This is a genomic window from Ensifer sp. 38_S197 (assembly GCF_056924495.1).
This window is the reverse complement of sequence record NZ_JBXOVZ010000002.1, coordinates 681,316-796,658: the sequence shown is the minus strand read 5'-3', so window position 1 is coordinate 796,658 and position 115,343 is coordinate 681,316. Positions and strand designations below refer to the sequence as shown.

The 115,343-nt window shown below is 63.5% G+C and carries 90 protein-coding genes and 1 riboswitch (1 of these 91 running past the window's edge); of the genes, 54 read left to right on the top strand and 36 right to left on the bottom strand.

Going from position 1 to position 115,343, the window contains the following annotated elements; all coding sequences use genetic code 11:
* Positions 1–239, top strand: partial view of an ectoine synthase gene (locus AC1Z3V_RS17000; protein ID WP_429818851.1) — the 3' portion only. Its footprint begins 148 nt before the window's first position; 239 of the gene's 387 nt are visible here — the last part of the coding sequence; its start codon lies beyond the left edge, outside the window; it ends in the stop codon at positions 237–239.
* Positions 240–314: 75 nt separating this feature from the next.
* Here AC1Z3V_RS17000 and AC1Z3V_RS16995 read toward each other — a convergent pair whose 3' ends face one another.
* The gene (locus AC1Z3V_RS16995) at positions 315–1,016 is read right to left on the bottom strand and encodes a DUF1013 domain-containing protein (RefSeq protein WP_483500556.1); all 702 of its coding nucleotides are present in this window, start codon (positions 1,014–1,016) and stop codon (positions 315–317) included.
* Between the two features lie 227 nt (positions 1,017–1,243).
* Here AC1Z3V_RS16995 and acs point away from each other — a divergent pair, with 227 nt between their 5' ends.
* Positions 1,244–3,193, top strand: a complete 1,950-nt coding sequence (gene acs, locus AC1Z3V_RS16990) for an acetate--CoA ligase (protein ID WP_483500554.1) — start codon at positions 1,244–1,246, stop codon at positions 3,191–3,193.
* Between the two features lie 168 nt (positions 3,194–3,361).
* Here the strand turns inward: acs and AC1Z3V_RS16985 are convergent, their stop codons facing one another.
* The gene (locus AC1Z3V_RS16985; protein ID WP_429818858.1) at positions 3,362–3,562 is read right to left on the bottom strand and encodes a DUF1674 domain-containing protein; all 201 of its coding nucleotides are present in this window, start codon (positions 3,560–3,562) and stop codon (positions 3,362–3,364) included.
* 124 nt (positions 3,563–3,686) lie between these two features.
* On the opposite strand from AC1Z3V_RS16985, the gene htpX reads away from it, so the two are divergent.
* From htpX to purH, 4 genes are all read left to right on the top strand, one after another.
* The gene (htpX, locus tag AC1Z3V_RS16980; protein ID WP_429818861.1) at positions 3,687–4,646 is read left to right on the top strand and encodes a zinc metalloprotease HtpX; all 960 of its coding nucleotides are present in this window, start codon (positions 3,687–3,689) and stop codon (positions 4,644–4,646) included.
* Entirely contained in the window at positions 4,646–6,055 is a 1,410-nt protein-coding gene (locus AC1Z3V_RS16975; protein ID WP_483500552.1) for an RsmB/NOP family class I SAM-dependent RNA methyltransferase, read from the top strand. The genes htpX and AC1Z3V_RS16975 overlap by 1 nt, the downstream gene beginning before the upstream one ends.
* Before the next feature lie 214 nt (positions 6,056–6,269).
* Positions 6,270–7,952 carry a heparinase II/III family protein gene (locus AC1Z3V_RS16970; RefSeq protein ID WP_483504104.1) on the top strand — a complete coding sequence of 561 codons (1,683 nt, stop codon included), beginning with the start codon at positions 6,270–6,272 and terminating at the stop codon, positions 7,950–7,952.
* A gap of 125 nt (positions 7,953–8,077) precedes the next feature.
* Entirely contained in the window at positions 8,078–9,688 is a 1,611-nt protein-coding gene (purH, locus tag AC1Z3V_RS16965; RefSeq protein WP_429818868.1) for a bifunctional phosphoribosylaminoimidazolecarboxamide formyltransferase/IMP cyclohydrolase, read from the top strand.
* Positions 9,689–9,745: 57 nt separating this feature from the next.
* On the opposite strand, the gene AC1Z3V_RS16960 is transcribed toward purH, so the two are convergent.
* Both AC1Z3V_RS16960 and AC1Z3V_RS16955 read right to left on the bottom strand, forming a co-directional pair.
* Positions 9,746–11,173: an MFS transporter gene (locus AC1Z3V_RS16960; RefSeq protein WP_483500550.1), complete on the bottom strand. Its 1,428-nt coding sequence runs from the start codon at positions 11,171–11,173 to the stop codon at positions 9,746–9,748.
* A gap of 185 nt (positions 11,174–11,358) precedes the next feature.
* On the bottom strand, positions 11,359–16,152 hold the full coding sequence (locus AC1Z3V_RS16955; protein ID WP_483500548.1) for an NAD-glutamate dehydrogenase: 4,794 nt from the start codon (positions 16,150–16,152) through the stop codon (positions 11,359–11,361).
* 285 nt (positions 16,153–16,437) lie between these two features.
* Here AC1Z3V_RS16955 and pdxY point away from each other — a divergent pair, with 285 nt between their 5' ends.
* Positions 16,438–17,319: a pyridoxal kinase PdxY gene (pdxY, locus tag AC1Z3V_RS16950; protein ID WP_483500547.1), complete on the top strand. Its 882-nt coding sequence runs from the start codon at positions 16,438–16,440 to the stop codon at positions 17,317–17,319.
* A 136-nt stretch (positions 17,320–17,455) separates the two neighbouring features.
* Positions 17,456–18,109 carry a carbonic anhydrase gene (locus AC1Z3V_RS16945; RefSeq protein ID WP_483504103.1) on the top strand — a complete coding sequence of 218 codons (654 nt, stop codon included), beginning with the start codon at positions 17,456–17,458 and terminating at the stop codon, positions 18,107–18,109.
* Positions 18,110–18,178: 69 nt separating this feature from the next.
* Here the strand turns inward: AC1Z3V_RS16945 and AC1Z3V_RS16940 are convergent, their stop codons facing one another.
* The 3 genes from AC1Z3V_RS16940 to AC1Z3V_RS16930 all read right to left on the bottom strand — a co-directional run bounded on the left by AC1Z3V_RS16940 (position 18,179) and on the right by AC1Z3V_RS16930 (position 20,687).
* Complete coding sequence (locus tag AC1Z3V_RS16940; protein WP_429818875.1) at positions 18,179–19,000, bottom strand: lytic murein transglycosylase; 822 nt, start codon at positions 18,998–19,000, stop codon at positions 18,179–18,181.
* A 198-nt stretch (positions 19,001–19,198) separates the two neighbouring features.
* Positions 19,199–20,233, bottom strand: a complete 1,035-nt coding sequence (locus tag AC1Z3V_RS16935) for an aspartate-semialdehyde dehydrogenase (protein WP_173517921.1) — start codon at positions 20,231–20,233, stop codon at positions 19,199–19,201.
* Positions 20,234–20,345: 112 nt separating this feature from the next.
* On the bottom strand, positions 20,346–20,687 hold the full coding sequence (locus AC1Z3V_RS16930) for a hypothetical protein (RefSeq protein ID WP_483500545.1): 342 nt from the start codon (positions 20,685–20,687) through the stop codon (positions 20,346–20,348).
* An 84-nt stretch (positions 20,688–20,771) separates the two neighbouring features.
* Between AC1Z3V_RS16930 and AC1Z3V_RS16925 the strand changes: the two genes are divergently transcribed.
* Positions 20,772–22,619 (top strand): MFS transporter, encoded by a 1,848-nt coding sequence (locus AC1Z3V_RS16925; protein WP_483504102.1) that lies wholly within the window; start codon positions 20,772–20,774, stop codon positions 22,617–22,619.
* Between the two features lie 111 nt (positions 22,620–22,730).
* Here the strand turns inward: AC1Z3V_RS16925 and AC1Z3V_RS16920 are convergent, their stop codons facing one another.
* Both AC1Z3V_RS16920 and leuB read right to left on the bottom strand, forming a co-directional pair.
* Positions 22,731–23,420 (bottom strand): phosphatase PAP2 family protein, encoded by a 690-nt coding sequence (locus tag AC1Z3V_RS16920; RefSeq protein WP_483500544.1) that lies wholly within the window; start codon positions 23,418–23,420, stop codon positions 22,731–22,733.
* 203 nt (positions 23,421–23,623) lie between these two features.
* On the bottom strand, positions 23,624–24,736 hold the full coding sequence (gene leuB, locus AC1Z3V_RS16915; RefSeq protein WP_483500542.1) for a 3-isopropylmalate dehydrogenase: 1,113 nt from the start codon (positions 24,734–24,736) through the stop codon (positions 23,624–23,626).
* A gap of 529 nt (positions 24,737–25,265) precedes the next feature.
* On the opposite strand from leuB, the gene AC1Z3V_RS16910 reads away from it, so the two are divergent.
* Positions 25,266–25,907: a LysE family translocator gene (locus AC1Z3V_RS16910; RefSeq protein WP_483500540.1), complete on the top strand. Its 642-nt coding sequence runs from the start codon at positions 25,266–25,268 to the stop codon at positions 25,905–25,907.
* Between the two features lie 105 nt (positions 25,908–26,012).
* Entirely contained in the window at positions 26,013–28,076 is a 2,064-nt protein-coding gene (locus AC1Z3V_RS16905; protein WP_483500538.1) for a M3 family metallopeptidase, read from the top strand.
* 147 nt (positions 28,077–28,223) lie between these two features.
* On the opposite strand, the gene AC1Z3V_RS16900 is transcribed toward AC1Z3V_RS16905, so the two are convergent.
* Complete coding sequence (locus AC1Z3V_RS16900) at positions 28,224–29,396, bottom strand: dihydrodipicolinate synthase family protein (RefSeq protein WP_483500536.1); 1,173 nt, start codon at positions 29,394–29,396, stop codon at positions 28,224–28,226.
* Positions 29,397–29,694: 298 nt separating this feature from the next.
* Here AC1Z3V_RS16900 and AC1Z3V_RS16895 point away from each other — a divergent pair, with 298 nt between their 5' ends.
* Genes AC1Z3V_RS16895 through AC1Z3V_RS16875 form a run of 5 tightly spaced genes read left to right on the top strand, consistent with a single transcriptional unit; the run spans position 29,695 to position 35,637 of the window.
* The gene (locus AC1Z3V_RS16895) at positions 29,695–30,735 is read left to right on the top strand and encodes a LacI family DNA-binding transcriptional regulator (protein WP_483500534.1); all 1,041 of its coding nucleotides are present in this window, start codon (positions 29,695–29,697) and stop codon (positions 30,733–30,735) included.
* Positions 30,732–31,733: a Gfo/Idh/MocA family protein gene (locus tag AC1Z3V_RS16890; RefSeq protein WP_483500532.1), complete on the top strand. Its 1,002-nt coding sequence runs from the start codon at positions 30,732–30,734 to the stop codon at positions 31,731–31,733. The genes AC1Z3V_RS16895 and AC1Z3V_RS16890 overlap by 4 nt, the downstream gene beginning before the upstream one ends.
* A 4-nt stretch (positions 31,734–31,737) precedes the next feature.
* Positions 31,738–33,357 (top strand): acyl CoA:acetate/3-ketoacid CoA transferase, encoded by a 1,620-nt coding sequence (locus tag AC1Z3V_RS16885; protein ID WP_483500530.1) that lies wholly within the window; start codon positions 31,738–31,740, stop codon positions 33,355–33,357.
* Positions 33,350–34,129, top strand: coding sequence for an enoyl-CoA hydratase/isomerase family protein (locus AC1Z3V_RS16880; RefSeq protein WP_483500528.1), 780 nt, complete (start codon positions 33,350–33,352; stop codon positions 34,127–34,129). Before AC1Z3V_RS16885 ends, AC1Z3V_RS16880 begins: the two co-directional genes overlap by 8 nt.
* On the top strand, positions 34,129–35,637 hold the full coding sequence (locus AC1Z3V_RS16875) for an aldehyde dehydrogenase family protein (RefSeq protein WP_483500526.1): 1,509 nt from the start codon (positions 34,129–34,131) through the stop codon (positions 35,635–35,637). The genes AC1Z3V_RS16880 and AC1Z3V_RS16875 overlap by 1 nt, the downstream gene beginning before the upstream one ends.
* 99 nt (positions 35,638–35,736) lie before the next feature.
* On the opposite strand, the gene AC1Z3V_RS16870 is transcribed toward AC1Z3V_RS16875, so the two are convergent.
* Complete coding sequence (locus AC1Z3V_RS16870; protein ID WP_483500525.1) at positions 35,737–36,801, bottom strand: LacI family transcriptional regulator; 1,065 nt, start codon at positions 36,799–36,801, stop codon at positions 35,737–35,739.
* Positions 36,802–37,116: 315 nt separating this feature from the next.
* Between AC1Z3V_RS16870 and AC1Z3V_RS16865 the strand changes: the two genes are divergently transcribed.
* The 9 genes from AC1Z3V_RS16865 (at position 37,117) to AC1Z3V_RS16825 (ending at position 47,143) form a co-directional block, all read left to right on the top strand.
* Positions 37,117–38,349, top strand: a complete 1,233-nt coding sequence (locus tag AC1Z3V_RS16865) for an ABC transporter substrate-binding protein (RefSeq protein ID WP_429815206.1) — start codon at positions 37,117–37,119, stop codon at positions 38,347–38,349.
* Between the two features lie 276 nt (positions 38,350–38,625).
* Positions 38,626–39,504, top strand: coding sequence for a carbohydrate ABC transporter permease (locus AC1Z3V_RS16860; protein WP_429814510.1), 879 nt, complete (start codon positions 38,626–38,628; stop codon positions 39,502–39,504).
* Complete coding sequence (locus tag AC1Z3V_RS16855) at positions 39,504–40,385, top strand: carbohydrate ABC transporter permease (protein ID WP_483500523.1); 882 nt, start codon at positions 39,504–39,506, stop codon at positions 40,383–40,385. The genes AC1Z3V_RS16860 and AC1Z3V_RS16855 overlap by 1 nt, the downstream gene beginning before the upstream one ends.
* 4 nt (positions 40,386–40,389) lie before the next feature.
* A complete protein-coding gene (locus tag AC1Z3V_RS16850; RefSeq protein WP_429814515.1) occupies positions 40,390–41,505 on the top strand; it encodes an ABC transporter ATP-binding protein in 1,116 nt (371 codons plus the stop codon).
* Positions 41,506–41,511: 6 nt separating this feature from the next.
* Positions 41,512–43,011 carry an FAD-dependent oxidoreductase gene (locus AC1Z3V_RS16845; RefSeq protein WP_483500521.1) on the top strand — a complete coding sequence of 500 codons (1,500 nt, stop codon included), beginning with the start codon at positions 41,512–41,514 and terminating at the stop codon, positions 43,009–43,011.
* Positions 43,008–43,787 carry a 3-ketoacyl-ACP reductase gene (locus AC1Z3V_RS16840; protein WP_483500519.1) on the top strand — a complete coding sequence of 260 codons (780 nt, stop codon included), beginning with the start codon at positions 43,008–43,010 and terminating at the stop codon, positions 43,785–43,787. The genes AC1Z3V_RS16845 and AC1Z3V_RS16840 overlap by 4 nt, the downstream gene beginning before the upstream one ends.
* Before the next feature lie 101 nt (positions 43,788–43,888).
* Positions 43,889–45,544 carry a GMC family oxidoreductase gene (locus AC1Z3V_RS16835; RefSeq protein WP_429814524.1) on the top strand — a complete coding sequence of 552 codons (1,656 nt, stop codon included), beginning with the start codon at positions 43,889–43,891 and terminating at the stop codon, positions 45,542–45,544.
* A gap of 7 nt (positions 45,545–45,551) precedes the next feature.
* On the top strand, positions 45,552–45,869 hold the full coding sequence (locus AC1Z3V_RS16830) for a Dabb family protein (RefSeq protein ID WP_429814527.1): 318 nt from the start codon (positions 45,552–45,554) through the stop codon (positions 45,867–45,869).
* Between the two features lie 8 nt (positions 45,870–45,877).
* Positions 45,878–47,143, top strand: coding sequence for a glycerate kinase type-2 family protein (locus AC1Z3V_RS16825; protein ID WP_483500517.1), 1,266 nt, complete (start codon positions 45,878–45,880; stop codon positions 47,141–47,143).
* Between the two features lie 111 nt (positions 47,144–47,254).
* Here the strand turns inward: AC1Z3V_RS16825 and aptA are convergent, their stop codons facing one another.
* Entirely contained in the window at positions 47,255–48,592 is a 1,338-nt protein-coding gene (aptA, locus tag AC1Z3V_RS16820) for an omega-aminotransferase AptA (protein WP_483500515.1), read from the bottom strand.
* A 146-nt stretch (positions 48,593–48,738) separates the two neighbouring features.
* Between aptA and AC1Z3V_RS16815 the strand changes: the two genes are divergently transcribed.
* Positions 48,739–49,287: a cupin domain-containing protein gene (locus AC1Z3V_RS16815; protein WP_483500513.1), complete on the top strand. Its 549-nt coding sequence runs from the start codon at positions 48,739–48,741 to the stop codon at positions 49,285–49,287.
* 263 nt (positions 49,288–49,550) lie between these two features.
* On the opposite strand, the gene AC1Z3V_RS16810 is transcribed toward AC1Z3V_RS16815, so the two are convergent.
* The 4 genes from AC1Z3V_RS16810 to hglS form a co-directional block, all read right to left on the bottom strand.
* On the bottom strand, positions 49,551–50,783 hold the full coding sequence (locus AC1Z3V_RS16810; protein WP_483500511.1) for a pyridoxal phosphate-dependent aminotransferase: 1,233 nt from the start codon (positions 50,781–50,783) through the stop codon (positions 49,551–49,553).
* A 24-nt stretch (positions 50,784–50,807) separates the two neighbouring features.
* Positions 50,808–52,340 carry an L-piperidine-6-carboxylate dehydrogenase gene (gene amaB, locus AC1Z3V_RS16805; protein WP_483500509.1) on the bottom strand — a complete coding sequence of 511 codons (1,533 nt, stop codon included), beginning with the start codon at positions 52,338–52,340 and terminating at the stop codon, positions 50,808–50,810.
* Between the two features lie 86 nt (positions 52,341–52,426).
* Complete coding sequence (locus AC1Z3V_RS16800) at positions 52,427–53,848, bottom strand: FAD-binding oxidoreductase (protein ID WP_483500507.1); 1,422 nt, start codon at positions 53,846–53,848, stop codon at positions 52,427–52,429.
* A gap of 10 nt (positions 53,849–53,858) precedes the next feature.
* Positions 53,859–55,259, bottom strand: coding sequence for a 2-oxoadipate dioxygenase/decarboxylase HglS (gene hglS, locus AC1Z3V_RS16795; RefSeq protein ID WP_483500505.1), 1,401 nt, complete (start codon positions 55,257–55,259; stop codon positions 53,859–53,861).
* 113 nt (positions 55,260–55,372) lie between these two features.
* Here hglS and AC1Z3V_RS16790 point away from each other — a divergent pair, with 113 nt between their 5' ends.
* The 3 genes from AC1Z3V_RS16790 to AC1Z3V_RS16780 all read left to right on the top strand — a co-directional run bounded on the left by AC1Z3V_RS16790 (position 55,373) and on the right by AC1Z3V_RS16780 (position 66,865).
* On the top strand, positions 55,373–56,266 hold the full coding sequence (locus tag AC1Z3V_RS16790; RefSeq protein WP_483500503.1) for a LysR family transcriptional regulator: 894 nt from the start codon (positions 55,373–55,375) through the stop codon (positions 56,264–56,266).
* A gap of 352 nt (positions 56,267–56,618) precedes the next feature.
* Positions 56,619–65,246 carry a cyclic beta-(1,2)-glucan synthase gene (gene ndvB, locus AC1Z3V_RS16785; RefSeq protein WP_483500501.1) on the top strand — a complete coding sequence of 2,876 codons (8,628 nt, stop codon included), beginning with the start codon at positions 56,619–56,621 and terminating at the stop codon, positions 65,244–65,246.
* Positions 65,247–65,710: 464 nt separating this feature from the next.
* Positions 65,711–66,865, top strand: a complete 1,155-nt coding sequence (locus AC1Z3V_RS16780) for an OpgC family protein (protein ID WP_483500499.1) — start codon at positions 65,711–65,713, stop codon at positions 66,863–66,865.
* A gap of 24 nt (positions 66,866–66,889) precedes the next feature.
* Here the strand turns inward: AC1Z3V_RS16780 and AC1Z3V_RS16775 are convergent, their stop codons facing one another.
* Positions 66,890–67,522 carry a LysE family translocator gene (locus AC1Z3V_RS16775; protein WP_483500497.1) on the bottom strand — a complete coding sequence of 211 codons (633 nt, stop codon included), beginning with the start codon at positions 67,520–67,522 and terminating at the stop codon, positions 66,890–66,892.
* 158 nt (positions 67,523–67,680) lie between these two features.
* Positions 67,681–69,438, bottom strand: a complete 1,758-nt coding sequence (locus AC1Z3V_RS16770; protein WP_483500495.1) for a glucan ABC transporter ATP-binding protein/ permease — start codon at positions 69,436–69,438, stop codon at positions 67,681–67,683.
* A 380-nt stretch (positions 69,439–69,818) separates the two neighbouring features.
* Between AC1Z3V_RS16770 and AC1Z3V_RS16765 the strand changes: the two genes are divergently transcribed.
* Together AC1Z3V_RS16765 and pyc are read left to right on the top strand one after the other, a co-directional pair.
* Positions 69,819–70,559 (top strand): helix-turn-helix transcriptional regulator, encoded by a 741-nt coding sequence (locus tag AC1Z3V_RS16765; RefSeq protein ID WP_429814561.1) that lies wholly within the window; start codon positions 69,819–69,821, stop codon positions 70,557–70,559.
* 118 nt (positions 70,560–70,677) lie between these two features.
* Entirely contained in the window at positions 70,678–74,136 is a 3,459-nt protein-coding gene (pyc, locus tag AC1Z3V_RS16760) for a pyruvate carboxylase (protein WP_483500494.1), read from the top strand.
* A 229-nt stretch (positions 74,137–74,365) separates the two neighbouring features.
* On the opposite strand, the gene AC1Z3V_RS16755 is transcribed toward pyc, so the two are convergent.
* From AC1Z3V_RS16755 to AC1Z3V_RS16740, 4 genes are all read right to left on the bottom strand, one after another.
* On the bottom strand, positions 74,366–75,127 hold the full coding sequence (locus tag AC1Z3V_RS16755) for an amino acid ABC transporter ATP-binding protein (RefSeq protein ID WP_483500493.1): 762 nt from the start codon (positions 75,125–75,127) through the stop codon (positions 74,366–74,368).
* Entirely contained in the window at positions 75,124–75,804 is a 681-nt protein-coding gene (locus AC1Z3V_RS16750) for an amino acid ABC transporter permease (RefSeq protein WP_483500491.1), read from the bottom strand. Before AC1Z3V_RS16750 ends, AC1Z3V_RS16755 begins: the two co-directional genes overlap by 4 nt.
* A gap of 206 nt (positions 75,805–76,010) precedes the next feature.
* A complete protein-coding gene (locus AC1Z3V_RS16745) occupies positions 76,011–76,784 on the bottom strand; it encodes an amino acid ABC transporter substrate-binding protein (protein ID WP_483500490.1) in 774 nt (257 codons plus the stop codon).
* On the bottom strand, positions 76,781–77,032 hold the full coding sequence (locus tag AC1Z3V_RS16740; RefSeq protein ID WP_483500489.1) for a hypothetical protein: 252 nt from the start codon (positions 77,030–77,032) through the stop codon (positions 76,781–76,783). The genes AC1Z3V_RS16745 and AC1Z3V_RS16740 overlap by 4 nt, the downstream gene beginning before the upstream one ends.
* 24 nt (positions 77,033–77,056) lie before the next feature.
* Here AC1Z3V_RS16740 and AC1Z3V_RS16735 point away from each other — a divergent pair, with 24 nt between their 5' ends.
* The 4 genes from AC1Z3V_RS16735 (at position 77,057) to ispG (ending at position 80,907) form a co-directional block, all read left to right on the top strand.
* A complete protein-coding gene (locus AC1Z3V_RS16735) occupies positions 77,057–77,839 on the top strand; it encodes a DeoR/GlpR family DNA-binding transcription regulator (RefSeq protein ID WP_483500487.1) in 783 nt (260 codons plus the stop codon).
* On the top strand, positions 77,836–78,222 hold the full coding sequence (locus AC1Z3V_RS16730; RefSeq protein WP_483500485.1) for a VOC family protein: 387 nt from the start codon (positions 77,836–77,838) through the stop codon (positions 78,220–78,222). The genes AC1Z3V_RS16735 and AC1Z3V_RS16730 overlap by 4 nt, the downstream gene beginning before the upstream one ends.
* Before the next feature lie 28 nt (positions 78,223–78,250).
* Complete coding sequence (locus tag AC1Z3V_RS16725) at positions 78,251–79,438, top strand: MFS transporter (protein WP_483500483.1); 1,188 nt, start codon at positions 78,251–78,253, stop codon at positions 79,436–79,438.
* 215 nt (positions 79,439–79,653) lie between these two features.
* Complete coding sequence (gene ispG / locus AC1Z3V_RS16720) at positions 79,654–80,907, top strand: flavodoxin-dependent (E)-4-hydroxy-3-methylbut-2-enyl-diphosphate synthase (RefSeq protein ID WP_483500481.1); 1,254 nt, start codon at positions 79,654–79,656, stop codon at positions 80,905–80,907.
* A gap of 42 nt (positions 80,908–80,949) precedes the next feature.
* Here ispG and AC1Z3V_RS16715 read toward each other — a convergent pair whose 3' ends face one another.
* The 3 genes from AC1Z3V_RS16715 to AC1Z3V_RS16705 form a co-directional block, all read right to left on the bottom strand.
* Complete coding sequence (locus tag AC1Z3V_RS16715; RefSeq protein WP_483500480.1) at positions 80,950–81,591, bottom strand: LysE family translocator; 642 nt, start codon at positions 81,589–81,591, stop codon at positions 80,950–80,952.
* A gap of 83 nt (positions 81,592–81,674) precedes the next feature.
* Positions 81,675–82,730 (bottom strand): histidinol-phosphate transaminase, encoded by a 1,056-nt coding sequence (gene hisC / locus AC1Z3V_RS16710; RefSeq protein ID WP_483500478.1) that lies wholly within the window; start codon positions 82,728–82,730, stop codon positions 81,675–81,677.
* A 4-nt stretch (positions 82,731–82,734) separates the two neighbouring features.
* Entirely contained in the window at positions 82,735–83,649 is a 915-nt protein-coding gene (locus AC1Z3V_RS16705) for a polyprenyl synthetase family protein (protein WP_483500476.1), read from the bottom strand.
* A gap of 178 nt (positions 83,650–83,827) precedes the next feature.
* On the opposite strand from AC1Z3V_RS16705, the gene mtgA reads away from it, so the two are divergent.
* The 5 genes from mtgA to AC1Z3V_RS16680 all read left to right on the top strand — a co-directional run bounded on the left by mtgA (position 83,828) and on the right by AC1Z3V_RS16680 (position 86,940).
* Entirely contained in the window at positions 83,828–84,568 is a 741-nt protein-coding gene (gene mtgA / locus AC1Z3V_RS16700) for a monofunctional biosynthetic peptidoglycan transglycosylase (RefSeq protein ID WP_376741664.1), read from the top strand.
* A 102-nt stretch (positions 84,569–84,670) separates the two neighbouring features.
* On the top strand, positions 84,671–85,417 hold the full coding sequence (locus AC1Z3V_RS16695; RefSeq protein ID WP_483500474.1) for a DUF1868 domain-containing protein: 747 nt from the start codon (positions 84,671–84,673) through the stop codon (positions 85,415–85,417).
* Positions 85,414–86,061 carry a glutathione S-transferase family protein gene (locus AC1Z3V_RS16690; protein ID WP_483500472.1) on the top strand — a complete coding sequence of 216 codons (648 nt, stop codon included), beginning with the start codon at positions 85,414–85,416 and terminating at the stop codon, positions 86,059–86,061. Before AC1Z3V_RS16695 ends, AC1Z3V_RS16690 begins: the two co-directional genes overlap by 4 nt.
* 145 nt (positions 86,062–86,206) lie before the next feature.
* A complete protein-coding gene (gene rpmF, locus AC1Z3V_RS16685) occupies positions 86,207–86,392 on the top strand; it encodes a 50S ribosomal protein L32 (protein WP_026186748.1) in 186 nt (61 codons plus the stop codon).
* A gap of 146 nt (positions 86,393–86,538) precedes the next feature.
* Positions 86,539–86,940, top strand: a complete 402-nt coding sequence (locus tag AC1Z3V_RS16680; protein WP_483500470.1) for a hypothetical protein — start codon at positions 86,539–86,541, stop codon at positions 86,938–86,940.
* Between the two features lie 111 nt (positions 86,941–87,051).
* On the opposite strand, the gene phaR is transcribed toward AC1Z3V_RS16680, so the two are convergent.
* A complete protein-coding gene (phaR, locus tag AC1Z3V_RS16675) occupies positions 87,052–87,630 on the bottom strand; it encodes a polyhydroxyalkanoate synthesis repressor PhaR (protein ID WP_173517872.1) in 579 nt (192 codons plus the stop codon).
* Positions 87,631–87,854: 224 nt separating this feature from the next.
* On the opposite strand from phaR, the gene AC1Z3V_RS16670 reads away from it, so the two are divergent.
* The 8 genes from AC1Z3V_RS16670 (at position 87,855) to AC1Z3V_RS16635 (ending at position 97,263) form a co-directional block, all read left to right on the top strand.
* Entirely contained in the window at positions 87,855–89,036 is a 1,182-nt protein-coding gene (locus tag AC1Z3V_RS16670; protein ID WP_429814606.1) for an acetyl-CoA C-acetyltransferase, read from the top strand.
* Positions 89,037–89,082: 46 nt separating this feature from the next.
* Positions 89,083–89,409: a hypothetical protein gene (locus AC1Z3V_RS16665; protein WP_483500468.1), complete on the top strand. Its 327-nt coding sequence runs from the start codon at positions 89,083–89,085 to the stop codon at positions 89,407–89,409.
* Between the two features lie 17 nt (positions 89,410–89,426).
* Positions 89,427–90,152 carry a beta-ketoacyl-ACP reductase gene (phbB, locus tag AC1Z3V_RS16660; RefSeq protein ID WP_429814611.1) on the top strand — a complete coding sequence of 242 codons (726 nt, stop codon included), beginning with the start codon at positions 89,427–89,429 and terminating at the stop codon, positions 90,150–90,152.
* 663 nt (positions 90,153–90,815) lie between these two features.
* The gene (locus tag AC1Z3V_RS16655; RefSeq protein ID WP_483500466.1) at positions 90,816–93,860 is read left to right on the top strand and encodes a helicase-related protein; all 3,045 of its coding nucleotides are present in this window, start codon (positions 90,816–90,818) and stop codon (positions 93,858–93,860) included.
* Positions 93,861–93,868: 8 nt separating this feature from the next.
* Entirely contained in the window at positions 93,869–94,282 is a 414-nt protein-coding gene (locus AC1Z3V_RS16650; protein WP_483500464.1) for an RNA-binding S4 domain-containing protein, read from the top strand.
* Between the two features lie 280 nt (positions 94,283–94,562).
* Positions 94,563–94,901, top strand: a complete 339-nt coding sequence (gene fdxA / locus AC1Z3V_RS16645; RefSeq protein WP_429814619.1) for a ferredoxin FdxA — start codon at positions 94,563–94,565, stop codon at positions 94,899–94,901.
* A gap of 410 nt (positions 94,902–95,311) precedes the next feature.
* Positions 95,312–95,881 (top strand): CarD family transcriptional regulator, encoded by a 570-nt coding sequence (locus AC1Z3V_RS16640; RefSeq protein ID WP_173517865.1) that lies wholly within the window; start codon positions 95,312–95,314, stop codon positions 95,879–95,881.
* A gap of 515 nt (positions 95,882–96,396) precedes the next feature.
* Positions 96,397–97,263, top strand: a complete 867-nt coding sequence (locus AC1Z3V_RS16635) for an RNA polymerase factor sigma-32 (protein WP_057254889.1) — start codon at positions 96,397–96,399, stop codon at positions 97,261–97,263.
* Positions 97,264–97,493: 230 nt separating this feature from the next.
* Here the strand turns inward: AC1Z3V_RS16635 and AC1Z3V_RS16630 are convergent, their stop codons facing one another.
* The 4 genes from AC1Z3V_RS16630 to thiB all read right to left on the bottom strand — a co-directional run bounded on the left by AC1Z3V_RS16630 (position 97,494) and on the right by thiB (position 102,668).
* Positions 97,494–99,005: a M48 family metalloprotease gene (locus tag AC1Z3V_RS16630; protein ID WP_429814625.1), complete on the bottom strand. Its 1,512-nt coding sequence runs from the start codon at positions 99,003–99,005 to the stop codon at positions 97,494–97,496.
* A 282-nt stretch (positions 99,006–99,287) separates the two neighbouring features.
* Positions 99,288–100,007: a thiamine ABC transporter ATP-binding protein gene (gene thiQ, locus AC1Z3V_RS16625; RefSeq protein ID WP_429814628.1), complete on the bottom strand. Its 720-nt coding sequence runs from the start codon at positions 100,005–100,007 to the stop codon at positions 99,288–99,290.
* On the bottom strand, positions 100,004–101,632 hold the full coding sequence (thiP, locus tag AC1Z3V_RS16620) for a thiamine/thiamine pyrophosphate ABC transporter permease ThiP (protein WP_483500461.1): 1,629 nt from the start codon (positions 101,630–101,632) through the stop codon (positions 100,004–100,006). Before thiP ends, thiQ begins: the two co-directional genes overlap by 4 nt.
* Before the next feature lie 7 nt (positions 101,633–101,639).
* Positions 101,640–102,668 carry a thiamine ABC transporter substrate binding subunit gene (gene thiB, locus AC1Z3V_RS16615; protein ID WP_483500459.1) on the bottom strand — a complete coding sequence of 343 codons (1,029 nt, stop codon included), beginning with the start codon at positions 102,666–102,668 and terminating at the stop codon, positions 101,640–101,642.
* Between the two features lie 51 nt (positions 102,669–102,719).
* A riboswitch (TPP riboswitch) is annotated at positions 102,720–102,837 on the bottom strand.
* 146 nt (positions 102,838–102,983) lie between these two features.
* Between thiB and AC1Z3V_RS16610 the strand changes: the two genes are divergently transcribed.
* From AC1Z3V_RS16610 to AC1Z3V_RS16590, 5 genes are all read left to right on the top strand, one after another.
* Positions 102,984–103,469, top strand: a complete 486-nt coding sequence (locus tag AC1Z3V_RS16610; protein ID WP_483500457.1) for a GNAT family N-acetyltransferase — start codon at positions 102,984–102,986, stop codon at positions 103,467–103,469.
* 84 nt (positions 103,470–103,553) lie between these two features.
* Positions 103,554–104,204: a thiamine diphosphokinase gene (locus AC1Z3V_RS16605; RefSeq protein ID WP_483500456.1), complete on the top strand. Its 651-nt coding sequence runs from the start codon at positions 103,554–103,556 to the stop codon at positions 104,202–104,204.
* Positions 104,205–104,207: 3 nt separating this feature from the next.
* On the top strand, positions 104,208–106,037 hold the full coding sequence (locus AC1Z3V_RS16600) for an ABC-F family ATP-binding cassette domain-containing protein (RefSeq protein ID WP_483500454.1): 1,830 nt from the start codon (positions 104,208–104,210) through the stop codon (positions 106,035–106,037).
* A 181-nt stretch (positions 106,038–106,218) separates the two neighbouring features.
* A complete protein-coding gene (locus AC1Z3V_RS16595) occupies positions 106,219–106,722 on the top strand; it encodes a MarR family winged helix-turn-helix transcriptional regulator (protein ID WP_429814643.1) in 504 nt (167 codons plus the stop codon).
* A complete protein-coding gene (locus AC1Z3V_RS16590) occupies positions 106,719–107,957 on the top strand; it encodes a multidrug effflux MFS transporter (protein WP_483500452.1) in 1,239 nt (412 codons plus the stop codon). The genes AC1Z3V_RS16595 and AC1Z3V_RS16590 overlap by 4 nt, the downstream gene beginning before the upstream one ends.
* Before the next feature lie 56 nt (positions 107,958–108,013).
* On the opposite strand, the gene AC1Z3V_RS16585 is transcribed toward AC1Z3V_RS16590, so the two are convergent.
* Positions 108,014–109,231, bottom strand: coding sequence for an argininosuccinate synthase (locus tag AC1Z3V_RS16585; protein WP_483500451.1), 1,218 nt, complete (start codon positions 109,229–109,231; stop codon positions 108,014–108,016).
* 170 nt (positions 109,232–109,401) lie between these two features.
* Between AC1Z3V_RS16585 and AC1Z3V_RS16580 the strand changes: the two genes are divergently transcribed.
* Complete coding sequence (locus AC1Z3V_RS16580) at positions 109,402–110,043, top strand: LysE family translocator (RefSeq protein WP_483500449.1); 642 nt, start codon at positions 109,402–109,404, stop codon at positions 110,041–110,043.
* A gap of 270 nt (positions 110,044–110,313) precedes the next feature.
* Here the strand turns inward: AC1Z3V_RS16580 and AC1Z3V_RS16575 are convergent, their stop codons facing one another.
* The 5 genes from AC1Z3V_RS16575 to AC1Z3V_RS16555 form a co-directional block, all read right to left on the bottom strand.
* The gene (locus tag AC1Z3V_RS16575; RefSeq protein ID WP_429814653.1) at positions 110,314–111,108 is read right to left on the bottom strand and encodes an ABC transporter ATP-binding protein; all 795 of its coding nucleotides are present in this window, start codon (positions 111,106–111,108) and stop codon (positions 110,314–110,316) included.
* Positions 111,105–111,983, bottom strand: coding sequence for an ABC transporter permease (locus AC1Z3V_RS16570; RefSeq protein WP_483500447.1), 879 nt, complete (start codon positions 111,981–111,983; stop codon positions 111,105–111,107). Before AC1Z3V_RS16570 ends, AC1Z3V_RS16575 begins: the two co-directional genes overlap by 4 nt.
* Before the next feature lie 208 nt (positions 111,984–112,191).
* Entirely contained in the window at positions 112,192–113,145 is a 954-nt protein-coding gene (locus AC1Z3V_RS16565) for an ABC transporter substrate-binding protein (RefSeq protein WP_483500445.1), read from the bottom strand.
* Positions 113,146–113,287: 142 nt separating this feature from the next.
* Positions 113,288–114,523: a dual-specificity RNA methyltransferase RlmN gene (gene rlmN / locus AC1Z3V_RS16560; protein WP_483500443.1), complete on the bottom strand. Its 1,236-nt coding sequence runs from the start codon at positions 114,521–114,523 to the stop codon at positions 113,288–113,290.
* A gap of 286 nt (positions 114,524–114,809) precedes the next feature.
* Positions 114,810–115,313: an invasion associated locus B family protein gene (locus AC1Z3V_RS16555; RefSeq protein ID WP_429814665.1), complete on the bottom strand. Its 504-nt coding sequence runs from the start codon at positions 115,311–115,313 to the stop codon at positions 114,810–114,812.
* Between the last annotated feature and the right edge of the window lie 30 nt (positions 115,314–115,343).

The window sequence follows — 115,343 nt, the reverse complement described above, 5'->3', positions numbered from 1 at the left end:
TCGAGTACCGCAACCATCTGGAGGCGTGTTACTGCATCGCCGGCCACGGTGAGGTCGAGGACATGCAGGGCAAGATCTTTCCGATCAACAAGGGCGACATCTACGTGCTGGACCAGCACGACAAGCACTATCTGCGCGGCGGCAAGGACGAGGATCTGATCCTCGTCAGCATCTTCAATCCGCCGCTTAAGGGGACCGAGCGCCACAACCTCAACGATCCATCCGGTTCGGCTTACTGAACACTTTCTTGAGCACAGGCCAACAAAAAAGCCCGGATCGACGATCCGGGCTTTTTTGATCGAACTGGACGGCGATCAGTACTGATCGTCGTCGTCCTCGTCCTTGCGGTCCGACTTCAGCGACTTGAGCTTGGCGAAGACGGCATCGGCATCGATTTCCTTCTCCTCTTCGCGCTCGTAGCTGAAGCCGAGCTTTTCGGTTTCCTGAGCCGATTCCAGCGTCTGGCCGAGTTCGGCAGCCGTCGGCAGCGGACGACCCTTGGAGGCGCGTTCGACTTCCATGTCGAGGTCGATCTGCGAGCACAGGCCGAGAGTCACCGGATCCATCGGCGTCAGGTTGGCGGAGTTCCAGTGGGTGCGTTCGCGGATCTGCTCGATCGTCGACTTGGTCGTGCCGACGAGGCGCGAAATCTGCGCGTCCTTCAACTCGGGATGGTTGCGTACGAGCCAGAGAATGGCGTTGGGGCGATCCTGGCGCTTGGAGACCGGCGTGTAGCGCGGACCCTTGCGCTTGGAATCGGGAACGCGGACCTTCGGCTCCGAAAGCTTCAGCTTGTGGTTGGGGTTTCCTTCTGCGCGCGCGATCTCGTCACGCGAAAGCTGACCGGTGGCAATCGGGTCGAGGCCCTTGATGCCCTGCGCGGATTCACCGTCGGCGATCGCCTTTACTTCAAGCGGGTGCAGCTTGCAAAACTGCGCGATCTGGTCGAAGGACAGCGCGGTATTGTCAACGAGCCAGACGGCTGTTGCCTTGGGCATAAGCAGTTGCTGAGCCATGGATATAGTCCTTTTGTCCGTCCGCGCCGGTGTCGCGGGCCGTGGAGTCTACCACTGATTTCCGGGAAATGTGGGCCTCTATACCGTCCTTGTCTCAAAATTGCAATTCTTCAGTTCCAAATGTCCTTTTGTCTAATTGCGGCGGGGATTTGACCTGCTATGAATGTGCGCGAGGCGGGCGCCCCGGGGAGGGGTCGCCCGGCATCGAAATGCGCAGGGAGGAAAAAATGTCCGCCAAGATCTATCCGGTGTTGAAGTCTGCCAAGAGCCGGACGCTGCTCGACAACGCCACTTACCTGAAGTGGTATGAGGAGAGCGTTTCGGACCCGGCGAAGTTCTGGGGCAAACACGGCAAACGGATCGATTGGTTCAAGCCCTATACCAAGGTCAAGAACACCTCGTTCAAGGGCAAGGTTTCGATCAAGTGGTACGAAGACGGCCTGACCAACGTCTCCTATAACTGCATTGACCGCCACCTGAAGACGCATGGTGAGAAGACCGCGATCATCTGGGAAGGCGACAATCCCTATATCGACAAGAAAATCACCTACAACCAGCTCTACGAGCAGGTTTGTCGCCTCGCCAATGTGCTGAAGAAGCACGGCGTCAAGAAGGGCGACCGCGTCACCATCTATATGCCGATGATCCCGGAAGCCGCCTATGCGATGCTCGCCTGCGCCCGCATCGGTGCGATCCATTCCGTCGTCTTTGGCGGCTTCTCGCCGGACGCGCTCGCCGGCCGTATCGTCGACTGCGAATCCACCTTCGTCATCACCTGCGATGAGGGCGTGCGCGGCGGCAGGCCGGTGCCGCTCAAGGAAAACACCGACACGGCGATCGATATCGCGGCCAAGCAGCATGTCATCGTCAACAAGGTGCTGGTGGTCCGCCGCACCGGCGGCAAGACTGCATGGGCACCTGGCCGCGACCTCTGGTATCACCAGGAAATCGCGACCGTGAAGCCGCATTGCGAGCCGGCGAAGATGAAGGCGGAAGACCCGCTGTTCATTCTCTACACCTCGGGCTCGACCGGCAAGCCGAAGGGCGTGCTGCACACGACCGGCGGTTACCTCGTCTACGCATCGATGACGCATGAATATGTCTTCGACTACCGTGACGGCGATATCTACTGGTGCACGGCCGACGTCGGCTGGGTCACCGGCCACTCCTATATCGTCTATGGTCCGCTCGCGAATGCGGCGACGACCGTGATGTTTGAAGGTGTTCCGAATTTCCCGGATGCCGGACGCTTCTGGGAAGTGGTCGACAAGCACAAGGTCAATGTCTTCTACACGGCACCGACGGCGATCCGCTCGCTGATGGGGGCTGGCGACGATTTCGTCAAGCGCTCGTCGCGCTCGTCGCTGCGCCTGCTCGGCTCGGTCGGTGAGCCCATCAACCCGGAAGCCTGGGAGTGGTATTACAACGTCGTCGGCGAGCAGAAGTCGCCGATCGTCGATACCTGGTGGCAGACGGAGACCGGCGGCATTCTGATCACGCCGCTGCCGGGCGCGACCGACCTCAAGCCCGGTTCCGCCACCCGGCCGTTCTTCGGCGTGCAGCCGCAGCTCGTCGACAATGAGGGCAACGTACTCGAGGGCCCTGCCGACGGCAACCTCTGCATCATTGATAGCTGGCCGGGGCAGATGCGCACGATCTATGGCGATCACGCGCGTTTCGGCCAGACCTACTTCGCCACCTACAAGGGCAAGTATTTCACCGGTGACGGCTGCCGTCGCGATGAGGACGGCTATTACTGGATCACCGGTCGTGTCGACGACGTCTTGAACGTTTCCGGCCATCGTCTCGGCACGGCTGAAGTCGAATCCGCGCTTGTATCGCATCACTTGGTCTCGGAAGCCGCCGTCGTCGGCTATCCGCATCCGATCAAGGGACAGGGCATCTACTGCTATGTCTCGCTGATGGCCGGCGAGACCGGCAATGATGATCTTCGCGCAGCTCTGGTGAAGCATGTTCGTTCGGAGATTGGACCGATCGCCACGCCTGACAAGATCCAGTTTGCGCCCGGCCTGCCGAAGACCCGCTCGGGCAAGATCATGCGGCGCATCCTGCGCAAGATCGCCGAAGACGATTTCGGCGCGCTCGGCGATACGTCAACGCTCGCCGATCCGGCAGTCGTCGACGATCTGATCGCCAACCGCCAGAACAAGGCCTGACGCTCCCGGCCGCTGTCTATCCCGTTGGGGTGGCAGCGGCCGTTTCGATCGAGACAAACACGCTTCGCAAGAGAAGTGCTGGGTCGCGACGTGCACCGTTTTGCGCCCGCTGCGACTTTGTGAGCCGGATTCAGATCGCGGCCAAGGGCTGACAGCTTGCAGCCAAATTCAGAAATCGATCGCCCGACCCTTGATCTCCCAATCGCCGTAGCGGGCAGGATCTTCACCGCCGCGTCCGCCGATTTCCGGCGGCAGTTCCTTCTTGATCTCCACCCGACGTCGCTCTTCGGCTTCCTTCAGCGCGCGCATGGCTGCAGGCGACAGTGGTCGCCTCGGACGATCGGGAGCATTATCATTGTCGTTCTGCATCTGAACGGTATCCGGATTCGAGCATCAATATTGAAGAACGGGGGATTTGCACCCATCATATAGGATGCCGTTCCCAATACGGGAACCCTGATTCACGTGAAACATCGACGATCCGGAGACTTTGATGAACCTTGTCCGCACCGCCATGCTGCTTGCAGTCATGACCGCCCTGTTCATGGCGGTGGGCTTCGTCATCGGTGGACGTGGCGGCATGATGATCGCCTTTGTCATCGCTGCAGGCATGAACTTCTTCTCCTACTGGAACTCCGACAAGATGGTGCTGCGCATGTATCGCGCCCAGGAAGTCGATGAACGCAGCGCACCGGAATATTACGGCATCGTCCGTGACCTCGCCCGAAATGCCGGGCTGCCGATGCCGCGCGTCTATGTCATCGACAGCCCGCAGCCGAATGCGTTCGCCACTGGTCGCAACCCGGAAAACGCCGCGGTCGCCGCCTCGACCGGCCTGCTGCATGCGCTGAGCTATGATGAAGTCGCGGGCGTGATGGCGCATGAACTGGCGCATGTCCAAAACCGTGACACGCTTACGATGACGCTGACGGCGACGCTTGCGGGTGCGATCTCGATGCTCGGCAACTTTGCCTTCTTCTTCAGTGGCAACCGCGAAAACAATAACCCGCTGGGTTTCATCGGCACGCTGGTCGCCATGATCGTGGCACCGATGGCGGCGATGCTGGTGCAGATGGCGATCAGCCGCACCCGTGAATACTCGGCAGACCGGCGCGGCGCCGAGATCTGCGGCAAGCCCCTGGCGCTGGCCTCCGCGCTGGAGAAGATCGCCGGCGCCGCCCATCAGATTCACAATGACGATGCCGAGCGTAATCCGGCGACGGCGCATATGTTCATCATCAATCCGCTCTCCGGCGAACGCATGGACAATCTGTTCTCGACCCATCCGAACACGGAAAACCGGATTGCGGCTCTTCAGCAGATGGCCCAGGAAATGTCTTCGGTCTCGACGCCGCCGGTTCGTGCTGATAATCCCGTGCGCAAATCGCGCTCTGTGCCCTCTACCGGTTGGGGTCGCGGTGGTTCCGAACCGCCCAAAGGTCCCTGGTCCTGATGTCCGCAGAAAACAAAAACGATTCACGTCCGAAACGATCACACCGAAACGGCGCCGCGGCGAAATCGAAGACGCCCGCCGCGCCGCGCGGTCCGGAAAAACCGGGTCTCAGAGCACGCCAGGCCGCCGCGAAAATTCTGGCCGCGGTCATCGACCGCAAGACGTCGCTGGACGGCATGCTCGACAGCGAGCACGGCAATCCGGCCTACCGCGAGCTCAACGAGGCCGACCGCGCTCTGGTTCGGGCAATCCTGAACTCCGCCCTTCGCCATCTGCCACGCATCCAGGCCGCCATCGGTTCGCTGCTGCAGACGCCTTTGCCGGAGGGCGCACGCGCGCTCGAGCACGTGCTTGCCGTGGCAGCCGCACAGATCCTCTATCTCGATGTGCCTGACCATTCCGCCGTCGACCTCGCCGTCGAGCAGGCGCAGGCGGATCCGCGCAATCGGCGTTTCGCCAATCTCGTGAATGCGGTTCTTCGGCGCCTCTCGCGTGAGAAGGATGCCATTCTAGAAAGCATGCGGGATGTGCCGGCGATGCCGGAGTGGTTCTTCGAGCGCCTGGTCGCCCGCTATGGCGCTGGACCAGCCCAGCAGATCGCCGAAGCGCAGCTCACACCGGCGGCAATCGACCTCTCGGTCAAATCGGAACCGGCAAGCTGGGCCGAACGTCTCGGTGGCACCGTCTTGCCGACGGGCTCGGTTCGTCTCGGCGCATTTTCCGGCGCCATTCCTTCCTTAGCCGGATTCGAAGAGGGCGCCTGGTGGGTTCAGGACGCTGCCGCGTCGATACCGGCGCGACTGTTCGGCGACCTCGGCGGCAAGCGGGTCGTCGATCTCTGTGCCGCACCGGGCGGCAAGACCGCCCAGCTCATCCTCGCCGGGGCTGATGTGACGGCGCTTGATCAGTCCGGCAGCCGCTTGCGCCGGCTGAAGGGCAATCTGAAGCGGCTCGGCCTGGAGGCGGAGACGAAGGAAGTCAACATGGCCGACTTCCAGCCGGAAACGCTGTTCGATGCGGCCTTGCTCGACGCGCCCTGTTCGTCCACCGGCACGACGCGCCGTCACCCCGACGTGCTGTGGACCAAGGGGCCGGAAGATATCGCCAAGCTCGCCGCCTTGCAGGAGCGGCTGCTTCGCCATGCGCTCACCGTGGTCAAGCCCGGCGGCATTGTCGTCTTCTCCAATTGCTCCCTCGATCCGCTCGAAGGCGAAGAGGTCGTCGCGAGAGTGGTCGGTTCCGGCGCTGCCTATGAGCGGGTTGCGATCGCGGCTGCGGATTGGCCGGGGCTGGAGGACGCAATCACACCGCTCGGCGAGATGCGCACCACGCCGGCCATGCTGCCGCTCGATGCGCCCTTTGCCAGCGGCCTCGATGGCTTCTACGCGGCAGTGATTCGCCGCAAATAACACCGCCGGCTCGCGGTCAGGCCGGTCAGGATGGGCTCACGGCCCTGTTTTGCCGTGTCATTTGACGCTTTCGCGCCGGAGGCCTATCAAAGATGGCAAGATTGATAAAAGTTTAACGGTCTCTCTGGCACCATGCGGCGGCTGGCGCGAGACCATCGCCCGCTCAGGTGTTTGAGCGGTCGTGCCAGAAATGAGGAAACCGGCGGCGTTGAGGTTGTTTTCCGGCAGGCGGAGGCTTTCTTACCTGTATGTGCGTGAAGGCTGGCGCCGCGTGTCGCGCCGGCTGTCGATCGGCCGCGTCTCCACCCTGCGTTTCACCGGCTCGACGCCGAACCGCCTGATCGTCGCGCCGACCGACCTCCGGGCCGTCGATCCCTTTGTCGCCGAGGAAATCCTCGCCGGGCGTTTCCCGCTTGCCGGCCGCGTTCTCGATACGGAAGGCGACTCGCCGTTCGAGATCGATCTTCCGTCGCGCGAGTTTGCGGCGCGTCTCCACTCCTTCGGCTGGCTGAGACATCTGCGTGCGATCCGCGAGGACGCCGGCTACGTGCGTTTGCGCCAGATCGTCGACGATTGGATCGCCACCCATGGCCGCGATCTCGGCGGCATTGCCTGGGATCCGGACATCATAGCCCAGCGCATCATTGCTTGGCTTTCCCACTCGCCTGTGGTTCTGCGCAACGCGGAACACGGTTTCTATCGCCGTTTCCTGAAGAGCCTCGCGCTTCAGGTGCGTTATCTTCGCCATATCGCCGATACGGTGCGCGACGGCGAGGCGCGGCTTCGGGTGCGGCTTGCGCTTGCGATGGCGTCGGTCGCGATGCCGGCTTCGCCGAGCGCCATTCGCAAGGCCTCGCGCCATCTCGACCTCGAACTCGACCGCCAGATCCTGCCGGATGGCAGCCATTGCTCGCGCAGCCCGCGGGCCGGGCTCGAACTGCTGCTCGATCTGCTGCCGCTCCGGCAGACCTACGTCAATCTCGGCCATGACGTGCCGTCGCGGCTGATCCCCTGCATCGACCGGATGTATCCGGCCCTGCGCTTCTTCCGGCATCAGGGCGGGGAACTCGCGCTGTTCAACGGCGCAACCTCGGTCCTGGCGCATGAACTGGCCTCCGTGCTGCGTTACGACGAGACGGCGGGCGAACCGTTCCGGTCTCTGCCCCATGCGCATTACGAGCGCCTGGCGATCGAGAACACGGTCGTCATCATGGATACCGGTCGGCCGCTGTCCGTCGATCTTTCGCGCAGTGCCCATGCCGGCTGCCTGTCCTTCGAGATGTCCTCGGGCAAGACTCGCTTCGTCGTCAATTCGGGCGCACCGAAATTTGCCGGCGATCGTTTCAGGCAGATGGCGCGCACGACCGCTGCGCATTCGACGGTGACCGTCAACGACACGTCCTCGTCACGCTTCTCGCAGTCGCGCTTTCTCGGGCCGATCATGACGACTGGCGTTTCCAAGGTCGCGGTGGCGCGCAAGGACGAGCCGGGTGGGCTGGAGTCGGTGACGGCAAGTCATGACGGTTATCTTGCCGCCTTCGGCCTGGTGCACGAGCGTGACATCGGCGTCCTGAACGGCGGCCGTATGATCCGCGGTCGCGACCGGCTGTCGCGTGCCGACGGCAGTGATCCGGACGAAGGCGATACGGCCACCGCGGTCGCCCGCTTCCATATTCATCCGGCGGTCGGCATCCGCCAGAACAATGCGCGCGAGATCTTTCTGACCGCGCCGGATGGCGAGATCTGGCTCTTTGCCTGCCAGGACGGAGAGCTTGCGGTCGAAGAGGATATCTTCTTTGCCGATCCTTCCGGCATCCGCGCATCGTCGCAACTGACCGTAACCTTCGCCGTCGCCCGCCAGCCGGAGATCCAGTGGACCTTCTCGCGGGCGAACTGAAGTGCTTATTTTAGCGCTGCCGTCTCGTGGAGGTTTCTTCGACCGGCAAGCTATGCTAACGGGCAGCCATCCCAACCGCCGGAGCATCCTCCCGGGCGTCCGGCGCCGCCAAAGGAGCATGGTTGATGGCTGTCGCCTCCAAGAAAATCCCCGCCCCGAACGAGGTCACGGTTCGCACCGCCCTCCTCTCCGTCTCCGACAAGACCGGCGTCGTCGATCTGGCGCGTTCCCTTCACGAGAAGGGGATCCGGCTCGTATCGACCGGCGGCACGCACAAAGCACTTTCGGAGGCCGGCCTGCCGGTGAGCGACGTTTCCGAACTGACCGGCTTTCCTGAAGTCATGGATGGCCGCGTGAAGACGCTGCATCCGGGCGTGCATGGCGGCTTGCTGGCGATCCGCGACGATGCCGACCACGTCGCTGCCATGTCGACGCACGGCATTACCGCGATCGATCTCGCGATCATCAACCTCTATCCCTTCGAAGAAGTCCGGGCCAAAGGCGGCGACTACCCGACGACCGTCGAGAACATCGACATCGGCGGCCCGGCGATGATCCGCGCCTCGGCCAAGAACCATGCCTATGTGACGATCGTCACGGATCCGGCCGATTATCCGGTGCTGCTGGACGAGCTTGCTGGCGGCAAGACGACCTATGCGTTCCGTCAGAAGATGGCAGCCAAGGCCTATGCCCGGACCGCGGCTTATGATGCAGCCATCTCCAACTGGTTCGCCGAGGCGCTCGATACGCCGATGCCGCGCCACCGGGTCATCGGTGGCGTGCTCAAGGAAGAAATGCGTTACGGCGAGAACCCGCACCAGAAGGCGGGCTTTTATCTTACCGGTGAGAACCGCCCGGGCGTCGCCACCGCGACGCTGCTGCAGGGCAAGCAGCTTTCCTACAACAACATCAACGATACGGATGCCGCCTTCGAACTCGTCGGCGAATTCCTGCCGGAGAAGGCGCCGGCCTGCGCCATCATCAAGCATGCCAATCCGTGCGGCGTCGCCACCGCGCCGACGCTTGCCGAAGCCTATCGCCGGGCGCTTGCCTGCGATTCCACCTCGGCTTTCGGCGGCATCATCGCGCTCAACCAGGAACTCGATGCGGAAACGGCGGAAGAAATCGTCAAGCTGTTCACCGAAGTGATCATCGCTCCGTCCGTCAGTGAGGCGGCCAAGGCCGTGATCGCCCGCAAGCCGAACCTGCGGCTGCTTTCGACCGGCGGCCTGCCGGACCCGCGCATCCCGGGCCTTGCGGCCAAAACCGTCTCGGGCGGCCTGCTGGTGCAGACGCGTGACAACGGCATGGTCGAAGATCTCGAGCTCAAGGTCGTGACCAAGCGTGCGCCGACCGCCCAGGAACTCGAGGACATGAAGTTCGCCTTCAAGGTGGCGAAGCACGTCAAGTCGAACGCGATCGTCTATGCGAAGGATGGCCAGACCGCCGGCATCGGCGCCGGCCAGATGAGCCGCGTCGATTCCGCGCGCATCGCGGCAATCAAGGCCGAGGAAGCGGCCAAGGCCCTGGGCCTGGCAACGCCGCTCACCAAGGGCTCCGCAGTCGCGTCCGAAGCCTTCCTGCCGTTTGCTGACGGTCTGCTTTCGGCGATCGCCGCGGGTGCGACCGCCGTCATCCAGCCGGGTGGTTCGATGCGCGATGAAGAGGTGATTGCCGCCGCCGACGAACATGGCGTTGCCATGGTCTTCACCGGCATGCGCCACTTCCGTCACTGAGACGACACCGGGACAGGCGTTTGATGCTTGTCCCGGAGTTGCCTGTACAATCAACAGTCAGTGGCCGTCGCGTCCCCAGGACTCGGCGGCTTTCTTGTGTCTGGCGTCGGCTGGATACGGCGTGCGCAGCAGGATCAGGAAACCGACCACAAGGAAGGCGATGAGCGCCATCATGCCGGTGCGAGCCGAGTCGGTGGCAAGCGTGATCGTGGCAACCGCCGCAGGGGCGAGGAATGAGGTGGCGCGGCCGGAGAGCGCATAGAGGCCGAAGTAGCGGCCTGCCTCGTCCGGGCTGACGCTGCGGGCGAGATAGGAGCGTGAGGAGGCCTGTACGGGACCGAAGGCGATGCCGACCAGCAGGCCGTAGAGGATGTAGGCTTTCTCGGCGGCGGTGCCGAAGAGCGCACCGGAGTCGTCTGTCGATAGCGGTATCAAGCCAAAGGCGGTAAAGCCGGGGCCGGTCGAGACGATGCCTATCGTCGCAATGATGAGGCAGATGAGGCTGGCGGTGACGATGGCCTTGGAACCGAGCCGGGCGTCGAGCCTGCTTGCGTAGAGACAGCCGCCGATGGCGACGACGTTAAGAATGATGCCGTAGATGCCGAGTTCCAGCGTCCGCCAGCCGAACATGGCCGCGGCGAAGGTACCGCCGAGTGCCAGAAGGCCGTTGACGCCGTCCTGGAAGATCATGCGCGCGATCAGGAAGCGCAGAATGCCGGCTCTTTCCCTGAGTTCGCCGAGCGTACCCTTGAGCTCCCTGAGGCCGGTCACGGTCGCCTTGCCGAGCGACATGATCGCCTTGGTCGCGTCAGGCGTGAACAGGAACATCGGCAGGATGAAGACGAAATACCAAAGCGCTGAAATCGGTCCGGTGATGCGCGCGTCCTCGCCCGTTGCCGGATCCAGCCCGAACAAGGGATCGATGCCGGCTGCCGTCTTGCCGGTTTCGGGATTGCCGGCAAGCAGTGCGACGACGGCGATCAGCACGATCATGCCGCCGAGATAACCGAGACCCCAGGCGATGTTGGAGATGCGGCCGACATTCTTCTCGTCGACCAGCCGGGTCATCATCGAATCATTGAAGACGATCGAGAATTCGGCCGCGACGGACGCGAGCACCATGAAGATCGCCGGGAAGAGGATCGGCGAGCCCGGGGCCGCAAACCAGAGCATAGCCAGCGATATGATCTTGATGACGGCGAAGAAGGCGATCCAGGGCTTTCGCGGGCCGGTCGCGTCCGCGATGGCACCCAGCACTGGCGAAAGGACCGCGATGATGATGCCGGAAACGGTCAGCGTATAGCCCCACATGGCCTGGCCGACGGCGTGATCCTCGGTCAATCGGGAGACGAAGTAGGGGCCGAAGATGAAGGTGGTGACGACGGTGAAGAAGGGTTGCGCCGCCCAGTCGAACAGCATCCAGCCGGCGATGCCTGCCCGCGATGCCCGCGGCTGTTCTTCAGTCCTCTCGGCCAAAATCTGCAAGGTCCCCTCCCGAAACGACTGCGCCGCGCGTCCCTGGAACGCGCGGCGCAGCCTATCTTCAATCGGACCGATTCCAAAAGGTCCAGAGCAGGATCCGGGTGAAAAAACTGCCCGCGCCCCCGTTCCTCCTGGTCAGGCGGACCGGTTCAATCCGATCCGCGCCGATCAAGACGGGACGAACCGTCTCACTTCGCCCGTCCGCGTGCCAGGTCGTTGAGGAGACCTGCAGCAACCGTGATCTTGGCGAGCGTCGTTTCGCCCTTCTCGGTCAGGAGCTGCAGCTGGCCGGTCGCCTGGGCGACACGGACGCGTGCGCTCTCCTCCCAGGCAGCAACCGGGTTGCGTTCCTTCTTCTGCTCGCGCAGCGCTGCTGCGGTGATCTCCCGCCGGGCCGCGGCGATATCGGACACTGCCCGCGACAGAGCCATGGCCTCGAACTGCTCCGTCGCCGGAACGCGATCGGAGGCCGCCAGCAGCCGGTTGATCCGAAGCGTATCGGTGACGGCGAAGTAGCCTTGTGCCGTGCGGCTCAGCGTCTCGCCGGTTTCAGCGGCAATCTGCATGATCTCCGGCACGAGCGTCATCAGCGCCAGTTCCGAGATCTCCTCGGCGAGCTTGGCCGGTACGCCGCCTTCGACGAAGGCCGCCGTCTTCAGCCGTGCTTCTTCGGCGCTCTCGCCGGAAACCGCGGTCCGCATCGTGCCGCGCAGCTTCTGCAGGCCGTCACGCAGGCGCGATACGGCCTCGGAGACGGAGCCGGTCGCTGCATGGGTCCGCAAGGCCCGCTCGGTGACGAGCGTGAAGATGCGGCCGACTTCCTGGTAGAGGATGTTCTGCAGGCCGCCACCGATCTTGTTGTCGAGCGCGTCGATCTCGTCATAGATGCGCGGCAGGTCGAAGCCGTCGAGTGCCAGCACTGCGGCCTTGACGACGTCGGCTGAGAGGAAGCCGGTGGCGTCCGTCAGGGTCGAGACGAAGGCGGGACCGCCGCGGTTGATCACCTCATTGGCGAGGATCGTCGCGATGATTTCGCGGCGCAGGCGATGCCCGCGGATGTCGCCCGCATAGGCCTTGCGCATCTTCGCCGGGAAGTAACGCTCCAGCGTCGCCGTGAAGTACGGATCGTCAGGCAGTTCGCTCGCAATCAGCTCATCGAAGAGAACAAGCTTGGAGTAAGACAGCAGCACGCCGATTTCCGCGCGGGTCAAAGGCTTGCCCGCCTGATAGCGCTCGGTCATCGCCTGGTCGGTCGGCAGTGTCTCGACCTTGCGGTTGAGATGGCCGTCGGCCTCGAGGCGTGTCATGAGCCGGCCAAGCGTCGTACGGTTGCCGAGGCCCTGCATCGCAGTCAGCGAGATTGCCAGCGATTGCTCGTAGTTGTTGCGCAGCACCAGATGGCCCACTTCCTCGGTCATCGAGGCGAGCAGCGTGTTGCGCTTCGCACGGGTCAGGCGACCCTCGCGCATGGCCGAAGCAAGCGCGATCTTGATGTTGACCTCGACGTCCGAGGAGTTGACGCCCGCCGAGTTGTCGATGGCATCCGAATTGCAGCGGCCGCCATTGAGGCCGAAGCCGATGCGGCCCTTCTGGGTAACGCCGAGGTTGGCGCCCTCGCCGATGACGCGGGCGCGGACCTCTTCGGCGGTCACGCGGATGGCATCGTTGGCACGGTCGCCGACTTCCGCATCCGTTTCGTTGCTGCCGCGCACATAGGTGCCGATGCCGCCGAACCAAAGCAGGTCGACCTGGCTCTTCAGGATCGCGTTCATGATCTCGAAGGGGGTGGCCTTCTGCTTGTCGAGGCCGATGGCCGCCATCGCCTGCGGCGTCAGCGTCACCGATTTCTCGGCACGCGAGATGATCATCGCGCCCTCGGAAAGCGTCTTGCGGTCGTAGTCCTGCCAGCTCGAACGCGGCAGGGCGAACATGCGTTTGCGCTCGGCAAAGGAGGCTTCGATATCTGGATTCGGATCGATGAAGATGTCGCGGTGGTCGAAGGCAGCGATCAGGCGGATCTTCTCCGAGAGCAGCATGCCGTTGCCGAAGACGTCGCCCGACATGTCGCCGACACCGGCGACGGTGAAGGGCGTCGTCTGGATGTCGATGTCCATCTCGCGGAAGTGCCGCTTGACGGTCTCCCAGGCGCCGCGGGCGGTGATGCCCATCTTCTTGTGGTCGTAGCCGGCGGAACCGCCGGAGGCGAAGGCGTCGTCGAGCCAGAAGCCCGCTTCCTGCGCAAGGCCGTTGGCGGTGTCGGAGAAGGTCGCCGTGCCCTTGTCGGCGGCAACGACGAAATAGGGGTCGTCGCCGTCGCGGCGCAGCGTATCGGCCGGCGGCACGATATCCTGGCCGACGATGTTGTCGGTCACCGAAAGCAGGGTGCGGATATAGGTCTTGTAGGCTTCGGTACCGGCCTTGAAGACCTCGTCACGGGTGCCGCCGATCGGGAGCTGCTTCGGATAGAAGCCGCCCTTGGCGCCAACCGGCACGATGACGGCGTTCTTGACCTGCTGCGCCTTGACGAGGCCAAGCACTTCCGTACGGTAGTCCTGAGCGCGGTCCGACCAGCGCAGGCCGCCACGGGCGACCTTGCCGAAGCGCAGATGCACGCCCTCGACCTCGGTGCCGTAGACGAAGATTTCGCGGAACGGGCGCGGTTCCGGCAGGCCGTCGAGCTGCTTCGGATCGAGCTTGAAGGCGAGAACCGCGCGCGGCTTGCCCTCTGCATCATGCTGGAAGTAGTTGGTCCGGAGCGTCGCTTCGATCGCGTTGACGTAGCGGCGCAGGATGCGGTCTTCGTCGAGGCTCGGAACGGCTGACAGCGCGTCTTCGATCGCGGAAAGCAGGGCGCTGCACTTCTTGGCACGCGGCTTTTCCTCGAGCTTCGGATCCATGCGGGTCACGAACAGCTTGAAGATATCGGCTGCGATCGCCGGATACTTGTTCAGCGTGTCGGCGATATAGCCCTGCGAATAGGTGATGCCGGCCTGGCGCAGATAGCGGGCATAGGCGCGCAGCACCGTGACTTCGCGGGCATTGAGCCCAGCAAGCAGGATCAGCCGGTTGAAGTTGTCGTCCTCGATCGTGCCGTTCCAGGCGGCGAGGAAGGCCTCTTCCAGGGCCGGGCCCGTCTTGTCGAGGTTCAGCGTGTGTCCGTCGCGGTGGATCAGCTCCATGTCGTGCAGCACGACCTTGCGCTCGTCTTCGCCATGGGCCTCGACGCCGATGTCGTAGGTCTGCTCGCTGATCACCCGGAAACCGAGGTTTTCGAGCAGCGGCACGCGGCGCGACAGCGATACGGGCTCGCCGGCATGGAAGATCTTCAGCTCTGCCGTATCAGCGCGCGTGACGGCGCGCGGGTAGTGATAGAAGGAGATCCGGATCGGGTCTTCCGTCTTGCAGGCGGCGATACCCGCGAGGTCCGCATAGGCTTCCGCCGGCGTGAAGAACGACTGATAGGCCTCGTCGACATTGAGTCCGATGCCGTCCTTGCGCGCGAGCAGATCGAACCGGTCGATCCAGCGCGTCACGATTTCACGAACGGCTTCCTCGAGCTTGGCCTGCGGAATGCGCGGGGTCTTGCCGGCGGAACGGCCGATAATGAAGTGGACGCGGGCCAGGCCGCCTTCCGGGAAGGCCGGGTAGTAAGCCGAGACGCGGCCGTCATAGACCGTCTTCAGGTAGTCGCCGATCTTCTCGCGAACGTCCGAATCATATTGTTCGCGCGGCACGAAGACGATGACCGAGACGAAACGGTCGAAATGGTCGATGCGCGGCAGCACGCGAATGCGCGGCCGGTCGCCGAGTTCGTTGATCTGCTCGCAGAAGGCGGCAAGCAGGCCGACATCGATCTGGAACAGGTCGTCACGCGGGTAGGATTCCAGCGTGTTTGCCAGCATCTTGCCGGAATGGCTCTGCGGATCGTAGCCGAAGTGATCGACGATCTTCTCGATCTTGTGGCGCAGCAGCGGGATCTCGGATGCCTGGCGGGTGTAGGCCGTGGAGGTAAACAGGCCGACGATGCGCAGTTCCCCGGTGACATTGCCGTCGGCATCAAAACGCTTGACGCCGACATAGTCCATATAGGCGCGGCGATGCACGACCGACTTGACGTTGGCCTTGGTGACGATCAGGAAATCCGGACCGTCAAGGAAGGCGAGGATTTCCGGCGTGGTCAGCACCGCGTCCTTGCCCTGGCGCAGGACGCGGACGTCCGGGTTGGAAAGAATACCGAGGCCCCTGCCCTTGCCGCGTTCGACGGCTGCCTTCTCGCCCTTGCCCGAATAGGTGTATTCGCGCATGCCGAGGAAGGTGAAGTTGTTGTCGCGCAGCCAGCGAAGGAAGGCGAGCGCCTCGTCGCGGTCGCTCTTCTTGCGCGACGCATTGTAGGCCTCGAGCTCCTGCATGGCCTGGTCGAGCAGCGCCGTCATCGCCGGCCAGTCGTGCACGGTCTGATGCACCTGCTCCAGCACGTCGCGAATGCGGTTGCTGAGATGTTCGGCCTCGACGGGCGCGAGCTTGGTCAGATGGATCTGGATGTGGCTGACGCGGTGCGCCGGATCGCTTGCCTCTTCCGGATCGAAGAGCTTCGCCGGCTTGCCCGGTTCCTGAACCAGAATGGGGTGGATCGCGAGGTGAATATCGCGGTGCGTGCTGGTGATCTCTCCCATGATCGAATCATAGAGAAACGGCATGTTGCGTTCGGTAATCGCGATGATAGAAACCTCGGTGCCGCCAGGTGCGACGCCGGCGACGCTCTCGACCGAAACCTGTGGCTTGCCGCCGTCCCAGCGGGCGAGTTCACGGTGCGCATGGGCTGCAATCAGCGCCAGCATGTCCGCCGAATAGAGATCGAGGTCGTCGTTGCTGGCCCCACCGAAGAGGATCTCCGGCGCCAGCCCGTCGACGCCCAGTTTGATGGCGGCCGCCTTTGCTGCGTCGATGTGTCTGTCCCGCTTCGGATTGTATTTCACGCCCATGAAGTCTCTCCCACTCATGATAGGCCAAACCCTATCAGAACCATGGCTAATGGCGACCGCTTTTTACGCCGATTTCGGCAAAATCGAGCCCAAAATCGGAGAATTTCACGTGAAAACAGCTTAAATCCATTTAAATCGAAGGCAATTTCGCGAAAATTGCTCGAAAATCGATGAAAAAGCACGAAAACGCCAGCGGCTTCTGCGGGACCCATCTGCCATCGGCTGTTGACAGGGCGGTGACAGTCGGGTGATCAGAGTTTCTAGACTGAAGGATTGGACTCGTCGATGCCCGAAATGCCCTCCCTGCCCGGCGCCGTCATCGTCATCTCGAGCCATGTCGTGCGTGGCAAGGTCGGCAACCGGGCCGCAGTCTTCGCGCTGGAGACGCTGGGGCATCCGGTCTGGGCACTGCCGACGGTCATTCTTCCCTGGCATCCCGGGCATGGGCGCTCGACGCGGGTCACCATTCCGGATGCGGATTTCCAGTCGGTAATCGACGATCTCATTGCAGCGCCCTGGGTGGGCGAGGTGCGCGCCGTGCTTTCGGGCTATCTCGGCTCGACCGGTCAGGCCGAAGGTGTCGCGCGCCTGGTGGCAGCCCTCAGGGAGCGTAATCCCAAGCTCATCTATGCCTGCGATCCCGTCATCGGCGATGCCGGCGGGCTCTATGTTCCGGAGGCGACCGCGACGGCTATTCGCGACCGGTTGCTGCCGCTTGCCAATCTGGCGACGCCGAACCGCTTCGAGCTTGCCTGGCTCTCCGGCGCCACGCTGGAAACGAATACGGCAATCCTCGATGCTGCTCTCGGCCTCGGCCCGGCCCGCGTGCTGGTGACCTCGGCAGTGCCGATGATGAGCGGCGGCACGGGCAACCTCTTCCTTTCGGGCAATCATGCGCTGCTCGCCGAGCATCGGCTGGTCGAGAATCCGCCGAATGGCACAGGCGACTTGCTGACTGCCGTGTTCCTTGCGCGACTTCTCGAAGGACTGTCGGAAGAGCGCGCATTGCAGATGGCGACCGCGAGCGTGTTCGAGATCATCGCGCGCAGCGTCAAGCGCGGTGCCGATGAACTGACGATCGAGCAGGATGCCTCGAGCCTTTCGACGCCGATGGCGATGGTGCAGATGCGCCGTCTGGTGCATCCGAATCAGATACGGCGAAAATAGAAAATAGAAGAAGCTGTTCATCGACGATGCCTGGAAGACATCGTGGATTGAACTTTAGATCATGATGATTTTCATGACTTGGAGCGTGATGCGGGCGAAGGCCCGCGTCTGGCTCGAAGCAGCAGCGGAGAAACCGATGGACAAGCAGCAGCAGCGTTTTCCGGATCACCTTCTGAACGGCTACCACAACTTCATGAATGGCCGCTTCAACGAACAGCAGAAACGCTACAAGGCGCTCGCGGAATCCGGCCAGAAGCCGAAGACGATGGTCGTCGCCTGTTGCGATTCGCGTGCGGCGCCGGAAACGATCTTCGACAGCGGCCCGGGCGAACTCTTCGTCGTGCGCAACGTTGCCAATCTGATGCCGCCCTATGAACCCGACGGTCATTATCACTCGACGTCGGCCGCCCTGGAGTTCGCCGTGCAGTCGTTGCGCGTCAGCGATATCGTCGTGATGGGGCATGGCCGCTGTGGCGGCATCAAGGCGGCACTCGATCCGGATGCCGAGCCCTTGTCGCCCGGTGATTTCATCGGTCGCTGGATGCACCTCCTGAAGCCGGCAGCCGAGCAGATCCAGAGCAACGACATCATGACCCAGGCGGAGCGCCAGCGCGCGCTCGAGCGGGTCTCGATCCGCAACTCGCTTGCAAACCTGCGCACCTTTCCCTGCGTTCAGATCCTTGAGGCCAAGGGCAAGCTGCATCTGCATGGCGCCTGGTTCGACATCTCGACCGGCGAGCTCTGGGTGATGGACCCGGCGACCGGCGACTTCTCCCGTCCGGGCATGTAGCCAGCAAAAAGCCCGGTCCATTCGAACCGGGCTTGAGACTTTCTCAGAAAAGGTCGGATATCCGAAAGATCAGAGGCCGTCGATCTCCGCGCCGATGATGGCAATTGCCTGCTGGTAGACGCTTGCCGCGTTCCAGCCCTGGATCGCAGCGAAGTTCGCCTGGCCGGGCTGATAGCCCGCACCCGGCTGCCAGCCGTGGCCGCGCAGGAAGTTGGCGGTCGAAGCCAGTGCGTCGGCCTTGGAACGCACCATGTCGATGTGGCCATTGCCATCGCCATCGACGCCGTACTTCAAGACGTTGGCCGGCAGGAACTGGGTCTGGCCGATCTCGCCGTGGGCAGCACCGTGCGCATCCGGGCTCAGATCGCCGCGCTGCACGAGCTGCAGCGCCGCATAGAGCTGGTCGGTGAAGTAGTCCGAGCGGCGGCAGTCATAGGCAAGCGTCGACACGGCCGAGAGCGTATGCTCCTTGCCCATGAAGCCGCCGAAGCCGGTCTCCATGCCCCAGATGGCGATCAGCGGGCCGGCCGGCACGCCGAAACGCTGCTCGATGCTGGTGAACAGCGCGGCGTTCTGCTGCTTCATCTTCTTGCCGCGGGAAATGATCGCCTGGCCACCGCGCTTCTGCATGAACTGGTCAAGCGACAGCTTGAAGCTCTTCTGGCCGCGGTCGGCGCGGATCGTCGCCTTGTTGTAGGAGACGCTCGACAGGGCGCGATCGAGGACTGCAGGGCTGATCCCGTTGCCGGAGGCTTCCTGCTTGAAGTTCTGCACCCAGGCAGCAAAGCCGCTGCCGTCATTGCCGCATTGGGCAGCAGATGCCATAGCCGGAAAAATTGCAGTCGAAATCAGGGCAGCAAGCCCCACTGCTACGCACTTTGCCCTGTGCATGAAATACCCCGTCATAGCCCGAATCTCGTTGCTTTCAAAAAATGCCAGCCTTCGCCGGCGGTGTCACCTACCGGGAGTGGCGGGTAACTTTATCGTGGTTTCACGTGATTCCGGGGCGACACCGCCCATGGCCCGTGAAACAGGAAACCCGCCAAGCCCGGATGAGCTCGGCGGGAGCGAACTGCTCTACAGCCTCTTTCAGGCCGCCTGCTTGCGCGGCTTGATAAGGCCACGGTTGACCAGGAGCTCGGCGATCTGGATCGCGTTCAGTGCGGCGCCCTTGCGCAGGTTGTCGGAGACAACCCACAGGTTGAGGCCGTTTTCGACCGTGGCGTCTTCGCGGATGCGCGAGATATAGGTCGCGTCTTCGCCGGCGCATTCGTACGGCGTGACGTAGCCGCCGTTTTCGTGCTTGTCGACGACCAGGCAACCCGGTGCCTCGCGCAGGATGTCGCGCGCTTCATCGGCGGTGATCTCGTTTTCGAATTCGATGTTGACCGATTCCGAATGGCCGATGAACACGGGAACGCGCACGGCGGTGCAGGTCACCTTGATCTTCGGATCGAGCATCTTCTTGGTTTCAGCCAAGACCTTCCACTCTTCCTTCGTGTAGCCGTCTTCCATGAACACGTCGATGTGCGGGATGACGTTGAAGGCGATGCGCTTGGTGAACTTCTTCGATTCGATCGGGTCGGCAACGAAGACCGCGCGGGTCTGGTTGAAGAGCTCGTCCATGCCCTCCTTGCCGGCACCGGAAACCGACTGGTAGGTCGAGACGACGACGCGCTTGATCTTGGCGTGGTCGTGCAACGGCTTCAGCGCGACGACGAGCTGGGCGGTCGAGCAATTCGGGTTGGCGATGATGTTCTTCTTGGTGAAGAGCGAGACCGCATCCGGGTTTACTTCAGGCACGATCAGCGGCACTTCGGCGTCGTAGCGCCAGGCCGAAGAATTGTCGATGACGACGCAGCCCTGCTGGCCGATCTTCGGCGAATACTTGAGCGATACCGCGCCGCCGGCCGACATCAGGCAGATATCGGTATCGGAGAAATCGTAGTTTTCGAGGTTCTTGACCTTGAGGGTCTTGTCGCCGAAGGAAACTTCCGTGCCCTGGGAGCGGGCGGAAGCAAGGGCGACCACTTCATCCGCGGGAAAGCCGCGTTCGGAAAGAATGTTCAGCATCTCCCGGCCGACATTGCCGGTGGCGCCTGCGACTGCAATCTTGAAACCCATGATCTAAGCTCTCTTTCTGTCTCTCCTCATCGGGTGGAGGGGGAACCGCGCGCGTTGCCGCGAAGGTTCCGGTCCCCGGCCTTACCGGGGAGAGAGCGGAGGGCCAGAGACGTCAGACGGTTTTCGTCGTCGTTTTGGCCGTTGTTTTGCAAGCGAACGAAAAATCGACAGCCTGCCCCGCGGCAAGAGCCGGCAGGATCAAAGCAGCGATGGCTGGACCGATCGGTCGCATGGTGATGATTTCCTCGTTCGACGCTGCTCTTACGCGGTTTTGGGGAAGAGTCAAGACATGGCGGCGCTGCGGCGCCTTTGCCGGGCCCTCCGCGGTCGATCGCCGCATTAGACGAAAGTCATAAGCCGAAAGCATCTCTGCCTGCGACGGCGCTTTTCTGACATCCTTCAGATCAGGCGCACCACGCCCGGCGATTCTAGGGAGGAATGCCGGGCCAGCCAATGGGCGCTCCAACAAGCTGTTTTGGAGTGGAGGATAAGCAAAGTGGCAAATATCGCGACAGCGGAGGACGCAAAAACGCGTCCGATGACCGGCGAGGAGAAGAAGGTCATCTTCGCCTCGTCGCTTGGTACCGTGTTCGAATGGTACGATTTCTACCTCTACGGCTCACTCGCCGTCTATATCGGCGCGACCTTCTTCAGTTCCTATCCGGAAACGACGCGAAACATCTTCGCGCTTCTGGCATTCGCAGCCGGCTTCCTGGTGCGTCCGTTCGGCGCCCTGGTTTTCGGTCGCCTCGGCGATCTCGTCGGCCGCAAGTACACCTTCCTCGTGACGATCCTGATCATGGGCCTGTCGACCTTCCTGGTCGGCATCCTGCCCGGCGCTGCTTCGATCGGTATCGCCGCGCCGATCCTGCTCATCGCCCTGCGCATGCTGCAGGGCCTGGCGCTCGGCGGTGAATATGGCGGTGCCGCCACCTATGTGGCCGAACATGCGCCGCATGGGCGCCGCGGCTACTTCACCTCCTGGATCCAGACCACGGCGACGCTCGGCCTGTTCCTGTCGCTGGTGGTGATCCTGCTCGTGCAGTTTGTCGTCGGCAAGGAAGCCTTCGCCGCCTGGGGTTGGCGCATTCCCTTCCTTCTGTCCTGCGTGCTGCTCGGTATCTCCGTCTGGATCCGCCTGAAGATGAACGAATCGCCCGCCTTCAAGAAGATGAAGGAAGAGGGCAAGGGCTCCAAGGCACCGCTGTCGGAAGCCTTCGGTCAGTGGAAGAACGCCAAGATCGCGCTTCTGGCACTGTTCGGCGCTGTCGTCGGGCAGGCGGTCGTCTGGTACTCCGGTCAGTTCTACGCCCTGTTCTTCCTGACAGGCGTGCTCAAGGTGGACGGCCAGTCGGCCAACTTGATGGTCGCCGCCTCGCTGCTGATCGGCACCGGCTTCTTCGTGTTCTTCGGCTGGCTCTCCGACAAGATCGGTCGCAAACCGATCATCATGGCCGGTCTGCTGCTTGCCATGCTTACCTACTTCCCGCTGTTCAAGGCGATGACCTGGGCCGGCAACCCGGCGCTCGCACAGGCCCAGGCAACGGTCCGCGCGACCGTGACTGCGGCACCGGGCGACTGCAAGTTCCAGTTCAACCCGACCGGTACGGCGAAATTCACCACCTCGTGTGACATCGCAACGGCGTTCCTGACCAAGAACTCGGTGCCTTATGACGTCGTTACGACCGCAGCCGCCGGTACGGCCGCAACGGTCAAGGTCGGCGAAACCACGATCAACAGCTACGACGCCGCCGCCGCCGGTGATGGCGCCAAGGCTGCCAACGGTGCCTTCGAAAAGCAGGTCAATATGGCGCTTCACGATGCCGGCTACCCGCTGGTTCGTGGTGCGGCGAAGGTTCCGGAATCCAAGCTTGACGCCTTCGTTGCCGCCAACCCGGAGTTGTCGCTCGATGCGGCTGCCGTCCGCGGCGGCGAAAAGACCATGGTTCCCGCGGAGAAGCTGATCGCTGACAAGCTGCTGACCAAGGATGAAGTCGGCGCTGCCACCGAGATGGCCGTCTACACGATCGCCGGCGGCGGCACCTTCGCGATGGTGGCGGATCCCGCCAATGTCAACTGGACTATGATCATCGCCGTTCTGACCGTGCTCGTCATCTACGTGACGATGGTCTACGGCCCGATCGCGGCGCTGCTGGTCGAACTCTTCCCGACCCGTATCCGCTACACCGGCATGTCGCTGCCCTACCACATCGGCAATGGCTGGTTCGGCGGCCTGCTGCCGGCAACGGCCTTCGCGATGAGCGCGGCCCAGGGCGATATCTACTACGGCCTCTGGTACCCGATCGTGTTCGCAGGCATCACGCTGGTGATCGGTCTGCTGTTCCTGCCGGAAACGAAGGATCGCGACATCCACGCGATGGACTAGACGCTGAAATCACGCAATTCCGGGCGGAAACCGTTTCGTCCGGAATTGCCCGGATCTTCCCCGAGCTATCACGGCTCTCCTGACTCCGGCGCGGTCTTCCGCGCCGGCTTTTTATTTGGCCTGGTCGCTGCGTCCCAGCAACGGCCAGCCACCCGGGCCGAGATGGAACAGCCGGCCATACCTGGCGAAGAGAAACGCCATCATCACCGATGTCCAAAGGCCGAGCAGCAGCCCGGCAGCGACGTCACTTGGATAATGCGCGCCAACGATGACGCGGGAGACGCCGATCATCAGCGCGAGGATCAGAAACAGCGGCCTCAGCTTCGGCAGCAGCATGGCGAAGACGCCGAAGAAGGCGCCGGCGGCGGTCGAATGGCCGGAGGGAAAACTCTCGTAGAGATTGGTGTTGGCAAATGGCGTCAGACTATAGGCGCCGAGCTCGGTGAAGAGCTCCGGCCGGGCCCGGCCGACGATAATTTTCAGCGTGTGCACCAGCACGCTGGCCGTGCCGATCGTCAGGAGAAAATAGGCCGCAAGATCGCTGGCGGTGCTTGCCCTGCGCTGAAGCGGCTCCTGCTTTGCCGCGCGCCGCACGACGAAGGCGACGGCCAGGGCGGTGGCGGAAAGATAGATCATCCAGCCGAAGCGGCCGAAGTCGGTGATCTTTTGGTTGAAGGCGACGATGCCGGCGGGCAAGCCCTGCGCCTTCTGGGACAGAAACGGGTCCAGCGGAACAAGGGCGAACACGAGGACGATCGTCGTCAGCAAAATCCATCCGGTGGCCACCAATGGTCGTTTCATGACTCTCCGTCCGGCCGCCAGTACTCGTCAGTCCTGCGGTCATTTGTCTTTTGACTGGCTCTCGGGCCATCTCTCCCGATGTGTCGGTTCTTTTGGCAAATTCAAGGCGTCAAACGCAAGACACCTCCGGATGCGCTCCGGAGGTGCCTGTTTGTCGGGTGGTGGCCGGCGCCGGGCCGGTGCCATGCGGCATCGTCCGCTGATCAGGCCGACAGCGCCTTGAACTCGGAAAGGATGGCGTCGCCCATCTCTGTCGTGCCGACCTTCCTCGCGCCTTCGGCCATGATGTCGCCGGTGCGGATGCCCTGGTCGAGCACATTGGCGATCGCCTTTTCGAGATTGTCGGCCTCCTTCGTCAGGTTGAAGGAGTAACGCAGGCACATGGCGAACGAGGCGATCATCGCGATCGGGTTGGCAATGCCCTTGCCGGCGATGTCCGGGGCCGAGCCATGCACCGGCTCGTAGAGCGCCTTGCGCTTGCCGCTGACCGCATCCGGGGCGCCGAGCGAGGCCGACGGCAGCATGCCGAGCGAGCCGGTCAGCATCGCCGCCACGTCCGACAGCATGTCGCCGAACAGGTTGTCGGTGACGATGACGTCGAACTGCTTCGGCTGGCGCACCAGCTGCATGCCGCCGGCGTCCGCCAGCATGTGCTCGAGCTGAACGTCGGCATATTTCGCCTTGTGCGTCTCGGTCACCACCTGGTTCCACAACACGCCCGACTTCATGACGTTGCGCTTTTCCATCGAGCAGACGCGGTTCTGCCTTGTGCGGGCGAGCTCGAAGGCGACGCCGGCGATGCGCTCGATCTCGTAGGTGTCGTAGACCTGGGTGTCGATGCCGCGCTTCTGGCCGTTGCCGAGATCGACGATCTCCTTCGGCTCGCCGAAATAGACGCCGCCGGTCAATTCACGCACGATCAGGATGTCGAGGCCTTCGACCAGCTCCGGCTTCAGCGACGAGGCGGCCGCCAGCGCCGGATAGCAGATCGCCGGGCGCAGGTTGGCGAAGAGCTCGAGGTCCTTGCGCAGGCGCAACAGACCGGCTTCCGGGCGGACCTCGTAGGGCACCGCATCCCACTTCGGCCCGCCGACGGCGCCGAACAGCACCGCGTCGGCGGCCAGCGCCTTCTTCATGTCCGCTTCCGAGATCGCCTGGCCGTGGGCGTCATAGGCCGAACCGCCGACCAGGCCCTCGTCCGTCACGAAGCCGGCGCCAAGCTCGGCATTCATGTAGGCGATGATTTTGCGGACTTCCGCCATGGCTTCCGGGCCGATGCCGTCGCCGGGCAGAAGGAAGAGGTTGCGCACAGTCATGGATAGTCCTTCTCGCGGGGAAAACTGACTGCATGTCCCCTTAGACCGGGCCGATCCAAGGGGAAAACATGCAGCCCTTCAAATAGTGCTACGCGGCCTTTGTCCGTCTGAACGGACGCATGGCGCTGCAGGCCGCCTTCTAGCGCAACTTCGTGTCGAGGGAAATCATCGCGACGAAAGATTTGTGCGTCCGGCATGGCCGCGCGTTCCCGGAGAAACAGGCGGTTGTACCGGCATATGGAATGCTTCCGATGCGAGCGTGTCCGAGGGGCAGGCTTATCCACCGGGAGAGGAGCGCAACCATGCGGAAATTCATCCGCGCCGTAATGGCGATGCTGCAGGCGACCATCGATGCTCTGACCTTTGTCGGCCGCAGCCGCGGACGGTGACCGCCTTGGCGGAGATGGGGGCTGGGCGCGCCACCTTCCCTGCTCCACCGATCTAACGGCTGGCATCGAATGCCTTGCTTTCCTCTTGACGGAATCGGTGCTGCGGGATCGAATGCCGGCGATACAATCAGGAATATGCCATGTCCGAGACGCTGTTGATCGGAGCCTTTCTCGCCGCCCTCTCCTATACGCTCATTCCAGGCCCCGCCTTTCTGGCATTGCTCGGTATCGGTGCCGGCCAGGGGCGCAAGGCAGGCGCCCTGTTCATGGGCGGGCATCTGGCTGGCGATATTCTCTGGTCGACCCTGGCGCTGGTCGCAATCGTCGGCGCCCGTTCCGTCGGGACGACGATCTTCGATATCCTCGGCCTTTTCTGCGGTGTCTATCTCGGCTGGATCGGCTGGACGGCGCTGCGGGCGCGGCCGGCCGGCGAAAATCGGGCGCTGCTGGCGGTCGAGCGTCCGTTGCGGCGCGGCCTGATCTTCGGGCTCACCAATCCCAAGGGCTACCCGGTAGCGCTCGCAACCTTCACGGCCCTGCTTGCCGGTTCCGCCAACGCGCTTGAATTCGACGCGCTGCCGGCCCTGCTTGGCGTTTCGCTGGTCGGCTTTCTCGTTGCCGACCTGATCCTGATCATCGTCATCGGTGCTTCGGTGGTGCGGCGCTTCTATCGTCGCCACGAACTGGCGATCGTCAGGCTCTCCGGACTCCTGTTCATGGGCTTTGCCGTCCAGGCGGTCTGGCATGCCGCACCCGGCCTTCTCGGCCTGCGCAAACCTTGACGGTGTCCCCGCCGGCAACCACCTTCATTTTCGCCGCTTCCTGTTGTCATAGGTCGCCGGCCCCCTCCCCGGTCTTGAGCCGGACCGCATGCGAAAGGATTTCTGATGACCACCAGCACCCCGCTCAACCCCGCACTCACGCAGTGGACCGGACACGAGGGCCTGCCGCGTTTCGATCTGGTGAAGGACGAGGATTTCGCCCCGGCTTTCGACGCCGCCTTCCGGGAACATGAGGCGGAGATTGACGCGATCGCCGAAAATCCTGCCGCGCCCACCTTCGAGAACACGATCGTCGCGCTCGAGATCGCCGGCGACGGGCTTTCGCGGGTGTCCTCGATCTTCTGGAACAAGGCCGGCGCCGACACCAACGAAACGATCCAGGCTCTGGAACGGGAGATCGCGCCGAAGATGTCGCGGCACTATTCGAAGATTGGCATGAACGCGGCGCTGTTCAAGCGCATCGATACGCTGTGGCAGGGACGTCGGGCCCTCGGTCTCGATCTCGAAGCGACGCGCGTGCTCGAGCGGCACTGGAAGGGTTTCGTCAAGTCCGGCGCCAAGCTCGAAAAGCCTGAGCAGGAACGACTGGCGGGAATCAACGAGAAGCTCGCCGGCATCGGCGCCAAGTTCGGCCAGAACGTGCTTGCCGACGAGAAGAGCTGGGTGCTGTTCCTGGAGAGCGAGGAGCAGCTCGCCGGTCTGCCGGACTTCCTGCGTGATGCGATGGCGGCGGTCGCCGAGGATCGCGGTCAGAAGGGAAAATACGCGGTCACCCTGTCGCGCTCGATCATTGAACCGTTCCTGACCTTCTCGGACAATCGCGAGCTCCGTGAACAGGCCTTCCGGGCCTGGATTGCGCGCGGCGAGAACGGCGGTGACACCGACAATCGCGGGCTGATTGCCGAGATGCTGGCGCTGCGCGCGGAAAAGGCGAAGCTGCTCGGCTACGAAAACTTCGCGTCGCTGAAGCTCGACGACACCATGGCGAAGACGCCGGCCGCCGTGAACGGTCTGCTGATGCAGGTCTGGGAAAAGGCCGTTGCCCGCGCCCGCGAGGAAGAGGCCGAACTCGCGCGGCTCATTGCCGACGAGGGCCGCAATCACGACGTCATGCCCTGGGACTGGCGCCACTACGCCGAGAAGCTCCGGGCCGAGAAGTTCAATTTCTCCGAAGGCGAACTCAAGCCTTACCTGCAGCTCGAAAAGATCATCGATGCCTGCTTCGACGTTGCCAAGCGCCTGTTCGGCATCACCGCGACGGAGAAGAAGGGCGTTGCTGCCTACCATCCCGATGTGCGTGTCTTCGAGATTCGCGATGCGGCGGGCAAGCTGGTGGCGCTCTTCCTGGGTGACTATTTTGCCCGGCCCTCCAAGCGCTCCGGCGCGTGGATGAGTTCGTTCCAGTCGCAGCACAAGCTCAAGCTGAAGAACGGTGCCGAGGGCGAACTGCCGATCATCTACAACGTTTGCAACTTCGCCAAGCCCGCCGAGGGCAAGCCGGCGCTGCTGTCGCTGGACGATGCCCGCACGCTCTTCCACGAGTTCGGGCACGCCTTGCATGGCATGCTATCGAACGTCACCTATCCCTCGGTTTCCGGGACCGGCGTCTCGCGCGATTTCGTCGAGCTGCCGTCGCAGCTTTACGAGCACTGGCTGACGGTGCCGGAGATCCTCAAGCGCTACGCAGTGCATTACCAGACCGGCGAGCCGATGCCGCAGGCGCTGCTCGACAAGGTGCTGGCGGCCCGGACCTTCAACTCCGGATTCGCGACCGTGGAGTTCACCTCCTCCGCCCTGGTCGACATGGCTTATCATACGGCTGAGGCGACGGCGGAGCCGATGGCGCTCGAAGCGAAGAAGCTCGATGAGATCGGCATGCCCCGATCGATCGTCATGCGTCACCGCAGCCCGCATTTCCTGCATGTCTTCTCCGGCGATGGCTATTCGGCCGGCTACTATTCCTACATGTGGTCGGAAGTGCTTGATGCCGATGCCTTCGCGGCCTTCGAGGAGACCGGCAACGCCTTCGATCCGGCGATGGCCGCCCGTCTCAAGGACAACATCTATTCGGTCGGCGGATCGGTCGACCCGGAGGATGCCTACAAGGCGTTCCGCGGCAAGCTGCCGAGCCCGGACGCGATGCTTGCGAAGAAGGGGCTGGCAGCCTGAGCCGCTTCAATCTCCGATCACGCCACCCGGTGTGACCGGTCGGCCGCCGCATCTGGGTGAGCCTGGCCACGTTCCGACCGGAGGCCGGGCCCTCCGGGTTCAAGTCACGTGCAGGTGGCGTCTCACAGGGGCGCCATCTGATTTTCCTTACGCGCCCTGGTCCACGCCCAAGGTCGATAGCAGGCTTTTCATCCTCTCTGCCGCCAGTTCCGGCCGGTCGAGCACATTGGCGCGGTCGGCGAGGCGGAAGATGTCGGCATAGTGCAGCACTCCACGGGCGGATTGCATGCCCGCCGGCATGGTGAAGTGGCGCTGATGACCGTTCAGCCAGGCGAGAAAGACGACGCCGGCCTTGTAGTATTGGGTCGGTGCTTCGAAGATCTTGCGCGACAGCGGCACGGTGGGCTCGATCACGCCGCGGAAAGTGGCGAGGTCGCCCTTCGCGAGAGCGGTGAGCGCCTTGGAGGCCGAGGGTGCCACCGCGTCGAAGATGCCGAGCAAGGCATGGCTAAACTTCGTACCGTCGCCTTCGATCAGTTCCGCATAGTTGAAGTCGTCGCCGGTGAAACAGAGCACGCCTTCGGGCAGGCGATTGCGCAACGCCACTTCCTTGGTGTTGTCGAGCAGCGAGATCTTGATGCCTTCCACCTTGTCGCGGTTGGCCTCGATGATCGAGAGCACAGTATCGAGCGCCTGATCGAAATCCTCGGAGCCCCAATATCCACGAAGCTGCGGATCGAACATGTCGCCCAGCCAGTGCAGCACGACCTTGTGCCGGGTCTGGCGAAGGATGTGCCCGTAGACGTGGCGATAGTCGTCGGCCGAGCGCGCGACACGGGCGAGCGCCCGGCTTGCCATCATGATCGCCCTGCCCCCCTCGCCCTCGACGAACCCGACCTGCTCCTCATAGGCGGCGATCACGTCGTCCAGCGATCGTGTGTCGGCGGGCGCCAGATGGTCGGTCCCGGCGCCGCAGGCAAGGTCGGCCCCAGGCACCTGCCGCGCATCGGCAAGCGAGCGGCGGATCAGCTCCTGCGCGCCCGGCCAGGCAAGGCCCATGCCGCGCTGGGCGGTATCCATCGCCTCGGCGATCTTGAAGCCCAGGCTCCAGAGGTGGTGGCGAAACGCCATCGTTGCGTCCCAGTCGATCGCCGGATTGCCCCAGGGATCGAGATCGCGAAGCGGATCCGAGACCACATGGGCGGCCGCATAGGCAATGCGGTTGAAGGTCGGTGGCGTCTGCGGCCGTTCGATCGGGGTTCCCGCCAGGCGGTAGTGTTCGAGCGAGCCGTCTTGGCGCGGCAGCGTCAGGCTTGTCATCGGGGTCGGTCTCCTCCGCGGAAATTTGTCTTGAAATACTTTGGATCGTTCCAAATGGCAAGCGGCAATGTTTTTGGATGTGTGACCCACGCCGGATCGCTGATGAAGAAGTCGCGAATATATCTTTATTTTTCATCGTATTATCATGATAAAAATCTCTATTGGCATCGGTAAACGAGGCTGATCAATCATGCAATGAGAGTGTGTGGGAGAAAAAAGTGATCAGCCGTCTCTTGACGAAATTGGAACGTTCCAATTATGAAGGAGGAAAGCAGGCGAGAGAATTCGGGAGGATGCTGTGGTCAAGGAGAGGGTAACGGTCATCGATATTGCGCGCGCCGCCGGCGTGTCGAAGTCGACCGTGTCGCTCGTTCTCCAGGGCAGCTCGCTCGTCAACGAGGCGACGCGCGCCAAGGTCAATGCCGCCATCCGCGACCTCGGCTATGTCTATAATCGCAGCGCCGCCAATCTTCGCCAGGCGAAGTCCAAGATCATCGGCATCGTCGTCAACGATCTCACCAACAGCTTCTTTGCGGAGCTCGCCGTCGGCGTCGATGCCGTGGTGCAGTCGGCGGGCTTCGTGCAGTTTCTCGCCAATACCGGCGAAAAGGTCGAACGCCAGCGCGAAGTGGTGGCATCGATGCGCGAGCACGGTGTTTCCGGCCTGATCGTGTCGCCGGCGCGCGGCACGGAAGCGGCGGATCTCGCGCCGCTCGTCGCCAGCGGCATTCCCGTCGTTCTGGTCGTGCGCGACATTGCCGGCGCCCATGTTTCGTCGCTGACCTCCGACAACCACGCCGGCGCCATGGCTGCCGTGCGGCATTTGATCGAGCGCGGTCACCAGCGCATCGCCTTCCTCGGCGGTTTTCCGGATACCGCCGTGTTCGAGGCGCGCATGCGCGGCTATCGCGATGCTCTCAGCGAGGCCGGCATTCCGGTCTCCGATGCGCTGATCATCGGTTCGGCGCCATCGCGTGCCGGCGGCGTGACGGCGGTGGAGCAGGCGATGATGCTCGCCGACCGGCCGACGGCAGCGCTCTGCTTCAACGATGCGGTTGCATTCGGCGTCTGCGACGGCCTGAGGGCGCGGCGGCTGGAGCCGGGCGCGGATTTTGCCGTCATCGGTTTCGACGACGTGATCGAGGCGAAGACCGCCGTGCCGGCGCTGACGACGGTTTCCGTCGATCCGCAGGGCATGGGCCAGCGGGCCGCCGAATTGCTGCTGAAGCAGATCAAGGCCGGGAAGGCGGAGCCGGAAGCGATCGTCGGTTCGGTCCGTCTCGTCGTCCGCCAGAGCTGCGGTGCTGCGGTCGAAAGAAAAAGGGAGGCATTGGCATGACGCGTTGGGGTCTGATCGGCGCAAGCACGATTGCGCGCGAATGGGTGATCGGCGCGATCCGCGCCGCCGGAGGCGATGTCGTTTCCGTCATGAGCACCAGCGCCGAGCGTGGTGCCGCCTATGCCGAAGAGAACGGCATCGCCAAGTCGGTGACCTCGGTCGCGGAGCTCGTCGGCGATCCCGATGTCGATGCCGTCTATGTCTCAACCACCAACGAACTGCACCGTGAGCAGACGCTGGCAGCGATCGCCGCCGGCAAGCACGTGCTCTGCGAAAAGCCCTTGGCGATGACGCTGGAGGATGCGCGTCAAATGGTGACGGCGGCACAGGAGGCGGGCGTCGTGCTCGCCACCAACCATCACCTGCGCAACGCGGCCACCCATCGCGCCATGCGCGATGCAATCGCCGAAGGCAAGATCGGCCGGCCGATTGCCGCGCGGGTCTTCCACGCGGTCTACCTGCCGCCGCATCTCCAAGGCTGGCGGCTGGAGCGGCCGGATGCCGGCGGCGGCGTCATCCTCGACATCACCGTGCACGATGCCGATACGCTGCGCTTCATTCTCAACGACGACCCGATCGAAGCTGTCGCCATCAGTCACAGTGCCGGCATGGGCAAGGAAGGTCTGGAGGACGGCGTCATGGGTGTGCTCCACTTCCGCTCCGGCGTCATCGCCCAGTTCCACGACGCCTTCACCGTGCGCTTCGCCGAGACCGGCCTCGAGGTGCATGGCACCGAAGGTTCGCTGATCGGCCGCAAGGTCATGACCCAGCGACCGGTCGGAACCGTGACGCTGCGCAATGCCGATGGCGAGACGGAACTCACGCTCGACCATCGCAATCTCTACGAAACCGCACTTTCCGCATTCCATGCCGCCGTCAGAGGCGAAGGCCAACCGTCGGCCTCGGGCGAAGACGGCGTCTGGTCGCTGGCGACCGGTCTTGCCGTCGTCAAGGCGGCTGCGACCGGCCAGGCGGTGGCGATCGAAACGGGACTTTGAACTCATGTCGATGAACAAGCATATCTCGCCGGCCGAAGCGGCTGCTCTGATCCCGGATGGAGCGGTGGTTTCGGTCTCGTCATCCAGCGGTCTCGGCTGCCCCGACCTGATGCTGAAGGCGATCGGAGAACGCTTCGAGACGACCGGTCACCCACGCGATCTCACGACGCTGCACCCGATCGCCGCCGGCGACATGAGCGGCATCAAGGGTGTCGACTACATCGCCAGGAAGGGTCTCTTGAAGAAGATCATCGGCGGCTCCTATCCGTCCGGTCCGTCGAGCGCCGAGCCCCCGCTGATCTGGCAGATGATCGGCGCCAACGAGGTGGCTGCCTACAATATTCCCTCCGGCATCCTCTTCGACATGCATCGCGAAGCGGCCGCCAGGCGCCCGGGCGTGATGACCAAGGTCGGGCTCGATACCTTCGTCGACCCGTCGCGCGAAGGCTGCGCCATGAATGCTTCGGCGGCCGCGGAGCCGGTGGTCAAGAAGGTCTCGTTCGAGGGTGAGGACTGGCTCTATTTCAAGGCGATCGCGCCTGAGGTCGCGATCATCCGCGCGACGACCGCCGACGAGCGCGGCAACCTCACCTACGAGCACGAGGGCGCCTATCTCGGCGGCCTCGACCAGGCGCTCGCCGCCCGCAACAATGGCGGCATCGTCATTGCCCAGGTCAAGCGCATCACCAAGGAAGGGTCGCTGAAGCCGCACGACGTGCGCGTGCCCGGCGTCCTGGTGGATTATGTCATCGTCGATCCCGACCAGAAGCAGACAACCCAGACGCTCTACGATCCGGCGATCTCCGGCGAGATCTTCCGGCCGCTCGACAGTTTCCGCGTGCCGGAGTTCAACATCCAGAAGGTGATTGCCCGCCGGGTGGCGCAGGAGTTGCAAGCCGGCAGCGCCGTCAATCTCGGCTTCGGCATTTCTGCCAACGTGCCGCGCATCCTTTTGGAAGAGGGGCTGCATGGTGCGGTCACCTGGGTGATCGAGCAGGGCGCCGTCGGCGGCGTGCCGCTTCTCGATTTCGCCTTCGGCTGCGCCTCGAATGCCGATGCATTCATGCCTTCGCCTTACCAGTTCACCTATTTCCAGGGCGCCGGCTTCGATGCCTCGCTGCTCTCCTTCCTCGAGATCGACCGCAACGGCTCGGTCAATGTGTCGAAGCTCTCGTTCCGTCCACATGTAACGGCGGGTGCCGGCGGCTTCGTCGATATCACCGCGCGGGCGAAGAAGATCGTCTTCTCCGGGATGTTCAACGCGGGCGCCAAGCTCGCGATCGCCGATGGCAAGCTGGTGATCGAAAAGGAAGGTAAGCTGAAGAAGCTGGTCAACGAGGTCGAGCACGTCACCTTCTCCGGCCGTCGCGGCATCGAGCAGGGCCAGGACATCACCTATGTGACGGAGCGATGCGTGATGAAGCTGACGCCTCAGGGCGTCATGCTGACGGAGATCGCGCCGGGCGTCGATCTGCAGGCACATATTCTCGACCAGTCCGAGTTCCGGCTGCTCGTTTCCGACAAGCTGAAGACAATGGATGCCTCCCTGTTCCGGGAAGCTCCCATCGGACTCGAATTGCCGAAGAAGCCGGCACGCCGGCTTGAGGGAGGCGCGCGTGGCTGAGGGCCGTATCCGCATTGAGGTGGATGGAGCGATCGCGACCATGACGGTCGCCCGTCCGGAAAAGCTCAACGCCTTCGACATCGATATGCTGAAGGCGCTGGCATCCGCCTGCGATATGGTCGAGGCCGATCGCAACGTCCGCGTCGTCATCCTCACTGGCGAAGGCAAGGCATTCTCCGCCGGAGGCGACATCAAGGCCTGGGGTGACATGGACGCGCCCGCCTTCGGTCATGACTGGGTGCGTTTCGGTCACCGCGTCTTCGAGCGGCTGGCGACGCTGCGCATGCCGGTCATCGCCGCGCTCAATGGCCACGCGCTCGGCGGCGGGCTGGAGTTAGCCGCCGCCGCCGACATCCGCCTGGCAGAAACGCAGATCAAGATCGGCCTGCCGGAGACGAGCCTCGGCATGGTGCCGGGCTGGTCCGGCACGCAGCGCCTGGTCTCGCGCTTCGGTGCCCAGATCGTCAGGCGCATGGTGCTCGGCGGCGAGATGCTCACGGCCGAGGCCGCTCTTTCCGAAGGCCTGGTCGATGCCGTGGTCGAAACCGGCACGGCGCTTGCTGCCGCCCGCGACTATGCGGCGCGTGTCGCCAGGCGCGGGCCCGCGGCGCTCGAAATTTCGAAACTGATGATCGCTTCGGCAAATGGCGAAGACAATGGTGCCGCGGTCGAGGCGCTCGGCTCGATCCTCGTCGCCAAGACCGGCGACCTCAAGGAAGGTGTCGCCGCCTTCTCCGAGAAGCGTGAAGCCCAATTCAAGGGAGAATGGTAATGACCGTGCTCGTGAAACCCAAGCCGATCGAAGGTCACAAGGTCCGCGCCTTCCAGATGCTGATCGACGGCAAATGGGTGGACAGCGCCGAAGGACGCACGATCGAACGCGTGGCGCCCGGTCACGGCGTCGTCGTCAGCCGCTATCAGGCCGGCACCAAGGCAGACGCCGAGAAGGCGATTGCCGCCGCGCGCCGCGCCTTCGACGAAGGCACCTGGCCGCGCATGACCGCGTCGCAGCGCTCGCTGGTGCTTTTGCGTGCCGCCGACATCATCGCCGAACGGGCCGATGAACTTGCCTATCTCGACGCGATCGAATCCGGCAAGCCGATCAGCCAGGCAAAGGGCGAACTCGGCGGTGCCGCCGATATCTGGCGCTATGCCGCGGCGCTGGCGCGCGACCTGCATGGCGAAAGCTACAACACGCTCGGCGACGGCACGCTTGGCGTCGTGCTGCGCGAAGCGGTCGGTGTCGTCTCGATCATCACGCCCTGGAATTTCCCGTTCCTGATCGTCAGCCAGAAGCTGCCCTTTGCGCTCGCCGCAGGCTGCACCACGGTCGTCAAGCCGTCGGAACTGACTTCGGCCTCGACCCTGCTGCTCGGCGAAATCCTGGAAGCGGCCGGTGTTCCCGCCGGTGTCGTCAACATCATCACCGGCACCGGGCCCGAGGTCGGTGCGCCGATGACCAGCCACCCGGATGTCGACATGGTGTCCTTCACCGGCTCGACCGGCGTCGGCCGGCTGACCATGGCGAGTGCGGCGCAGACGCTGAAGAAGGTGTCGCTGGAGCTTGGCGGCAAGAACCCGCAGATCGTCTTCCCGGATGCCAATCTCGACGAGTTCATCGATGCGGCCGTCTTCGGCGCCTATTTCAATGCCGGCGAATGCTGCAACGCCGGGTCGCGGCTGATCCTGCATCGCGATATCGCCGAGGAGGTGACGCGCCGCATCGCCGAGCTTTCGGCCAAGGTGAAGGTCGGCGATCCGCTCGACCCGCAAACACAGGTCGGCGCGATCATCACGCCGCAGCATCTGGAAAAGATCGCCGGCTATGTTTCTGCCGCTTCCAGGGACGGCGCTGCGGTCGCTCATGGCGGCACGGCACTTGATCTTGGCATGGGGCAGTTCATGGCCCCGACGATCCTTTCGGCCGTGCGGCCCGATATGGCGGTGGCACGCGAAGAGGTGTTCGGCCCGGTTCTCTCGGTGCTGACCTTCGAGACGACGGAAGAAGCGATCCGGATCGCCAATGCGATCGACTACGGCCTTTCGGCCGGCGTCTGGAGCCGCGACTTCGACACCTGCCTTACGATCGGCCGCCGCGTGCGCGCCGGCACCATCTGGATGAACACGTTCATGGATGGCGCGTCCGAGCTGCCGTTCGGCGGCTATCGCCAATCCGGGCTCGGTCGCGAGCTCGGCCGCCACGCGGTCGAAGACTATACCGAGACCAAGACGCTCAACATGCATATGGGGTCGCGCACAGGCTGGTGGATGCCGCGCTAAGGCTGGAACAGGGGAGGAGAGGACATGCGGACCAGGAAAGGAACACGGCAGCAGCACGCAGCGTCACATGACGCCGCCCTGCGCGCCTGTTCCGTCCGCTCAGCCGGCCGCGCCGAAGCTCGATGGGATCTGCGGACAGAGCAGCAGTTGCAGCTTGCTGACGTCGCCCTCGCCGCCGATCTTCTGCAGCAGCACGCGGCCCATGTCCTCGCCGGTCGCCGTCAGGTCCTCGTAGATTGTCTCGACCTGCGGCTGGATGGCGCTGAGAAGATGCGAGGTCTGCTTGGCGACGATGTCGTATTCGCGGCCGAGTGTCAGTCCGCAATCGCTCATGCCGGTGATGGTCGCCAATGCACAGACCTCGCCGCCGCACATGAAGCTGTCGGGCGGATCGGGCTCGGCGTAGCGCTGGCGGATCCGGTCGCGGATCGCGCCCGCGGGACTGTCGAGGTCGATGCCGGAGAGGATCTCGTAGGCGCAGCCGGCCTCGCGCACGGCGGTCATGAAGCCGTGCTGCAGATGGCCGGCAAAGGTGAAGTCGGCGGGGCCGCTGATCAGGGCGGGCTTGCGCCTGCCCTTGGCGATCAGGCGTTTCGTCGCCTGGTAGGAAAAGGTGAAGTTGTCGTAGTCGACATAGGGGTGCGGGGTCGAAAGTTCCGTACGTCCATGGGTGACGAAGGGAAAGCCGAGATCGGACAGCAGCCGGACGCGCGGATCGAGCGGTTCCGTGCGCGAGAAGATCAGGCCGTCGGCCATGCCGTTGCGGGTGATGTAGTGCACCGCTTCGACATTGGTCGAGTTGAGGAAGTTCGGCATGACGATCAGGTGATAGGCGGTGCCCTGCAACGCCTTGGCGATGCCGCTCATGATCGAGGTGCCGTAGCCGAGGATTTCCTCGTGCGGGTCGAGCAGCACGCCGATGACATTGGTGCGGCCGGTTTTCAGGCGCTGGGCGGCCCGGTCGGGCGAGTAGCCGATCTGATCGGCGACCTCGCGCACCCGCTTGCGGGTTTCGATGGAGATCTGCGGCGCGTCGGAAAGCGCGCGCGAAACGGTGGTGACCGCAAGGCCGGTGATTTCCGCGATGGTCCGAAGGGTCGGCTTGCTGCGCTTGGCGGCAGCGCCACTGTCTTCGTGGTGGGCGGGCTTGGAGGGATCGGCCAATGCTAGTCATCCTGAAAGCGGGCAAGAGCGGGTTTTGTAACGTGGAGCGAACGCTTAGGCAATCGAATCATGAAAACGTTTTAAATCTCGCATTGCGGTACGGATTGTTGCACCGCAATAGCTAGTGTGTGCTATATAATTCAGTAAATTCAAACGGTTCCGAAGGTGCTAAAGTACAAAGTGGCGGAATGCTTGACTTGCTGAATTTATAACGTTTTAAATGGCCAGCCGCTGGCTAGAGCGGCGCGAATTCCGGGGTGGAAGGAGGTTCCATCCCGAAAACTTGCAAACGGGAGGATAACGATGCGCAAGTTGATGACGACGACGGCCGTTGTGGCGCTGATGATGGCGGCCACCGCCGCGCGCGCAGCCGAGAACGTGGAAGTTCTGCACTGGTGGACGTCCGGTGGCGAAGCCGCCGCACTCGACGTTCTGAAGAAGGATCTGGAAAGCAAGGGTATCACCTGGACCGACATGCCGGTTGCCGGCGGTGGCGGTACGGAAGCCATGACCGTTCTGCGCGCTCGCGTTACCGCGGGCAACGCTCCGACCGCGGTGCAGATGCTCGGCTTCGACATTCTCGACTGGGCCAAGGAAGGTGCACTCGGCAACCTCGACGAGACCGCTGCCAAGGAAGGCTGGGACAAGGTAATCCCGACCGCCCTGCAGCAGTTCTCGAAGTATGACGGCCACTGGATCGCAGCGCCGGTCAACGTGCATTCGACCAACTGGGTTTGGATCAACAAGGCGGCACTCGACAAGGCTGGCGGCAAGGAGCCGACCAACTGGGACGAGCTGATCGCGCTTCTCGACAACTTCAAGGCTCAAGGGATCACGCCGATCGCCCATGGCGGCCAGCCCTGGCAGGATGCGACGATCTTCGACGCCGTCGTGCTCTCGCTCGGCACCGACTTCTACAAGCAGGCCTTCATCGACCTCGATCCGGCGGCGCTCGGCGGCGACAAGATGAAGGAAGCCTTCGATCGCATGACGAAGCTGCGCTCCTATGTCGACGATAACTTCTCCGGCCGCGACTGGAACCTCGCTTCCGCCATGGTCATCGAGAACAAGGCCGGCCTGCAGTTCATGGGCGACTGGGCGAAGGGTGAATTCCTGAAGGCCAAGAAGGTGCCTGGCACCGATTTCGTCTGCATGCGCTTCCCGGGCACCCAGGGCGCGGTTACCTTCAACTCCGACCAGTTCGCGATGTTCAAGGTTGCCGAAGACAAGATCCCGGCGCAGCTCGCCATGGCTTCGGCCATCGAAAGCCCGACCTTCCAGTCGGCCTTTAACGTCGTCAAGGGCTCTGTTCCTGCCCGCACCGATGTTCCGGACACGGACTTCGACGCCTGCGGCAAGAAGGGCATCAAGGACCTCGCCGAAGCCAATGCCAACGGCAAGCTCTTCGGTTCGATGGCGCACGGCCATGCCAACCCGGCTGCCGTCAAGAACGCGATCTACGACGTCGTGACGCGGGAGTTCAACGGCGAACTGACGTCCGAAGCGGCCGTCAAGGAACTGGTCGCTGCCGTCGAGGCTGCGAAGTAACGGGCTTGTTCCGGGGCGCGTACTGCATAATTCCTTAGCTCCGTATTGGATTTAAGGACAAAATTATGCAGCAACTTAAGTGTTGCGGCGACCTTAGCGCGTCTTGAAAGACGCGCGGCGCTGCAGGCGCCCCGGACACCCATTCCGACATGCGAGCGCCGTCGAACCGCCGTGGCCAATGGGACGCGGGGAGGGGCGCTCTGATACCCAGAACCTCGCGCAGGTGCCGAAATCAGGGGCTTCCCGACGGCCGAGCGCCAGAAGTGGTGAACGTTCATGGATAGCCGCAGTCGACTGCAGGAACTGGTGCCGAAGCTGGTCCTTGCCCCGAGCTTCCTAATCGTCCTCGTCTTTGTTTACGGCTTCATCGCCTATACCGGCTTTCTGTCGATGACAGACAGCAAGATGCTGCCGTCCTACAATTTCGTGGGCTTAAGCAACTATGCGAAACTGTGGGCGCTGCCGCACTGGTGGCGGGCGGTGAGCAATCTCGCGATCTTCGCCGTGCTCTATATCGCCATTTGTTCCGTGCTTGGCCTGGGACTGGCGATCCTGCTCGACCAGAAGATCCGTGCCGAAGGCTTCCTGCGGCCGATCTACCTCTATCCGATGGCGCTTTCCTTCATCGTCACCGGCACTGCCTGGAAGTGGTTCCTCGATCCCGGCATCGGGCTTGAGAACACCATGCATCTCTGGGGCTGGGAAAGCTTCTCCTTCAACTGGATCAAGGATCGCAACTACGCGATCTACTGCGTCGTCATCGCGGCGGTCTGGCAGTCGACCGGCTTCATCATGGCGATGTTCCTGGCGGGCCTTCGCGGTGTCGACAACGAAATCATCAAGGCGGCACAGATCGACGGCGCCAAGACCTCGACGATCTATCGCCGGATCATCATTCCGCTGATGCGGCCCGTATTCCTCTCGGCTTTCGTGGTTCTCGCCCATCTCGCGATCAAGGCTTACGACCTGATCATCGCCTTGACAGGCGGCGGCCCGGGCCAGGCGACCGAGCTGCCGGCGACCTTCATGTATTCCTACACCTTCACCCGCAACCAGATGGGCATCGGCGCGTCCTCGGCGATCATCATGCTGGTGATGATCTTCTCGATCATCGTGCCCTATCTCTATTCCGAAATCCGGGGAGCAAAACGCTGATGAGCGCTCCGAGCCCAGACAACATCATCTCGCACAACCGCCTCACCCGGGCGCTGATCTACACCGCGCTGATCCTCTTCGCGCTCTATTCGCTGCTGCCGCTCTACGTGATGGTGGTGAACTCGCTGAAGCCGCTCGACGAGATCCGCCAGGGCGGCATGCTCAACCTGCCGCAGACCTGGACGATCGAACCCTGGCTCTCGGCCTGGTCGACGGCGCAGATCGGCGTGCAGCCGACCGGCCTCAAGCCGTTCTTCATCAACTCGATCCTGATGGTGGTGCCGGCCGTGGCGATCTCGACCATCGTCGGCGCCTTGAACGGCTATGTCTTGACCAAGTGGCGGTTTCCCGGTGCCAACATCTTCTTCGGCATGCTGCTGCTGTCCTGCTTCATCCCGTTCCAGATCGTGCTGATCCCGATGGCGCGTATCCTCGGCATCCTCGGGCTTGCCGGGTCGATCTGGGGCCTGATCATGGTGCATGTGGTCTACGGCATCGGCTTCACGACGCTCTATTTCCGCAACTACTACGAGGCCTTCCCGACCGAACTGGTGCGTGCGGCGCAGATCGATGGCGCGAGCTTCTTCCAGATCTTCTGGCGCATCCTCTTGCCGTCGTCGGGTCCGATCATCGTCGTCTCGGTCATCTGGCAGTTCACCAACATCTGGAACGACTTCCTGTTCGGCGCTTCCTTCTCCGGCCCCTATTCGACGCCGATGACGGTCGCGCTCAACAACCTCGTTTCGTCCTCGACAGGCGTCAAGGAATACAACGTTCACTTCGCGGGCGCGATTCTCGCCGCCCTGCCAACGCTCATCGTCTACATCGTGTCCGGCCGCTACTTCGTTCGCGGTCTGATGTCGGGCGCCGTGAAAGGATAAGCTCATGTCTTTCTTGAAAATCACCAACCTGCGCAAATCCTATGGTTCGCTCGAGATCCTGAAGGACATCAACCTGGAAATCGAAGAGGGTGGCTTCCTCGTGCTGGTCGGCCCGTCCGGCTGCGGCAAGTCGACCCTGCTCAACACCATTGCCGGGCTTGAGCCGATCACCTCGGGTGATATCGCCATCAAAGGCCGCTCGGTCGCGGACCTGCATCCGTCGAAGCGCGACATCGCCATGGTGTTCCAGTCCTACGCGCTCTATCCGAACATGACGGTCGCCGGAAACATCGCCTTCGGCATGGAAATCCGCGGCGTGCCGAAGGAGGAGCGCGAGAAGGCGATCAAGCAGGTCGCGGACATGCTGCAGATCGGCCACCTGCTCGACCGCAAGCCGAGCCAGCTTTCCGGCGGTCAGCGCCAGCGCGTCGCCATGGGCCGTGCGCTCGTGCGCAATCCGCAGGTCTTCCTGTTCGACGAGCCGCTTTCGAACCTCGACGCCAAGCTGCGTGTCGACATGCGCACGGAGATCAAACGGCTGCACAACCGCATGAAGACGACGATCGTCTACGTCACCCACGACCAGATCGAGGCGATGACGCTGGCGACGAAGATCGCCGTGTTGAAGGATGGCGTGCTGCAGCAGTTCGGAACGCCGGCCGAGATCTACAACAACCCGGCCAACATGTTCGTTGCCGACTTCATGGGGTCGCCGGCGATGAACCTCCTGACCGCGCGGATCGAAAAGAGCGGCTCCGATATCGCGGTGGCGCTGGCGCGTCCGAATTCCGAACCGCTGAAGCTTGCGGTGCCGCATGCCAACGGCGCGCTGTCGGCCTATGCCGGCAAGGACGTCGTTTTCGGCATCCGTCCGGAAGCACTGACCGATCCTGACGGTGCCGACCGCAACGCCAAGGTGGTCGCCGAAGGCGATTGCCTGATCGAGGTGGTGGAGCCGGCCGGTTCCGACACCTTTGCGGTCACCCGTCTCGGCGGCAAGGAGATCGTCGCCCGGTTGAGAGCCGATGCGCGCATTGCGGCTGGCCAAACGTCCCGGCTCGCCTTCAACCTCGACAAGGCGGTGTTCTTCGATCCGCAGAGCCAGCAGCGGATCGCGTAACCGACGATGCAGACGCAGCCGGACATCGTCATCATCGGTTCGGGGATCGGCGGCTCCACCATTGCGGCGGGGCTCGCCGGTTCCGGTGCCCGCATCGCCATCCTCGAGCGCGGCGAGCGCTTGCCCGACACGCCGGACGCGCGGAGCTACAACTCGATCTTCGTCAAGGGCCATTTCCGGCCGCGAGAGATGTGGCGTGAACCCGATGGTACCGAGTTCAATCCGGGAAATTTCTATTTCGTCGGCGGGAATTCCAAACTCTTCGGCGCAGTGCTGCTGCGTTACCGCGCCGAGGATTTCACCGAAATGCAGCATCTCGGCGGTATCTCGCCGGCCTGGCCCTTTCCCTATGCGGAGCTGGAGCCGTGGTATGGCAAGGCCGAGCAATTGTTCGAGGTGCGCGGCGAATTGGGTCAGGATCCGACGGAGCCGTTCCACTCCACGCCTTACCCTCACGGACCTGTACCGGACGAGCCGGCGATTGCGCGTGCTCGCGCCGAACTGAAGGCGCAGGGGCTCAACCCGGCGACGCTGCCGCTCGGTGTCGACATCGACACGTGGCTGGCCGGCGGGCGCACGCCGTGGGATGGTTTTCCCAATACCGGCGAAGGCAAGAGGGATGCCGAGACCGCATCGCTTGCCGCCGCGCTGAAGGACCCCAATATCGAGCTCATCACCTCCGCCCATGTCGACACGCTGGAGGCGGGTCCGGGCGGCCGGATCGAGGCGATTCATTACACCCACAGGGGCGAAAAGAAGCGCCTGTCGCCGAAGCTGGTGATCCTGTCGGCAGGCGCAATCAACTCGGCCGCGATCCTGCTGCGCTCCGGTGACGGCAAGGGGCTTGCCAACGCTTCCGACCAGATCGGCCGCAACTTCATGAACCACAATTGCAGTGCCATGCTGGCGATCAATCCGTTCAGGCGCAATGACAGCATCTACCAGAAGACGCTGATGCTGAACGATTATTACCTGACCGGCGGCCGGGACGACTTGCCGCTTGGCAACGTCCAGCTTCTCGGCAAGATCAACGGCGACATCCTCAAGGCCAACGCGCCGCTCTGGGCGCCGCGCTTCGCCTTCGACTTCATGGCCGGCCATGCGGTCGACTGGTACATGATGACGGAGGACCTGCCGAATCCTGAAAGCCGCATCATGGTCGACGGCAAGGGTATCATCATGCAGTGGCGGCGCTCGAACATGGAGGCGCTTTCGGGTCTCGAAGCGAAGATGCGCGAGCACTTCAAAGCGGCCGGCTATCCGATCGTGCTTTCCCAGGCCTTCGACAAGCGGACGCCATCGCATCAGTGCGGCACGGTTCGGATCGGCACAGACCCCAAGGATGCGCCGCTCGATGCCTATTGCCGGGCCTTCGACCATCCGAATCTCTTCGTCGTCGACGCCGGCTTCCTGCCCACATCCGCTGCCGTCAACCCGGCGCTGACGGTTGCCGCCCAGGCGCTCAGGGTCGCCGACCATATCGCCACCAGGGAGTTCCGCTCATGACGTCATCGACGCGTCCAGTCGCCATCGTCACCGGCGGCCGCCGCGGCATCGGTCTCGGCATTGCCCGTGCGCTTGCCCGAGAAGGTTTCGACATCGCCATCACAGGCCTCGGTGCCGCAGACGCCACGACCGCCCAGACGCTATCGGAACTTTCCAGCGGCCACGGCCGGGCCATCTACATCGAAGCGAACCTCGCCGATGTCAGCGGCCATGCCGCGACCGTCGAGCGGATCCGCGCCGAGCTCGGCCCGATCCGCTGCCTCGTCAACAATGCCGGCATCGCCTCGGTGGTCCGGGGAGACTTCCTCAATCTGCTGCCGGAGAACTTCGACACGATCGTCGCCACCAATCTGCGCGGCACGGTGTTCTTCACCCAGGCCGTGCTGGTTTCGATGCTGACCGATCCCGCCGACGTGACGCCGCGGTCGATCATCAACATCACCTCTGTTTCGGCGACGATGAGCTCGCCGGAGCGGCTCGACTATTGCATGACCAAGGCCGGCCTTGCCGCCTTCAGCCAGGGACTGGCGCTCCGGCTTGCCAATACCGGGATCTCCGTCTTCGAGATCCGGCCGGGCATCATCCGCTCCGACATGACCGCCGGCGTCTCGGCGAAATACGACGCCCTGATCGATGGCGGACTGGTGCCGATGCGGCGTTGGGGCGAGCCCGAGGATATCGGCAACATGGTGGCCGGGCTTGCCGGCGGCAAGTTCGGCTTTGCAACGGGCTCGGTCATCCAGGCGGATGGCGGCCTTTCGATTGGCCGGCTCTAGGGACAGGCAGGACTTTTGAGGCTCGCAAGCGGGCAGGTTTTGGAATTATCACGTCGAAAATTTGGAACGTTCCAAATTGCGGCGGCGGAGGAAGACAGGGAATGAGCTACGACTACATCATCACCGGTGCCGGCCCGGCCGGCTGCGTTCTTGCCAATCGCCTCTCCGAGGATCCTTCGGTTCGCGTGCTGCTGCTGGAGGCTGGCGGCGGCGATTGGAACCCGCTGTTCCACATGCCGGCGGGCTTTGCCAAGATGACCAAGGGGGTCGCGAGCTGGGGCTGGCACACGGTGCCGCAGAAACACATGAAGGGCAGGGTGCTGCGCTACACCCAGGCGAAGGTCATCGGCGGCGGTTCGTCGATCAATGCACAGCTCTATACCCGCGGCAATGCCGCCGATTATGATCTCTGGGCGTCGGAGGACGGCTGCAGCGGCTGGGATTATCGGAGTGTCCTGCCCTATTTCAAGCGCGCCGAGGACAACCAGCGTTTCGCCGACGATTACCATGCCTATGGCGGGCCGCTCGGGGTTTCGATGCCGGTCTCGGCGCTGCCGATCTGCGACGCCTATATCCGCGCCGGCCAGGAACTCGGCATTCCCTACAACCACGATTTCAACGGCCGCCAGCAGGCGGGCGTCGGCTTCTACCAGCTCACCCAGCGCAATCGCCGCCGGTCGAGCGCATCGCTCGCCTACCTCTCGCCGATCAAGGACCGCCGCAACCTGACGGTTCGCACCGGCGCGCGCGTGGCGCGGATCGTGCTGGAAGGCACCCGCGCCGTCGGCGTCGAGGTGGTCACCGGCAAGGGCAGCGAAGTGATCCGAGCCGAGCGGGAAGTGCTCGTTTCCTCCGGCGCCATCGGCTCACCGAAGCTCTTGTTGCAATCCGGCATCGGGCCGGCCGATCACCTGAAATCGGTCGGCGTTTCGGTGAAGCACGATCTGCCCGGGGTTGGCGGCAATCTGCAGGATCACCTCGATCTCTTCGTGATTTCCGAATGCACCGGCGACCACACCTATGACGGCGTGGCCAAACTTCATCGTACGCTATGGGCAGGGCTGCAATATGTGCTGTTCCGCTCCGGCCCGGTGGCCTCCTCGCTCTTCGAGACCGGCGGCTTCTGGTACGCCGATCCCGATGCCCGCTCGCCGGACATTCAGTTCCATCTGGGTCTCGGGTCCGGTATCGAGGCGGGCGTCGAGAAACTGAAGAATGCCGGCGTGACGCTCAACTCCGCCTACCTGCATCCGCGCTCGCGCGGAACCGTGCGGCTTTCCTCCTCCGATCCGGCGGCGGCGCCGCTGATCGATCCCAACTACTGGGAAGACCCGCATGACCGCAAGATGTCGATCGAGGGCTTGAAGCTTGCCCGCGAAATCATGCAGCAGGCAGCACTCAAGCCTTTCGTCTTGGCGGAGCGTCTGCCGGGCACTTCGGTTGCGACCGACGACCAGCTCTTCGAGTACGGCTGTGCCAATGCCAAGACCGATCACCACCCGGTTGGAACCTGCAAGATGGGGACGGACGCCTCGGCTGTGGTCGGGCTCGACCTCAAAGTGCGGGGGCTCGAGGGCCTCAGGGTCTGCGACAGCTCTGTGATGCCGCGGGTTCCCTCTTGCAACACCAACGGACCGACGATCATGATGGGGGAAAAGGGCGCCGACATCATCCGCGAGCGCCAACCCCTGCCGCCGGCGATCTTCGCCCATGAACGCAACGACAGCCGCCCGCGCGCCCGTGCCGATATCCGTTGAGGTCCCCATGATCCGCCACTGCGTCTTCATCCGCTTCCGCCCCGAAATCTCGGAGGAGGAGAAGGCAACAATCTTCGATGAGATCGTCGCGCTGAAATCACGGCTGCCGGGCTTTATGGCGGCCCATATCGGCGGCAATGTCAGCCCGGAAGTGGGCATGGACAAGGGCCATGGCCTGGGTTTCATCGTCGACTTCACCGATGCGGCAGCACGTGACGCCTATCTGGAAGACGAGGAACATCGCAAGACCGGCGCCAAGATCGTCGCGGCGGCCGAGGGCGGTGTCGCCGGCATCTTCGTCTACGACCTCGAAATCGCCGCTTGAGGACGACGATGATCGACGCGCGCCCCTTCCTCACTCGACTTTTCGAGGCCGCCGTGCGTGCGGCCGATCCCTATCAGGCGATCAAGGCGCATCTGCCCGAACCGCCGAAGGGGCGGACGGTCGTCATCGGGGCCGGCAAGGCGGCAAGCCAGATGGCGGCGGCGTTCGAGAAGCTCTGGCAGCATCCCTTCAGGGGAACGGTCGTCGCCCGCCACGGACCAGTGGAGCTCTGCGAGACTATAAACGTGCAGCAGTCGGCCCATCCGGTGCCGGACGAGGCCGGGCTTGCCGCTTCGGATGCTTTGCTGCAGACCGTAGCGGGCCTGACTGCCGACGATCTCGTCATCGCCTTGATCTCCGGCGGCGGCTCGGCGCTGCTGCCGGCGCCGCCCGAAGGCTTGACGCTCGCCGATGAGATCGCCGTCAACAGGGCGCTGCTCGCCTCGGGCGCGCCGATCTCGGCGATGAACGTCGTGCGCAAACACGTGTCGCGGATCAAGGGCGGGCGGCTTGCCGCAGCCGCCTTCCCGGCCCGCGTCGTCAGCCTCGTGGTCTCCGACGTGCCCGGCGACAACCCGGCCTTCGTTGCTTCCGGCCCGACCGTTCCGGACCGCAGCACCGCGGAAGAGGCGCTCGACATCGTCGCCCGCTACCGGATGCAGCTTCCCGATGGAGTGATGGCGCATCTGCGCTCGGAAGCGGCTGTAGCGCCCGATCCGGATGATCCCCGGTTCGCCGGGCATCAATGCCATGTAATCGCTTCGGCTGCCGTGTCGCTCGAGGCGGCCGCGGCCAAGGCACGGGAACTCGGCGTCGAGGCGCACATTCTTTCCGATGCGATCGAAGGCGAAGCGCGGGATATCGGCCGCATGCATGCGGCCTTGGCGCGTGAAGTGGCGCTCCGGAACCGCCCCTTCGACAAGCCAGTGGTACTGCTTTCCGGCGGCGAGACGACGGTGACGATCTCAGGCAAGGACTATGGCAAGGGCGGCCGCAACAGCGAATTGTTGCTGTCGCTGGCGCTCGACATCGATGGGGTGACGGGCATCGATGCGCTTGCGGCGGATACGGATGGCATCGACGGTTCGGAAGACAATGCCGGGGCGTTTGCCGATGGCGACAGCATAACCCGCATGCGCGCCGCCGGTATCGATCCGCGCCTGCATCTCGCCCGACATGATGCCTGGTCGGCTTTTGCGGCCAGCGGCGACCTCTTCGTTCCCGGACCGACCGGAACGAACGTCAACGATTTCCGGGCGTTGTTGATCCGCTAAGGAGGCGGCTCACGCAGAGACGTTAGCCGGATTCCTGAGCCGTACTTGAAAGCGCAACGCCGCCGCGGAGATCCTCGGCGGCGGCGTTGTTTTTGACGCTTTTGATGTCGCTTACTTGGCGCGCTTCAGCGCGTCGCCGAGGATCGAGACAATCTCGCCGAAATGCTTCTCTTCGGCGATCAGCGGCGGCGAGAAGGCGATGATGTCGCCGGTGACGCGGATCAGCAGGCCTTTCTCGAAGCAATCGACGAAAACGTCATAGGCGCGGGCGCCGATCGCGCCATCACGCGATTGCAGTTCGATGCCGGCGATGAGGCCGATCGTGCGGATGTCGATGACATGCGGCAGACCCTTCAGCGAATGCATGGCGTCGTGCCAGGCGTCCTGCAGTTCGACGGCGCGGGTCATCAGGCCCTCGTCGCGGTAGATGTCGAGCGTGGCGATGCCGGCGGCGCAGGCGGCCGGGTGGCCGGAATAGGTGTAGCCGTGGAAGAGCTCGATCTGACCTTCCGGGCCATGCATCAGCGCGTCGTGCACTTTGCGGCTGGCAAACACCGCGCCCATCGGGATCGCGCCGTTGGTGAGGCCCTTGGCGGTCGTCACCAGATCCGGCGTCACGCCGAAGAAATCGGTCGCAAAGGGCGCGCCGAGACGACCGAAGCCGGTGATGACTTCGTCGAAGATCAGGAGAATGCCGTGCTTGTCGCAGATGGTGCGCAGTCGCTCGAGGTAACCCTTCGGCGGGATCAGCACGCCGGTCGAGCCGGCGACCGGTTCGACGATGCAGGCGGCGATGGTCTCGGCGCCATGCAGCGCCACCAGCCGCTCGAGGTCGTCGGCAAGCTCGGCGCCGTGCTCCGGTTGGCCCTTGACGAAGGCGTTCTTGGCGAGGTCATGGGTGTGGCGCAGATGGTCGGAGCCCGGCAGCTGCGGGAAGACGCGGCGGTTGTTGAGGATGCCGCCGACCGAAATGCCGCCGAAGCCGACGCCGTGATAGCCGCGCTCGCGGCCGATGAGGCGCGTGCGCGTGCCCTGGCCGATGGCGCGCTGGTAGGCGATCGCGATCTTCAGTGCGGTATCGACCGATTCGGAACCCGAGCCGGTGAAGAACACGCGGTCGAGCTTCTGTCCCTCCGGGCCTGGCGCGATCTCGGCGAGGCGTTCGGCAAAATCGAAGGCGATCGGATGGCCCATCTGGAAGGAGGGGGCGAAATCCATGGTCGAAAGCTGGCGCTCGACCGCGGCGGCGATCTGGCGGCGACCGTGGCCGGCATTCACGCACCAGAGCCCGGCAGTGCCGTCGAGGATCGTCCGTCCGTCGGTGCTGGTGTAATGCATGCCCTCGGCTGACGCGAGCAGGCGCGGGGCCCGCTTGAACTGCCGGTTGGCGGTGAACGGCATCCAATAGCTGTCGAGAACGGGGGCGTTGGGTTTGGTGTGCTGGTTCATGGCATCCTCCTGAGATCGGCGATTGACGCCATGATTTGATTTGCCAAACAAGTCCTTTTCTGCTCTCAGTTAAGCCATTGATTTTTATAATGCAGGGATGGCTGATTTGCGCTATTCCGAACAACCTGAACAGGGGGTGTGCGCCCATGGGCGTCGACATCGGAAACCGGCTTCGCCACCTCAGGCTGATGCACAACCTGTCGCAACGCGAACTCGCCAAGCGCGCCGGCGTCACCAACTCGACCATCTCGCTGATCGAATCGAACGCCTCCAACCCTTCTGTCGGTGCGCTGAAGCGCATCCTCGACGGCATACCGATCGGCCTGGCGGAGTTCTTCTCCTTCGAGCCGGAACGGCCGCGCAAGGCGTTCTATGCGGCGGAGGAACTGGTCGAGATCGGCAAGGGGCCGATTTCCTACCGGCAGATCGGCGAAAACCTCTTCGGCCGGAGCCTGCAGATCCTGAAGGAATGCTACCAGCCGGGCGCCGACACCGGAAAGGTGCCGCTGGTGCATGATGGGGAAGAGGGGGGAATCGTGCTCTCGGGGCGAATCGAGGTCACCGTCGATGACGAGCGTCGGATTCTGGGGCCGGGGGATGCCTATTATTTCGAAAGCCGGCGACCGCATCGCTTTCGCTGCGTCGGGCCGGTGCCCTGCGAGGTCATCAGCGCCTGTACGCCGCCAACGTTTTGAGGCAGGGGCCAATTGCAGCGGTGAGGTGGAAGAATCCCCCTCGTCCCGCTGCCGCGACCTTCTCCCCGTTCCGACGGGGAGAAGGGACAAGAGGCGCGCTCCCCAATCCCTCTCAAGACCTGTGGAGGTGCGGAGCTGCCCTTGGGAAGCGATACCGACCAGAACACCTGTCCTTGGAGATGGAAAGTGTCGGTGCGGCGGTCTCGACCATCCCCTCGCCCCGCTTGCGGGGAGAGGGTTGGGGTGAGGGGCCAATCAGCCCGTTACGAAAGCCGCGCGCAGGCGTCGGCGATGCGTTTCAGCGCTTCCTTCAGTTCCGCTTCCGAGGTCGCATAGGAGATGCGGAAGAAGGGCGAGAGACCGAAGGCCGAACCCGGAACGACAGCCACATGGGCGTCGTCGAGCAGGTAGGCGCAGAAGTCCGCGTCCGTCTCGATCTTCTTGCCCGAGGGCGTGACCTTGCCGAGCATGCCGGCGCAGCCGGAGAAGGTGTAGAAGGCGCCTTCCGGGACGCGGCAGTCGAGGCCGTCGATGGCGTTGAGGCCGTTGACGACGAGATCGCGGCGGCGCTGGAAGCTGGCCGTGCGTTCCTTCAGGAACTCCTGCGGACCGGTCAGCGCGGCAACCGAAGCGGCCTGGCTGACGGAGGAGGGGCAGGAGGTCGCCTGGCTCTGGACCACGGCCATCGCCTTGATCAGGTCGCGCGGACCACCGGCGTAGCCGATGCGCCAGCCGGTCATGGCATAGGCCTTGGAGACGCCGTTGACCGTGAGCGTCCGGTCCTTGAGGCGAGGCTCGAGCTGGGCCGGGGTGACGAAGCGGAAGCCGTCATAGACGATGTGCTCGTACATGTCGTCGACCAGCAGCCAGACATGCGGATGCTCCAAGAGCACGTCGAGCAGCGGCCGGTAGTCGGCAGCGCTGTAGGCGGCACCCGAGGGGTTCGACGGCGAGTTCAAAAGCACCCAGCGTGTCTTCGGCGTAATGGCCGCTTCGAGCTTGTCGGCGGTCAGCCGGAAGCCTGAGGAGGCGTCGCAGGGGATCAGAACCGGCTTGCCTTCGCAGATCTGGACGATATCCGAATAGGAGGTCCAGTAGGGCGTCGGAATGATCACTTCGTCGCCGGGATTGATCGACGCCATCATGGCGTTGAACAGGATCTGCTTGGCGCCGGTCGCCACCGTGATCTCGTCCTGTTCGTAGGCAAGGCCGTTCTCGCGCTGGAACTTCTCGCGGATCGCCTTCTTCAGTTCCGGCGTGCCGTCGAGCGCGGTGTACTTGGTCTCGCCGCGCCGGATCGCTTCGCAGGCGGCGTCCTTGACGTAGTCGGGCGTGTCGAAGTCCGGCTCGCCCGCACCGAGGATGATCACCGGCTTGCCTTCGCGCTTCATGGCTTGCGCGCGGGCGCCGATCTTGAGGATTTCGGACACCCCGATCGAGGAAATCCGCGAGGCGGGCTGAAAGCCCGCCTCCTTGACCGTTGCATTGATGGTCATGGTCGAATCCTACTGGTGCGCCGATTATTCGATGTCGAACGACACGCCCTGCGCCAGCGGCAGAGCCTTCGAATAGTTCACCGTGTTGGTGGCGCGACGCATATAGGCCTTCCACGAGTCCGAACCGGATTCGCGACCGCCGCCGGTTTCCTTCTCACCGCCGAAGGCGCCGCCGATTTCGGCGCCCGAGGTGCCGATGTTGACGTTGGCGATACCGCAATCCGAACCGTCGACGGCGAGGAAGCGCTCCGATTCCTGCATGTCGCGGGTGAAGATCGAGGACGACAGGCCGGCTGCGACCGCATTGTGGTCGGCGAGAACGGCGTCGAGGTCGCTGTACTTCATGACGTAGAGGATCGGCGCGAAGGTTTCTTCGAGAACCGGGCCGGCCTGCTTCGGCATTTCGACCAGAGCGGGCTTGACGTAGTAGCCGTTGTCGTAGCCGAGCTCAACGCGTTCGCCGCCGGTGACGGTGCCGCCGTGCGACTTCGCTTCACCGATCGCCTTCTGCATGCCGTCGAAGGCAGCCTTGTCGACGAGCGGGCCGACGAGGGCCGTCGTTTCCAGCGGGTTGCCGACCGATACCGAGCCATAGGCCTTCTTCAGACGCGGAACGAGCTGGTCGTAGATGCTCTCGTGCACGAAGAGGCGGCGCATGGTGGTGCAGCGCTGGCCGGCGGTGCCCATGGCGCCGAAGGCGATGGCGCGCAGCGCCATGTCGAGATCGGCCGAGGGGCAGACGATGCCGGCATTGTTGCCGCCGAGTTCGAGGATGGCGCGGGCGAAGCGCTTGGCGAGGCGCGGGCCGACTTCGCGGCCCATGCGGGTGGAGCCGGTGGCGGAAACAAGCGGTACCTTCGGGTTGTCGACAAGGACTTCGCCGACGGTGCGGTCGCCGATCAGCACCTGCGACAGGCCTGCCGGAGCGTCACCGAAGCGGGCGAGCGCGCGCTCGAAGATCGCCTGCGAGGCAAGCGCGGTGAGCGGGGTCTTTTCAGACGGCTTCCAGACGACCGAGTTGCCGCAAACGATGGCAAGCGCTGCGTTCCACGACCAGACGGCGACCGGGAAGTTGAAGGCGGAGATGACGCCGACGACGCCGAGCGGATGCCAGGTCTCCATCATGCGGTGGCCGGGGCGCTCGGTGGCGATCGTCAGGCCGTAGAGCTGGCGGGAAAGACCGACGGCGAAATCGCAGATGTCGATCATCTCCTGGACTTCGCCAAGGCCTTCGGAGGTGATCTTGCCGGCTTCGATCGAAACCAGGCGGCCGAGGTCGGCCTTGAAGGTGCGCAGTTCTTCGCCGAGCAGGCGGATCAGTTCGCCGCGCTTCGGCGCCGGAACGAGACGCCAGGCCTTGAAGGCTTCATGGGCCTGTTCGATCTTGGCAGCGGCTTCAACGGCCGAAACCGTCTTGAGGCTCGCGATCTTCTCGCCGGTGACCGGGCTATAGGACGGCATGTCGCCGCCGGTGTAGAGTTCCTTGGCGACGCCCATCTTTTCGAGAAGCGCTGCGGCTTCCTTGGTCACGTCGACTTTCTTGGTTGCGATGTTCATGGTCTGACTCCCGTTTTCCTTAGATCATTCGTTGGAGCGGAATGCGGGCGGAAAACCGCATACACTTTTCCTCATTCCGCTCTGGCCTACCCAAAGCGCACGCTGCCGAGCTTTCCCGGCGAGGTGAGCGTCTTCAGGCCTGCGGCCATGTCCTTGAGTTTGTCTGGTGTATAAAAGTCGTAATAGGCCTGGTTGCGGCGGCCGATCGCATGTTCCGCGCTGAAGCTGCCGTCATACTCCTCGACGGCAACCGCGAAAACCCATTCGCGAAGCCGCGGTTCGAAGGTCTCGTCCTTGAGAAGGTCGCTGTCCTTCGGCACGACGAGGTTGAAGTGCACGCCACCGTCGCCGATATGGCCGAAATCGCAGACGGTGACGTCAGGAAATTTCGCCGGCATTTCGCCCTTCATATGGTCGCAGAAGGCCATGATGTCACCCCTGCGGAAGGAGAGGTCGAAGGCGATCAGCTTGCCCAGGTGCTTGACGCCTTCGGACAAGGCGTGGCGCAGCGCCCAGATTTCGTGCGGCGGGCCGACGAAAGCATCGGCGAGCGGCGCCGTTTCCATTTCCCAGATCTCGGCCAGTGCCGATTCCAGCACGGCGTCGAGCGACTGTTCGCCCTCGCGCGGTGCCCAGGTGCGGCTGATCTCGGCGAGGATGACGTAATCAGGAACGTTGCCGCCCTGGAACGGGTTCTTCAGCGACGGCACATGGGCAAAGGCGGCCGTTACGGCGTTCTTCGACATGCCCTCGAAGGCCGAAAGATAAGCGCCGAGGCGTTCTTCCATGGCGCGCAGCAGCGGCAGCACATGGGCGCCGCTTGCCGGAACCAGCAGTGCGGTTGCCGTCTGTTGCGGCAGGCGCTCGAGGTTCAGGACGCATTCGGTGACGATGCCGAAAGCGCCCGATGTGCCGAAGAAGATCTGTTTCCAGTCGACACCGGTGTTGTTCTTGCGCAGGTCGCATTGCAGGTCGAGAACGGTGCCGTCCTCGTCCGCCAACACGACCTTGAGACCCAGAGTATTGCGACGCACGTCGCCGTATTTCAGAAAGCGTGAACCGCCGGTGTTGGTGGCGATCATGCCGCCAATGCGCGGGTCGGCGCCGAGATCGATCGGGAAGAACAGGCCGTGCTCTTCCAGGCGCCGGTTGAGTTCGGACAGTCGGAAGCCGGCATCGAGCCGCACCGAACGGTTGTCGAGGTCGAGATCGAAGTGCTTGGTCAGCCGGTCGAGGCTGAGGACGACTTCATCACCCGACTGGTCCGGGGTCGAGCCCGAGACGAGGCCGGTGTTGCCGGATTGCGGGATCAGCGTGATGCCGTTCGTGACGCAATAGGCAACGGCAGCAGAGACTTCTTCCGTCGTCGCCGGCCGCAGCACGAGTGACGTCCGGCCGCGATCGTAGCGCGCGCCGGTCTCGTAGGCTTCCAGGTCTTCAGGACGCGTGACGACACCCTTGTCTCCAAGGATGTCGGTGAGCGCCTCGATGTGCCGTTTGTCGATCATCGGATAAGCATCATTCCGCAGCGATCGCGCCGGTCAAGGCCCTGATGCAGCTTTCGATCGACGCCTGCTCGATGCCGGCATAATGGTCGAACTCGTTGAGCACCGTCGCGCCGAGGTCGCTCTCGAAGCGCTTCTGGTTCGGGCTTGCGACGAAGTCCTGCTGGGCGTCGTCGCCGAGATTCGACTGGAAGATGCCTGCGGCGCTGACCGGCAGGAAGTCTTCGTAGACGATCGCGTCGAACTGGACGAGGCCGGCGGCGATCAGCGCTTCGATGTCGCTTACCGGGGAGATGCCGGCCTTGCGGCCCTTTTCCGTCAGAGAGTAGCTGAAATAGCCGAGACCGGCTTCGCGGATACCTGCCCATGTGTCGGGGAACGGTTCGAAGGCCGTGGCGAGCGCCGCTTCGTATTCGCGGGCGTTGGAGCCGTCGGCCGCCGGGCGGACGATCTTGCGCGAGGCATTGAGCAGTTCGTCGTAGAGCGCGCGGCCCTTCGGGGTCAGCGCAATGCCGCGCTGCTCGATCTCGCCGAAGCGGGCGGTGTGCGAACCGGCCTTCCAAGTGCCGTCGGCATCCCTGAAGGAAACCGGCTCTTCCAGTGCCTTGAACGAGGTCTGGCGCAAGAGGATCGGGCACTTGCGGGTCGGCGGCCCCTCGACGACGGCCTTCGGGGCGATGGCGTATTCTGGCATCAGCGCCTGCACCTTGTCGATATCGAGCGTGCGCGGCGTCAGATGGTTGATGTGCGGCCCCTTGAAGGAGACGACGTCGGCGATCAGGCGATGGGCGTCATGCAGGCGCTTGTACATGTCGGCACTGACATTCGCCTTGTCGTGCCAGCGGAAGGTTTCGAGCACTTCCGAAACGAAACGTTCGGCGTCCGCCTTGTCGAGGCCGCCGTCGCGCTCGGCCTTTTGCGTGAGTTCCACGGCGCCGGCGGTGAAGATCTGGCGTGCGGCGAGGATGACCTCGGCTTCGGCGCGCAGCGCTTCGTCGGCGATCAGGTCGAGACGCAACAGCGAGGTGAAGACGCGGAAGGGGTTGCGCTTCAGGGCGGCTTCGCCGACCGGGCGGAAGGCGGTCGAATGAACAGGGACGCCGGCGGTCGACAGGTCGTAGTAGCCGACCGGATACATGCCCATGACGGCGAAGACGCGGCGCATCATTGCGAGCTCGGCGGGCGTGCCGAGGCGGATCGCGCCGTGGCGTTCCTCGGAGATACGGTCTAGCGAATCCGTGGCGTCCAGTCGCTCCTTCAGGAGCGGGTCGGCGGCGAGCGTATCGTCGTTCACCTTGGCGACCAGTTCCATCAGCGTGCCATAGGCCGGCACCTCTTCGCGGTACATGACCGACATGGCTGCGGAAAAGGCCGAACGGATGTCGTCGGCGGATACGAAACTATTCTCTTTCACTGGGGCTCGCCTCGCGCTATGGGTGAAGGACAAGGTCATTCTCATTTCGGATCATATCCGATCGAACTGGCCATTGATCGCGTTGCTTCTGACTATGTTGATGCGAGGCTGGAATGAAGTTAAGCCGCAGGCTGGTTCCCGACGTGACGACGCTGCAGGCGTTCGAATGCGCGGCGCGACACGGCAGCTTCACGCAGGCCGCCGCGGAGCTGAACCTTACCCAAAGCGCTGTCAGCCGGCAGATCAAGGATCTCGAAAACCAGCTCGGCGTGCTCCTGTTCGAGCGCGTGCGCCAGCGGGTGATCCTGTCGGATGCCGGCCAGAAGTTCCTGCCCGAGGTTCGCCGTCTCCTCAACCAGACCGAGGAGCTGATGGTGCGCGCCATGGCTTCGGCCCGGGCGGACTCGACGCTTTCGATCGCCTCGCTGCCAACCTTCGGCAGCCGCTGGCTGGTGCCGCGTCTTCCCGATTTCCTCAAGCGCCATCCGGATACGGTGCTCAACATCGCCTCCCGTTCCGCGCCTTTCGATTTCGACGAACAGAACTTCGATCTCGCAATCCACTACGGCCAACCGGTCTGGGCGCGCGCCACCTGCAGCTACCTCTGCAGCGAGATCATCGTGCCGGCTGCAAGCCCCGCCTTGCTGGCGGATCATCCGGTCAAGACTCCCGAGGAGCTCGTCGCCGGCCCGTTGCTGCACCTCGCCACCCGTCCGAAGCTCTGGGCGCAATGGTTCGAGGCGAACGACATGGAAGGCCGTGGCGCCTACCGTGGCAACCGCTTCGACCAGTTCTCCATGGTGATCGAAGCGGCGACGGCGGGGCTCGGTTTTGCGCTGCTGCCACGTTACCTGATCGAGCAGGAAATTGCCGCCGGCACGCTCAGCATCGTGCTCGATCGGCCGATGAAGACTGAAAACAGCTATTATCTCGCCGTGCCCGAGGGCAAGCTCGAAAACCCGATCAGCCTGGCCTTCCGGGAGTGGATTACCGAGCAGGTGGGCTGACGGATTTTCTGCAAATCGAGGGAACCTTCCTCGCCGCTTCACGTTTCGCCTCGTCTGCCATCCGCGATGAAGCTTGAGAAGAGGGCAATTGAGAGAGCTGTATCAAAGTGCCATTGGGGGCGCACGCAGCGGCCGGTTTCGGCTTGATTCGTCTGTGCGCAAATCGTCCAAACTTATATGAGCAATCCTTGCAAGCTGTTGGCACCACGGCTAAAAAATGCCATTTTCATGCATCACGCGGCCTTGAAAACCAATGCGCCGCCGGCTTTGCGATCTCCGATGCCCAGTCGAGGGCGGTGCCTGTTACCGCCAGTTCCCCACATGCGGGAATTGACGGTGGATGGGAGGACACATGACCGTGTCTAGAAACGCGCCGGCTCAGCCTGAATTCTCAGGTCCGCAGCCAACCCGGCAACCCGACGAGGACCGGGCCGATCAACCCCGGCTGGATTCAGAACCCGTACCCATGCAGCTTCAAACTACGCCGCCCACCTCTCCGCGCGAACCGGAAGCAAAGCAGATCGATTACAACGATTCGATCCGCGCCACCTTCTTCTCGATGGAGGACCTCCGGCAATGCGGCGAGGATCTCGCATTGAAGGGTGCCTCCGCGCTGCCGGGGTTCTTCCCGTTCGAATTCCGTCCGCGGCATCGTGAAAACGAGAACGAGATCCTGCGCGTCTACCGGGCGACGGCCGCCGACGTGGAGGCCGGGGCGACGATAACGCCGGCCGCCGAGTGGCTGCTCGACAACCACCACGTCGTCGAAGAGGCGATCCAGGAAGTCCGGCGCGACTTCCCGCGCCGGTTCTATCGTCAGCTTCCGACGCTCTCGGTTTCGGGCACGGTGATCCCGCGCACCATGGCACTCGCCTGGCTCTATGTCGCCCACACGCACAGCACGGTGACGCGCGAAAGCATCACGGCGATGGTCGAGGGCTTCCAGAAGCGCGAGACCTTCAAGATCGGCGAACTCTGGGCGCTGCCATCGATCCTACGCTTCGTGCTGATCGAAAATCTCCGCCGGATCGCCATCCGCGTCGAGCGCTCGCGCGGCATGCGCCGCAAGGCAAATGATGTCGCCGACCAGATCATCCGCCTGAACGATCCGGAAAAATGTCGGGCACTGCTTGCGGAGTCGGAAGCTCTTGCGGCCGACAACACCTTCGTCGCGCAACTGCTCTACCGCATGCGCGACGGCTCGCAGACTTCGGGCGCCGTCATCGGCTGGATCGAGGAGCAACTCGAGAAGCGCGGCAGCGACGTCGAGAACGCGCTGGTCGCGGAGCAGAACCGCCTGTCGTCCGGCAATGCGACGATGAGCAACATCATCCGCAGCCTGCGCGAAATCGACGACACCGATTGGGCCGTCTGGTTCGAAAGCGTCAGCAAGATCGACGCGGCGCTGCGCGAGGGCTCCGACTATGCGGCGCTCGAATTCGGCTCGCGCAACAAGTATCGCGATACGATCGAGAAGCTGGCACGCCGTTCCGGTCACAGCGAATACGAGGTGACGCAGATCGCCATCGAGATGGTGCGCGAGGCGGAAGCCGCGGCCGCGACCGAAGCGCCGCTGCAGGAGCCGAACGTCGGTTCCTTCCTCGTCGGCAAGCAGCGCAAGATGCTCGAGAAGAGGATCGGCTACCGACCCTCGCTGCTGCAGACGATCATCCGCATCAGCCGCAAGCTCGACTGGTTCGCAATCGCCGGACCGAACATCCTCTTGACGATCCTGGCGATGATCGCCGTCTTTTCCTTCGTCAGCCCGATGGACATTCCGAACGGTGCGAAGCTGATCATGCTGCTTCTTTTCGCGCTTCCGGCCTCGGAAGGCGCGATGGGCCTGTTCAACACACTGGTGACGCTGTTCGTCAAACCATCGCGACTTGTCGGCTACGAATTCCTCGACGGGATTCCCGAGCATGCCCGCACCCTCGTCGTCGTGCCCTGCCTGATCGCCAAGCGCGACCATGTCGACGAACTCGTGCGCAATCTCGAGGTACACTACCTGGCCAACCCGCGTGGCGAGATCTACTTTGCTCTTTTGAGCGACTGGGCGGATAGCAAGGTGGAGGAGTCGAGCACCGATTCCGACGTGCTCGACTACGCCAAACGCGAGATTGCCCAGCTTTCGGCGCGCTACGCCTATGACGGCAAGACGCGCTTCTATCTCCTTCATCGCCGCCGCCTGTTCAACGAACAGGAAGGCGTGTGGATGGGCTGGGAGCGCAAGCGCGGCAAGCTGCACGAGCTGAACATGCTGCTTCGCGGCGACCGCGACACCTCGTTCCTGCAGGGCGCCAACACGGTGCCGGACAACGTTCAGTACGTCATGACGCTCGATTCCGACACGCGCCTGATGCGCGATGCGGTGACGAAGCTCGTCGGCAAGATCTACCATCCGATCAACCGCCCGGTGGTCGACCCTAAGACGCAGAACGTGATCGCCGGCTACAGCCTGCTGCAGCCGCGCGTGACGCCGTCGCTGACCACGGGCAGCGAAGCCTCGGCCTTCCAGCGCATCTTCTCGGCCAACCGCGGCATCGATCCGTATGTCTTCACCGTTTCCGACGTCTACCAGGACATTGCCGGCGAAGGCAGCTTCACCGGCAAGGGCCTCTACCATGTCGACGCCTTCGAGGCGGCGCTGAAGGGCCGGATCCAGGAAAACGCCGTTCTCAGCCACGACCTGCTCGAGGGCTCCTATGTGCGCTGCGCGCTGGTGACCGACGTCGAGCTCGTCGAGGATTTCCCGACCCGCTATGAGGTCGAGATGTCGCGCCAGCATCGCTGGGCGCGCGGCGACTGGCAGCTCCTGCCCTACATCTTCAACTTCTCGAACGGGCTGTCGATGCTCGGCCGCTGGAAGATGTACGACAATCTGCGCCGCTCGCTGATCCCGCTCGCCTGGCTCGTCGCCTCGGTCATGGGCTGGTACTATATGGAGCCGACGGAAGCGTTGATCTGGCAGATCGTCCTGATCTTCAGCTTGTTCGTGGCCCCGACCCTGTCGCTGATCAACGGTCTCCTGCCGCGCCGCAACGACATCGTCGCCCGCGCCCACCTTCACGCCGTGCTCACCGAAATCCGCGCCGCCAATGCGCAAGTGGCGCTCCGAATCGTTTTCATCGCCCACAATGCGGCGATGATGGGCGACGCGATCGTGCGCTCGCTTTACCGCACCTTCGTCAGCGGCAAGCTGATGCTCGAATGGCGGACGGCCGCGCAGGTGCAGAGCGCCGGCCACGGCACGATCGGCGACTACTACCGCGCCATGTGGATCGCGCCGGCGCTTTCGGCGCTTTCGCTGGCTCTTGCCGCGGTCTCCGACACCGGCCTGCCGTTCATCGGCATTCCTTTCGCGCTACTGTGGGCGCTGTCGCCTGCCGTTGCCTGGTTCGTCAGCCAGTCGGCCGAAACCGAAGACCAGCTCGTCGTCTCCGACGAGGCAATCGACGAGATGCGCCTGATTGCGCGCCGCACCTGGCGTTATTTCGAGACCTTCGTCACCGCCGAGCAGCACTTCCTGCCGCCGGACAACTTCCAGGAAACGCCGCAGCCGGTTCTGGCCGAGCGCACCTCGCCGACCAATATCGGCGTCTACCTGCTGTCGGTCATGTCGGCGCGCGATTTCGGCTGGATCGGCTTCGAGGAGACGATCAACCGGCTGGAGCAGACGATCGCCACCATCGACCGGATGCCGAAGTATCGCGGCCACCTGTTCAACTGGTATCGGACGAACACGCTCGACACGATGGAGCCGCGCTACATCTCCTCGGTCGACAGCGGCAACCTTGCCGGTCACCTGATCGCCGTATCGTCCATGTGCCGCGACTGGGCGGAGGCGCCCTCGGCGCATGTCCAGGGCAGCCTGGACGGCATCGGCGACGTCGTGGCGATCCTCCAGGAGGTGCTGCGCGAGCTGCCCGACGACCGCAAGACGGTCCGGCCGCTGCGTCGCCTGATCGAGGAACGCATCGTCGGCTTCCAGAACGCTCTTGCCGCAGTCAAGCGCGAGCGCGAGTTCGCGTCGATCCGGGTGATCAACCTCGCGGTGCTGGCGCGCGACATGCACAAGCTCACCGTCAACCTCGACCACGAGGTGCGCACGCCGCAAAGCACTGAAGTGACGAAATGGGCAAACGCACTGGTCAGCACCTGTGAAGCCCATATTGCCGACGGTGTCTTCGACCTCAGCGCGATCGAATCGCTGCGCCAGCGGCTGCTGGTGCTGAAGGACCGCGCCCGCGACATCGCCTTCTCGATGGATTTCAGCTTCCTGTTCCGGCCGGAGCGGCGCCTGCTGTCGATCGGCTTCCGGGTCAACGCCAACGAGCTCGACGAGGCCTGCTACGACCTTCTCGCCTCGGAAGCCCGTCTCACCAGCCTGTTTGCCATCGCCAAGGGGGATCTGCCGACCGAGCACTGGTACAAGCTCGGCCGTCCGATCGTGCCGATCGGCGCGCGCGGCGCGCTGATCTCCTGGTCGGGCTCGATGTTCGAATATCTGATGCCGCCGCTGGTGATGCAGGAGCGGCAGGGCGGCATCCTCAACCAGACCAACAATCTGGTGGTGAAGGAGCAGATCAACCACGGCCGCCGCCTCGGCACGCCCTGGGGCATATCGGAAGCCGCATTCAATGCGCGCGACCACGAACTAACCTACCAGTACACCAACTTCGGTGTGCCGACGCTCGGCCTGAAGCGCGGCCTCGGCCAGAACGCGGTCATCGCGCCCTACGCCTCGATCCTTGCCTGCATGTACGATCCGAAATCGGCGCTCGCCAACCTCGGCCGTCTGCGCGAGGTCGGCGCGCTCGGCGTTTACGGCTTCCACGATGCCGTCGACTTCACGCCGACGCGCGTGCCCGAGGGCCAGAAATGCGCGGTGGTGCGCAACTACTATGCGCACCACCATGGCATGTCGATCGCGGCTGTCGCCAACGTCGTCTTCAATGGCCGCCTGCGCGAGTGGTTCCACGCCGATCCGGTGATCGAGGCCGCCGAACTCTTGCTGCAGGAAAAGGCGCCGCGCGACATCCCGATCATGAATGCCAAGCGCGAGCCGGAATCGGTCGGCAAGGGCCAGGACGATCTCCTGCGTCCGGAAGTCCGCATTATCGAGAACCCGCTGGCGCAGGACCGCGAGACCGTGTTCCTCTCCAACGGTCACTATTCGGTCATGCTGACCGCCAATGGTGCCGGCTACGCCCGTTGGAACGGCCAGTCCGTCACACGCTGGAAGCCGGACCCGGTCGAGGATCGCACCGGAACCTTCATCTTCCTGCGCGACACGACCACCGGCGATTGGTGGTCGGCGACATCGGAACCGCGCCGCGCTGCCGGCGAGAAGATGCTGACCCGCTTCGGCGACGACAAGGCCGAATTCGTCAAGACGGTCGGCGATCTCACCAGCGAAGTGGAGTGCATCGTCGCCACCGAACACGACGCGGAAGGCCGCCGGGTCATCCTGCTCAATACCGGCACCCAGGATCGCTTCATCGAAGTAACCTCCTATGCCGAGCCGGTGCTTTCCACCGACGAGGCCGACAGCGCGCATCCGGCCTTCTCGAAGATGTTCGTGCGCACGGAAATCAGCCGCCGTGGCGACGTCATCCGTGTCAGCCGCAACAAGCGCAGTTCCAGCGATCCGGACATGGAAGTGGCGCATCTCGTTACCGACAATGCCGGCAGCGATCGCCATACGGAAGCGGAGACCGACCGTCGCCGCTTCATCGGCCCGGGCCGGACGCTTGCCGAAGCGGCCGCCTTCGATACGGATGCGGTGCTTTCCGGAACCGATGGATTTACCCTCGATCCAATCATGTCGCTGCGCCGCGTCGTCCGCGTGCCCGCCGGCAAGAAGGTCAGCATCGTCTTCTGGACGATCGCTGCGCCGAGCCGCGAGGAGGTCGATCGGGCGATCGATCGCTACCGCCATCCGGAGACCTTCAACCAGGAGCTCATCCACGCCTGGACCCGCAGCCAGGTGCAGATGCGCCATGTCGGCGTGACATCGCAGGAGGCGGCGAGCTTCCAGATGCTGGGCCGCTATCTCGTCTATCCGGACATGCACCTGCGTGCCGATACGGCAACGGTGCAGGCCGGCCTCGACTCACAGTCGAAGCTCTGGCCGCTGGCGATCTCGGGCGACTATCCGATCTTCTGCCTCCGCATCAATGACGACGGCGACCTCGGCATCGCGCGTGAAGCCCTGCGCGCCCAGGAATACCTGCGTGCCCGCGGCATCACCGCCGATCTCGTCATCATCAACGAGCGGGCTTCGTCCTATGCGCAGGACATGCAGCACGCGCTCGACTCCATGTGCGAGAACCTCAGGCTTCGCGGTCTTTCGGACGGCCCGCGCCAGCACATCTTCTCGGTGCGGCGCGACTTGATGGAGGCGGAGACCTGGTCGACGCTTCTGTCGGCTTCGCGCGCCGTGTTCCATGCCCGCAACGGCACGATCTCCGATCAGATCGCCCGCGCCAACTCGCTCTATTCGCCGGCGCCGGTGAAGGGTAGCGAGAAGAGCGGCGAGTTCGTCGGACCGTTGCTGGCCGCGCCGCAGGAGAAGGCAGACGTTGCCCCGGCGGAAATCAAGGGCGATGGCCTTTCCTTCTGGAACGGTTTCGGCGGCTTTGCCGAAGGCGGTCGCGAATATGTTGTGCGCCTGCGTGGCGGCGAAGCGACGCCGCAGCCCTGGATCAACGTCATCTCCAACGAGCAGTTCGGCTTCCACGTTTCGGCGGAAGGAGCGGCCTTCTCCTGGAGCCGCAACTCGCGCGACTACCAGTTGACGCCGTGGACCAATGACACGGTCATCAACCGTCCGGGCGAAGCGATTTTCATCCGCGACATGGAGAGCGGTTCGGTGTCGACGCCCTATGCGTCGCTCTCGCGTCGCCGCTCCGTCGTCTTCGAAACCGCACACGGGCTCGGTTATTCGAGCTTCCGCAGTACCCAGGACGGCCTCGATATCGAGGCGACCCATACGGTCCATCAGAGCCTGCCGGCAAAGCTCATCCGGGTCTCGATCCGCAACCGTGCCGCGACGGCGCGGCGGTTGAGGCTCTACGGCTATAACGAGTGGGTGCTCGGCAACAACCGCGCCCGCTCGGCACCCTTCATCCTTTCGAAGTGGGATGAGGAGGCAGCCGCGCTGGTCGCAACCAACCCCTACAGCATCGACTATGCCGGTCGGTTCGCCTTCTTCACGGTCGAAGGGGGCCAGGCGGCCGGCTACACGGCAAGCCGCCGGGAGTTCCTGGGCTCGCTCGGCGGCATCCTCGTGCCGCAAGCAGTGCTTTCGGGTGCCGAACTCTCCGGTTCCGTCGACGTCGACGGCGATCCCTGTGCCGCCGTCGCGTCCGATCTGATCATCGAACCCGGTGCCGAGCGGCAGGTCACCTTCATTCTCGGCGATACCGACAGTGAGGATCACCTTCGCGCCGTCATCGGTGAGTTGCGCGAGACCGCATTCGATACGGTACTCGACGCGGCAAAGACCTTCTGGCGCGATTTCACCGATATCGTGAAGGTGGAAACGCCGGACCCGGCTTTCGATGCCATGATCAACAACTGGCTGCCCTACCAGAGCCTCGGTTGCCGCATCATGGCACGCTCCGCCTTCTACCAGGCGAGTGGCGCCTTCGGCTTCCGCGACCAGTTGCAGGACACGCTGGCCTTCCTGATCCACCGGCCGGAGCTTGCCCGGGCGCAGATCCTGAACGCCGCGGCCCGCCAGTTCGTCGAGGGTGACGTGCAGCACTGGTGGCTGCCGGGAACCGGCGCCGGCGTCCGCACCATGATCTCCGACGACGTCGTCTGGCTCGCCCATGCCGTCACGCATTACTGCTCGGTGACCGGTACGTCCGACATCCTGGCGGAACAGATCGCCTTCATCAGCGGGCCGGCGCTCGAAGAGGGCCAGCACGATGCCTTCTACAAGCCGGATATTTCCGAGGAGGTCGGCGACGTCTACGAGCATTGTGCTCGCGCGCTCGATCTCGCAATCAAGCGGACCGGCAAGAACGGCCTGCCGTTGATCCTCGGCGGTGACTGGAACGATGGCATGAACCGCGTCGGCGCTGCCGGCAAGGGCACCAGCACCTGGCTCGGCTGGTTCCTCGCGGGCACCCTGCGGGGCTTCCTGCCTTACGCGCGCGAGCGCAAGGACCAGGCACGCGTCACCCGTTGGGAGTCGCATCTCGAGGCCCTGAAGAAGGCGCTCGATACCGCGGGCTGGGACGGCGACTACTATCGCCGCGGTTATTACGACGACGGCACACCGCTCGGCACGAGCGAGGCGCTTGAGTGCCGGATCGATTCGATCGGTCAATCCTGGAGCGTGCTTTCGGGCGAAGGCGACGAGCAGCGATCGCTCAAGGCGATGGACGCGGTCATGGCCGAACTTGTCGATCCGGATCAGCACATCGTCCGGCTGTTCACGCCGCCGCTCGAACGGACGTCGCAGGATCCGGGCTACATCAAGGCCTATCCGCCCGGCGTGCGCGAGAATGGCGGGCAATATACCCATGCGGCCACCTGGGTGGCACTGGCCTTCGCCGAACAGGGCAGGGCGGAAGAGGCCTGGCGCGTCTTCCAGATGCTGAACCCGGTCTCGCATGCCGAAAGCCGGGAGGCGGCGGAACACTACCGCGTCGAGCCCTATGTCGTCGCCGCCGATATCTATGGCGAAGGCGACCTCGCGGGACGCGGCGGCTGGACCTGGTATACCGGGTCGGCCGGTTGGCTCTATCGCGTCGGCATCGAGGGTATTCTCGGAATCCGCAGGCAGGGCGACAAGCTGGTCATCAGGCCGGTGCTGCCGGCGGCCTGGGACGGCTACTCCGCCGAGGTGACGCTCAACGGTGCGCGGCACAAGATTTCCGTGCAGCGCGACCAGAAAAGCGGCGAGCCGATCGTCAGCATAAACAATAGTGTCACAAAAAACGCGCATGAAGGCATTTTGCTGTAACTGCCGGTACTGAAGACAGGATGACCGGCTTTGTTCCCGAAAGGGCAAGGCCGGTTTTTCTTTGCGGAGGTGCCAGCGGCACGATCTCGACGGCCGGGCGTCGTGCCTTGGGGCGCCACGCGTTCGGACGAACGCACAAAGGACGCTCTAATACATTGAAGCTAGAGCGTCTTTTCCGCGTCCAGTGACTTCACGTGCGAGCGGGAAGCTCTACAGCGCCGCGCGTCTTTTAAGGCGCGCAAAGGTCGCAGTAGGACTTTGATTTGCTGCATGTCTTCGTCCTTAAATCGACCTCGATTTAAGGAGACATGCAGTATCATCCGAGCGGGATGCAGGCGGGAAGCCGCTGCACATTGTCATCTCGCTCTCGTTCACGGTGCCGGGCATCACGCGACAAGGCGAGGTGTCGGTGCCCGTTTCAACAGGGATGGGGCAGGGGCGCCAAATCCTGGAAAACGGAGCGCATGCTGCAAAAGACATTTCAGGGTGGCGTCACCCCGACGTCCGTCCGAATGGTTCCCAAGGAGCGTGACACACGCCTCGACGTGTTCAGGGCGCTGTGTCTGCTGACGATCTTCGTCAACCACGTTCCGGGACAGTATCTCGAATATCTGACGCACAAGAACTTCGGCTTTTCCGATTCCGCCGAGGCCTTCGTGCTGATCTCCGGCCTGTCGGTCGGGATCGCCTATGGCGGAAAATTCGCCGCCGGCGGACGGCTGGCGACGACGCTGAAAATCTGGCGGCGGGCGCTGGCGCTTTACATCGCCCACATCATGACCAGCATCGTGACGCTGGCGATCTTCGCCGGCGGTGCGATCTATTTCGGCCGGCAGGACCTGATCGGCGAGATCAACATCCGCCCGATGGTCGAGCAGACCGAACAGGGCATCGTCGCCATGGTGCTCCTGGGGCACCAGCTCGGCTACAACAACATCCTATCGATGTATGCGGCGCTGTTCCTGATGCTGCCGGGAATCCTCTGGCTGAACGGCGTCAGCAAGAAACTGCTGCTATTGCTGTCGGCCGCCCTGTGGCTCGCCGCGGGCATCTTCAAATTCGTGCCGTCGAACTTCCTTGACGAAGGCTATTGGTTCCTCAATCCCTGGTCCTGGCAGTTCCTGTTCGTCATCGGCATCGTCATGATGACCTTCGTGCGCGGCGGTGGAACGCTGCCGCGATGGCGCTGGCTGTTCGCCCTTTGCTGCGCCTATCTCGCGGTCTCGGCTGTCTGGGTACTCTTCTCCTTCTGGAGCATAGACCTCTCCTTCGGTCTTCCAGCGGTCCTCACCGGCTTCGACAAGACCTTCCTGTCGGGACCGCGGTTGCTGCATGTGCTGGCGCTCGCCTATGTCATCGCCGTGACGCCTCGGATCAGCAACCTTGCCAAGCTCGACAGCGATCATCCGCTCGCGGTGGTCGGGCGACATTCGCTGCCGATCTTCATCTTCGGTACGATTCTGGCGATGTCCGGCCAGGTGCTGCTGTTCGTCACCGGGCGGAACCCGATCTTCGGCAGCTTGTTCGTACTCGTCGGCATCGGGCTGCATTTCGCCTATGCCTATTATCTCGAATGGCTGCGCGGCATTGCCACGGCAAAACCGCTGCGGGCGGCGTAGGAGAACGCCGCCCTTGCCGGGCGTCTAATTTCTCGAACCAAGGGCAAGGCGGCAGGCGAGCCCCGTGAATACGCCGGCGAGGAGGTATTGCGGCAGCTTGGGGAAACGCCTGATGCCAGCGAGCCGCGCGCGCAGATGGCTGCCAACCAGAATGACCGAGCTATTCACCAGGAAGCCGATCCCGTTCAACACGGTGGCGAGCAGAAGCATCTGCGCGACCATCGACCCGCCGTTCGGATCCACGAATTGCGGCAACAGGGCCAGCACGAAGAGCGCCATCTTCGGATTGAGCAGGTTCGTCATCAGCCCCTCGCCGAAGATCCGCCTGTTTGAGAGTCGCTTGAGCGTCGAAATCGGGGAAGAACGCGACGCGTCCGAGCGGACTGTCTTGTAGGCGAGATAAAGCAGATAGGCGCAGCCCGCCCAGCGCACGATCTCGTAGGCAACGGGTACGGTGACAAAGAGCTGGGAAAGACCGAGTGCGGCGGCCAGGGCATGGCAATAGGTGCCGAGCGCGATGCCGCCATAGGTGAGGAAGCCGGCCGCCCGCCCCTGACTCACGCTCCGAGAAGCGATGAGCAGCATGTCAGGACCGGGCGTGGCGGTGAGCACGAGGCTTGCCGCGGCGAAGAGTGCAATGGTGGAGATATCCGGCATTGGTGATTCCCTTGGAATTGAAGCCGGAATTCCCGTCTACCAACATTCCCAGGAATGACAAGGCTGCTCGAAGCGACGTGTCAGAATGTCGAAAAGAAAAACCACCCGCGTTTGACTGCGGGTGGCTTGAGGTTCGTTTATTAACTTACGCGCGCGTTCTATGCGGCCGTATGGCTCATGCGGACATCTTCGTCCGTCAGGATGCCGCTGGCGCGCAGCAGAGCTGCAAAGCGGCCGTTGCTCTGGCTAAGCTCGTTGAAGCCGCCCATCTCGACGATCTGGCCCTGATCCATGAAGATTACCAGGTCGGCCTCGCGCACCGTCGACAGGCGGTGAGCGATGATGAAGGTCGTGCGGTTCTTGCGCAGCGCATCGATCGCATCCTTGACGCGGGCCTCGGTTTCGACGTCGAGCGCGCTGGTCGCCTCGTCGAGCACCAGGATCGGCGCGTTCTTGAGGATGGCGCGGGCAATTGCCACACGTTGGCGCTCGCCGCCCGACAGGCGGTTGCCGCGTTCGCCGACCACCGTATCGTAGCCGCCCGTCCGGCTCTCGATGAAGTCGCAGGCGGCGGCCGCTTCGGCGGCAGCCATGACTTCCTCGATCGTCGCATCGTCACGGCCGAGACGGATATTGTCCGAGATCGAGCGGTTCATCAGGCCCGCATCCTGGAAGACGGTGGCGATCGAACGGCGCAGCGACTTGCGCGTTACCTTCGAGATATCGTTGCCGTCGATCAGGATCTGGCCACCACGCGGGTCATGAACGCGCTGCAGCAGGTTGACGAGCGTCGTCTTGCCGGCACCCGTCGGGCCGACGATAGCGATCGTCTGGCCGGCCTTGGCCGTGAACGAGACGTTGTGCACGCCCTGGTTCGTGTTGGCAAAGTCGAAGGAGACGTTGCGGAACTCGACTTCACCGACGACAGGCGGCAGTTCGGTCGCACCCGCCGGCTCGTCGCGTTCGCGGACGGCGTCTTCGAGGTTGAAGAAGTCCTCGAGCTTGGCGCGGGCTTCGAAGATCTGCGTCACGAAGGCCTTCATCTGGTCGAGGCGGCCGATCAGCAGGTTGGCAAAGCCGATGAAGGCGATGACCTCACCGACGCCGAGCTCGCCGCGCTGTACCAGCACGGTACCGATGACGAGGATCGCCATCATCGAAATGGTGGAGGCGACGCGGTTCAGCGCGCTCGCCAGTGCCCACCAGTCGAGCACCGGGAACTGGGCGGAGATCAGCCGCTCGGTGAACTTCTTCAGCTCGCGGGTTTCAGCCTCGATGCGGTTGTAGCTGTGCACGACCGAGACGTTGCTGATGGCGTCGGAGACGTGGGAGAAGACCGTATGGTAATGGTTCTCGACCGAGGCCTGGCCTTCCTTGGTGCGGCTCATGACGACCTTGCTGATCACCACGTAGAGTGCGCCGAGCACGACGAGCACGAGCGAGAGGCGAACGTCCATCGAAAAGGCGGTCGGAACGAGCAGCACGAGCGCCACGGCAGTCGCCAGGTGCTGGCGCATGAACTCGAGCCAGAGGCCGAAGAGGGTTTCGCAGGCGCGCAGCAGCGTGTGCAGCGCGTTGGACGTGCCGCGCTGGCTATGCCAGGCGAGCGGCATGGAAACGATACGGCCGAAGGCTTCCGTCAGGAGCGTGGCGCGGCGGCCATGGGCCAGCCGGTCGGCCTCGCGGGCGACGAGCACGAAGGCGACGGTGTTGAACACGCCGAGACCTGCCCACATGAGCAGCATCGGCGTGACTTCGCCCTTCGACGAAATGGCGTCGATGATGCGCCCGAACAGGATCGGTTCGGCAATCGTGATGATGGCCAGAACGACGTTGGCGAGGACGATCGCCGAGACACGAAACTTGTGAGCCGCAAGATACTGGAGCGCTCTTGCATACACTTGGAACAATGACACTGTCTCACCCCTTCCGGGTACCGGATTTGGCGCCGCAGACTCTCCGCGGCGGATGCACCCGCGTCCTCGATGTACCGTTGGCGGGCCTTGGTCCGCCGCTGTACATTCGGGGCCGCGCTGAGACGGTCTTAGACGGCAAGGGAGGCCGTAGCCGGACGTATGGACAGCCACTCGTTTTCCCGTTTCGCTCGCAACCGAAGCTTGGCGAGAATATTCATAGTCTGCTATCTATCGTGCCAACTCCGATTTCTTGCATATTTCGCATAAGACCGAGCGTGGTATGACGGATTATCGCGGGTGCAACATGAATGGTCGCTGAACGGTGCCTTTATGTCCGGATTCGGAAATGCGACCATATGCATCTACCTGGAAGGTGATCCATGAACATTACGCTGCTCGTACAGTTTCTCGCGCTTCTGGAGGAGATGAAGACTCGCGAGGAGATCATTCCGGAGTTCGAGCGCCTGCTCGATCGCTGCGGCTTCGACTTCTACGGCGTCGTCCGGCAACCGAAGCCGCATGACAATCCGCTGCGGCTGCTGCTCGCCGGTCGCTGGCCGGAGGGCTGGCCGCAGATCTACATCCGCAAGAAGTTCGTGGTGATCGATCCGACCATCCGCTATCTCGGCCATGCGCAGCGGGGTTTTCGCTGGCGCGACACGCTGTTTGCCTTCCGCTCCGATCCGCATCGCAAGCGCATGGAAAGCATGATGATCGAGGCCCGCAACCACGGCCTCTACGATGGCTATATCTTCCCGGTGCACGGCCGGCGCGGCCTGCTCGGCAATCTGACGGTCGGCGGTCGTGTCGTCGAACTGAGCCCGGTCGAGATCAGCCTGTTCGATGCCATCGCCAAGCGGCTGTTCTGGAAGCTGCTGGAGCTGAGCGATCCCGAGGTTTCGGCCGAGCTCGGCTCGCGCGTCGAGGTGCAGATGACGCGGCGCGAAATGGAAGCGCTCAACTATCTCGCCGACGGCATGACTTCGAACGACATCGGCAAGGTGCTCGACATTTCGAGCCACACGGTCGACTGGTACATGAACGGCATCCAGGAGAAACTGAAGGGCAAGAACCGCCATCACGTCGTGGCGATCGCCTTCCGGCTCGGGTTGATCTCCTAAAGGCAAAGGCGTTCGGTTTCCTGTCGCATCTGAAATTGCGCTCTGCTCGGTGACTCGCTAATACTTTATTTCGCGGGTGCAGCATTTCCCGCAATTTCAAGTCATTGAGGAGACCGACTTGCCTATCTCGAAGATCCTTGTTGCCAACCGTTCTGAAATTGCCATCCGCGTTTTCCGCGCTGCAAACGAACTCGGTCTGAAAACGGTCGCGATATGGGCAGAAGAGGACAAACTGGCGCTGCACCGCTTCAAGGCGGACGAAAGTTATCAGATCGGCCGCGGCCCGCACCTTGCCCGTGATCTCGGTCCGATCGAAAGCTACCTGTCGATCGACGAGGTGATCCGCGTCGCCAAGCTTTCCGGCGCCGATGCCATCCATCCGGGCTACGGCCTGCTTTCGGAAAGCCCGGAATTCGTCGATGCCTGTGACGCGGCCGGCATCACCTTCATCGGTCCGCGCCCGGAGACGATGCGCCAGCTCGGCAACAAGGTCGCCGCGCGCAACCTCGCCATTTCCGTCGGCGTGCCGGTCGTGCCGGCCACCGATCCGCTGCCGGACGACGAAAAGGAAATCCACCGTCTTGCCGCCGAGATCGGCTATCCGGTCATGCTCAAGGCCTCCTGGGGCGGCGGCGGACGCGGCATGCGCGCCATCCGCGACCCGAAGGACCTGATCCGCGAGGTGACGGAAGCCAAGCGCGAGGCGAAGGCCGCCTTCGGCAAGGACGAAGTCTACCTCGAAAAGCTGGTCGAACGCGCCCGCCACGTCGAAAGCCAGATCCTCGGCGATACCCACGGCAATGTCGTGCATCTCTTCGAGCGCGACTGCTCGATCCAGCGCCGCAACCAGAAGGTCGTCGAGCGCGCGCCGGCACCCTATCTCTCGGACGCGCAGCGTCAGGAACTTGCCAACTATTCGCTGCAGATCGCGCGTGCGACCAACTACGTGGGCGCCGGCACGGTCGAATACCTGATGGATGTCGACACCGGCAAATTCTACTTCATCGAGGTGAACCCGCGCATCCAGGTCGAACACACCGTCACCGAAGTGGTGACCGGCATCGACATCGTCAAGGCGCAGATCCATATCCTCGACGGCGAGGCGATCGGCACTCCGGCATCGGGCGTACCTGGCCAGGCGGACATCCACCTCAACGGCCACGCGCTGCAGTGCCGCATCACCACCGAAGATCCGGAGCAGAACTTCATCCCGGATTATGGCCGCATCACCGGCTATCGTTCGGCGGCCGGTTTCGGTATCCGTCTCGATGGCGGCACGGCCTATACCGGCGCCTACATCACCCGCTACTACGACCCGCTGCTGGTCAAGGTCACGGCTTCGGGCAGCACGCCGGCGGAGGCGATCAGCCGCATGGACCGGGCGCTGCGCGAATTCCGCATCCGCGGGGTCGCGACCAACCTCACCTTCCTCGAGGCGATCATCGGCCACGAGCAGTTCCGCAACAACACTTACATCACCCGCTTCATCGATACGACGCCGGAACTGTTCCAGCAGGTGAAGCGCCAGGACCGCGCGACGAAGCTCCTGACCTATCTGGCCGACGTTACCGTCAACGGCCATCCGGAGGCAAAGGGCCGCCCGAAGCCGCCGGCGGATGCGGCCAAGCCCGTCGTGCCGTTCATCCAGGGAGACATTCCCGCCGGCACCAAGCAGAAGCTCGACGAACTCGGCCCGAAGAAGTTCGCCGAGTGGGTGCGTGGCGAAAGCCGGGTGTTCCTGACCGATACGACGATGCGCGACGGCCACCAGTCGCTGCTTGCGACCCGCATGCGCACCCATGACATCGCCCGAGTCGCCGGCACCTATGCCCGTGCGCTGCCGCAGCTCTTCTCGCTGGAATGCTGGGGCGGTGCGACTTTCGACGTGTCCATGCGCTTCCTCACCGAAGATCCGTGGGATCGGCTGGCCCGCATCCGCGAGGATGCGCCGAACCTGCTCCTGCAGATGCTGCTGCGTGGCGCCAACGGCGTCGGCTACAAGAACTACCCCGACAACGTCGTGAAGTATTTCGTCCGCCAGGCGGCGAAGGGCGGCATCGACGTCTTCCGCGTCTTCGACTGCCTCAACTGGGTCGACAACATGCGGGTATCGATGGAGGCCGTTGCCGAAGAGAACCGCATCTGCGAAGCGGCGATCTGCTACACCGGCGACATACTCAACTCGGCGCGCCCGAAATACGATCTCAAGTATTACACGGCGCTGGCAGCCGAGCTCGAAAGGGCCGGCGCGCACATGATCGCCGTCAAGGACATGGCGGGCCTGTTGAAGCCGGCGGCCGCGCGCGTGCTCTTCAAGGCGCTGCGCGAGGCGACGGATCTTCCGATCCATTTCCACACGCACGATACCTCGGGCATCGCGGCCGCGACCGTGCTTGCCGCCGTCGATTCCGGCGTCGATGTCGTCGATGCGGCGATGGACGCCTTGTCCGGCAACACCTCGCAGCCTTGCCTCGGCTCGATCGTCGAGGCGCTTCGCGGCTCGGAGCGTGATCCGGGCCTCGACCCCGAATGGATCCGCCGCATTTCCTTCTACTGGGAAGCGGTGCGTTACCAGTACGCAGCCTTCGAAAGCGACCTCAAGGGGCCGGCATCCGAAGTCTACCTGCACGAAATGCCGGGCGGCCAGTTCACCAACCTCAAGGAACAAGCCCGTTCGCTCGGTCTCGAAACCAAGTGGCACCGCGTCGCCCAGGCTTATGCCGACGCCAACCAGATGTTCGGCGACATCGTCAAGGTGACGCCATCCTCCAAGGTCGTCGGTGATATGGCGCTGATGATGGTCTCCCAGGATCTGACCGTCGCCGACGTCGAGAACCCGGCGAAGGACATCGCCTTCCCGGATTCGGTCGTGTCGATGCTGAAGGGCGATCTCGGTCAGCCCCCGGGCGGCTGGCCGGAAGCGCTGCAGAAGAAGGCGCTGAAGGGTGAGAAGCCCTATACCGCCGTTCCGGGCTCCCTGCTGCCGCCGGCCGATCTCGATGCGGAGCGTAAAAGCATTGAGGACAAGCTCGAGCGCAAGGTCGACGACTTCGAGTTCGCTTCCTACCTGATGTATCCGAAGGTCTTCACCGACTATGCGGTCGCCGCCGACACCTACGGTCCGGTCAGCGTCCTGCCTACGCCGGCCTATTTCTACGGGCTGGCGCCGGGCGAGGAGTTGCAGCCGGAGATCGAGAGGGGCAAGTCGCTGGTGATCCTGCATCAGGCGAAGAGCGAGCCGGACGAGAAGGGCATGGTCAAGGTGTTCTTCGAACTGAACGGCCAGCCGCGCCTGATCAAGGTACCGGACCGCAACCGCAGTGCCGCCAGCGCCGTGCGCCGCAAGGCGGAGGGCGGCAATGCCGCCCACCTAGGCGCGCCGATGCCGGGCGTGATCTCGACCGTTGCCGTTGCCGCCGGTCAGGCGGTCAAGGCCGGCGACGTGCTGCTCTCGATCGAGGCGATGAAGATGGAGACGGCGTTGCACGCCGAGAAGGACGGCACGATCGCCGAGGTGCTGGTGCGCGCCGGCGACCAGATCGACGCCAAGGATCTGCTGATCGTCTTCGACGCCTGAGGGCTTCTGCTCTATAAACAAAAAACGGCCGGGTTTTGCCCGGCCGTTTTTGTTTTTGCGAGGCTGCTGTCGAAGTGGTCGGCTCGGCCCATCCCTCAGTCATCTCTCCGAACAGGTGTCGGCCATCTCCCCGGACTGAACATCAAGCCTGAGGATGACGATCGAGAGGGATGCCGCTTTCCTCCTGCGACCAGACGTGGCCGGGCAAACCGGTCGCCTGACCCTGCCTTCAAATCTCATAGTCGTGCGGGGCGCTGAGCGAGGCGATGAACCTTTTGGTGCGTTCGCGTTCGGGGGCCGAGAAGATCGTCTTCGGCGCACCGCTTTCGACGATGACGCCGCCATCGAGGAAGATCACCTTATCGGCGACGCGCGAGGCAAGCCTGAGGTCGTGGGTGGCCATCACCATGGTCGTGCCCTCGCGGGCAAGCCGGCTCAGGACCTCGACGACCTCCTCGGCCAGTTCCGGATCGAGCGCCGAGGTCGGCTCGTCGCAGAGCAGCACGCGCGGCGAAGGGGCAAGCGCCCGGGCGATCGCGACACGCTGCTGCTGGCCGCCCGAAAGCGTCGCCGGCCAGGCATTGGCCTTGTGCGCCATGCCGACCTTTTCCAGGAGTTCCATCGCCCGGGTCTTCGCTCGGTCGGCCGGCCACTTCAGCACGGTGACCAGGCCTTCCATGACGTTGCCGAGGGCGGTCTGGTGCGGGAAGAGCTGGAAATTCTGGAACACCATGCCGGTCTGCCGTCGCAGCCGCTGGATCGCCGCCCAGCCGATCTTGTGGCCGGGAGAGAACTCGATCTTCTCGTCGCCGAGCCTGATCGAACCGGAGGTCGGGGTCTCCAAGAGATTGATGCAGCGCAGCAGCGTGCTCTTGCCACCGCCGGACGGGCCGACCAGCGCCGTCACCGTGCCCTCGGCGAGTGCCACGGAGATATCCTTCAGCACGAGATTGTCGCCGAAGCGCTTCTCGATATGGGAAAGCTCGATCATGCGCGTGCCTCCAGGAAGCCGCCATAGCGGGCGAAGCGGCGCTCCAGCCGTACTTGCAGGGCGGAGAGCACGGAGCTCATGGCAAGATAGATCAGCGCCGCCTCGATATAGAGGATCAGCGGCTCGTAGGTGGTGGCGACGATGCGTTGCGCGGTCTGGAACATCTCCGGCACGGTGATCGCCGCGGCAAGCGACGTATCCTTCACCAGCGAGATGAAGGTGTTCGAGAGCGGCGGCACGGCGACGCGTGTCGCCTGCGGCAGAATGGTGCGGCGCATCGCCTGGCTCCAGCTCATGCCGATGGAGTAGGCTGCTTCCCATTGCCCACGCGGCACCGACGAGATGACGGCGCGGATGATTTCGGACGAATAGGCGCCGACGTTCAAGGAGAAGCCGATGAGGGCGGCGGTGAAGGCATCGAGCAGGATACCGGCGCTGGGGAGCCCGTAGAAGATTACGAAGAGCTGGACGAGCAATGGCGTACCCCGGATCACCCAGACGTAAAAGCGCGCGATCAAGGAAACCGGGGTTGGCCCGAAGAGACGGGCCACAGCCGTGACGAGGCCGAGGATCAGACCGAAGATGAAGGAAAGCAGGGTCAGCGGGATGGTAAAGGTCAGGCCGGCCCAGAGCAGGGACGGCAGAGATTCCAGCATCAGTGGGAGCCAGGTGGTCAAGGGCGGGCCTTTCAAAAAGCGCGATCCGCCCCGGGGTCCGGAACGGATCGCGATTCATACTGCATAATCCCTTGGATCGAAATCGATTAACGGCGGAGATTAGGCAGCGAGTCCGAAGTGTTACAGGGTCCTTCGCGCGTCATCCCTGACGCGCCGCTATAACCAGATTGGCCGGCGGGGAAACCGGCCGCAGCGTCGGTCGGAGCTTACTTCGACACGTCCGCACCAAAATACTTCTGCGAGATCTTGTCATAGGTGCCGTCGGCCTTGATCTCGACGAGCGCCTTGTTGATCGCCTCCAGGAGTTCCGGCTCATCCTTGCGGATGATGATGCCGGAGAAGTCGGCATCGGCCTGCTCGGCGGCGATCTTCACCGGTGCATCGGGCTTCTTCTTCTTGAAGTCGAGGAAGGAGAGGCTGTCGTTGATCGTCGCATCGGCGCGGCCGGTCAGCACGAGCTGGATCGATTGGTCGAAGCCGTCGGTGCCGACGAGTTCGGCGCCGGATGCGGTCGCAAGCTTGCCGAAGTTGCTGGTCAGCGACTGGGCCGACTTCTTGCCCTTGAGATCGGCGAAGTCCTTGATCTCCTCGTTGTCGGTCTTGACGATCAGCACGGCCTTCGAGGCGATGTAGGGCTCGGAGAAGTCGTACTTCTTCTTGCGCTCCTCGGTGATGCCGACCTGATTGATGACCGTGTCGTAGCGGTTGGCGTCGAGGCCGGCGATCAGGCCATCCCACTTGCCCTCGAGGAATTCAGCCTTGACGCCGAGCTTTTCGGCGACCGCCTGGCCGATCTCGACGTCGAAGCCGACGAGTGCGCCGGAGGCGTCGTGATAGGTGAAGGGAGCATAGGTGCCCTCGGTGCCGATCTTCAGCACACCGGCAGACTTGATCGCATTGAGGTTGTCACCGGCTTCGGCGGAAGCAAGGGCGGCTACCTGCATCAGAGCAGCGGCAAACAGCGTGGGGAGGAGTTTCATCGTAATTTTCCATCTTCTTTCTGGTCCGGCCCGTCGTCCGGATTGAGCGGACAATCGCATAAAAAATCGGCGATCTGAGCGTATAAAACACCAATTCCCGCGCGTTTTGATGAAGATTTTTCCCCAAAACGGGGCTGACCGCACCCAAAAGGCACGGTTTTCCGAAAATCCCCGCCCATTCTGATTTGGCTGTCCTGCGCACTTGAAATCGGTTTCAAAAGTCGATATGCACATTTATAGCGATTCATGCACGTTTATGAACGATTGGTGAAATGTCAGGCGAACTCCTACTTCGTGAGCGAAAGACGCTGATCCAGGAACGGCTGAAGGCCAACGGTCGGGTGCTGGCGGCCGACCTTGCTGCCGAGTTCAACGTCTCCGAGGACACGATCCGCCGCGACCTCAGGGAAATGGCGGCGGCGGGCCTTTGCGAGCGGGTCTATGGCGGCGCTCTTCCGATCGTTCCGGCAGCGCACACCACCCTGAGCGAGCGCATCGCCATGGCGCCGGAGCGCAAGGCAGCGCTCGCCCGCGCGGCCGTCGGCCTGATCGAACCGGGCATGATGGTGTTTCTCGATGCGGGGTCGACCAACCTCGCCGTCGCGCAACTGATCGAGCCGGACCTGACGGTCACCGTCGTCACCAATACGCCGCTGATTGCCGCGGCGCTGATGGAAAAACCAGGCGTCGACCTCATTTTGCTGGGCGGGCCACTCAACCGCGCGGTCGGTGCGGCCGTCAGCGCGCGGGCACAGCGCGATGCGGAACTGCTCAGACCCGATCTCTGCTTTCTCGGCACCTGCGGCGCCGATGCCGCGGCGGGCCTGACGGCGATCCATTTCGAAGACGCGGAATTCAAGCGGCTGGTTGCGTCGCGCAGCCGTCGCCTCGTGGTCGCCATTACCAGCGACAAACTCGGGACGGCGGCCGCGCACGGGATCGTCGACATCGACGACAGGGTGGCGCTGGTGCTGGAAGCGGACGCTCCGGCGCAACACCGTGCTGCATTCGAGGCGACGGGCGCGGACGTCATGATGGCCGGAGGGACCCGATGATGACCATCGCCCATGTGGCGCTGTGGACCCGGGACCTCGATGCGATCGCCGGCTTCTGGTCGACGTTCTTCGGGGCCGAAGTCGGCGACGTCTATGAGAGTCGGCGGCGGCCGGGCTTTCGTTCGCGCTTCCTGACGCTCGGCGACGGACCGGCGATCGAGATCATGGAAGGCCCGTGGGTTACGCCGGCCGATCCCAAGGAAGAGCGCATGGGCCTTGCCCATGTGGCGCTTTCACTCGGCAGCGAGCAGGCGGTCGATGCCATGGCCGCGCGCGCTGAAGTCCAGGGCCTGCTGGTGGCAAAGCCGCGCTGGACCGGCGACGGCTTCTACGAGGCGGTCCTATGTGACCCCGATGGCAATCTGATCGAAATCACAGTTTGAGCCGGACGACCGGCACAGAGGCAAGACCATGGACCAACGTTCTCCCACCGCGACCGTCCGCCAGGGCTACATGACCCGCAACCGGCTGGCCGTTTCGTTGCTCTTCCTGATGAACGGCTTCGTCACCGGAAGTTGGGCGCCGAAGATCCCCGAATTCAAGGACCGGCTCGGCATCAGCGAAAGCGTGCTCGGCCTCCTGATCCTGATGTTCGGCATCGGCTCGCTGGTGCTGATGCCGATTGCCGGCGGTTATATTGCCCGCGTCGGCTCACAGAAGGTGGTGAAGGTCACAGCGATTATCCTGTCACCCTTGCTTTTGCTCCTCACGCTCGTTCCGAATGTCTGGGCGGCGGCCGTCGGCATGTTCGTGCTCGGTGGTTTCGTCGGCGCCATGGATGTCGCCATGAACGCCAATGCCGTCGAGGTCGAAAAGTCGATGCGCCGGGCGATCATGTCCTCCTGCCATGCCTATTGGAGCCTTGGTGGCCTGATCGGCGCCGGCATCGGCGGTTTCCTGATGGCGCATTTCGGCGTGCTGCCGCATGTCTTCGTCGTCACCGTGATCTGCCTGACGCTGATCGCGATTGCCTGGCCGATGATCCTTGCCGACAAGCCGCATCCGGCTGCCGCGAAGGAAAAACTGCGCCTGCCGATGACGCCGCTTCCCTGGCTGATCGGCATCATGGCGCTGTTCTCGATGGTGCCCGAGGGCACGGTACTCGACTGGGGCGCGCTCTATCTGCGCAACGAACTCGGCGCCTCGGTGGAGCTTTCCGGCTTCGGCTTCGCCGCCTTCTCGGCCACCATGGCAATCATGCGCTTTGCCGGTGACCTCGTGCGCGATCGTTTCGGCGCCAAGCGAACCTTGCGCATTTGTACGGTGACCGCGCTTGTCGGCATGATCCTCGCGGGCATTGCGCCAAACGCCTACATCGCCATTCTCGGCTTCGCCATCGCCGGTATCGGCATTTCAAACATGGTGCCGATCGCTTTTTCGGCCGCCGGCAACATGCCGGGCCTGCAGCCGGGCATCGGCCTCTCGGTCGCGACTTTCATGGGCTATTCGGGCATGCTGTTCGCGCCGTCGGTGATCGGCTTCGTCGCCGAGCATACGGGATTTGCCATCGTCTTTACCTCGGTGCCGGTGCTCTTCATCGTCGTGCTGCTGTTGTCTCACAATGCGGTGCATGCGGATCACGCCAAAGGGCACTCGTGATCTGTTGAGCCACGGACGAGCGTGTTCTGTGCAGGCCGGATGAGGGCCTCTGGCGCAAGGCCGCCATCAAATCGCCGTCAGGGCATGATGTCGCCGTTGACAAGCAGGCTTTCCTCATCCACCTGATGGGCGAAAAGCCGGAGCTTGATTACGGAAAGCGTTGCGATATTCGCACGCGACCCGCTCCGCCTGAGATGACCCACGAAGAGGCCTTCATGTCTTCCGCCTTCGATTTCGAGCCGCAGCCCCGCCGTGCCTCCGTCGCCGTCGATGTCGGCGGCGTGATCGTCGGGGGCGGCGCACCGGTCGTGGTTCAGTCGATGACCAACACCGACACGGCCGATATCGATGCGACCGTGGCCCAGGTGGCCGCTCTCCACAAGGCCGGCTCGGAACTGGTGCGCATCACCGTCGACCGCGACGAAAGTGCTGCCGCCGTGCCGAAGATCCGTGAGCGGCTCGAGCGCCTCGGTCTCGACGTGCCGCTCGTCGGCGACTTCCACTATATCGGCCACAAGCTGCTTGCCGATCATCCGGCCTGCGCCGAGGCGCTTGCGAAGTACCGCATCAATCCGGGCAATGTCGGCTTCAAGGACAAGAAGGACAAGCAGTTCGCCGAGATCGTCGAGATGGCGATCCGCTACAACAAGCCGGTGCGCATCGGCGTCAACTGGGGCTCGCTCGACCAGGAACTCCTGACGCGGCTGATGGACGAGAACCAGGCGAACGGTTTTCCGCTGACGGCGCAGCAGGTGACGCGCGAAACGATCGTCCAGTCGGCGCTGCTCTCGGCGGATCTTGCCGAGGAAATCGGCCTGCCGCGCAACCGCATCATCCTCTCGGCCAAGGTTTCCGGCGTTCAGGACCTGATCGCCGTTTACGCCATGCTGTCGGCCCGCTCCGACCACGCGTTGCATCTCGGCCTCACCGAGGCCGGCATGGGCACCAAGGGCATCGTCGCCTCCTCCGCCTCGCTTGGCATCCTGATGCAGCAGGGCATCGGCGACACGATCCGCATTTCGCTGACGCCGGAGCCCGGCGGCGACCGCACCCGCGAGGTGCAGGTGGCGCAGGAACTGCTGCAGGTCATGGGCTTCCGCCAGTTCATTCCGGTCGTTGCCGCTTGTCCCGGCTGCGGGCGCACGACGTCGACCGTGTTCCAGGAACTCGCCCAGAAGATCCAGGACGATATTCGCCGCAACATGCCGGTCTGGCGCGAGAAATATCCCGGCGTCGAGGGCCTGAAGGTCGCGGTCATGGGCTGCATCGTCAACGGTCCCGGCGAAAGCAAACATGCCGATATCGGCATCTCGCTCCCCGGTACCGGCGAAATGCCGGCTGCGCCCGTGTTCATCGATGGCCAGAAGGCGATGACGCTGCGCGGTCCGAACATCGCCGCCGACTTCGAGGCGCTCGTTTCCGACTATATCGAGAAGCGCTACGGCCGCGGCCAGGCGGCTGCCGAGTAAACGGGTTCGCTCTGGGCAATCCGACGCCGGACGGCCTCGGAGCTAAAGCCGCGACGTCAGCAGCTTCAGCCCGGCAAAGGCGAAGAAGCCGGCCATCAGGCTCTCGATCAGCCGCTTGGACCTGAGATAGGCGCGGTGCACCGGCGAAAGCGAGAACACGATCGCGAAGCCGCAGAAGGTCATCAGGCCGAGGACCATGCAGCCGCCGATGAAGGTGGCGGTGACACCGACCGGCGCCCCCTCCGGCATGCCGAGCGAGACCAGCATGATCCAGGAAAAGATCGCCTTCGGATTGGTCAGGTGGATGCCGAGCCCCTTGAGATAGAGCCGCTTCAACGATGCCTGTACTTTCGCGGTCGGCACGATCGCACGCCTGTCGCTGCGCATGGCGGCGCGCAGCGCGTTATAGGCGAGCCAGAAGAGATAGCAGGCGCCGGCGATCTTCAGGATGATGATCGCATGGCCATAGGCGCGGATGAGCGCCGAGAGGCCCGACGCCGTCAGCATCGCCCAGGTGTAGCTGCCGGTGAGCACGCCGAAGGCAAGCGCCAGGCCGGCCTTGCGCCCCTGACTGACCGAGGTGGTGATGATCGCCAGGATCGCCGGTCCCGGTGAGGCGGTCCCGATCAGATAGGCGGTCCAGGCGATGAGCAACTGCGGCAGATAGGGTGTCGGGTCGAACATGCGAAAAAGCTCCGGCTCGATCGCCGGAAGCTAGTTCAGTTCATCGCCTGTTTGAAACAGCGAAATGTCACCGAGACAAGATCTCAGAGGATCTCGTCGAGTGCTTCGATCAGGCGTGCACATTCCTGATCGGTGCCGATGGTGATGCGCAGGAAATCGCCGATGCGCGGCTTGGCGAAGTGGCGCACCAGCACGGCGCGCTCGCGCAGCGCCTTCATCAGCGTTTCGCCGCTATGGCCGGGGTGGCGCGCGAAAACGAAGTTTGCCGACGAAGGCAGCACCTCGAAACCGCGCTGGGCGAGATCCGCGGTGAGGTGCTCGCGGGAGGCGATGATTCTGGCGCGGGTTTCCTCGAACCAGGCTTCGTCCTCGATCGCGGCGATGGCACCGGCCTGGGCCGGGCGGCCGAGCGGATAGGAGTTGAAGCTGTCCTTGACGCGCTCCAGCGCCTCGATCAGCGGGCGCTGGCCGATGGCGAAGCCGACGCGCAGGCCCGCAAGCGCGCGCGACTTGGAGAAGGTCTGGACGATCAGCAGATTCTCGTACTTCGAAACCAACGCTGCTGCCGATTGGCCGCCGAAGTCGACATAGGCCTCGTCGATGACGACGGGCTGATCGGGGTGGCTCGCGACGAGCCGCTCGATTTCCGAAAGCGGCAGGCCGATGCCGGTCGGCGCGTTCGGGTTCGGCAGGATGATCGCGCCGCAGGGCCGGTCGTAATCGGCGAGATCGATCTCGAAGCGATCGTTCAGCGGCACCTCGATCGTGTCGATCTCGAAGAGCCGCGCATAGGTCGAATAGAAGCTGTAGGAAATATCGGGGTAAAGCAGCGGCGCGTCGTGCTTGAGCAGGCCGGCGAAGATATGCGCCAGCACCTCGTCGGAGCCGTTGCCGACGAAGACTTCTTCCGCCGTCACGCCAAAGCGCGCGGCGATCGCCTGGCGGAGCTTCAGCGCCAGCGGATCGGGATAAAGGCGCAGATCGCTGCTTGCCGCGGCGTTGATCGCGTCGAGCACCTTCTCAGAGGGGCCGTAGGGACATTCATTGGTGTTGAGCTTCACCAGATTGGCGATACGCGGCTGCTCGCCCGGAACATAGGGCTTGAGCTTCGAGACGATCGGCGACCAGTATTTGCTCACGAGCTTAGCTCCTGCGGTTGGCGATAAAGCGGGCGGTTTCGACGAGAATGGCGGAGCGCTCGCCATAGGGCTCGAGCAGAGCTTCGGCTTCTGCGACCAGTTGTTCCAGCCGTTCTTCTGCCCAGGCCTGGCCATGCAGTGCGACGAGCGTGCCCTTGCCGCGGGCGGCGTCCTTGCCGGTTGCCTTGCCCATGGTCGCCGCATCGGCGGTGAGATCGAGCAGGTCGTCGGCAAGCTGGAAGGCGAGGCCGATCTTTTCGCCGAAGCTGCGAAGCCGCGCCCGGTCGTCCTTCGACGCGCCGGCGACAATCGCACCGGCCTCGCAGCCGAAGCGGATGAGAGCGCCCGTCTTCATCGCCTGTAGCGTGACAATGCCGGCTTCGTCGGGTGGCGACTTTTCCGCGGCAAGATCGAGCGCTTGACCGCCGGCCATTCCGCCGTGGCCGGCGGCCCGTCCGAGCGCCAGGATCAGTTCCACCTTTTGGGCATCCGGCAGTGGTGTTTCAGGCGCCGCGATGATGTCGAAGGCGAAGGTCAGCAGACTGTCGCCGGCGAGGATCGCCGTCGCCTCGTCGAAGGCCTTGTGCACCGTCGGCTGGCCACGCCTGACATCGTCGTCGTCCATCGCCGGCAGGTCGTCATGGACGAGGGAATAGCAATGCACGCATTCGAGCGCCGCGCCGACGCGCAAGGATGCATCGATACTGCCGCCGAGAAGATCGGCGCATTCGATCACCAGGAAGGGGCGCAGTCGCTTGCCGCCGTTCAGCACCCCGTGGCGCATGGCGGCGAGCAGGTTTGCCGGCCGGGCGATCTCATCGACCTCCGTCGTCGGGCCGAGCAGGCGCTCGAGCAAAGCTTCGACGGCGCGGGCATTGCTGGCGAGGCGGCGGGTGAAAGGCGATGTGTCCTGGCTCATGCGCGCTCTTTGGCATGGGCGAAGAGGGCTTTCAACGGGGATTCGTGTCGCAGCGGCGCGCTTTCCCTGGGACAGCCGCGTACGCACCTTGCCTTTTGCCTGAAAGCCCGTTCAACTTTGCCGGCCCATACACTAAGAGAGGCGGATGGACAGCGAGGTGGACAGTCAGGCCGTGAACATGGTTCCGGAAGCGCGCGAGGACGGCGAAGTGCCTTCCAGTCGCTGGTCTTCGCTTCGCCGGTCGCTGCGTACGAGGCGCCGCCAGATCGCTTTCGCCGTCGTCGGTTTCGTGGCGCTGCCCTATGCGCTGATCGTTCTCTACCTGATCGAGTTCATTCATCCGGTCTCGACGCTGATGCTGCGCGACCTCGTTCTGCTTCGCGGCTACGACCGTCAGTGGGTCGAGTTCGACAATATCGCGCCGGTGCTGGTGCAATCGGTGATGATGTCGGAGGACGGCCAGTTCTGTGTCCATGACGGTGTCGACTGGGGGCAGATGCGCGGCGTGGTGGAGGATGCCCTGGATGGGGAATCGACCCGCGGGGCCAGCACCATCCCGATGCAGACGGTCAAGAACCTCTACCTCTGGAACGGCCGCTCCTTCCTGCGCAAGGGCATGGAACTGCCGTTGGCGATCGCCGCTGATTTCGTCTGGAGCAAGCGGCGGATGATGGAGATCTATCTGAACGTCGCCGAATGGGGCGATGGAATCTACGGTATCGAAGCGGCCGCCCGCCACCACTTCGGGGTTTCCGCGGCCAAGCTGTCGCGGCGGCAGGCGGCGCTGCTTGCGGTTTCGCTGCCCAATCCGAAGGAGCGCAATGCCGGCAAGCCCGGTCGCGGGCTCAAGCGCCTGGCAAATTTGATCGAGCGTCGCGCCAGCCGCTCCGGCGGCTACATCACCTGCCTTTATGATTAGGATCAGACCTTTTCATTGGAAGCTGCCGTCGGGCGATGTCATGCTCGCGTAGTAGAGTTCTGCCATCTGGGTCTCTCTCCATTTGAAAGGCCCGATCGCCCCATGACTTCGATTTCCCCCTCGCTTCTCTCCTTTGGCCGCAACGCAAACAACGTACCGCCGAAGCATCTCGGAACCCGCTACGCAACGGATGGCCGTTTCCTGCGTGAACCGGGCAACACGGTCGTTTCCCACGTCACCGCCGGTTCGCCGTCCGAGGCCGCCGTGCTTGCGGTGCGCGATCGTCTGATGGCGATGCCCGAGGCCGGGCAGTTCGCCTTCACCCATCCGTCCAGCCTGCATATGACGATCTTTCAGGGTATCATCGAATACCGCCGCAGGCTGCCCTTCTGGCCGGCAGACATGGCGCTCGATACGCCGATCGACGTGATGACGGAGCACTATCGCGGGCAGCTGAAGCACTTCGTTCCGCTGGAGCCGTTCCGGGCCCGCGTGACGGACGTCACGCCGACCGGACTCGCGCTCGAAGGCGACAGCGCAGCCGATCGCGCATGCCTCAAGGCCTGGCGCGATGCTTTCGCCGAAGCCTTCGGCTATCGCCATCCGGACCATGACGACTACGCGTTCCACATCACCTACGCCTATGTCATCGACTGGCTCGATGACGCGGCACTGCCGCGCTGGCAGGCGATGCTGAGCGAACAACTCGCCTACCTCACGGAGCGGGCGCCGGTGATCGAGCTCGATCCCCCGGCCTTCTGCTCCTTCGAGGACATGAACCATTTCGAGGAACTGATCGTTTTCTCGGACAGACCCGCAATCAAGGCAGCAATCAAGGATCCTAAATGACCGGACTTACGCTTTACGTCGGCAACAAGAACTATTCATCCTGGTCGATGCGGCCCTGGATGGCGATGACCGCCGCGGGCATCGATTTCGAGGAGGTGGTCATTCCCTTCGATTTCGCGGCCGGCAATCCCGATATTCGCGCCGTCTCGCCGACGGGACGCGTGCCCTTGTTGCGACATGGCGATCTGCTTGTCTGGGAGTCGCTGGCGATCATCGAATATGTCGCCGAGCTCTTTCCCGATGCCGGGCTCTGGCCGGCCGAGCGCCAGACCCGTGCCCGGGCGCGCAGCTATTCCATGGAGATGCTCTCCGGCTTCCGGTCGCTGCGCGGCGCCTGTCCGATGAACGTCCGCCGGGAAAAGCGGGCTCTCGAGGTGGATGCAGACGTTCGCGCCGACATCGCCCGCATCGAGCGGATCTGGAAGGAGGCGCTCGCCCAATCCGGCGGTCCGTTCCTCTTCGGCGCCTTCGGTGCGGTGGACGCGATGTACGCTCCTGTGGTCAACCGTTTCGACGTCTATGATCTCGTTGCGGATCCGGAAGTGCTCGGCTACATGCAGCGGATGAAGGCGCATCCCGCCTACCGGAAGTGGGAAGAGGCCGCCCGCGCCGAGCCGTGGGTCGTTCCCGAAGACGAGGTCTGACTCGGTCGAGTCGAAAAATTGTGGCTGGGGACTGGTCAAACAGGAGTTGGCCATGTATAAGCGCGCCAAATTTCCGTGATTGACATCTGTTTGACACGGCCATTTCGGCTGCTGAACAGTGTTTGCCCGATAAGTGGAGAATGAAATGGCTGTACCGAAAAGAAAAACGAGCCCGTCCAAGCGTGGCATGCGCCGTTCCGCTGACGCCCTCAAGGCTCCGACCTACGTCGAAGACAAGAACTCGGGCGAACTGCGCCGTCCGCACCACATCGACCTGAAGACCGGCATGTACCGTGGCCGTCAGGTTCTGACCCCGAAGGAAAACGCATAAGCGTTTCCGTTCGCGGATCAGGTTCAAAGGGCTGGCTCTGCCGGCCCTTTTGTTTTGCGTCTGACATTTTCTCGCTTGGACCCTGTGCTATCAGCAGGAGCCTGACCTGAAGACGCCGCAAGACGCGGCAAAGGAGTTCGTGCCCGATGCTCGCTGCCGTTCCGCTGCTGATCCTGCCTTTCGCCATCTACAATCTCGCGATGATCGGAATGTTTGGCGGTATCGCCGGGCTGAACGCCGAGATGCTGTCGCTGTCCATGCTGTCGGGCGCGACCTGGACGATGCGCTTCGGTGACCTTCTGATCGTCGTCGCGCTGCTGCTGTTGTTCGTCGAATTGCTGAAGGCGACCCGCACGAGCACGCGGGCGCTGATGGATCACCTGCTGTCGATGATCCTGTTCATCGTCTTCCTGATCGAATTCCTGCTGCTGGCGCCGGCGGCGACCCAGCTCTTCTTCATCCTGATGACGATCAGTTTCATCGACGTCATCGCCGGTTTTGCCGTCTCGATGCGTTCGGCTGGCCGGGACGTGTCGATCGGCCTTTGAAGCGCGCGACGATCCGGCCGATCCGGGGCGCTGGCCCAATTCAAAGTATTTTTCTGCTGGACGGGAAACGAGGCGGGACCGAACTCACCCGCCTTCACGAGGAAAGCGCGCTCAGCCGAGATTGTCGAGCTTGGTCTGAAGCGCGCGAAGCTGCTCCTTGAGCTCGTCAATATCCTTGGCTTCGGCCTTCTTGCTTTCCTTCACCGGCGGGGCGGTGATGAATGGCGAGAACATCTGCATCGCCTGATGGAACATCTCGGTGTTGCGACGGACCTGCTCTTCGACAAGTTGCAGCGGAACCTGCAGGTTTTTGCCGAGTGGCGTGTCACCGAAGGCCTTGTTGATCTGCTCGCGCATCTGCGACTGCTGCTCAGTGAAAGCCTGCATAGAATGCTCGAGATAGCTCGGCACCACCATCTGCATCTGGTCGCCGTAGAATGAGATCAGCTGACGCAGGAAGGAGATCGGCAGAAGCGTGTTGCCGGTCTTGGACTCCTGCTCGAAGATGATCTGCGTCAACACGGAATGGGTGATGTCCTCTCCGGACTTCGCGTCCTGGACGACGAAATCCTCACCCTTCTTCACCATCACAGCCAGGTCGTCGAGCGTGACATAGGTGCTGGTCCCGGTGTTGTAGAGCCGCCGGTTCGCATATTTTTTTATAACGATCTGGCCTTCGTGCTTCGCCATCAGGGTCTCCTCTCACCCATCGTCCCGTCTTTATTGCGTTTTTCAGAGTATCCGCAAAAGAGCGCCGCTGACAATGTCTTTGTGCGTTGCGGCGACGCAAGTGCGAAATCTTGCGGTTGCGTCTTAGGTGATGGTTTTGTGGCACTGCATCAAGCCGTTTGACTTGCGTCGCGCGCTTTGCCAGTCTGTTTTCATTAGGCAAGAAAGATCTGAGGAAACGTCCCATGAGCAATCCCTCCATCGTGATCGCCAGCGCCGCCCGCACTGCGGTCGGATCCTTCAACGGTGCATTCGGCAACACGCCGGCGCACGAGCTCGGCGCCGCCGTCATCAAGGGCGTGCTCGAGCGCGCAGGCGTCGAGGCAGGCGAGGTCGACGAGGTGATCCTCGGCCAAGTGCTGCAGGCCGGCGAAGGCCAGAACCCGGCCCGCCAGGCGGCGATGAAGGCGGGGATCCCTCAGGAAAAGACCGCCTGGGGCATGAACCAGCTCTGCGGTTCGGGCCTTCGCGCCGTGGCGCTCGGCATGCAGCAGATTGCAACCGGTGATGCGGATATCATCGTCGCCGGTGGCATGGAGTCCATGTCGATGGCGCCGCACTGCTCGCATCTGCGCGGCGGCGTGAAGATGGGCGACTTCAAGATGATCGACACGATGATCAAGGACGGCCTAACCGACGCCTTCTACGGCTATCACATGGGCATCACCGCCGAGAACGTCGCCCGCCAGTGGCAGCTCAGCCGCGAGGAGCAGGACGCGTTCGCACTCGCCTCGCAGAACAAGGCCGAAGCGGCACAGAAGGCCGGACGTTTCGCCGACGAGATCATTCCCTTCATCGTCAAGGGCCGCAAGGGCGACGTTACCGTCGACCAGGACGAATATATCCGCCATGGCGCAACGCTCGACCAGATGACGAAGCTGCGTCCGGCCTTCGACAAGGAAGGCACGGTCACCGCCGGCAACGCCTCCGGCCTCAATGACGGCGCTGCCGCCACCCTGCTGATGACCGAAGCGCAGGCTTCCAAGCGCGGCATCCAGCCGCTCGCCCGTATCGTTTCCTGGGCAACGGCCGGCGTCGATCCGCAGGTCATGGGCACCGGCCCGATCCCGGCTTCGCGCAAGGCGCTGGCGAAAGCCGGCTGGGCGATCGGCGACGTCGACCTGGTCGAGGCCAACGAGGCTTTCGCCGCCCAGGCCTGCGCGGTCAACAAGGACCTCGGCTGGGATCCGTCGATCGTCAACGTCAATGGCGGCGCGATCGCCATCGGCCATCCGATCGGCGCTTCCGGCGCCCGCGTCCTCAACACCCTGCTCTTCGAAATGAAGCGCCGCGGCGTTTCCAGGGGGCTTGCAACGCTCTGCATCGGCGGCGGCATGGGCGTCGCCATGTGCGTCGAACGGCTCTAGTCGGCTTGGCGGCATGAACAGCGCCAGGCGGGTTCCATTTTCCCTCTTGCTGGCCGGTTCGCCGATCGTTCCCGCACATGCCAATCCCGCGCCTCTCGACGAGGCGCGGCTGGTTCAGTGCGTGCTGGAGCATACGACCTCGGACGACGAGGCCGTTTTCAAGGACATGATGGTTGCGGCCCAGAACGGAGACAGCGGCGCTTTGAAAGCGTCGCCCGTTCAGCGCAGCAAGCTGATGATGAACCTCGCACTCACCGGGTGCGAGGCGGGGATGTCTATGCCCGCGACGCCTCAATTCCGGGCTGCCGCCGGGCTCTATGGACGACAGATCGGCGAAAAGCTGATGAACAAGGCCTTTGAGAAACTGAACTGATCAAGTGGGAGGCGTGCATGAGCAGGGTAGCATTGGTCACGGGTGGGTCGCGCGGCATCGGTGCGGCAATTTCCATCGCACTCAAGAATGCCGGCTACAAGGTGGCCGCCAACTATGCCGGCAATGACGAGAAGGCCGGGGCCTTCAAGCAGGAAACCGGCATCCCGGTCTACAAGTGGGACGTTTCCAGCTATCAGGCCTGCGCCGAAGGCATCGCCAAGGTCGAGGCCGATCTCGGCCCGGTCGACGTGCTGGTCAACAATGCGGGCATCACCCGCGACGCGATGTTCCACAAGATGACGCCCGAGCAATGGGGCGAGGTGATCGGCACCAACCTCACCGGTCTCTTCAACATGACGCATCCGCTCTGGTCCGCCATGCGCGACCGCGGTTTCGGCCGCGTCATCAACATCTCGTCGATCAACGGCCAGAAGGGCCAGATGGGCCAGGCCAACTATTCGGCAGCCAAGGCCGGCGATCTCGGCTTCACCAAGGCGCTCGCCCAGGAAGGGGCGGCCAAGGGGATCACCGTCAACGCCATCTGCCCGGGCTATATCGGCACGGAAATGGTGCGGGCGGTGCCGGAGAAGGTGCTCAACGAGCGGATCATTCCGCAGATCCCGGTCGGCCGCCTCGGCGAGCCGGAAGAAATTGCCCGCTGCGTCGTGTTCCTGGCTTCCGACGATGCCGGCTTCATCACCGGCTCGACGATTTCCGCGAATGGCGGACAGTTTTTCGTCTGAGCGTCTGGACTTATCAGTGCTTTCGAGCGGCGCCCTTCGGGGCGCCGTTTTCATGCGAGGCCGGGGTGGCGTCACCTGTTCTCGTGGGATTTGAATCCCGAAGCTGTGCCCGTGATCCTGTTGGCGGCGAGCGGCGCAGACACTATATCTTGTGGAGAACAAAAGCGGAATGATGCGCGGGTCATGAGTCGCCGTCGGAGGCTCGCGTCTTGATCGAAGGTGTGCGGTGCGATTCTCATTCTCTCTGTTCGGTGAATCTTCGACGAATTTCGTGAAAAATTTTCCAGGCTTTCCAGAGTCTTGGATTCGGAATCCTTTGATCTGTCTGGCAATGGGACAGCCTGGATCGAGGCGAGTCGGCGGCCCTGATGCGCGGTATCCGTGCCAGATTCAGCATGTGGTGCAACGTTCGGTGTTGAAATCTATATGTAGCCGTGAACATACAGTGAATCGCAATGGGTCTTCGATTCGTCGCCGATTCGTTCCATGGCTGTTCCTGTCCTCGATGGCGCCAACCACAACAGGTGGTGCAATGGGCTGGGAGACGCCGAACGATGGTTTTAGTTGTCGGCGCCTCTTGCGTTTGGCTCGGTGCGTGGGCATGTGTTTGCCGCCAGCGTGAAAAGACGCTGCCGTAATTTCTGAATGCCCGGGATCGATGACGTGTCCGTTCACCCCATGATCCTGAGCGGCCGCGGCGTAACCGCGGTGCTCGGGCCAACCAATACCGGCAAGACGCACTACGCGATCGAACGCATGATCGCGCATGACAGCGGCGTCATAGGCCTGCCGCTGCGCCTCCTGGCGCGCGAGGTCTATACGCGTCTGGTCGAAAGGGTCGGCCATCACAATGTCGCGCTGATCACCGGCGAAGAGAAGATCTCGCCGCATCGCGCCCGCTATTCGGTCTGCACCGTCGAAGCGATGCCGCGCGAGACGACCGCGTCCTTCGTCGCGATCGACGAGGTGCAGCTCGCCGGCGACCTCGAGCGCGGGCACATCTTTACCGACAGGATCCTGCATCTGCGGGGCCGCGGCGAGACGCTGCTGCTCGGTGCGGGTACGATGCGGCCGATCCTCGAACAGCTCCTGCCCGGCATCACCGTCGTCGAGCGGCCGCGCATGTCGCAGCTTCTCTATGCCGGCTCGAAGAAGATCACGCGCCTGCCGCATCGCTCGGCGATCGTCGCCTTCTCGGCCGACGAGGTCTATGCGATCGCGGAGCTGATCCGCCGCCAGCGCGGCGGTGCCGCCGTCGTTCTCGGCGCGCTTTCGCCGCGCACGCGCAATGCACAGGTGGCGCTCTATCAGGAGGGCGACGTCGAATATCTGGTCGCGACCGACGCAATCGGCATGGGTCTCAACCTCGACGTCGACCATGTCGCCTTCGCGCAGGACCGCAAGTTCGACGGCTACCAGTTCCGCAACTTGAACCCGGCCGAACTCGCGCAGATCGCCGGGCGTGCCGGCCGCCACCTGCGCGATGGCACGTTCGGGGTGACGGGCCGCGTCGATCCTTTCGATAATGAGCTGGTCCATCGCATCGAGTCACATGAGTTCGATCCGGTGAAGGTGCTGCAGTGGCGCTCGAAGGCATTCGACTACTCCTCGCTCACCGCCTTGAAGAAGAGTCTCGACGCCGCGCCGACGGTTCCCGGCCTTGCCCGGGCGCTACCTGCGGTAGATCAGCAGGCGTTCGAGCATTTGGCCCGCTACCCGGAGGTCGTCGACATCACGACCAATGCCGAGCGGGTGGAAAAACTATGGGAAGCCTGCGCGCTGCCGGACTATCGGCGCATCACGCCCGTGCAGCACGCCGATCTGATCTCGACGATCTACGCGGATCTCGTTCGCCGGGGTACGGTGAACGAGGATTTCATGGCCGAACAGGTCCGGCGGGCCGATCATACCGATGGTGAGATCGACACACTTTCGGCGCGAATCGCGCAGATCAGAACCTGGACCTATGTGTCGAACCGGCCGGGATGGCTGGCCGATCCGACACACTGGCAAGAAAAGACGCGGGAAATCGAAGATCGATTATCCGACGCACTACATGAACGGTTGACGAAACGCTTTGTTGATCGCAGGACATCTGTGCTCATGAAGCGCCTGAGAGAGAATGCTATGCTGGAAGCTGAAATCAGTGTGAATGGTGACGTCTTCGTCGAAGGTCATCACGTAGGACAACTAACCGGTTTCCGGTTTACGCTGGCGACCGGCGGCGATGGCCCGGACGCCAAGGCCGTGCAGGGCGCTGCCCAGAAGGCGCTGGCTCTCGAGTTCGAGGCGCGGGCCGCACGTCTGCATGCTTCGGGCAACAATGACCTGGCGATTTCGTCGGATGGTCTCGTGCGTTGGCTCGGCGATCCCGTCGCCCGTCTGGCAGCGAGCGACCACGTCATGCGGCCGCGCGTCATCCTGCTTGCCGACGATCAGCTACAGGCGAATGCCCGCGAGCATGTTCTGGCGCGCATCGAGCGCTTCGTGAACCATCACATCGGTACGGTGCTGAAGCCGCTCGACGATATCTCGCGCGCCGAGGACCTCGAAGGCCTTGCCAAGGGCCTCGCCTTCCAGCTTGTCGAGAACCTCGGCGTACTCTTCCGTCGCGATGTTGCCGACGACGTCAAGTCGCTGGACCAGGACGGCCGCGCTTCGATTCGCAAATACGGCGTTCGCTTTGGCGCCTACCACATCTTCCTTCCGGCGCTGTTGAAGCCGGCTCCGGCCGAGCTGATCACGCTTCTCTGGGCGCTGAAGAACGACGGCCTCGATAAGCCCGGCTATGGCGACCTCATCCCGATGCTCGCTGCCGGCCGCACGTCCGTCGTCACCGATCCCTCCTTCGAGCGGACCTTCTACAAGCTCGCCGGTTTCCGTTTCCTCGGAAAGCGTGCCGTGCGCATCGACATCCTCGAGCGCCTGGCCGATCTCATCCGGCCGCTGCTGCAGTGGAAGCCGGGCGTGCAGCCACGCCCGGAAGGCGCCTATGACGGCCGCCGCTTCACCGCGACCACGTCGATGCTTTCGATCCTCGGCGCAACGCCTGACGATATGGAAGAGATCCTGAAGGGCCTCGGCTATCGGGCCGACAGCATCAAGGCCGAGGAGGCTGCGGCCTTCCTCGCCAGCCAGGATGGCGCGCCGGCGGTTGCTGCCGCCGCTTCCGAGCCGGCTGCTGCCGTCGATGACGCCGATGCTGGCGACGGTGCGGCGGATGCCGAGACCGCAGCCGCCGAGGCACCTGCTGCGGAGACCGAGAAGGCCGAAGGCGACATCGCCGTCGCGACGAACGATGCGCAGCCAGCGGAAGCTCAGGTTAGCGAGGCCGGGGAACCGGTCGAGGCCAAGCCCGTGTTGCTCTGGCGTCCGGGCACCCGCCAGGATAACCAGCGCCAAGGCGGCGGCCGCCATCAGGGCGACCAGCGTCGCGGCGGCCAGCGCCATGGGCGTGGTCAAGGCCAGGGCGAAGGACGTGAAGGCGGACGCAAGGGCGGCGAGCCGATGCGCGGCAAACGCCACGAGGGTGGCAAGTCGGAAGGCGGGCCGCGCCAGGACCGTGGTGACCGCCACGATCGTCACGACCGCGGCGGCAAGCCGGGGCAGGGCAAGTTCGAGGCGCGTCCGCCGCGTCGCGAGAAGCCGGTGGATCCGGATTCGCCCTTCGCCAAGCTCGCAGCGCTCAAGGAGCAGATGAAGAAGTAAGGCAGCACATGGAAAAACAGCCCACGACCAACCCGGCATCGCGCCAGCGTCTCGACAAGTGGCTGTTTTTCACGCGGCTGATCAAATCGCGCTCGCTTGCGCAAAAGGCGATCGAGGACGGCCGGGTGGCCGTCAACGAGCAGCGCGTGACGCAGTCGTCGTTTCAGGTCAAGGCGGGGGACGTGCTTGAGCTCGCCCTCGACCGCCGCGCGCTGATCGTGCGCGTGCTTGCCCCCGGGGAGCGACGTGGCCCCTACGAGGAGGCGCGGCTTCTTTATGACGATCTCACGCCTGAACAGCCGAAGGAAAGGCTCTCGGCTTATGATCTCGCCACACGCGACCGTGGGGCGGGACGCCCGACCAAGAAAGAGCGGCGGGAAACCGATCGGCTGAAACCCGATTTCGATCCGCGCGAGGATTGAAGCGCGTCGCGATCTTGCCGATCCGCTCCGTGCGCTTTACCGCAAAACTGCTGCGCACTTTGCGTGACATGCTTTAGAAAACTCTGCCTTTGCCGCGGCGTTTCGCGCATTGAATATTCTTGCAAAGGGCCCATAAAGCCTTTACCTGACAGACCCACGTTGGGTGCATCGGGTTTGCTTCGGCAGCTATGCGCGCCGGACATTCCTAGCATGCGCGGACGACGAGCATCACCATTGATTGCCGTCTGCCATCAAACGTGAGCATTGGCTGGAGTACCTCATGACGTACGTCGTGACCGACAACTGCATTCGCTGCAAGTATACCGACTGTGTCGAAGTCTGCCCCGTGGATTGCTTCTATGAGGGTGAGAATTTCCTCGTCATCCATCCGGACGAGTGCATCGATTGTGGCGTCTGCGAACCGGAATGTCCTGCCGAAGCGATCAAGCCGGATACGGAGCCGGGCCTTGATAAGTGGTTGAAACTGAACGCTGATTTTGCCACGAAGTGGCCGAACATCACGGTCAAGCGCGATCCGATGCCGGAAGCCAAGGAGATGGACGGCGTCGAAGGCAAGTACGAGAAATTCTTCTCTGCCGAGCCGGGCCAGGGCGACTGAGGCGAACGATCTCCATCGTTCGTCGAGGCTGACGCAGTGAGAGCGACCCAGCGCGCCAAACCTGGGGAAAACACGCACTGCGCTCGCAGTTGCGAGAATGGCGGCTTGATGACTGCCATGCAGCAAATTATTGATTTCGGCACTTTTTTGTGATAGGTTCCTTCTACTGATCCACAGAGGGTGTTTTTGCGCGCCCGAAAACCATCACGAAAGCAAACGATCTCCAAAACGCGGTTCTCCCTATTTACGCAACATGGCTTTGCTCTGTTGCGACCGCATTTCATGAGGCTGTTTGCGTTCCTTGGACGGACCAGGATGTACCCACCCGGCGGTATCCCCGTCTATCCCGGGCCTCACTGACCCGGCCCCGGCCAGAATGGCCGGCGCGAAACAGGGAGTTTTTGAAACGAATGACGACCCAGCAGAAAAAATCTTCGACACGCCAGGGCTTCAAGACCGGTGAATCGATCGTCTATCCGGCCCACGGCGTTGGCCAGATCGTGGCGATCGAAGAGCAGGAAGTCGCCGGCATGAAGCTTGAGCTTTTTGTCATCGATTTCGAGAAGGACAAGATGCGTCTGAAGGTGCCGGTGGCCAAGGCTGTCAGCATTGGCATGCGCAAGCTGTCCGAAACCGATTTTGTCGATCGTGCGTTGAAGGTTGTGCAGGGCAAGGCTCGCGTGAAGCGCACCATGTGGTCGCGCCGCGCCCAGGAGTACGATGCCAAGATCAATTCCGGCGACCTGATTTCCATCGCGGAAGTCGTCCGCGATCTTTATCGCGCCGAAAACCAGCCGGAACAGTCCTATTCCGAACGCCAGCTCTATGAGGCTGCCCTTGACCGCATGGCGCGCGAAATCGCTGCCGTGAACAAGATGTCGGAGACCGAAGCCGTGCGCCTCGTCGAGGCCAACCTCAGCAAGGGCCCGAAGCGCGGCAAGGCTATCGAAGAAGACGATACCCAGGACGAAGCTGCGTAAGCGCATTTCGCCGCATCAGTACTTGCACGAAGCCCGGCCATCGCGCCGGGCTTTTTCTTTGACCGAATGGAACCTTTCGCGCTGACGCGCATTTATATTGGCCGGCAGGAATGCGCCGCTTTCGCGCCGGGCGATCTTGGTTCTGTGGTCCATCACCGTTCAGGTTCGTGACTTCGAAGTTAGGGCGCCGCGTCGTTTCTTCAAGTTTCGACGGTGCGGCCCCGGAGCATCCCGCTTCAATTGGCATCACGGGAAGCGGAAAAGATGCTCTCGAAACAAAGTGCTAGAGCGACCTCAATGCGTTGATCTGAACGCACGGCGCTCCAGAGCGGGATGAGGATACGCGTGAGCGGTTTTCCGCTCGCATCCTGCTCTGGCTTATTAGAATCGATCACGATGATTTGGATCGACCCAATTCATAGTGATCTGGACGCCCCTGCTGCCGGACGCCTCATCCGTCCGGCCCTTTTGGACTTCACACGCAATGGCGCCCGGCGCCAGTCACGGAGTGATCGATGAAGACTCTCACTGCAGACCGGCGGATGATCAAGATCGCAATGGAGGCCCCTTATCTCGAGCGCGACGAGGAGCACGCGCTGGCCCAGGCCTGGCGGAACGACCATGATCAGGAAGCCCGCAACAAGATCGCCATGTCCCACATGCGGCTGGTGATCTCGATGGCAGCGAAATTCCGCAATTTCGGCCTGCCGATGGGCGATCTGGTGCAGGAGGGCCATATCGGCCTCCTGGAAGCGGCCGCCCGCTTCGAACCCAGCCGTGAGGTCAGGTTCTCGACCTATGCGACCTGGTGGATCCGGGCATCGATGCAGGACTACGTCCTGCGCAATTGGTCGATCGTCCGCGGCGGCACGAGTTCGGCGCAGAAGGCGCTGTTCTTCAACCTGCGGCGCTTGCGCGCGCGTCTTGCCCAAGGCGACAGGCAGCTTACATCGCAGGCTATGCATGAGGAAATCGCTGCGGCGCTTGGCGTCAGCATCGCCGATGTGCAGACCATGGATGCGCGGCTATCCGGCAGCGACACCTCCTTGCAGGCCCCGGTCGGCGGCGCCGATTCCGATGGCGGCGAGCGACTGGATTTCCTGGCCAGCGATGCGCCGCTCCCCGACGAACAGGTCAGCGACATGATCGACGGAGAGCGCGCCCGTGTGTGGCTTCGCGATGCGCTCGGGGCCTTGACGGAGAGGGAGATGCGGATCATCCGTGCACGACGACTTTCGGAGGATGGTGCGACGCTCGAAGAACTTGGCCTCGATCTCGGCATTTCCAAGGAACGGGTGCGGCAGATCGAAACCCGGGCGCTCGAAAAGCTGAGAGTGGCGCTCGCGACGAAAGCGCCGGCCCTGACCGCAGGCATTCACTGAAGCGCGTCGCGATCTTTCAGCTTCGCTCCTTGCGCTTTAAGCCTTTGATATTTCGCATGTCGTTGTTAGCGCGACATGCTTTAGCAGCCAGCATAGGTACCGGGTAGTGGCTTGGACCAGTCCGAGGCGCTACGCGTGCGTTCGCATATTGAGGTCCGCCCGCCCGGCGAATGCCTGAGCATTCCGCCGCACAAGCGCGTGCGAACTCGCCTTCGGTGAGGCGCCGTCGCTTACTCGGAAACGATTTTCACCTTGTCACCCGGCTTCACCGTCGAGGTAACCTGCATCGCATTGATCACCCGGAACAGGTCGAGTTTGCGATCCGTTCCCATCATGCGGGCAGAGAGCGTCGCGATCGTCTCGCCGGGCCTTACCGTCACGACCCGGATGCGCAGCGGCTTCAATGACTGGGCCTCGGCTGGCGTCATGCGGCGGAACGAGCTGCGCAATTGGTTGGCGGTCGGCTCGAGTGCGCTCGAACCCTTCGGAACGGCGGTGAGGAAGCGGTAGATGCGGTTGTCGATGCGGATGACCGTGACGTCGAAGTCCCAGCGATCGGCGGAGGCGCGCGCGGTCGCGGCATCGAGGCCGTTGATATTGATCGGCCTGATCGTGTCGGGTTGCAGGCCGGTCACCCAGCCGCTGGCGATATAGTCGGTTAGGCTGCGGCCGCCGGTGTCCGCCACGCCGTCGAAGCGTACGGCGATGTCGCCCGGGCCGGTCGCGAGAACCGCTTCCGCCTTGTTGTCGATCTGGAAGCCGGTCGGCACGTCGAAGCGGATGCCGAGCTGGCCGTGCAGGAAGGTCTGGCCGCGGACATAGCCTTCCTGCGGGCTGTCGCCGTAGAGCAGGCCGTCGATGCCGGCGAGGTAATAGTCGCGGCCGCGATCTCCGCTGGTGCCTTCCGGGCCGAAGGCGCGGGCATGCCGGCGCGCAAGGTCCACACGCTGCGGCGCGTTCGGATGGCTCGACAGGAAGTCGAGGCTCTGGTCGGATTCCGGATCGACCGCGGTGAAGCGGCTATAGGCCGCCATCGAATCGAGGAAGCGTGCCGCGGCATAGGGGTCATAGCCGGCTTCGCCGAGCATGCGCACGCCGATCACGTCCGCCTGGAGTTCCTGGTTGCGCGAAAAGGCCGCAAGCCTGAGCTTGCCGCGGGCGAGCGCCTGTTTGCCGGCGAGATCGGACGACAGCACCTCGGAGACCACGCGGCTGGCGATGACTTCCGCTTCCTCGCGCTGCTGGCGCTCGATGCCGTGGTTGGCGGTAACGTGCGCCATCTCGTGCGACAAGACGGCTGCGACCTCGGAGGCATCGTTGGCAAGGGCGAGCAGGCCGCGGGTGACGTAGAGATAGCCCCCCGGCAGCGCAAAGGCGTTGATTGCCGGCGAATTCAGAATGGTGATGCGATAGGACTGCTGCGGGTTTTCCGAGACGGCGGTCAGCGCTCCGGCGATGCGGGCGACCAGCCGTTCGGTCTTCGCGTCCTTGTATTCGCCGCCATAGCTTGCGACGATGCGCGGATGTTCGCGCGCGCCCATTTTTGCGCGCGGGTCGTTCTTCTGGACCTCGTCGACAATCTGCGGATTGGACGAAGGCGAAACGGTCGGCTCGTAGGCTTGCTCGATCACCGACTGGCATGCGGAGAGAAGCGTGGTCGCGAGCAGTGCAACCACGGCGCGTGCACGCAGCCGTCCGCGCTTCGGCGGGAACCGGTCGTGTGTGACTGTATGCCTCTCCATGCCTCAGCCCGTTTCCCGTCGATCGCTCCGGAACGACAGCGTTGAAAGTCCTACTTTTTCAGTCCGGCAGCGTTGCTCCGCCGCGACTGTTCAGCCCTGGTCTTGCTGTATCTGATTTCAGCGCCACCTGCCTAGTTTGTCTCGGTAGAAATAGTTGCCCCGTGGTATCACGGCAACGGATGCGCGAATATTCGTGCCCACGGCCGGATATTTCGCGCGTCGCATGGTGTCGCGGTCAAATTGTGGCAATCGGCTGAGGGCGAGGCGAAACTGCACCCTCCTTCACGCGTTGCCGAGAAAGCGGTCGATTGCCGCATTGTCACGCCGCTCCAGGAAGCGGTCGAGCGTATCGTGGGCAATGATACGCCCCTGGTCGAGAAAAAGCACGCTATCGGCCAGTGCCTTCACGTCTTCGGGATGGTGCGTGATCATCAAGATGGTGTTGCCTTCTTCCGCGTGCAGCTCGCGAAGAAGCGTGCGCATGCCGGTGCGCATCCCGGGATCGAGGGCAGCAAAAGGTTCATCCAGCAGGAGGAGGGGGCGGTGCCGCACGAGTGCGCGGGCGAGCGCGACCCGCTGGCGTTCCCCGCCGGAAAGCGTGGATGGCAGCCGTCGCCCGAAGCCTTCAAGCCCAACGCGGCGAAGCGCGTCCTCGATCTTCTTCCGATCTTCGTCCGTCAGGCGAAGTGCGGGATCGATGCCGAGGCCGACATTGGTCGCGACATCGAGATGGGCGAAGAGATTGTTGTCCTGGAAGATCATCGAGACCGGGCGCTCGGAAGGTGCCTGGTTGCCTGCGTTCTCACCGAGGATGCGGATCTCGCCGCGGTCGGCATCTTCAAAACCTGCAATGAGGTGGAAGAGCGTCGACTTGCCGGTGCCGGAGGCGCCGGCAACGGCAACGATGCCGCCGGCGGCGATTGTGCAATCGAAGCGCAGCGTGGTCGCTTCGAAACGAACCTCGACATTGCGCAGTTCTATGGCAGCGGTGGGCTCAGTCATGCTTTGCGTCTTTCCGGCCGGCGGGCGTCATCGGCCGTGCCGAGGATGGTGAAGATCAGGCAGAGAAGCCCGAGGAAGAGGGCGAGGCCGGCCGCATCGGCCGTGCGGTAGCTGCCCATTCGGCTATAGAGCAGCCAGGGAAGCGTCACCATGTCCTGCGAGCCGAAGAGGGCGACGGCGCCGAGATCGCCCAGCGACAGCGCCATGGCGAAGGAGAGCGCCATCAGCAACGGTTTGCGGAGGGCGGGAAGGTCGATCCATCGCAGGCGATGAAAGCCGCGGATGCCAAGGCTCGCCACCAGCCGTTCAGAGCGCGCCGCGTGCGTCGCCATGGCCGGTGCCAGGATACGGTGGACGAAGGGGAGCGCCATCAGGGCATTGATCGCCACGACGATGACCGGCGCAAAGCGCGCGACATCACCGAAGGGGCGGAGGAGCAGGAACCAGCCTGCGCCGAGCACGACCGGCGGCACCAGCAGGATGAGCGAGGTGCTGGCGCCGATCATGCCGGCAAAGCCGTATGCCAGCCTTCCCGCATGACGGGGAGCGGTCATTGTCGCTGCGGCGCGGATCATGACGGCTGCCATGGCAACCGAGGCGAATGCCGAGGCAAGCGCGATCTCAGCACTCGTCATCAGTGCCCGGTGCACGTTCGGATCCCGGGCGAGCTTGAGGATATCGGCCTGCAGCCCGGAAACGACCATCGCAACCAGGGGAGCGATGAGGAAGAGCAATGCCAGGACGATCCAGGCGCCGTCATTGAGGTGCGCCATTGGCGCTGTGCCATCGAAGCGGCGAACCGTGCGGCCGCCGGTCATACCCTCCTCAGGCTTCGTTGCCAGATGTCTGAGAATGAAAAGCAGGACGCCGGTCATGGCGATCTGCAGGCCGGACAGCGCGATGGCGCGCGGCGGATCGAAATCGAAGCGCAGCGCCTGGTAGATCGCGACCTCGATCGTGCTGGCCGCGGGCCCGCCGCCAAGCGTCAGCACGAGCGTGAAGCTGGTGGCGCAGAGCATGAACACGAGGCCGGCCGCACCCGGCAGCAGGCCGCGAAGCACAGGCCATTCGATGAAGCGGAAGAGCGCATGGGACGGCATGCCGAGATTGGCGGCGCTGCGCCAGTATTCGGCGGGAACGCGCTCGAGCCCGGCCAGGAACAGGCGCGCCGCAAGCGGCATGTTGAAGAAGACATGGGCGAGCAGGATGCCGAACAGGCCGTAGATGCTGACCGGCTGCTCAAGGCCAAGCCAGCGCAGGCCCGCATTGAGGAAACCCTGGCGTCCCCAGACCTCGATCAGCCCAAGCGCCCCGACGAGAACGGGCAGGCCGAGCGGCAGCGCCATCAGCCGCAAGAGCCAGATGCGGCCGAAAAACTGCGGCCGCCGCGCCAGCGCCCGTGCCACCGGTATGGCGAAGAGCACGGAGAGCAGCGTGGAAAGGCTTGCCTGCAGCAGCGTGAAGCGGGTGACGCGCCAGATATAGGCGTCGAACAGGGTGCCTTCGCCCGCGCCGCCGGTCTCAGCGAGCAAGGCGGCGATCGCCAGGCCGACGAAGAGCAGGAAGGCGCCGAGGCAAAAGGCCCCGGCGGCAACCGTCATGCGATTTTCGCGAGGCGCGAACAATCCAGCCTCAGTTCTTGCTCATCGCGGCAAGCCACTCGTCGATCCACGCCTTACGGTTCTTCGCGACTTCTTCCGACGGCAGCAGGAAGGTCTTTTCCGGAGTGACCAGCTTGTTGAAGGCATCCGGCAGCGGCGCGCTGGTGACGCCAACCGGCATCATCCAGTTGGTCGTCGGGATGATCGACTGGAACTCCGGCCCGGTCATGAAGCTCAGGAACTGTTTTGCCAGTTCCGGCTCCTTGGCATTCTTGGTCATGCCGGCGACTTCGATCTGGATGTAGTGCCCCTCGGAGAAGGCTGCGGCCTGGTAGCGGTCGGTGTTTTCCGCGACCATGTGGTAGGCGGGCGAGGTGGTATAGGAGAGCACCATCGGCGCTTCGCCCTTGGTGAACAGGCCATAGGCTTCCGACCAGCCCGGGGTGACCGTCAGGACGCGATCCTTGAGCTTTGCCCAGGCAGCGCCGGCCTCATCGCCATAGACGGCCTTGACCCAGAGCAGCAGACCGAGGCCTGGCGTCGAGGTACGCGGATCCTCGATGACGATCTTCTGCGATGCGTCGCCCTCGACAAGCTCCTTGAGACTCTTCGGCGGCGTCTTCAAGGTCTGGGTGTCGTAGACGACGGCGAAGTGGCCGTAGTCGTAGGGCAGGAAGGTGTCGTCGGAGAAGCCGCCCGGTACCTTCAGGTCCTTGGCATCGATGCCGTGCGGCGCGAAGAAACCGGTCGCCTTGGCTTCGGCGACGAGATTGGTGTCGAGGCCGAGCACGATGTCGGCTTTCGAAGCGCCGCCTTCAAGCTTCAGGCGGGTCAAGAGTTCGACGCCGTCGGCGACGCCGACATAGTTGACCTTGCATTCGCAGGTCTTTTCGAAGGCTTCGGCGACCTTGGCGCCCGGGCCCCATTCGGTGATGAAGCTCTCATAGGTATAGACCGTCAGGGTCCTGTCGGCAGCGGCAGCGGCACCGACGAAAACCAGGCTTGCGGCCGCAGTCAGAGCTAGCCGGCTAAACAATTTGAATTGCAATGAATTGGGCATGGCGAGCACCTCTCTCCCAAAGTTCGTTGTTGCATGGGAAAAGGGCGTATCGATCCGATCGCGTCTAATCCCTCCGCCGGTATGAGCCGGATCAGGTTCCGCGGGTTGGCGTTTCACGCCTCTCAGCCTTCGGCCGTCATGCGGTCGGAAGGCACCCCGTTAGAGCGGCAAGAGATTTACCGCCACGTTGGTTCCATGGCAAGCGTGTTTGGTGCAAGTCGAGTTGATGCCTGCTCAGGGCATGGCGTCCGCGCTTGCGTAAGCCGGACGCTGCGCTAAGACAAAAACTGCAGGGAGCCGCGAGGAGGAAATGCCATGCCAGATATGCTCGTTCGACTATATGCCTTGCCGGCGCAGCCCCAGTCGAAGCTTGGCCCGGGCATCCGCATTCGCCGCGCCATGGCGCCCGAGCGCCGCCTGGTCGTCTCCTGGATCGAGAGGACTTTCGGCGCCGGCTGGGCGGGCGAGGCGGAAGCGGCCTTTTCCTCGACCCCGACGCGCATTCATATCGCGGTGCATGAAGAGAACATCGTCGGTTTCGCCTGCTACGACGTGACGGCGCTCGGTTTTTTCGGCCCGACCGGTGTCGACGAAGGCATGCGCGGGCAGGGCATCGGCGAGGCGCTGCTGATCGAAAGCCTGACGGCGATGCGCGAGGCTGGCTACGGTTATGCGGTCATCGGCGGGGTCGGTCCGGCGAAGTTCTATGAGCGGGTGGCCGGCGCGATCGAGATTCCGGATTCGACGCCCGGCGTCTATGCCGGCATGCTCTCTTCCGATCCGGTGCCGGAAGGCCATTGACGATCCTCGCAAAATCTTGAGATCCGCGCGTCTTCTCGCTTTCTTCGTTTTCCTTCCGCGGTCCTTTGCGCTATGGGCTTTGCCATGGCTCGATCGACCTTCACCATTCTGCTTGGCGGTGCGCTGACAAGCACCGACCGGCTGACACGCCAGCTCGGCGGAAGCCGCTTCGTCGCCGCTGACGGCGGCATGCGGCACGCGCGTCTGCTCGGCGTCGTTCCGGATGTCTGGGTCGGTGATTTCGATTCGACAGAAGATACCCTGCTTTCCGAATTCGCCTCCGTTCCGCGCGAGTCCTATCCGGCGGCAAAGGCGGCCACGGATGGCGAGATCGCCGTCGAGGCTGCCCTGTCGCGTGGTGCCGACAGCTTGATCTTTGCCGGTGCGCTTGGCGGCACCCGCAGCGACCATGCCTTCCTGCACCTGTTGCAGGCGGTCGGCCTTGCCGAGCGCGGGCTTTCGGTGCTGATGACCTCCGGCGAGGAAGAGGCCTATCCGCTGCTTGCCGGCACGCTGGAGCTCGACCTGCCGAAGGGTTGCCTCTTTTCGGTCCTTGGGTTGACCGAGCTCACCGGTCTTTCGATCGTCAATGCGCGTTACCCGCTCGACGATTTCACCCTGCCGTTCGGCTCGTCCCGAACCGTTTCCAATGTTGCGGAGGGTCCCCTTCGCTTCAGCCTCAAGAGCGGCCGCGCCATCGTGCTTGTCCGCCCCTATGATCTTACCGGAGCCTGAGCCTTGGCGCCCCCCATTCTGAAACTCGACGACATCTTCCTCACCTTCGGCGGCACGCCGCTTCTGGCCGGCGCCAATCTGCAAGTGGAGCCGGGCGACCGGATCTGCCTGGTTGGGCGCAACGGCTCGGGCAAGTCGACGCTGATGAAGATTGCCGCGGGTCTTGCGGAAGCGCAGTCGGGCGAAGTGTTCCGCCATCCCTCGGCGACCATCCGCTATCTGCACCAGGCGCCGGATTTCGACGGCTACGACACGGTGCAGGCCTATGCCGAAGCGGGGCTCGGCCCGGGCGACGACCCCTATCGCGTCGCCTATCTGCTGCAGCATCTGGGACTGACCGGTGAAGAAGACCCGAAGCGGCTCTCCGGCGGCGAGGCGCGCCGGGCGGCGCTCGCCCGCGTCATGGCGCCGGAGCCGGATATCCTGCTGCTTGACGAGCCGACCAACCATCTCGATCTGCCGACGATCGAATGGCTGGAAGACGAGCTTACCCGCAGCCGCTCGGCGCTGGTTTTGATCTCGCACGACCGGCGCTTCCTGGAGAAGGTGTCGACCGCGACCGTCTGGCTCGATCGTGGCCAGTCGCGCCGGCTCGACCGCGGCTTTGCCCACTTCGAGGCCTGGCGCGACGAGGTGCTGGAGGCGGAAGAACTGGAGCAGCATAAGCTCGGCAAGGCGATCGAACGCGAGGAACACTGGCTGCGCTATGGCGTGACCGCACGGCGCAAGCGCAACATGCGCCGTCTCGGTGAGCTGCAGACGATGCGGGCGGCCTATCGTGGCCACAAGGGACCGCAGGGGACGGTGCAGGCGACGCTTGCCGATGCCAAGGAGTCCGGCAAGCTGGTGATCGAGGCCGAGAAGATCAGCAAGGCCTATGGTGAGCGCACCATCGTTGCGCCCTTCTCGATCCGCGTGCACCGCGGCGACCGCATCGGTCTCGTCGGCCCCAACGGTGCCGGCAAGACGACGCTTCTGAAGATTCTGACCGGGCAGATCGAACCGGACAGCGGCACGGTCAAGCTCGGCACCAATCTCGAGATGGCGACGCTCGACCAGAAGCGCGAAGATCTCAATCTGGACGACACGCTGGCGCACTACCTGACGGACGGCCGCGGCGAGAACCTGCTGGTCAATGGCGAGCAGCGCCACGTCACCGGTTACATGAAGGATTTCCTGTTCCAGCCGGAGCAAGCGCGCACCCCGATCCGCGAACTCTCCGGCGGCGAGCGGGCAAGGCTGATGCTGGCGCGTATCCTGGCGCGGGCGACGAACCTCCTGATCCTTGACGAGCCGACCAACGACCTCGACATCGAGACGCTCGACCTCTTGCAGGAAATCGTCGCCGGCTTTGCCGGAACGGTGATCCTCGTCAGCCACGACCGTGATTTCCTCGACCGCACCGTGACCTCGACGATCGCGCCGGCAAACCCCGAGGAGCCGGACGGCCGCTGGATCGAATATGCCGGCGGCTATTCCGACATGATGGCGCAGCGTAAGGGCGCAATCGAGGAGAAGCGCAGAGCCGAAAGGGCGGAAAAGGCCAAGGCCAACGAAACGGCTGCACCCGCCGCCGAAGCGCCAAAGGCCGCCAAGGGCAAGCTTTCCTACAAGCAGAAATTCGCGCTCGAAAACCTGCCGAAGGAGATCGCCAAGGCGGAGGCAGAGGCCGCCAAGCGCGAGGAAAGGATGGCCGACCCCAACCTTTTCACAAAAGATCCAAATGCTTTTGCGAAGCTCGCGCAGGAATTGGAGAAGCTTCGTGCGGATCTGGCCCGCATGGAGGAGGAATGGCTGGAGCTTGAAATGCTGCGCGAGGAGCTCGAAGGCTAGGCGACATCCATTACAGTGTTGCGCGCCATATCAGGCGCGCAAGGGTCGCTGTAACGCTTTGAAGTTCTGCATGTTTTTATCCCTGAATCGGCTCGGTTTCAGGGAAACACGCGGTGGCGCGTTGAACGGCGTCGTCAGATATGATAAGTAAAACTTATTATATCATATGTGAACGATGCTGATGCCCTTCAAACTCGAATCCGAAACCATTGGAATGCTTTTGACCGACGTCTCGCGCCTGTTGCGCGGGGCTTTCGATCGCAAGGTCAACGCCATGGATCTGGGCATCACCCCAGGCGAGGCGCGCACGCTGATCCAGGTCGTGCTTACCGAGGGCATCAAGCAGGCGGAGATCGCGACCCGCATGGGGATCGAGCCGATGACGCTTTCGGCCTATCTCGACAGGCTGGAGACGATGGGGCTCGTCGCCCGCGTGCCGGATCCGGCGGACCGTCGCGCCAAGAACGTCGTCATCACCGACAAGGCAGGCCCGCTGCTCACCGACCTGATGGCGGGGTTGCGAGAGATGATGAACGCCTATACGGCCGGGCTCGACGAGGCGACCCGCGAGGTTCTTTGCGCCAACCTGCGCATCCTGCGCGACAATTTACGTGAGCTTGACCCGTGCCTTGCCGGCAAGGAGGCTGGCGAGAAGTCCGAGGAACAGCCGGGAGCCCCGCGATGACGCGTCGCATGAGCGAACGGCGCACGAGCATCATCGGCGCCTTCCTGGTGGCGCTCGGCCCGGTCTCCATGGCGCTTTACACCCCTGCCATGCCGGAGCTGGTGCGCGCCTTCTCTTCCAGCGAGGCGGCGATCAAGATGACGCTGTCGCTCTATTTCGCGGGGTTCGCCTTTGCCCAGCTCGTTTCCGGCACGCTCTCCGACGTCATCGGCCGACGCCGCGCGACGCTGATCTTCATGGCGATCTATCTCATCGGCAGTCTGATGGCCGCCTTCGCGCCTTCGGTTGCGGTGCTCCTCGCCGGGCGTCTGGTGCAGGGCATCGGCGCGTCCGTCGGCATGACGGTGGCCCGCGCGATCGTGCGCGACCAGTTCACGGGAACCGAAGCCGCGCGCATCATGAACATGATCGGCATGATGCTGGCACTTGGACCTGCAGTTTCGCCGACGCTCGGCGGCCTGGCGCTCGGGCTGTTCGGCTGGCGGTCGATCTTCTTCCTGATGGTCGGCTTTGCCGCGATGGCCTGCCTCACCGTACAGTTCTTCATGGCCGAGACCGTGGCGCCTGATCCGGCCAAGGGACACCTGAAGCCGATCCTTGCGGCCTATCGTCGATTGGTGAGCGACAGCCGTTTCGTCTCCTCGACGCTGGTCATCGGCGGTGCCGTCGGCGCGCTCTATGCCTGGGCGACGATGCTGCCCTTCGTGCTCATCAACGAGGTGGGTCTGACGCCGACCGAATTCGGTGTCGGCATGTTGATGCAGTCGGGCCTGTTCTTTTCGGGGACCGTGGTGGTCCGGCTGCTGATGCGGCGCTTCACGCCGCAGGCGCTGGTACCGGCGGGCCTCGTCTTCATCGGTCTCGCCAGTCTCGCGCTTGCCTATAGCATGCATGTGCTTTTGCCGAGCTTCCTGTCGGTCATGCTGCCGATCGGTCTCTACGCTTTCGGCATCGCCTTCGTGATGCCCTATATGATGACGGCGGCGATGGCGCCCTTTCCCGATATCGCCGGCACGGCATCGGCTGTCATGGGGTTCGTGCAGATGGGGTCGGGGTTGCTCGGTGGGGCGATCGCCGCCGCGGTCGGCGCGCCAGTGCTGGCGCTCGGCACGATCATCCCTAGCTTCGGCCTTGTCTGTATCCTCAGCTATGTCTGGTATCGCCGGACGGTTCGGTTGCAGCCGCTGGCCGCGACTGCCGACCGCGAGGAGCCGCTGCCGGAGGCGGCGGAATAAGGCAACAAAAAACCTCCGCGAACGGGTCGCGGAGGCCTGTTTTTTCGGAGCTCGTCTTAGCGGTTGCGCGCGGCCAGCGTGCGCAGGCGCAGCGCGTTGAGCTTGATGAAGCCGGCAGCGTCCTTCTGGTCGTAGGCGCCCTGGTCGTCCTCGAAGGTGACCAGCTTGTCGGAGTAGAGCGACTTGGCGCTCTCGCGGCCGACGACCATGACGTTGCCCTTGTAGAGCTTTAGCGTCACTTCGCCCTCGACATGCTCCTGGCTCTTGTCGATCGCGGCCTGCAGCATTTCGCGCTCCGGCGAGAACCAGAAGCCGTAATAGATCAGCTCGGCATAACGCGGCATCAGCTCGTCCTTGAGGTGTGCGGCGCCACGGTCGAGCGTGATCGATTCGATCGCGCGGTGAGCGGAAAGAAGGATGGTGCCGCCGGGGGTCTCGTAGACGCCGCGCGACTTCATACCGACGAAGCGGTTTTCGACGAGATCGAGGCGGCCGATACCGTTGTCGCGGCCGTATTCGTTGAGCTTGGCGAGCAGGCTCGCCGGCGACAGGCGCACGCCGTTGATCGAGACGGCGTCGCCGCGCTCGAAGCCGATCTTAATGATGGTCGCCTTGTCGGGAGCGGCCTCGGGCGAGATCGTGCGCATGTGCACGTATTCAGGCGCTTCCTGGGCCGGATCTTCCAGAACCTTGCCTTCGGACGAGGAGTGCAGCAGGTTGGCGTCGACGGAGAAGGGAGCCTCGCCCTTCTTATCCTTGGCAACCGGGATCTGATGCTTCTCGGCGAATTCGAGCAGGTCGGTGCGGCTCTTGAACGACCAGTCGCGCCAGGGGGCGATGATCTTGATGTCGGGGTTCAGAGCATAGGCCGAAAGCTCGAAGCGAACCTGGTCGTTGCCCTTGCCAGTGGCGCCGTGGGCGATCGCGTCGGCGCCGGTCTTCCGGGCGATGTCGATCAGGTGCTTGGAGATCAGCGGGCGGGCGATCGAGGTGCCGAGCAGGTAGACGCCTTCATAGACCGCATTGGCGCGGAACATCGGGAAGACGAAATCCTTGACGAACTCCTCGCGGACGTCCTCGATGTAGATTTCCTTGATGCCGAGCATTTCGGCCTTCTTGCGGGCCGGCTCGAGCTCTTCGCCCTGGCCGAGGTCGGCGGTGAAGGTGACGACTTCCGCGCCGAGTTCGGTCTGCAGCCACTTCAGGATGATCGAGGTGTCGAGACCGCCCGAATAGGCGAGAACGACCTTTTTCACGTCTTTATGCGATGCCATGGTTTCCGTCCGTCTGGTCTTGGGAGGGCGGCGATGCCGCGTGCAAATCTGCGGCACTTTAGCCAGAACCTGCGGCGATACAAGCATTAGAACGCCGGATCTCGCGAATCCGCTGGCAAAAGAGCGGGCGCGGGATTACGGAAGGTGACCTCGCGCCTCGGAGACCGACGATGGACTTCATTCCCAGCCTGCCGACCCTCTTGACCTTCGCGGCCGCGACGCTGCTTCTGGCGGCGACGCCCGGTCCGGACATGACACTTTCGATCAGCCGCGCACTGGCGCAAGGCAAGAAGGCCGCGCTCTTCGTCGTGCTCGGCACCAGCTTCGGCATCGTCGTGCATACGCTTCTCGTCGCCTTCGGCATCTCGGCGCTGATCACCGCTTCGCCCACCGCCTTCGCCATCCTCAAGACCGGCGGCGCCGCCTATCTTCTCTGGCTTGCGGTGCAGGCGATCCGCTTCGGCTCCAGCATCTCCGTCCAGAAGGTCGAGGCGGCGGAGGGCACGGCTGTTGCCAACATTTCCGCCGGCTTCTGGGTGAACCTACTCAATCCCAAGGTCATCATCTTCTTCATGACCTTCCTGCCGCAGTTCGTCAGCGCCGACGATCCTTCGGTCACCGGCAAGCTGCTGTTCCTCGGCCTGTTCTTCATCACGATCGGCATGCCGGTGAACATGCTGGTGGTCTTCACCGCCGACTGGCTCGCCTCCTGGCTTCAGCGCAACAAGGCGGCGATGCGGGCGCTCGACTTCAGCTTCGCCGGCGTCTTCTCGGTGTTCGCGGTGAAGATCTTCATGACGACGGCGCGCTGAACCGTCTTCGGAGATTTCGCCCCTCATCTGCCTGCCGGCATCTTCTCCCCGTTCTGACGGGCAGAAGAGCGCATGCCGCAGCGTTCGGCGCGAAACGCGACCGTCGGCGGCGCTGTAAGCAAGCCTGGAAGGGTTGGGCGATTGCAGCCTGTACCGGTGGCTGGCGGGAACCGAGCGATCGCCGCTTGTCTCTTCTCCCCGTGTCCACGGGGAGAAGATGCCGGCAGGCAGATGAGCGCCAATCTCGAAGAGGACGCCAGTTAAGCGGGATCAGCCGATCAGCAGCGCGTCGTCGTCGAGCGTCTGGCCGCGGATGCGGCGGAACATGGCGATCAGGTCCTCGACCTGCAATTCCTTGCGGCTGTCGCCGGCGACGTCGAGCACGATCTCGCCGCCGTGCAGCATGATGGTGCGGTGGCCGTAGTCGAGCGCCTGGCGCATCGAATGGGTGACCATCATCGTCGTCAGCTTGCGCTCCGAGACGATCTTCTGCGTGAGGTTCATCACGAACTCCGCCATGCCCGGATCGAGCGCTGCGGTGTGCTCGTCGAGCAGCAGCACTTCCGAACCCGCGAGCGTCGCCATGACCAGCGAAACCGCCTGGCGCTGGCCGCCGGAGAGCAGGTCCATGCGGTCGCCCATGCGGTTTTCAAGCCCGAGATTGAGCTCGGCGATGCGTTCGCGGAAATGCTCGCGGCGCTTGGGTCCGAGCGCTGCGGTGAGGCCGCGCGCTTCGCCGCGCTTGGCGGCGAGCGCCAGGTTTTCCTCGATCGAGAGCGCGCCGCAGCTGCCGGTCAGCGGATCCTGGAAAACGCGGGCGACGAGGCCGGCGCGGGCGGCGGTGCCCTTGCGGGTGACGTCGGTCTTGCCGATCGTCACCTGGCCGGCGCTCGGCAGCACATCGCCGGCGAGCACGCCGAGAAGGGTCGACTTGCCGGCGCCGTTGGAGCCGATGACGGTGACGAAGGAGCCCTGTTCGATCGTCAGGCTGACGCCGTTCAGCGCCTGCTTCTGCAGCGGCGTGCCCTTGCCGAAGATGACCTGGATGTTCTGGACGCTGATCATGCCGCACCTCCGCGACGAAGACGGGGAAGGATAAGGGCAAAGGTCACGAGTGCCGCGGTCACGAAGTTGAGGTCGGAGGCCTGCAGCCCGAGCATGTCGGTCGACAGCGCCAACTGGATGGCGATGCGGTAGAGGATCGAGCCGAGCACGCAGCCGATCAGCGCGATCAGGATGCCGCGGGCACCGAGCAGCGTCTCGCCGATGATGACGGCCGCGAGACCGACGACGATGGTGCCGACGCCCGAGGTGACGTCGGCAAAGCCGTTGGTCTGGGCAAAGAGCGCGCCGCCGAAGGCGACGAGCGCGTTGGAGATCGCCATGCCGAGATAGATCTGGCGGTTGGTGTCGACGCCCTGCGCGCGGGCCATGCGGGCGTTGGCGCCGGTGGCGCGCATCGCCAGACCGGCATCGCTTTCGAGGAAGCGCCAGACGACGACGACGGCGATGACGACGAGCACGCCGATGAACAGCGGACGGACATAGAAATCACGCAGGCCGAGGCCGTAGAAGGGCGACAGCATCGTGTCGGCATTGATCAGCGCAACGTTCGGCTTGCCCATGACGCGCAGGTTGACCGAGAAGAGCGCGATCATCGTCAGGATCGAGGCGAGCAGGTTGAGGATCTTGAAGCGCACGTTGAGCATCGCCGTGACGATGCCGGCCACGGCACCGGCGACCATCGCCACGCAGGCGGCAAGCCACGGATTGACGCCGGCGATGATCAGAACGGCGGTGACGGCAGCCCCGAGAGGAAACGATCCGTCGACGGTCAGGTCGGGGAAATCGAGTACCCGGAAAGCGAGAAAGACGCCGACGGCAACGAAGGCGTAGACCAGCCCCAGTTCCACGGCTCCCCAGAAAGCGATTAGACTCAACCCCAGACCCCCTTTTCCACGTGTCGCGCTTGGTTGTCCTTATGTGCGCGACGCTCCCGCCTGGCATATTCGCCCGACGGCGGGGCGCCCATGCCGCTTAGAACTTTGGAGCGGCCTTCGATATCCCAGGCCTCTCATAGCGAACCGCCCCCGTATGGAACGGGGGCGGGCAAAACGCAACAAACTTGAACCTGAAAAGCAGAAAGCCTTACTCAACGACGCGCGTTGCGCGCTTTACGACACTTGCCGGAAGGGTGACGCCCATCTTCTCGGCGGCCTTCTTGTTGATCACCAGGTCGGAACCGGCGGCGACCTTCACGGCGATGTCGCCCGGGTTTTCTCCCTTGAGGATGCGAACGACGACGTCGCCGGTCTGCTTGCCGACGTCATAGTAGTTGAAACCGAGGGCTGCGAGCGAGCCGCGGGCAACCGAATCCGTGTCGGCGGTGAAGAGCGGCAGCTTGGCTTCCTCGGCGACGGCGACGGCACCTTCGAGCGCCGAGATGATCGTGTTGTCGGTCGGAACGTAGATCGCATCGGCGCGGCCGACGAGGGCGCGGGCGGCACCCTGGACTTCGGCCGACTTCGTGGCAGCCGACTCGACGACGGTCAGGCCGGCCTTTTCGGCTTCCGCCTTGAGCACGGCGAGCACCGAAACGGAGTTGGCTTCACCGGAGTTGTAGAGGTAGCCGATCGACTTGGCGTTCGGCAGGATCTCCTTGATCAGCGCCACGTGCTCGGCGACCGGCGACATGTCCGAGAGGCCGGTGACGTTGCCGCCGGGCTTGTCCATGTCCTTGACGAGCTGGGCGCCGACCGGATCGGAAACGGCGGTGAAGACGACCGGGATGTCACGGGTCGAGGAGACGACGGCCTGGGCGGACGGGGTCGAGATCGGCACGATCACATTCGGGCCTTCGCCGGCGAACTGGCGGGCGATCTGCGCGGCGGTCGCCGGGTTGCCCTGGGCCGACTCGTAGATGAACTTGAGGTTTTCGCCTTCCTTGTAGCCGGCGGCGGCCAGCGCATCCTTCACGCCGTCGCGGGCGGCATCGAGCGCCGGGTGCTCGACGATCGCGGTCACGGCGACGGTCACCTCATCGGCACGGGCGGGCAAGGTGAATGCCACCGTAGCGGCAAGGGCGATGAGAAGTGAGCGCATGGGTTGTCCTCCTGAAATGATTTCCGCCTTCTTAGGAAACCGGTGACATGAAATCAATCGATAGGAACTGGATCATTCATCAAAGTTCTTCATCGATCCTCAAAGCTTGAGACCGTGGAACCTTGTACTGTCTCTCTCGATCTCAGTCTTCACCGTGATTGGCGATCATCATCGCCTCGAAGGCCAGGCGATCGACCTTGCGCATGCGCTCGGATTCGGACTTCAACTGGCCGCAGGCGGCGAGGATGTCGCGGCCGCGCGGCGTGCGGATCGGCGAGGCGTAGCCCGCCTGGTTGATGAAGTCAGCAAATTTCTCGATCTGCTCCCAGTCGGAACACTGGTAGTTGGTGCCTGGCCAGGGGTTGAACGGGATCAGGTTGATCTTCGCCGGAACGCCCTTCAGGAGCTTCACCAGTTCCTTGGCGTCTTCCAGGCTATCGTTGACATCCTTCAGCATCACATATTCGAAGGTGATGCGGCGGGCGTTCGAAAGTCCCGGATAGGCGCGGCAGGCCTCCATCAGCTCCTTTAGCGGATACTTCTTGTTGATCGGCACCAGCAGGTCGCGCAAGTCGTCTCGTACCGCATGCAGCGAGATCGCCAGCATGACGCCGATCTCTTCGCCGGTGCGGTAGATCTCCGGCACGATGCCCGAGGTCGAAAGCGTGATGCGGCGCTTGGAGAGCGACAGGCCCTCGCCGTCGGACGCGATCAGAAGCGCGGTCTTGACCTCAGCGAAATTGTAGAGCGGCTCGCCCATGCCCATCATGACGATGTTGGTGATCTTGCGGCCCTCGGCCGGCACGATCGCGCCCTGCGGCGTGTCGCGCTCCGGGAAATCGCCGAGGCGGTCGCGCGCGAGCAGCAACTGCGCCAGGATTTCCTCGGCCGTCAGGTTGCGCACCAGTTTCTGCGTGCCGGTGTGACAGAAGGAGCAGGTGAGCGTGCAGCCGACCTGGCTCGAAATGCAGAGCGTGCCGCGGCCTTCCTCGGGAATGTAGACGGTCTCGATCTCGACCGGGCGGCCAGCGCCGCGCGCCGGGAAGCGCAGCAGCCACTTGCGGGTGCCGTCGCCGGAGATCTGCTCCTCGACGATTTCCGGCCGGGCGATGGTGAAATGCTGCTTCAGCATCTCGCGCATGTCCTTCGACACGTTCGTCATATGGTCGAAGTCGGAGACGCCGCGCACATAGAGCCAATGCCAGAGCTGGCTGACGCGCATCTTGACCTGGCGCTCCGGCACGCCCTTTTCGACCAGCGCCTTTGCCATGTCCTCGCGCAGGAGGCCGATCAACGACGGCTTTTCCGCCTGGGGCGCTGTACGCACCTGCGGCGCCTTGACGATCTCCACCCGGTTCAGAATTTCAGTGGCTGCCATGCTCGTGATGTCCTGTCGTACGGCGTGAGGCCGTCCGGAGAGCGGGTCCGGAAATCGTCCTGATGCGCGAATTGAAATCGGTCGAGCCATCGAAAGCGGCCAATCGGGGCGCGGAGGCTCTCAAGTTGGGCCGCGCTTTAGCATTGTTTTGGCCAGGAGTCACGCGGCAGGCCCCGGAAACGCAGAAGGCCGGCTTCGCAGCCGGCCCTATGCCTGGGTTTTCGCCTTCAGATGTCACGCAGCCGTGTCGCAAGACCGCTGCACAGGTTTGCGCGACATGCCTGGATTACTTGCAGGCCTCGATCTGCTTCAGCGCAGCGGAGATGCCCGAGAGCGAATAGGAATAGGAGGTTGCCGTACCCTTGCGCGACTTGGCGTTGACCGACATGGCCTTGCCGTTCTTCATCGCGGCAACGAGCGCCGGTTCTTCCGCTGCGTTTTCGACCCAGGCGGAATTGCCCTTGGTGAACATCACGAAGGTGCGGCCGTCGATGACGACGTTGACCTTGGAGTTCTCCTGCAGCGGGTAGCCCATCATCGCCTGCGGTTCATAGCTGATGTTCTGGCCCGGGCGCTGGGATACGAGGAAGAAGATGTCGCCGTGGTCGACGCCGGCCGGGCTCTTTTCCTTCGGAACCGAGAGGACGTAGCAGACCTTGCCGCCGCCGGCGTTGTAGGAATAGGCGCCCCAGGCGTTGAACTGCTGGATGCGCGTCGGAGACTGGGCGGCAGCCATGCTGGCGGTTGCCAGAACGAATGCGATTGCGGTTGCGATCTTTCTTACAAACATGAGGTCCTGCCGCTTTTCTTGCTCTTCGAT

Coding starts and splice junctions, on each gene's coding strand:
- AC1Z3V_RS16555 (WP_429814665.1), bottom strand. CDS start 115,313: ATGTTTGTAAGAAAGATCGCAACCGCAATCGCATTCGTTCTGGCAACC.
- AC1Z3V_RS16855 (WP_483500523.1), top strand. CDS start 39,504: ATGAGCGCTCCGAGCCCAGACAACATCATCTCGCACAACCGCCTCACC.
- AC1Z3V_RS16845 (WP_483500521.1), top strand. CDS start 41,512: ATGCAGACGCAGCCGGACATCGTCATCATCGGTTCGGGGATCGGCGGC.
- AC1Z3V_RS16900 (WP_483500536.1), bottom strand. CDS start 29,396: ATGACAAGCCTGACGCTGCCGCGCCAAGACGGCTCGCTCGAACACTAC.
- htpX (WP_429818861.1), top strand. CDS start 3,687: ATGAACCTTGTCCGCACCGCCATGCTGCTTGCAGTCATGACCGCCCTG.
- AC1Z3V_RS16595 (WP_429814643.1), top strand. CDS start 106,219: ATGCCCTTCAAACTCGAATCCGAAACCATTGGAATGCTTTTGACCGAC.
- AC1Z3V_RS16945 (WP_483504103.1), top strand. CDS start 17,456: ATGGACAAGCAGCAGCAGCGTTTTCCGGATCACCTTCTGAACGGCTAC.
- mtgA (WP_376741664.1), top strand. CDS start 83,828: ATGGTTCCGGAAGCGCGCGAGGACGGCGAAGTGCCTTCCAGTCGCTGG.
- ndvB (WP_483500501.1), top strand. CDS start 56,619: ATGACCGTGTCTAGAAACGCGCCGGCTCAGCCTGAATTCTCAGGTCCG.
- AC1Z3V_RS16580 (WP_483500449.1), top strand. CDS start 109,402: ATGGACTTCATTCCCAGCCTGCCGACCCTCTTGACCTTCGCGGCCGCG.
- AC1Z3V_RS16925 (WP_483504102.1), top strand. CDS start 20,772: ATGACCGGCGAGGAGAAGAAGGTCATCTTCGCCTCGTCGCTTGGTACC.
- AC1Z3V_RS16735 (WP_483500487.1), top strand. CDS start 77,057: ATGTCAGGCGAACTCCTACTTCGTGAGCGAAAGACGCTGATCCAGGAA.
- AC1Z3V_RS16630 (WP_429814625.1), bottom strand. CDS start 99,005: ATGGAGAGGCATACAGTCACACACGACCGGTTCCCGCCGAAGCGCGGA.
- AC1Z3V_RS16875 (WP_483500526.1), top strand. CDS start 34,129: ATGACCGTGCTCGTGAAACCCAAGCCGATCGAAGGTCACAAGGTCCGC.
- AC1Z3V_RS16935 (WP_173517921.1), bottom strand. CDS start 20,233: ATGGGTTTCAAGATTGCAGTCGCAGGCGCCACCGGCAATGTCGGCCGG.
- AC1Z3V_RS16940 (WP_429818875.1), bottom strand. CDS start 19,000: ATGCACAGGGCAAAGTGCGTAGCAGTGGGGCTTGCTGCCCTGATTTCG.
- AC1Z3V_RS16810 (WP_483500511.1), bottom strand. CDS start 50,783: ATGACCATCAATGCAACGGTCAAGGAGGCGGGCTTTCAGCCCGCCTCG.
- AC1Z3V_RS16640 (WP_173517865.1), top strand. CDS start 95,312: ATGACGACCCAGCAGAAAAAATCTTCGACACGCCAGGGCTTCAAGACC.
- AC1Z3V_RS16765 (WP_429814561.1), top strand. CDS start 69,819: ATGAACATTACGCTGCTCGTACAGTTTCTCGCGCTTCTGGAGGAGATG.
- AC1Z3V_RS16885 (WP_483500530.1), top strand. CDS start 31,738: ATGTCGATGAACAAGCATATCTCGCCGGCCGAAGCGGCTGCTCTGATC.
- rlmN (WP_483500443.1), bottom strand. CDS start 114,523: ATGGCAGCCACTGAAATTCTGAACCGGGTGGAGATCGTCAAGGCGCCG.
- AC1Z3V_RS16775 (WP_483500497.1), bottom strand. CDS start 67,522: ATGCCGGATATCTCCACCATTGCACTCTTCGCCGCGGCAAGCCTCGTG.
- AC1Z3V_RS16955 (WP_483500548.1), bottom strand. CDS start 16,152: ATGGGCGTGAAATACAATCCGAAGCGGGACAGACACATCGACGCAGCA.
- AC1Z3V_RS16910 (WP_483500540.1), top strand. CDS start 25,266: ATGTCCGAGACGCTGTTGATCGGAGCCTTTCTCGCCGCCCTCTCCTAT.
- AC1Z3V_RS16815 (WP_483500513.1), top strand. CDS start 48,739: ATGGGCGTCGACATCGGAAACCGGCTTCGCCACCTCAGGCTGATGCAC.
- AC1Z3V_RS16800 (WP_483500507.1), bottom strand. CDS start 53,848: ATGATCGACAAACGGCACATCGAGGCGCTCACCGACATCCTTGGAGAC.
- AC1Z3V_RS16565 (WP_483500445.1), bottom strand. CDS start 113,145: ATGCGCTCACTTCTCATCGCCCTTGCCGCTACGGTGGCATTCACCTTG.
- amaB (WP_483500509.1), bottom strand. CDS start 52,340: ATGAACATCGCAACCAAGAAAGTCGACGTGACCAAGGAAGCCGCAGCG.
- AC1Z3V_RS16695 (WP_483500474.1), top strand. CDS start 84,671: ATGACTTCGATTTCCCCCTCGCTTCTCTCCTTTGGCCGCAACGCAAAC.
- AC1Z3V_RS16975 (WP_483500552.1), top strand. CDS start 4,646: ATGTCCGCAGAAAACAAAAACGATTCACGTCCGAAACGATCACACCGA.
- aptA (WP_483500515.1), bottom strand. CDS start 48,592: ATGAACCAGCACACCAAACCCAACGCCCCCGTTCTCGACAGCTATTGG.
- phaR (WP_173517872.1), bottom strand. CDS start 87,630: ATGGCGAAGCACGAAGGCCAGATCGTTATAAAAAAATATGCGAACCGG.
- ispG (WP_483500481.1), top strand. CDS start 79,654: ATGTCTTCCGCCTTCGATTTCGAGCCGCAGCCCCGCCGTGCCTCCGTC.
- AC1Z3V_RS16865 (WP_429815206.1), top strand. CDS start 37,117: ATGACGACGACGGCCGTTGTGGCGCTGATGATGGCGGCCACCGCCGCG.
- AC1Z3V_RS16790 (WP_483500503.1), top strand. CDS start 55,373: ATGAAGTTAAGCCGCAGGCTGGTTCCCGACGTGACGACGCTGCAGGCG.
- acs (WP_483500554.1), top strand. CDS start 1,244: ATGTCCGCCAAGATCTATCCGGTGTTGAAGTCTGCCAAGAGCCGGACG.
- purH (WP_429818868.1), top strand. CDS start 8,078: ATGGCTGTCGCCTCCAAGAAAATCCCCGCCCCGAACGAGGTCACGGTT.
- AC1Z3V_RS16680 (WP_483500470.1), top strand. CDS start 86,539: ATGCTCGCTGCCGTTCCGCTGCTGATCCTGCCTTTCGCCATCTACAAT.
- AC1Z3V_RS16780 (WP_483500499.1), top strand. CDS start 65,711: ATGCTGCAAAAGACATTTCAGGGTGGCGTCACCCCGACGTCCGTCCGA.
- phbB (WP_429814611.1), top strand. CDS start 89,427: ATGAGCAGGGTAGCATTGGTCACGGGTGGGTCGCGCGGCATCGGTGCG.
- AC1Z3V_RS16670 (WP_429814606.1), top strand. CDS start 87,855: ATGAGCAATCCCTCCATCGTGATCGCCAGCGCCGCCCGCACTGCGGTC.
- AC1Z3V_RS16585 (WP_483500451.1), bottom strand. CDS start 109,231: ATGGCATCGCATAAAGACGTGAAAAAGGTCGTTCTCGCCTATTCGGGC.
- AC1Z3V_RS16840 (WP_483500519.1), top strand. CDS start 43,008: ATGACGTCATCGACGCGTCCAGTCGCCATCGTCACCGGCGGCCGCCGC.
- AC1Z3V_RS16705 (WP_483500476.1), bottom strand. CDS start 83,649: ATGAGCCAGGACACATCGCCTTTCACCCGCCGCCTCGCCAGCAATGCC.
- AC1Z3V_RS16605 (WP_483500456.1), top strand. CDS start 103,554: ATGGCTCGATCGACCTTCACCATTCTGCTTGGCGGTGCGCTGACAAGC.
- rpmF (WP_026186748.1), top strand. CDS start 86,207: ATGGCTGTACCGAAAAGAAAAACGAGCCCGTCCAAGCGTGGCATGCGC.
- AC1Z3V_RS16690 (WP_483500472.1), top strand. CDS start 85,414: ATGACCGGACTTACGCTTTACGTCGGCAACAAGAACTATTCATCCTGG.
- AC1Z3V_RS16650 (WP_483500464.1), top strand. CDS start 93,869: ATGGAAAAACAGCCCACGACCAACCCGGCATCGCGCCAGCGTCTCGAC.
- AC1Z3V_RS16725 (WP_483500483.1), top strand. CDS start 78,251: ATGGACCAACGTTCTCCCACCGCGACCGTCCGCCAGGGCTACATGACC.
- AC1Z3V_RS16745 (WP_483500490.1), bottom strand. CDS start 76,784: ATGAAACTCCTCCCCACGCTGTTTGCCGCTGCTCTGATGCAGGTAGCC.
- AC1Z3V_RS16740 (WP_483500489.1), bottom strand. CDS start 77,032: ATGAATCGCTATAAATGTGCATATCGACTTTTGAAACCGATTTCAAGT.
- AC1Z3V_RS16590 (WP_483500452.1), top strand. CDS start 106,719: ATGACGCGTCGCATGAGCGAACGGCGCACGAGCATCATCGGCGCCTTC.
- AC1Z3V_RS16830 (WP_429814527.1), top strand. CDS start 45,552: ATGATCCGCCACTGCGTCTTCATCCGCTTCCGCCCCGAAATCTCGGAG.
- AC1Z3V_RS16825 (WP_483500517.1), top strand. CDS start 45,878: ATGATCGACGCGCGCCCCTTCCTCACTCGACTTTTCGAGGCCGCCGTG.
- leuB (WP_483500542.1), bottom strand. CDS start 24,736: ATGACTGTGCGCAACCTCTTCCTTCTGCCCGGCGACGGCATCGGCCCG.
- AC1Z3V_RS16575 (WP_429814653.1), bottom strand. CDS start 111,108: ATGATCAGCGTCCAGAACATCCAGGTCATCTTCGGCAAGGGCACGCCG.
- fdxA (WP_429814619.1), top strand. CDS start 94,563: ATGACGTACGTCGTGACCGACAACTGCATTCGCTGCAAGTATACCGAC.
- AC1Z3V_RS16715 (WP_483500480.1), bottom strand. CDS start 81,591: ATGTTCGACCCGACACCCTATCTGCCGCAGTTGCTCATCGCCTGGACC.
- AC1Z3V_RS16860 (WP_429814510.1), top strand. CDS start 38,626: ATGGATAGCCGCAGTCGACTGCAGGAACTGGTGCCGAAGCTGGTCCTT.
- AC1Z3V_RS16835 (WP_429814524.1), top strand. CDS start 43,889: ATGAGCTACGACTACATCATCACCGGTGCCGGCCCGGCCGGCTGCGTT.
- AC1Z3V_RS16635 (WP_057254889.1), top strand. CDS start 96,397: ATGAAGACTCTCACTGCAGACCGGCGGATGATCAAGATCGCAATGGAG.
- AC1Z3V_RS16905 (WP_483500538.1), top strand. CDS start 26,013: ATGACCACCAGCACCCCGCTCAACCCCGCACTCACGCAGTGGACCGGA.
- AC1Z3V_RS16890 (WP_483500532.1), top strand. CDS start 30,732: ATGACGCGTTGGGGTCTGATCGGCGCAAGCACGATTGCGCGCGAATGG.
- AC1Z3V_RS16610 (WP_483500457.1), top strand. CDS start 102,984: ATGCCAGATATGCTCGTTCGACTATATGCCTTGCCGGCGCAGCCCCAG.
- thiQ (WP_429814628.1), bottom strand. CDS start 100,007: ATGACTGAGCCCACCGCTGCCATAGAACTGCGCAATGTCGAGGTTCGT.
- AC1Z3V_RS16755 (WP_483500493.1), bottom strand. CDS start 75,127: ATGATCGAGCTTTCCCATATCGAGAAGCGCTTCGGCGACAATCTCGTG.
- AC1Z3V_RS16730 (WP_483500485.1), top strand. CDS start 77,836: ATGATGACCATCGCCCATGTGGCGCTGTGGACCCGGGACCTCGATGCG.
- AC1Z3V_RS16850 (WP_429814515.1), top strand. CDS start 40,390: ATGTCTTTCTTGAAAATCACCAACCTGCGCAAATCCTATGGTTCGCTC.
- AC1Z3V_RS16995 (WP_483500556.1), bottom strand. CDS start 1,016: ATGGCTCAGCAACTGCTTATGCCCAAGGCAACAGCCGTCTGGCTCGTT.
- AC1Z3V_RS16920 (WP_483500544.1), bottom strand. CDS start 23,420: ATGAAACGACCATTGGTGGCCACCGGATGGATTTTGCTGACGACGATC.
- thiB (WP_483500459.1), bottom strand. CDS start 102,668: ATGCCCAATTCATTGCAATTCAAATTGTTTAGCCGGCTAGCTCTGACT.
- pdxY (WP_483500547.1), top strand. CDS start 16,438: ATGCCCGAAATGCCCTCCCTGCCCGGCGCCGTCATCGTCATCTCGAGC.
- AC1Z3V_RS16985 (WP_429818858.1), bottom strand. CDS start 3,562: ATGCAGAACGACAATGATAATGCTCCCGATCGTCCGAGGCGACCACTG.